This window comes from Caballeronia sp. INML3B, from assembly GCF_023631305.1.
GTDB lineage: Bacteria > Pseudomonadota > Gammaproteobacteria > Burkholderiales > Burkholderiaceae > Caballeronia > Caballeronia turbans.
In genome coordinates this window covers 111,159-224,702 of sequence record NZ_JALQDI010000040.1, presented here as the reverse complement: position 1 = coordinate 224,702, position 113,544 = coordinate 111,159, and the positions used below count along the sequence as shown (strand labels likewise).

Annotated in this window: 113 protein-coding genes and 1 pseudogene; 62 read left to right on the top strand and 52 right to left on the bottom strand. The window is 63.9% G+C overall.

All coding sequences use genetic code 11. The features are described 5' to 3' along the window. Window positions 1-94: 94 nt before the first annotated feature. The 15 genes and pseudogenes from NCS58_RS16610 to NCS58_RS16540 form a co-directional block, all read right to left on the bottom strand. Window positions 95-304 carry a hypothetical protein gene (locus NCS58_RS16610; RefSeq protein WP_250538689.1) on the bottom strand — a complete coding sequence of 70 codons (210 nt, stop codon included), beginning with the start codon at window positions 302-304 and terminating at the stop codon, window positions 95-97. Between the two features lie 6 nt (window positions 305-310). Beyond that, window positions 311-997 carry a hypothetical protein gene (locus NCS58_RS16605; protein ID WP_250538688.1) on the bottom strand — a complete coding sequence of 229 codons (687 nt, stop codon included), beginning with the start codon at window positions 995-997 and terminating at the stop codon, window positions 311-313. Then, complete coding sequence (locus tag NCS58_RS16600) at window positions 997-1,647, bottom strand: hypothetical protein (RefSeq protein WP_250538687.1); 651 nt, start codon at window positions 1,645-1,647, stop codon at window positions 997-999. Before NCS58_RS16600 ends, NCS58_RS16605 begins: the two co-directional genes overlap by 1 nt. Window positions 1,648-1,845: 198 nt before the next feature. Further along, complete coding sequence (locus NCS58_RS16595; protein ID WP_250538686.1) at window positions 1,846-2,274, bottom strand: hypothetical protein; 429 nt, start codon at window positions 2,272-2,274, stop codon at window positions 1,846-1,848. Between the two features lie 190 nt (window positions 2,275-2,464). Beyond that, on the bottom strand, window positions 2,465-2,716 hold the full coding sequence (locus NCS58_RS16590; RefSeq protein WP_250538685.1) for a phage portal protein: 252 nt from the start codon (window positions 2,714-2,716) through the stop codon (window positions 2,465-2,467). A 547-nt stretch (window positions 2,717-3,263) separates the two neighbouring features. Then, window positions 3,264-3,671 (bottom strand): annotated as a pseudogene (locus tag NCS58_RS16585) (hypothetical protein); the annotation flags it as partial. Next, window positions 3,668-4,135 (bottom strand): hypothetical protein, encoded by a 468-nt coding sequence (locus tag NCS58_RS16580; RefSeq protein WP_250538684.1) that lies wholly within the window; start codon window positions 4,133-4,135, stop codon window positions 3,668-3,670. The pseudogene NCS58_RS16585 and the gene NCS58_RS16580, both read right to left, overlap by 4 nt. Continuing rightward, window positions 4,132-4,638, bottom strand: coding sequence for a hypothetical protein (locus tag NCS58_RS16575; protein WP_250538683.1), 507 nt, complete (start codon window positions 4,636-4,638; stop codon window positions 4,132-4,134). Before NCS58_RS16575 ends, NCS58_RS16580 begins: the two co-directional genes overlap by 4 nt. A gap of 23 nt (window positions 4,639-4,661) precedes the next feature. After that, window positions 4,662-5,195: a DUF1064 domain-containing protein gene (locus NCS58_RS16570; RefSeq protein WP_250538682.1), complete on the bottom strand. Its 534-nt coding sequence runs from the start codon at window positions 5,193-5,195 to the stop codon at window positions 4,662-4,664. Continuing rightward, a complete protein-coding gene (locus NCS58_RS16565; RefSeq protein ID WP_250538681.1) occupies window positions 5,192-6,367 on the bottom strand; it encodes a replication protein in 1,176 nt (391 codons plus the stop codon). Before NCS58_RS16565 ends, NCS58_RS16570 begins: the two co-directional genes overlap by 4 nt. Before the next feature lies 1 nt (window position 6,368). Next, a complete protein-coding gene (locus tag NCS58_RS16560; protein WP_250538680.1) occupies window positions 6,369-7,058 on the bottom strand; it encodes a Rha family transcriptional regulator in 690 nt (229 codons plus the stop codon). A gap of 8 nt (window positions 7,059-7,066) precedes the next feature. Continuing rightward, a complete protein-coding gene (locus NCS58_RS16555; protein WP_250538679.1) occupies window positions 7,067-7,255 on the bottom strand; it encodes a hypothetical protein in 189 nt (62 codons plus the stop codon). Next, entirely contained in the window at window positions 7,252-7,473 is a 222-nt protein-coding gene (locus NCS58_RS16550) for a hypothetical protein (RefSeq protein WP_250538678.1), read from the bottom strand. Before NCS58_RS16550 ends, NCS58_RS16555 begins: the two co-directional genes overlap by 4 nt. Before the next feature lie 129 nt (window positions 7,474-7,602). Next, on the bottom strand, window positions 7,603-7,785 hold the full coding sequence (locus tag NCS58_RS16545; protein WP_250538677.1) for a hypothetical protein: 183 nt from the start codon (window positions 7,783-7,785) through the stop codon (window positions 7,603-7,605). A 1-nt stretch (window position 7,786) separates the two neighbouring features. Then, on the bottom strand, window positions 7,787-8,170 hold the full coding sequence (locus NCS58_RS16540; RefSeq protein ID WP_250538676.1) for an XRE family transcriptional regulator: 384 nt from the start codon (window positions 8,168-8,170) through the stop codon (window positions 7,787-7,789). 101 nt (window positions 8,171-8,271) lie between these two features. On the opposite strand from NCS58_RS16540, the gene NCS58_RS16535 reads away from it, so the two are divergent. From NCS58_RS16535 to NCS58_RS16525, 3 genes are all read left to right on the top strand, one after another. Then, window positions 8,272-9,633: a S24 family peptidase gene (locus NCS58_RS16535; RefSeq protein ID WP_250538675.1), complete on the top strand. Its 1,362-nt coding sequence runs from the start codon at window positions 8,272-8,274 to the stop codon at window positions 9,631-9,633. 94 nt (window positions 9,634-9,727) lie between these two features. Next, window positions 9,728-10,462 carry a hypothetical protein gene (locus NCS58_RS16530; protein WP_250538674.1) on the top strand — a complete coding sequence of 245 codons (735 nt, stop codon included), beginning with the start codon at window positions 9,728-9,730 and terminating at the stop codon, window positions 10,460-10,462. Next, window positions 10,459-11,328: a DUF3037 domain-containing protein gene (locus NCS58_RS16525; protein ID WP_250538673.1), complete on the top strand. Its 870-nt coding sequence runs from the start codon at window positions 10,459-10,461 to the stop codon at window positions 11,326-11,328. The genes NCS58_RS16530 and NCS58_RS16525 overlap by 4 nt, the downstream gene beginning before the upstream one ends. A gap of 40 nt (window positions 11,329-11,368) precedes the next feature. Here NCS58_RS16525 and NCS58_RS16520 read toward each other — a convergent pair whose 3' ends face one another. Together NCS58_RS16520 and NCS58_RS16515 are read right to left on the bottom strand one after the other, a co-directional pair. Further along, on the bottom strand, window positions 11,369-11,566 hold the full coding sequence (locus NCS58_RS16520) for a hypothetical protein (protein WP_061117626.1): 198 nt from the start codon (window positions 11,564-11,566) through the stop codon (window positions 11,369-11,371). 65 nt (window positions 11,567-11,631) lie between these two features. Beyond that, entirely contained in the window at window positions 11,632-11,838 is a 207-nt protein-coding gene (locus NCS58_RS16515) for a hypothetical protein (RefSeq protein WP_250538672.1), read from the bottom strand. A gap of 429 nt (window positions 11,839-12,267) precedes the next feature. On the opposite strand from NCS58_RS16515, the gene NCS58_RS16510 reads away from it, so the two are divergent. The 7 genes from NCS58_RS16510 to NCS58_RS16480 all read left to right on the top strand — a co-directional run bounded on the left by NCS58_RS16510 (window position 12,268) and on the right by NCS58_RS16480 (window position 15,138). Continuing rightward, on the top strand, window positions 12,268-12,459 hold the full coding sequence (locus NCS58_RS16510; RefSeq protein WP_143756306.1) for a hypothetical protein: 192 nt from the start codon (window positions 12,268-12,270) through the stop codon (window positions 12,457-12,459). Beyond that, complete coding sequence (locus NCS58_RS16505; RefSeq protein ID WP_250538671.1) at window positions 12,456-12,626, top strand: hypothetical protein; 171 nt, start codon at window positions 12,456-12,458, stop codon at window positions 12,624-12,626. Before NCS58_RS16510 ends, NCS58_RS16505 begins: the two co-directional genes overlap by 4 nt. Next, window positions 12,623-12,763 (top strand): hypothetical protein, encoded by a 141-nt coding sequence (locus NCS58_RS16500; RefSeq protein ID WP_250538670.1) that lies wholly within the window; start codon window positions 12,623-12,625, stop codon window positions 12,761-12,763. Before NCS58_RS16505 ends, NCS58_RS16500 begins: the two co-directional genes overlap by 4 nt. A gap of 22 nt (window positions 12,764-12,785) precedes the next feature. Next, complete coding sequence (locus NCS58_RS16495) at window positions 12,786-12,935, top strand: hypothetical protein (protein WP_250538669.1); 150 nt, start codon at window positions 12,786-12,788, stop codon at window positions 12,933-12,935. 91 nt (window positions 12,936-13,026) lie between these two features. Continuing rightward, window positions 13,027-13,368, top strand: a complete 342-nt coding sequence (locus NCS58_RS16490; protein WP_250538668.1) for a hypothetical protein — start codon at window positions 13,027-13,029, stop codon at window positions 13,366-13,368. Window positions 13,369-13,413: 45 nt separating this feature from the next. Next, window positions 13,414-14,247 (top strand): YfdQ family protein, encoded by an 834-nt coding sequence (locus NCS58_RS16485; RefSeq protein WP_250538667.1) that lies wholly within the window; start codon window positions 13,414-13,416, stop codon window positions 14,245-14,247. Window positions 14,248-14,844: 597 nt separating this feature from the next. Next, entirely contained in the window at window positions 14,845-15,138 is a 294-nt protein-coding gene (locus NCS58_RS16480; RefSeq protein WP_250538666.1) for a hypothetical protein, read from the top strand. Between the two features lie 47 nt (window positions 15,139-15,185). Here the strand turns inward: NCS58_RS16480 and NCS58_RS16475 are convergent, their stop codons facing one another. Continuing rightward, entirely contained in the window at window positions 15,186-15,800 is a 615-nt protein-coding gene (locus tag NCS58_RS16475; protein WP_250538665.1) for a hypothetical protein, read from the bottom strand. Window positions 15,801-15,835: 35 nt separating this feature from the next. On the opposite strand from NCS58_RS16475, the gene NCS58_RS16470 reads away from it, so the two are divergent. Both NCS58_RS16470 and NCS58_RS16465 read left to right on the top strand, forming a co-directional pair. Next, window positions 15,836-17,068 (top strand): phosphoadenosine phosphosulfate reductase family protein, encoded by a 1,233-nt coding sequence (locus tag NCS58_RS16470; protein ID WP_250538664.1) that lies wholly within the window; start codon window positions 15,836-15,838, stop codon window positions 17,066-17,068. Continuing rightward, window positions 17,065-17,337: a hypothetical protein gene (locus NCS58_RS16465; RefSeq protein WP_250538663.1), complete on the top strand. Its 273-nt coding sequence runs from the start codon at window positions 17,065-17,067 to the stop codon at window positions 17,335-17,337. Before NCS58_RS16470 ends, NCS58_RS16465 begins: the two co-directional genes overlap by 4 nt. Window positions 17,338-17,359: 22 nt before the next feature. Here the strand turns inward: NCS58_RS16465 and NCS58_RS16460 are convergent, their stop codons facing one another. Beyond that, on the bottom strand, window positions 17,360-17,908 hold the full coding sequence (locus NCS58_RS16460; RefSeq protein WP_250538662.1) for a hypothetical protein: 549 nt from the start codon (window positions 17,906-17,908) through the stop codon (window positions 17,360-17,362). 89 nt (window positions 17,909-17,997) lie between these two features. On the opposite strand from NCS58_RS16460, the gene NCS58_RS16455 reads away from it, so the two are divergent. The 5 genes from NCS58_RS16455 to NCS58_RS16435 all read left to right on the top strand — a co-directional run bounded on the left by NCS58_RS16455 (window position 17,998) and on the right by NCS58_RS16435 (window position 22,356). Continuing rightward, window positions 17,998-18,237 carry a DUF4224 domain-containing protein gene (locus NCS58_RS16455; RefSeq protein WP_250538661.1) on the top strand — a complete coding sequence of 80 codons (240 nt, stop codon included), beginning with the start codon at window positions 17,998-18,000 and terminating at the stop codon, window positions 18,235-18,237. 29 nt (window positions 18,238-18,266) lie between these two features. Continuing rightward, window positions 18,267-19,331, top strand: coding sequence for a tyrosine-type recombinase/integrase (locus NCS58_RS16450; protein WP_250538660.1), 1,065 nt, complete (start codon window positions 18,267-18,269; stop codon window positions 19,329-19,331). 473 nt (window positions 19,332-19,804) lie between these two features. Beyond that, window positions 19,805-20,911 (top strand): acyltransferase, encoded by a 1,107-nt coding sequence (locus NCS58_RS16445; protein ID WP_061115939.1) that lies wholly within the window; start codon window positions 19,805-19,807, stop codon window positions 20,909-20,911. Window positions 20,912-20,986: 75 nt separating this feature from the next. Next, on the top strand, window positions 20,987-21,871 hold the full coding sequence (locus NCS58_RS16440) for a methyltransferase domain-containing protein (protein ID WP_061115940.1): 885 nt from the start codon (window positions 20,987-20,989) through the stop codon (window positions 21,869-21,871). A gap of 314 nt (window positions 21,872-22,185) precedes the next feature. After that, window positions 22,186-22,356: a hypothetical protein gene (locus NCS58_RS16435; RefSeq protein WP_250477356.1), complete on the top strand. Its 171-nt coding sequence runs from the start codon at window positions 22,186-22,188 to the stop codon at window positions 22,354-22,356. 38 nt (window positions 22,357-22,394) lie between these two features. Here NCS58_RS16435 and NCS58_RS16430 read toward each other — a convergent pair whose 3' ends face one another. The 6 genes from NCS58_RS16430 to NCS58_RS16405 form a co-directional block, all read right to left on the bottom strand. Then, window positions 22,395-22,805, bottom strand: a complete 411-nt coding sequence (locus NCS58_RS16430) for a response regulator (RefSeq protein WP_409219290.1) — start codon at window positions 22,803-22,805, stop codon at window positions 22,395-22,397. A 355-nt stretch (window positions 22,806-23,160) separates the two neighbouring features. Beyond that, on the bottom strand, window positions 23,161-23,967 hold the full coding sequence (locus NCS58_RS16425) for an AraC family transcriptional regulator (protein WP_061116109.1): 807 nt from the start codon (window positions 23,965-23,967) through the stop codon (window positions 23,161-23,163). Window positions 23,968-24,073: 106 nt separating this feature from the next. Next, window positions 24,074-25,345, bottom strand: a complete 1,272-nt coding sequence (locus NCS58_RS16420; protein WP_061115942.1) for an FAD/NAD(P)-binding oxidoreductase — start codon at window positions 25,343-25,345, stop codon at window positions 24,074-24,076. After that, entirely contained in the window at window positions 25,342-25,590 is a 249-nt protein-coding gene (locus NCS58_RS16415) for a 2Fe-2S iron-sulfur cluster-binding protein (protein ID WP_061115943.1), read from the bottom strand. The genes NCS58_RS16420 and NCS58_RS16415 overlap by 4 nt, the downstream gene beginning before the upstream one ends. Continuing rightward, a complete protein-coding gene (locus NCS58_RS16410) occupies window positions 25,583-26,722 on the bottom strand; it encodes an FAD-binding oxidoreductase (RefSeq protein ID WP_250538659.1) in 1,140 nt (379 codons plus the stop codon). The genes NCS58_RS16415 and NCS58_RS16410 overlap by 8 nt, the downstream gene beginning before the upstream one ends. Continuing rightward, the gene (locus tag NCS58_RS16405) at window positions 26,719-27,663 is read right to left on the bottom strand and encodes a 4-hydroxyproline epimerase (protein WP_061115945.1); all 945 of its coding nucleotides are present in this window, start codon (window positions 27,661-27,663) and stop codon (window positions 26,719-26,721) included. Before NCS58_RS16405 ends, NCS58_RS16410 begins: the two co-directional genes overlap by 4 nt. A 215-nt stretch (window positions 27,664-27,878) precedes the next feature. Between NCS58_RS16405 and NCS58_RS16400 the strand changes: the two genes are divergently transcribed. Next, a complete protein-coding gene (locus tag NCS58_RS16400; protein WP_061115946.1) occupies window positions 27,879-28,784 on the top strand; it encodes a dihydrodipicolinate synthase family protein in 906 nt (301 codons plus the stop codon). A gap of 58 nt (window positions 28,785-28,842) precedes the next feature. Here the strand turns inward: NCS58_RS16400 and NCS58_RS16395 are convergent, their stop codons facing one another. Then, on the bottom strand, window positions 28,843-29,586 hold the full coding sequence (locus NCS58_RS16395) for a response regulator transcription factor (protein WP_061115947.1): 744 nt from the start codon (window positions 29,584-29,586) through the stop codon (window positions 28,843-28,845). Between the two features lie 529 nt (window positions 29,587-30,115). Here NCS58_RS16395 and NCS58_RS16390 point away from each other — a divergent pair. From NCS58_RS16390 to NCS58_RS16380, 3 genes are all read left to right on the top strand, one after another. Next, the gene (locus NCS58_RS16390) at window positions 30,116-31,408 is read left to right on the top strand and encodes an MFS transporter (RefSeq protein WP_061115948.1); all 1,293 of its coding nucleotides are present in this window, start codon (window positions 30,116-30,118) and stop codon (window positions 31,406-31,408) included. A 122-nt stretch (window positions 31,409-31,530) separates the two neighbouring features. Further along, window positions 31,531-32,994 carry an MFS transporter gene (locus tag NCS58_RS16385; protein WP_250538658.1) on the top strand — a complete coding sequence of 488 codons (1,464 nt, stop codon included), beginning with the start codon at window positions 31,531-31,533 and terminating at the stop codon, window positions 32,992-32,994. Window positions 32,995-33,100: 106 nt separating this feature from the next. Then, on the top strand, window positions 33,101-33,268 hold the full coding sequence (locus NCS58_RS16380; protein ID WP_156903131.1) for a hypothetical protein: 168 nt from the start codon (window positions 33,101-33,103) through the stop codon (window positions 33,266-33,268). A 92-nt stretch (window positions 33,269-33,360) separates the two neighbouring features. Here the strand turns inward: NCS58_RS16380 and NCS58_RS16375 are convergent, their stop codons facing one another. Next, on the bottom strand, window positions 33,361-33,633 hold the full coding sequence (locus tag NCS58_RS16375; protein ID WP_061115950.1) for a hypothetical protein: 273 nt from the start codon (window positions 33,631-33,633) through the stop codon (window positions 33,361-33,363). Between the two features lie 131 nt (window positions 33,634-33,764). Further along, the gene (locus NCS58_RS16370) at window positions 33,765-34,583 is read right to left on the bottom strand and encodes a helix-turn-helix domain-containing protein (RefSeq protein ID WP_250538657.1); all 819 of its coding nucleotides are present in this window, start codon (window positions 34,581-34,583) and stop codon (window positions 33,765-33,767) included. 257 nt (window positions 34,584-34,840) lie between these two features. On the opposite strand from NCS58_RS16370, the gene motA reads away from it, so the two are divergent. Continuing rightward, entirely contained in the window at window positions 34,841-35,713 is an 873-nt protein-coding gene (motA, locus tag NCS58_RS16365; RefSeq protein WP_061115951.1) for a flagellar motor stator protein MotA, read from the top strand. An 18-nt stretch (window positions 35,714-35,731) separates the two neighbouring features. Beyond that, window positions 35,732-36,712, top strand: a complete 981-nt coding sequence (motB, locus tag NCS58_RS16360; RefSeq protein WP_061115952.1) for a flagellar motor protein MotB — start codon at window positions 35,732-35,734, stop codon at window positions 36,710-36,712. 50 nt (window positions 36,713-36,762) lie between these two features. Here motB and NCS58_RS16355 read toward each other — a convergent pair whose 3' ends face one another. Then, entirely contained in the window at window positions 36,763-38,094 is a 1,332-nt protein-coding gene (locus NCS58_RS16355) for an Nramp family divalent metal transporter (protein WP_061115953.1), read from the bottom strand. Between the two features lie 294 nt (window positions 38,095-38,388). Here NCS58_RS16355 and NCS58_RS16350 point away from each other — a divergent pair, with 294 nt between their 5' ends. The 6 genes from NCS58_RS16350 to NCS58_RS16325 all read left to right on the top strand — a co-directional run bounded on the left by NCS58_RS16350 (window position 38,389) and on the right by NCS58_RS16325 (window position 47,187). Further along, window positions 38,389-38,670, top strand: coding sequence for a DUF4148 domain-containing protein (locus NCS58_RS16350; RefSeq protein WP_061116110.1), 282 nt, complete (start codon window positions 38,389-38,391; stop codon window positions 38,668-38,670). Between the two features lie 324 nt (window positions 38,671-38,994). Continuing rightward, window positions 38,995-42,180, top strand: a complete 3,186-nt coding sequence (locus NCS58_RS16345; RefSeq protein WP_061115954.1) for an efflux RND transporter permease subunit — start codon at window positions 38,995-38,997, stop codon at window positions 42,178-42,180. A 21-nt stretch (window positions 42,181-42,201) separates the two neighbouring features. Continuing rightward, window positions 42,202-43,443: an efflux RND transporter periplasmic adaptor subunit gene (locus NCS58_RS16340; protein ID WP_061115955.1), complete on the top strand. Its 1,242-nt coding sequence runs from the start codon at window positions 42,202-42,204 to the stop codon at window positions 43,441-43,443. Beyond that, on the top strand, window positions 43,440-44,906 hold the full coding sequence (locus NCS58_RS16335; protein WP_061115956.1) for an efflux transporter outer membrane subunit: 1,467 nt from the start codon (window positions 43,440-43,442) through the stop codon (window positions 44,904-44,906). Before NCS58_RS16340 ends, NCS58_RS16335 begins: the two co-directional genes overlap by 4 nt. A 95-nt stretch (window positions 44,907-45,001) precedes the next feature. Beyond that, a complete protein-coding gene (locus tag NCS58_RS16330) occupies window positions 45,002-45,715 on the top strand; it encodes a heavy metal response regulator transcription factor (RefSeq protein ID WP_061115957.1) in 714 nt (237 codons plus the stop codon). Then, window positions 45,712-47,187: a heavy metal sensor histidine kinase gene (locus NCS58_RS16325; RefSeq protein ID WP_061115958.1), complete on the top strand. Its 1,476-nt coding sequence runs from the start codon at window positions 45,712-45,714 to the stop codon at window positions 47,185-47,187. The genes NCS58_RS16330 and NCS58_RS16325 overlap by 4 nt, the downstream gene beginning before the upstream one ends. Before the next feature lie 10 nt (window positions 47,188-47,197). Here the strand turns inward: NCS58_RS16325 and NCS58_RS16320 are convergent, their stop codons facing one another. The 10 genes from NCS58_RS16320 to NCS58_RS16275 form a co-directional block, all read right to left on the bottom strand. Further along, window positions 47,198-47,824 (bottom strand): hypothetical protein, encoded by a 627-nt coding sequence (locus NCS58_RS16320; RefSeq protein ID WP_250538656.1) that lies wholly within the window; start codon window positions 47,822-47,824, stop codon window positions 47,198-47,200. Between the two features lie 143 nt (window positions 47,825-47,967). Next, window positions 47,968-48,939: a hypothetical protein gene (locus tag NCS58_RS16315; RefSeq protein ID WP_061115960.1), complete on the bottom strand. Its 972-nt coding sequence runs from the start codon at window positions 48,937-48,939 to the stop codon at window positions 47,968-47,970. Window positions 48,940-49,082: 143 nt separating this feature from the next. After that, the gene (locus NCS58_RS16310; RefSeq protein WP_061116111.1) at window positions 49,083-49,430 is read right to left on the bottom strand and encodes a hypothetical protein; all 348 of its coding nucleotides are present in this window, start codon (window positions 49,428-49,430) and stop codon (window positions 49,083-49,085) included. A gap of 123 nt (window positions 49,431-49,553) precedes the next feature. Continuing rightward, window positions 49,554-49,904 carry a hypothetical protein gene (locus NCS58_RS16305; protein ID WP_061115961.1) on the bottom strand — a complete coding sequence of 117 codons (351 nt, stop codon included), beginning with the start codon at window positions 49,902-49,904 and terminating at the stop codon, window positions 49,554-49,556. A 188-nt stretch (window positions 49,905-50,092) separates the two neighbouring features. After that, window positions 50,093-50,254 (bottom strand): hypothetical protein, encoded by a 162-nt coding sequence (locus NCS58_RS16300; protein ID WP_250490442.1) that lies wholly within the window; start codon window positions 50,252-50,254, stop codon window positions 50,093-50,095. Window positions 50,255-50,549: 295 nt separating this feature from the next. Beyond that, window positions 50,550-53,285 (bottom strand): nitrate reductase, encoded by a 2,736-nt coding sequence (locus NCS58_RS16295; RefSeq protein ID WP_061116112.1) that lies wholly within the window; start codon window positions 53,283-53,285, stop codon window positions 50,550-50,552. Between the two features lie 18 nt (window positions 53,286-53,303). Then, window positions 53,304-54,575: an NAD(P)/FAD-dependent oxidoreductase gene (locus NCS58_RS16290; RefSeq protein WP_250538655.1), complete on the bottom strand. Its 1,272-nt coding sequence runs from the start codon at window positions 54,573-54,575 to the stop codon at window positions 53,304-53,306. Further along, on the bottom strand, window positions 54,572-54,916 hold the full coding sequence (gene nirD / locus NCS58_RS16285; protein ID WP_061116113.1) for a nitrite reductase small subunit NirD: 345 nt from the start codon (window positions 54,914-54,916) through the stop codon (window positions 54,572-54,574). Before nirD ends, NCS58_RS16290 begins: the two co-directional genes overlap by 4 nt. Before the next feature lie 17 nt (window positions 54,917-54,933). Next, window positions 54,934-57,474: a nitrite reductase large subunit NirB gene (gene nirB, locus NCS58_RS16280; protein WP_250477350.1), complete on the bottom strand. Its 2,541-nt coding sequence runs from the start codon at window positions 57,472-57,474 to the stop codon at window positions 54,934-54,936. Window positions 57,475-57,485: 11 nt separating this feature from the next. Further along, entirely contained in the window at window positions 57,486-58,811 is a 1,326-nt protein-coding gene (locus NCS58_RS16275) for an MFS transporter (RefSeq protein WP_061115964.1), read from the bottom strand. Between the two features lie 642 nt (window positions 58,812-59,453). On the opposite strand from NCS58_RS16275, the gene cobA reads away from it, so the two are divergent. The 9 genes from cobA (at window position 59,454) to NCS58_RS16230 (ending at window position 70,761) form a co-directional block, all read left to right on the top strand. Further along, entirely contained in the window at window positions 59,454-60,221 is a 768-nt protein-coding gene (cobA, locus tag NCS58_RS16270) for a uroporphyrinogen-III C-methyltransferase (protein ID WP_250477349.1), read from the top strand. Between the two features lie 84 nt (window positions 60,222-60,305). Further along, window positions 60,306-60,878: an ANTAR domain-containing response regulator gene (locus NCS58_RS16265; RefSeq protein ID WP_061115966.1), complete on the top strand. Its 573-nt coding sequence runs from the start codon at window positions 60,306-60,308 to the stop codon at window positions 60,876-60,878. A 14-nt stretch (window positions 60,879-60,892) separates the two neighbouring features. Further along, a complete protein-coding gene (locus tag NCS58_RS16260) occupies window positions 60,893-62,023 on the top strand; it encodes a CmpA/NrtA family ABC transporter substrate-binding protein (protein ID WP_250477348.1) in 1,131 nt (376 codons plus the stop codon). Window positions 62,024-62,067: 44 nt separating this feature from the next. Beyond that, window positions 62,068-62,553 (top strand): adenosine-specific kinase, encoded by a 486-nt coding sequence (locus NCS58_RS16255; RefSeq protein ID WP_061115968.1) that lies wholly within the window; start codon window positions 62,068-62,070, stop codon window positions 62,551-62,553. 321 nt (window positions 62,554-62,874) lie between these two features. Continuing rightward, window positions 62,875-63,486, top strand: a complete 612-nt coding sequence (locus tag NCS58_RS16250; protein ID WP_061115969.1) for a DUF2760 domain-containing protein — start codon at window positions 62,875-62,877, stop codon at window positions 63,484-63,486. After that, window positions 63,483-65,381, top strand: a complete 1,899-nt coding sequence (locus tag NCS58_RS16245) for an Hsp70 family protein (RefSeq protein WP_250477347.1) — start codon at window positions 63,483-63,485, stop codon at window positions 65,379-65,381. Before NCS58_RS16250 ends, NCS58_RS16245 begins: the two co-directional genes overlap by 4 nt. Then, window positions 65,382-68,168 carry an Hsp70 family protein gene (locus NCS58_RS16240; RefSeq protein WP_250538651.1) on the top strand — a complete coding sequence of 929 codons (2,787 nt, stop codon included), beginning with the start codon at window positions 65,382-65,384 and terminating at the stop codon, window positions 68,166-68,168. A gap of 158 nt (window positions 68,169-68,326) precedes the next feature. Next, window positions 68,327-68,485 carry a hypothetical protein gene (locus NCS58_RS16235; RefSeq protein WP_157697443.1) on the top strand — a complete coding sequence of 53 codons (159 nt, stop codon included), beginning with the start codon at window positions 68,327-68,329 and terminating at the stop codon, window positions 68,483-68,485. Between the two features lie 266 nt (window positions 68,486-68,751). Then, window positions 68,752-70,761 (top strand): hybrid sensor histidine kinase/response regulator, encoded by a 2,010-nt coding sequence (locus NCS58_RS16230; RefSeq protein ID WP_061116115.1) that lies wholly within the window; start codon window positions 68,752-68,754, stop codon window positions 70,759-70,761. Between the two features lie 478 nt (window positions 70,762-71,239). Here NCS58_RS16230 and NCS58_RS16225 read toward each other — a convergent pair whose 3' ends face one another. Both NCS58_RS16225 and NCS58_RS16220 read right to left on the bottom strand, forming a co-directional pair. After that, window positions 71,240-71,914, bottom strand: a complete 675-nt coding sequence (locus NCS58_RS16225) for an alpha/beta hydrolase (protein WP_061115971.1) — start codon at window positions 71,912-71,914, stop codon at window positions 71,240-71,242. 18 nt (window positions 71,915-71,932) lie between these two features. Next, window positions 71,933-72,322, bottom strand: coding sequence for an MAPEG family protein (locus NCS58_RS16220; protein WP_061115972.1), 390 nt, complete (start codon window positions 72,320-72,322; stop codon window positions 71,933-71,935). A gap of 105 nt (window positions 72,323-72,427) precedes the next feature. On the opposite strand from NCS58_RS16220, the gene NCS58_RS16215 reads away from it, so the two are divergent. Further along, the gene (locus NCS58_RS16215) at window positions 72,428-72,823 is read left to right on the top strand and encodes a PPC domain-containing DNA-binding protein (protein WP_061115973.1); all 396 of its coding nucleotides are present in this window, start codon (window positions 72,428-72,430) and stop codon (window positions 72,821-72,823) included. On the opposite strand, the gene NCS58_RS16210 is transcribed toward NCS58_RS16215, so the two are convergent. The 3 genes from NCS58_RS16210 to NCS58_RS16200 all read right to left on the bottom strand — a co-directional run bounded on the left by NCS58_RS16210 (window position 72,807) and on the right by NCS58_RS16200 (window position 75,193). Continuing rightward, entirely contained in the window at window positions 72,807-73,658 is an 852-nt protein-coding gene (locus NCS58_RS16210) for a metallophosphoesterase (RefSeq protein ID WP_061115974.1), read from the bottom strand. The two genes, NCS58_RS16215 and NCS58_RS16210, sit on opposite strands and share 17 nt — an antisense overlap. After that, window positions 73,655-74,641, bottom strand: coding sequence for a diacylglycerol kinase family protein (locus NCS58_RS16205; RefSeq protein WP_061115975.1), 987 nt, complete (start codon window positions 74,639-74,641; stop codon window positions 73,655-73,657). The genes NCS58_RS16210 and NCS58_RS16205 overlap by 4 nt, the downstream gene beginning before the upstream one ends. 111 nt (window positions 74,642-74,752) lie before the next feature. Continuing rightward, complete coding sequence (locus NCS58_RS16200) at window positions 74,753-75,193, bottom strand: CBS domain-containing protein (protein WP_061115976.1); 441 nt, start codon at window positions 75,191-75,193, stop codon at window positions 74,753-74,755. A 286-nt stretch (window positions 75,194-75,479) separates the two neighbouring features. Between NCS58_RS16200 and NCS58_RS16195 the strand changes: the two genes are divergently transcribed. After that, window positions 75,480-76,439 (top strand): chemotaxis protein, encoded by a 960-nt coding sequence (locus NCS58_RS16195; RefSeq protein ID WP_061115977.1) that lies wholly within the window; start codon window positions 75,480-75,482, stop codon window positions 76,437-76,439. 109 nt (window positions 76,440-76,548) lie between these two features. On the opposite strand, the gene NCS58_RS16190 is transcribed toward NCS58_RS16195, so the two are convergent. From NCS58_RS16190 to NCS58_RS16180, 3 genes are all read right to left on the bottom strand, one after another. Next, window positions 76,549-76,827, bottom strand: a complete 279-nt coding sequence (locus NCS58_RS16190) for a hypothetical protein (protein ID WP_061115978.1) — start codon at window positions 76,825-76,827, stop codon at window positions 76,549-76,551. Window positions 76,828-77,127: 300 nt separating this feature from the next. Continuing rightward, entirely contained in the window at window positions 77,128-77,559 is a 432-nt protein-coding gene (locus NCS58_RS16185; protein WP_061115979.1) for a response regulator, read from the bottom strand. A 63-nt stretch (window positions 77,560-77,622) separates the two neighbouring features. Beyond that, entirely contained in the window at window positions 77,623-77,970 is a 348-nt protein-coding gene (locus NCS58_RS16180) for a hypothetical protein (RefSeq protein WP_061116116.1), read from the bottom strand. A 289-nt stretch (window positions 77,971-78,259) separates the two neighbouring features. On the opposite strand from NCS58_RS16180, the gene NCS58_RS16175 reads away from it, so the two are divergent. Next, a complete protein-coding gene (locus tag NCS58_RS16175) occupies window positions 78,260-79,282 on the top strand; it encodes a transporter (protein WP_096031943.1) in 1,023 nt (340 codons plus the stop codon). A gap of 74 nt (window positions 79,283-79,356) precedes the next feature. Next, window positions 79,357-79,536 carry a CsbD family protein gene (locus tag NCS58_RS16170; protein ID WP_061115981.1) on the top strand — a complete coding sequence of 60 codons (180 nt, stop codon included), beginning with the start codon at window positions 79,357-79,359 and terminating at the stop codon, window positions 79,534-79,536. 22 nt (window positions 79,537-79,558) lie between these two features. On the opposite strand, the gene NCS58_RS16165 is transcribed toward NCS58_RS16170, so the two are convergent. Next, window positions 79,559-80,026 carry a nuclear transport factor 2 family protein gene (locus NCS58_RS16165; RefSeq protein ID WP_061115982.1) on the bottom strand — a complete coding sequence of 156 codons (468 nt, stop codon included), beginning with the start codon at window positions 80,024-80,026 and terminating at the stop codon, window positions 79,559-79,561. Window positions 80,027-80,125: 99 nt separating this feature from the next. Here NCS58_RS16165 and NCS58_RS16160 point away from each other — a divergent pair, with 99 nt between their 5' ends. Further along, window positions 80,126-80,710, top strand: a complete 585-nt coding sequence (locus NCS58_RS16160) for a TetR/AcrR family transcriptional regulator (protein ID WP_061115983.1) — start codon at window positions 80,126-80,128, stop codon at window positions 80,708-80,710. A gap of 10 nt (window positions 80,711-80,720) precedes the next feature. Here NCS58_RS16160 and NCS58_RS16155 read toward each other — a convergent pair whose 3' ends face one another. Beyond that, entirely contained in the window at window positions 80,721-82,247 is a 1,527-nt protein-coding gene (locus NCS58_RS16155; protein ID WP_061116117.1) for a PLP-dependent aminotransferase family protein, read from the bottom strand. 179 nt (window positions 82,248-82,426) lie between these two features. Between NCS58_RS16155 and NCS58_RS16150 the strand changes: the two genes are divergently transcribed. The 5 genes from NCS58_RS16150 (at window position 82,427) to NCS58_RS16130 (ending at window position 87,639) form a co-directional block, all read left to right on the top strand. After that, window positions 82,427-83,524 (top strand): ABC transporter ATP-binding protein, encoded by a 1,098-nt coding sequence (locus NCS58_RS16150; RefSeq protein WP_061115984.1) that lies wholly within the window; start codon window positions 82,427-82,429, stop codon window positions 83,522-83,524. 74 nt (window positions 83,525-83,598) lie between these two features. Then, a complete protein-coding gene (locus NCS58_RS16145) occupies window positions 83,599-84,633 on the top strand; it encodes an ABC transporter substrate-binding protein (protein WP_061115985.1) in 1,035 nt (344 codons plus the stop codon). Between the two features lie 66 nt (window positions 84,634-84,699). Continuing rightward, complete coding sequence (locus NCS58_RS16140; RefSeq protein WP_061115986.1) at window positions 84,700-85,971, top strand: ABC transporter permease; 1,272 nt, start codon at window positions 84,700-84,702, stop codon at window positions 85,969-85,971. A 6-nt stretch (window positions 85,972-85,977) separates the two neighbouring features. After that, on the top strand, window positions 85,978-86,814 hold the full coding sequence (locus NCS58_RS16135) for an ABC transporter permease (protein WP_061115987.1): 837 nt from the start codon (window positions 85,978-85,980) through the stop codon (window positions 86,812-86,814). 357 nt (window positions 86,815-87,171) lie between these two features. Beyond that, a complete protein-coding gene (locus NCS58_RS16130; protein ID WP_250477345.1) occupies window positions 87,172-87,639 on the top strand; it encodes a DUF3331 domain-containing protein in 468 nt (155 codons plus the stop codon). 72 nt (window positions 87,640-87,711) lie between these two features. Here the strand turns inward: NCS58_RS16130 and NCS58_RS16125 are convergent, their stop codons facing one another. Then, window positions 87,712-88,326 carry an NAD(P)-dependent oxidoreductase gene (locus NCS58_RS16125; protein ID WP_061115989.1) on the bottom strand — a complete coding sequence of 205 codons (615 nt, stop codon included), beginning with the start codon at window positions 88,324-88,326 and terminating at the stop codon, window positions 87,712-87,714. A gap of 438 nt (window positions 88,327-88,764) precedes the next feature. Here NCS58_RS16125 and NCS58_RS16120 point away from each other — a divergent pair, with 438 nt between their 5' ends. The 11 genes from NCS58_RS16120 to NCS58_RS16070 all read left to right on the top strand — a co-directional run bounded on the left by NCS58_RS16120 (window position 88,765) and on the right by NCS58_RS16070 (window position 106,540). After that, window positions 88,765-88,962 carry a hypothetical protein gene (locus NCS58_RS16120; protein ID WP_061115990.1) on the top strand — a complete coding sequence of 66 codons (198 nt, stop codon included), beginning with the start codon at window positions 88,765-88,767 and terminating at the stop codon, window positions 88,960-88,962. Between the two features lie 539 nt (window positions 88,963-89,501). Next, window positions 89,502-89,957 (top strand): cellulose biosynthesis protein BcsD, encoded by a 456-nt coding sequence (gene bcsD / locus NCS58_RS16115; RefSeq protein WP_061115991.1) that lies wholly within the window; start codon window positions 89,502-89,504, stop codon window positions 89,955-89,957. A 121-nt stretch (window positions 89,958-90,078) separates the two neighbouring features. Then, complete coding sequence (gene bcsP, locus NCS58_RS16110) at window positions 90,079-90,849, top strand: cellulose biosynthesis protein BcsP (protein ID WP_061115992.1); 771 nt, start codon at window positions 90,079-90,081, stop codon at window positions 90,847-90,849. Further along, entirely contained in the window at window positions 90,846-91,634 is a 789-nt protein-coding gene (gene bcsQ / locus NCS58_RS16105) for a cellulose biosynthesis protein BcsQ (RefSeq protein ID WP_061115993.1), read from the top strand. The genes bcsP and bcsQ overlap by 4 nt, the downstream gene beginning before the upstream one ends. After that, a complete protein-coding gene (gene bcsA / locus NCS58_RS16100) occupies window positions 91,631-93,847 on the top strand; it encodes a UDP-forming cellulose synthase catalytic subunit (protein ID WP_250538647.1) in 2,217 nt (738 codons plus the stop codon). Before bcsQ ends, bcsA begins: the two co-directional genes overlap by 4 nt. Next, window positions 93,847-96,342: a cellulose biosynthesis cyclic di-GMP-binding regulatory protein BcsB gene (gene bcsB, locus NCS58_RS16095; protein ID WP_096031941.1), complete on the top strand. Its 2,496-nt coding sequence runs from the start codon at window positions 93,847-93,849 to the stop codon at window positions 96,340-96,342. The genes bcsA and bcsB overlap by 1 nt, the downstream gene beginning before the upstream one ends. A gap of 1 nt (window position 96,343) precedes the next feature. Beyond that, window positions 96,344-97,486, top strand: coding sequence for a cellulose synthase complex periplasmic endoglucanase BcsZ (gene bcsZ / locus NCS58_RS16090; protein ID WP_061115995.1), 1,143 nt, complete (start codon window positions 96,344-96,346; stop codon window positions 97,484-97,486). Further along, window positions 97,480-102,051, top strand: coding sequence for a cellulose biosynthesis protein BcsC (locus tag NCS58_RS16085; protein WP_061115996.1), 4,572 nt, complete (start codon window positions 97,480-97,482; stop codon window positions 102,049-102,051). Before bcsZ ends, NCS58_RS16085 begins: the two co-directional genes overlap by 7 nt. Window positions 102,052-102,128: 77 nt before the next feature. After that, window positions 102,129-103,115: a LysR family transcriptional regulator gene (locus NCS58_RS16080; RefSeq protein WP_061116119.1), complete on the top strand. Its 987-nt coding sequence runs from the start codon at window positions 102,129-102,131 to the stop codon at window positions 103,113-103,115. A 441-nt stretch (window positions 103,116-103,556) separates the two neighbouring features. Then, window positions 103,557-105,803 (top strand): TonB-dependent siderophore receptor, encoded by a 2,247-nt coding sequence (locus tag NCS58_RS16075; RefSeq protein ID WP_061116120.1) that lies wholly within the window; start codon window positions 103,557-103,559, stop codon window positions 105,801-105,803. Window positions 105,804-105,856: 53 nt separating this feature from the next. After that, window positions 105,857-106,540, top strand: coding sequence for a Fe2+-dependent dioxygenase (locus tag NCS58_RS16070; RefSeq protein ID WP_061115997.1), 684 nt, complete (start codon window positions 105,857-105,859; stop codon window positions 106,538-106,540). 1 nt (window position 106,541) lies between these two features. Here the strand turns inward: NCS58_RS16070 and NCS58_RS16065 are convergent, their stop codons facing one another. Further along, complete coding sequence (locus tag NCS58_RS16065; RefSeq protein ID WP_061115998.1) at window positions 106,542-107,501, bottom strand: LysR family transcriptional regulator; 960 nt, start codon at window positions 107,499-107,501, stop codon at window positions 106,542-106,544. Window positions 107,502-107,634: 133 nt separating this feature from the next. Between NCS58_RS16065 and NCS58_RS16060 the strand changes: the two genes are divergently transcribed. From NCS58_RS16060 to NCS58_RS16050, 3 genes are all read left to right on the top strand, one after another. Next, window positions 107,635-109,776: an FUSC family protein gene (locus tag NCS58_RS16060; RefSeq protein ID WP_250477343.1), complete on the top strand. Its 2,142-nt coding sequence runs from the start codon at window positions 107,635-107,637 to the stop codon at window positions 109,774-109,776. A gap of 220 nt (window positions 109,777-109,996) precedes the next feature. Next, window positions 109,997-111,493 (top strand): acetyl-CoA hydrolase/transferase family protein, encoded by a 1,497-nt coding sequence (locus NCS58_RS16055; RefSeq protein WP_061116000.1) that lies wholly within the window; start codon window positions 109,997-109,999, stop codon window positions 111,491-111,493. A 123-nt stretch (window positions 111,494-111,616) separates the two neighbouring features. Further along, window positions 111,617-111,973 carry a host attachment protein gene (locus tag NCS58_RS16050; RefSeq protein ID WP_061116001.1) on the top strand — a complete coding sequence of 119 codons (357 nt, stop codon included), beginning with the start codon at window positions 111,617-111,619 and terminating at the stop codon, window positions 111,971-111,973. A 49-nt stretch (window positions 111,974-112,022) separates the two neighbouring features. Here the strand turns inward: NCS58_RS16050 and NCS58_RS16045 are convergent, their stop codons facing one another. Further along, window positions 112,023-113,411 (bottom strand): FAD-binding oxidoreductase, encoded by a 1,389-nt coding sequence (locus NCS58_RS16045; RefSeq protein ID WP_061116002.1) that lies wholly within the window; start codon window positions 113,409-113,411, stop codon window positions 112,023-112,025. Window positions 113,412-113,544 lie beyond the last annotated feature (133 nt).

Below are 113,544 nucleotides of genomic sequence, written 5' to 3'. Positions count from 1 at the left end.
CCCAGTTGTAAACCATACCCATGACCCCTCCCAAACCCTCCCTCCCTACCCTCCTGACGCGCATCTTTTACAACCATCCCGCACGCCGCGCGGGTCAGTAGTCGCCGTTCCTCAGCATCACGATGCCTGGCACGGCCGCGTCGATCGCGTCCTCTTCACAGATCTGCGCGTCACCGGGCAGCCCGGCAGCCTGCAACGCCAAGTTGAGAAGATGCTCAGCGGCGGACGCGCATTCAGCGACGACGACTGCCGCAACACCCACCGGATAGAAGCCGGTGAAGTTCGTGCACTTGTAGATCCTCATCGTCGATCACCGTGCAGTCGAGAGCGCCTTTGCAAGCGCCGCAGCAAACTCGGCGCGATACGTGGATGCAACCACCTCGCGGCCCCGCTTGCCAAAGTCGAGATGCTGCTTGACCGGCTGCGCATCGCCGAAGCGGATCAGCAGCCGCAGGTGACTCGTCTTGTTCGCGCCGCGCATCGCGACGCCGCGCTTGCCACTCCGCTTGATCGCCTTGACGTCCGTCGGACGCTGCCAGACGCCGCCGATCGATTCGCCGCTCGCCGTTTTGATCGAGCCAACGAAGATGTCAGGCCTCCCTTCCAGACGCTTCAGCGCCGTGCGACTGAAGTTGCCGTACTGGTTGAGCAACGCCATGTCCTTCGGATTGAGCCACGTCTTGCCCGAGCCGATGAGCTTGTGGGTGCCGCCAAACTCGTACGGCGCGAGATATGCGGCGGCGATGTCCTTTACGAACACCATCGCCTCCTGCGTGTTCTTGCGTGCGGCCTTCACGCCAATCGAGTTGACCGTGAAGGGCGTCGGACGATCAAACACTTGAGGGAGGGCCGCTTTCTCGGCGGCCTGAACGCGTTTAGCGACTGCCGTCAGCGCCTGTGCAGACGCGAACGGCAGTTGCTTGCGTTCGAAATCGTTGAGCCTCCGCGTCAGCGCGTCAAGATCAGACTGAACGCTGATGCGGATTGGGCTCTGCATTACTCGCCGTCCTTGATGGTCGGGTGATTCTTGAGATCGGCCAGACGCTGAATCAGGCGCTGGTACTCGTGCACGGCGCTGTTGCCGATCATGCGAACCAGCGCTTCGATCTCGCCGATGATGGTCAGCGGATGCTCATCCGAGCCAGATCCAGTCTGGGAAGCAGAAAGCGCCGCGTCGGACTCCCCCGGTTCAGCACTGCCAGCCTCCGCATCAGCGGCGCCACCAACGTCCAAAGGGACGGCATCCGATGACACGCTTGCCGGCGCTTGCGCATCGAGGTTCGGCGCGGCGGGCGCCGGGTAGAGATCCGCCGATCCCGCGCCGCCCGGATCAGCGATCGCGTTATTCACGACGGCGGATTCGTCGCTGGATGCTGCGGGCGAGGTCGAGGACTCGTCGACGGGCTTTCCCGCGTCAGCCTCCGTATCCGAGCCGGTCGCAGACACAGCCGGGTCCTGAGCAGCCTGGGCATCGCCATCCGTCTGGGCTGGCGACGAGGTTTGCTCCCCCACGCTGGCGCTCGGGTCAACGCCCGCTCCGTTCGCGACCAGATCGGGGATCTCGTCGCGCGTGATCTCGCGGATCGGCGCGACTGCCGATTCGTCGTTGTCGAAGATGACTTTGGTGTCGGGATTGAACTTCAGCATAGCAACCTCCGAAAAGAAAACGCCCCGACATAAGCCGAGGCGTCAAATCAGGGCAGTTGCCCCGCCGAGGAGACACTCAGGAACGTGTTCGAGAAAGCAAAAAGCCCGCTCAGCGGCGGGCTTTCTCTACCGACGACTTCGCCTCCCAGTCGGGAAGCGAAAGCTCACGCGCGAGGCGGATTCGGTAATCTGGCGCGATTATAGGACGGTTGCTCCTGGTTTACAACCGCTCTTTTGCAACTTCTTCATGAACGATCGGGCGTGGATCTTCGAGATGTGCTGCCGGAGCGAATTTTCGGCCTCGGCGAGCACGATTTCGAACTGCCGCCCGCGCAATACTGCCTTGTGCTGCTTACGCATGCGCGTCTGCACTTGCTCCGGCGACATTCTCCACACGTAGGTGTACTTCAACACCCACTTGTGCACGTGGTTCGGCATCGTCGACCAAGCGGCCTCAACGAGCCATCCGTCTTTCTCAACAGGCGTCACACCGTGCGGCGCTTCCTTCGCGTCGCGCAATGCGACATAGAGTTGCGCCCACTGCGCGCAGACTCCGGATTGGAACTTGGGCATGCGCACCGTCATGCCCCAGTTATCGAACCGCGCCTCGTTCGTCTCGAACTTCATTCAACCTCCGCCTCGTATTTATTGCATCGGCGCATCTCGACCCAATCGAGTGACGCTTTTTGATTTCCTTTGCTACATACGTACTTCTTCGTGCCGCCCCACCGGGACAGCACGAGCAGGTTGCACCCTAGACACGTGCCGTCCTGTTTGCGCTCCAGCACGATCGCCGGATCTAGAAACTCGAACCGCCTCACGTCACCACCTGAAAAGAAATGCTCCACTTCATGAACCAGCCAACGAGCGAGTTGCGGATCTCCGGCGCACGCGGGAAAGGAAACTCAATCTCCTGCGCGCCGCCCTCGTCGTCGTGGATCACACCAGTGAGCGGGCAGTCGTCGAAGGCGATGAGCATTTCCTTCGTCTCCTCGTGAACTCGCTGGCGACTCGACGCGATCACGCTGTTGGGCACGTCCGAATAGCTGATGTATGCGTGCGCGCTCATCGCAGCCACCGGCTCTGAGAATAGGCCGCTGCGACGATGCCGCACGCGACGACCAATACGAATACGAAGACGATTCCTTGCGCGTCGGCCGTCATTTCGTCACCTTTTGTGGTTGCGCTGGAGCAGTCCATGCGCGGCGGCGGATACCGAGCGCGACGAACAGCGGATCGAAGTTTTCGGGCAGCGTGTTCATGTTGTTATCTCTCTCACGTCCATCTCTTCCAAGCCGCTCGCGAGGAACGGCGCCAGAGTCTTGCTGTTGTCGTCTACGAACGCACGCGTGCGATACACACCGGGCTCAACCCACGCATCGTCGAGAATCGGTATTCCTGCGCGCCGATCCTCGGGAATCCACGCATCAACCCAGACAAACGGCCGGGTCGTGTTCTGCACATTCGGAAGCGCCACCCTGTAGACCGTCGTCTCCAGTGCTGCCGTCAACTGAAACGGCTCCAAGGCATACCGCTTCCCGTTTCGGCCGCGCGGCGTGCGCCAGCGCGTGTCCGTCGGTATTCGAATCAAGCACCGCACCTTCTTCCTCCTTCAAACCCATCTTTCGAGCGCGCACCGGCTCCCAGCGCGCGAGCGCATCGTCGAATGCCGCACATTTCTGTTCCCACGGCGCGCCGCTGCGATCGAGCCACTCGTGACAGGCCGCGCAGCCCGGCACCGTGAACCAGTGCTTCGCCTTCAGCGCACCGGCCTTGCCGTGCTTCGATTGATTCGAGTGGCAGTCGACGACAGTCGGATCGGCCCAGTCTGTCCACGGGCACTTGACGTTCAGGAAGCACGGCGCGCCGCGGCACGCCGCCAGATACTTCGAGCCCTCGGCGACCGTCGGCTTCTTCACGCGCGTTTTCATCGCCGAGCGGCGCAGCGACGTCGCACGGTCTGCCGTCTTGAACGGCGAGCGCCTCATCGGCGTCTTGCTCACTAGAGGCTTGCTGCGCTTCATTGGTCGCATCCCTTGCCAATCGCGCCTGAGTCGCCCGGTGCCGTGAACTGCTGCCAGTGGATCCAGCCCTGCTCCGGGCAGTGGAAGCCCCAATGCCGATAGCGCGGCCCGGTGACGAAGATCGTCCAGCACTCGCCGTGTGTGAGCTCGATGCGGTGCGCGAAGGTGCCGAACAGTCGCAGCTTCCACTGGCCGGCCGTGCGCTCGGTACGCACGTTGATGCCGCCCGGCGCGATCGTGTGCTCGGTGTATGTGCCTCGCAGCAGGATCGACAGGTTCGACCAAGGGTGATCGTGCAGCGCGCGGTCGTCGTCGCTGCGCATGAAGTGATGCAGATAGACGTTGAAGAAGCGATTGCGCGGGATGACCCACCAGCGGAGCAGATACGGGTCGTCGTGCCCTCCGATGACCGCGTCCGGCGCACGGCGCGCGATGCGCGAGATGATCCATTCGCCGAGCTTCACGGGGCGGCCCTCCCGGCGGTGACCATCGCGCTCATGGCGGACATCAAGACCGGATCGCCATACGGCCACCATGCGCCAGCCGAGCGGTGCAGCGCGTCCAGCTGCTTGTCCGACATTTCCTCGAGCGATTCAGGGCGTTCGGCGTTCTCGCCCGGGCCGTATACATAGACCGACTTTCGATGGAGGCCTTCAACGCGGGCAACGTGTGCCCATTGGCTCGCGCCCGGAGTGACAGCGACGCGCATGTATTCATTGACGCTCTTCCGGTCGAGACCGATCAGCTCGCCAATCTCACGGGCCGTGCGCTCTTTGCCGTCCTGCATCAACAACTGAATCCGACGCGTAGCCGAGATGGAATGCATGTCCAGGCCGTGCGCCTTATACACGGTGGCTCCGTAAGAGCGACCGGGCAGCAGATGCATGTTGTCTTTCAGCGTCGCGCCGCGCTTTTTAATCCCGATCAGCATCGCGATTTCGGTATCTGTCCAAGGGGTTCCTTTCATACTTGCCTCCTTCATCTCAGCCATTACTTGATCTCCACGATCCTCAAACCGCGTGCGGCCATCAGGTGGCGCTTGATGCGGTATCCCTCAGTTACGCGGCCTTTCACGTCCTCAATGACCGTCTCGCCGCCCTTCTCGTACACAAAATCCGCCACGTACCGCAGCGCCGGACGCTTCCGGCCGGCGATCACTACCGGCTCAGCCAGGACGAATGGCACTTGCAGTTCCAACTCGCTGATCTCGCCGCGCGCCTGCATCTGCAAGAGCTCGTGCCAGCGCTTCATCTCGCGCTCGCTGTCGAACTTGATGCCGCCGCTCTCGCATTTCTCGTTGCGGTACTTCGCCGGCTTCTTCTTCGCAACCGGAACCTTCGGAGCCGTTGCGAACGGGTCGTACCCGGAGGCGATGTCGTCGAACTCGCTCGCCGGCTTCTGTCCGGTGCGGCGCATCAGTTCGCGCTCGGCGAAGCTGCGGCCGACCGTGCGGTCCTCGCGCGCGCGCGCGGTGCCGACCTGCGTCGTTCCTTCCGGGTAATGGAGGGCTGCGGTGCGCTTCACTGTTCCTCCTGCTTTGCAATTGCGGCTCGCACGCGCACGGCGATCGCCGGTACCGGCTCTTCGTCGTCGAATGCGATGCCCATTTCCTTCGCCTTGGCCTTGATGCCGCTTGCGGACTTGTCCCAATCGCCTGCGTGCACACGCGTTCCGTCCGGATTGCGCTTGATCGCCATGCGGCCGCGCACATCGCCGTAGCCTTTCGGGCTGATGAGGTAGTCGAAACCCGCATGCGGCGGCAGTTCGACCTTGTCGCGCACGGCGGGAAAATAGCGCTTCCACGCCTCCGGGTCTGCCGCGAGCTTCGTGAGGAACGCGCGGATCGCACCGGCGCGCGCCTCGACGAACGCGGACTCGTCGACGGTCCCGACTCGCTCCCCAAGCGCCTCGTTGCAGGCTCGGATCACGGCAAGTTCGGCGTCGCTGTACTCGGTCTGGTACTCGTCCATCCATCCGCCGTCGTTCAGCCAGGTGGCTGCGTGCGGCTGGTACTGCGGGGTTTGCCACTGTTCCGAAGTCTTGGCCCGCTCCAGACCTTTCATGAGGTCGTTGAAGAGCTGCTCGTCCGGGTTGACCTTGGCAAAGGCCTTCTCTGCGGCTTTCTTCGATCGCTTACGCGGGTATGCCGCCCAGAAAATCTCAAAGCGTTCGCGAAGCGAGCGCGAAAGGGTTTCTTTTGGAGTTGTCTTTTGGTCTTTTCTTTTGGAGTTGTCTTTTGTATTGCCTGTTTCGGGAATAGCACCATTCCCGTTTTGGGAACCCTCATCTCCCATTTCAGGAATACTGCTATTCCTGTTTTGGGAACCCCAAAGCGCATCAACCTCGACTTTCGCTTTTCCGGACCACTGCCCGAAGGACTTGTTAATCGACAGACACGCAGCATGCTTGCCAGGCGTCTTCAGCACGACGCGCATTTCCACCAGATCAGCGATGGCTTGGGAGACATGCTGCGGAAGCACGCCGGTCTTGGCTTGGAACTGCGTCAGGCTGATCTCGTCGGCCTTCTTGTTGTAGCCGTACGTCTGGCGCAGCAGGACCATCAGCACCTTGTAGTGGCGCTTGCCAAGGTCCGCGAGCGCAAGCGCTTCGAGGATTCCGTGAGCGATGCGCGTGAACCCGTCCTCTACCTGGACGGCGCGCTGCTCGGGCATGTGGATGACGTCAGCGAGTGCCATCTCACGCAGCCTCTGCGCCGTATTTGCGCTGCAGGAATACCTGCCCGCGCCCCGTTACAAGCGTCTTGAACGTCGGGTGCGGCTCCTTCGCGTCATCGATCCAAACGCTTTCGATGACGCGGAAGTAGCCGCGATCCTTGTAGATTTGATATGGCAGGTTGTCCGCCATCAGGATGTGGTCGGCGCGAAGGCGGGCGAAGAATCGATTCCGGCCGATGCCGAGAACCGCTGACATCTGCCCGATGGAGATTGCATCGCTCGTGTCGCGGATCGCGCGCGCGAATTCGACGGCCGGCGCTTGCTCAGCAACTTTCTGCTCGAGCGCGATGACGCGCTCCGTGTACTGCAGCAGCGCGCCGCGCAGGAATGCGGGGTCGTCGAGATTGACGACCGGTTGGGCCGCGCGCACTTCGAGTTCCTGCCAACGGTCGATGATTCGTGCACGCATGACGACGCTGTAGCCAGAGACGAGGATGAGCGTTTCGCGCTTCGGCAAACGAAAAATCGGGTAACGCTGATCGTTCTGCTGGTTGATCTGGGTATCCTCAAATTTGAGGACACCATCGACGCCGTGCAGGTCGATCAACATGAGGCGAATGTCGCGCATGACGTTGTCGTGGCGCTTCCCGCAAAGTTCAGCGATCTCCCGACTCGACATCGTCAGCGAATTGAGGAGCGACATTTCGTTCATGGATGACCTCACAGGTCGTTGTCGTGGCCGCACGGCAACGAACCGTCCGCGCGTTGCTTGGCACCGCAGCCGATGCAGATCTTCGGCGCGACGTCCGGCGTGATGGATTGATCGGTCGTCATCGGACCGAGGAAGAAGCGGCCCACGTGAAGAAGATCCGCGCCGCCGAGCGACGGCTGAATATCGCGCGCGCTCATGCCTTCACCTTCGAAGCCTTGGCCGCCCGCGAGCAGTCGGCGCTGAAGGTTGCGAATTCGCGCGAAAGACCGACGCGGACCGCGGCGAGTTCGCCCGGGAAGCGCTCGCCACGCGCCGCAACCGCACACAGGGCGTCGCGGATCTGCTTCTGCTGCGCGGCCGGCAGTTCCGGCGCCAGCTCCGGCACGAAGAGAACTGGATTCGAGTTGTTTTGCATGGGATCTCCCGCCGGTAAGCCGGTCAGTAGTACTAAATCGGAACAGAAGAAGCCTGACGATCAAGCTGCTTGTGTATCGACTTATTCCCAGTTGGTGCGCCGGCTGAGTTGCGGCCGGCGCGGTACGTCTTAATGCCCTTGCTGCGTTTGCTGCATCAGCTGACCTGTCTGTTTGAATGCTTCGAACAGGCTCGGATCTGCTGATCTTTGCTGCCTCAAATCGTCCCGCAACTTCTGCTGGTCGTTTCCGACTCGGTTTTGTGCTGCTTTAATGGCCCCGTCTACCTTCGCCAGTGCTTCCTCGTCTTTCATGTCACCTCTTGTTGGCGATCATCCTCTCCAAAATGGTCAACTCAGCCCGATCAGCCAACCACTGACTGACGGCCCGGTTGCCGACTACACGCTCGAATTCGTCGACCTTCGCAGCCGGCAAATCCGCCCGCTTCTTCCCCTTCGAGTCGTACGCCTGCGCGTTCACCATGTTCGTGACGTGAGGGGCGTAGAGCCCACACACTTCCGCGAGCGTCCTTTTCGTCATGCCGCGAATCGACCTGTTTTCCCAGGCGAGCCACACGGCATCACGGAAAGATCCGCATTGAGCAATCAAATCGTCAGGCAGAAAGCGCGGTGAACCGGATTCGCCATCGCGCTGGAGTGCTTGTGCAGCAGCCTTGTGTGGCGTTTGTTGTGTCTGCATCAGTTCCTTTCCACTTAGAAAAATACAATCGTGTTACTAGTTGGATTACTGGTTGCCCCTGTTGCCAAATTTAGGGGTCTCGTGACCCCTAGAAGAACCGCATGAAACTTACTAAGAAGCGCGTCCGCAACCTCATGCAGGACAGGCGGCTCAAATCAACGAGCAGGCCGACTCACGACGCTTGCATACAGGTCGGAGATCGATCTAAATGTCCTCCCCTTGCAGTCGGGCTGTCCATTGAGAATCCGATTGACGGTGGGCTGGGAGATCTCCAGCCGCTTCGCGAGGGCGATCTCACCCAGGCCAGTAGCGGCCTTGATCTCGGTGAGCATTTGCGTGGGCGTCTTCATGGTGACCCATTCTATACGCACTTGGATAGGTCGGTCAATGCGCAAATGAATAGAAAGTTGCTTGTCACCTATACGGCCGCGTATATTCCGCGCATGAACATAGCCGAACGCATCGACTTACTGATGAAGTTGCGCGGAATTCCTAGTCAGAGCGCCTTGTCACGGGCGTCGGGGGTTCCGCAACCGACTATCAATCGGCTCCTGAAAGGAACTACGGCAAATCCAGACCTGCCGACCCTTCAAAAGCTCGCCATCGCCCTTTCGAGCAACACGACGTGGCTTGCTGACGGCATCGGGCCGGGCCCCGACAGTCCTGACCATCGGCCTGGTCGCGAAAGCGACACCGAGGCCGAGAATTCCAATTCGCCGAACAGAGCACCTAATCGGGGCGAAATTGCCATTTCAGCGCCCGCTGAAGGAGGTACGATTTCTTCGGCAGAAGATGGACAAGCCAGTTCGACTCGGCGTCTCCGCGCCGCTCTCCACGACAAGGGGCTCACGAGCTCCGAAATTGCATCCGTGGCCGGCGTGGGCATCGACACTGCGTCGCAGTGGCTTGACGGTGAAGGGCCTGAAATAACTCTGGCTCAAGCTGTCTCCCTGCAAAACGCCTATGGCGTTAACGCGGTGTGGCTGACCAAGGGAAAGGGCGAGCCCGGAATTTCTGTCAGATATGCCGATGAGTACCGCCCTATTCCAATAACGAAGTGGAGAGCGATTCCCGTGGTGGGTAGGGCGCAATTAGGCGATAACGGGCACTGGGCAGACCTGGAATATCCGGTCGGGCACGGTGACGGCTACATCGACTTCCCGACGCAGGATCCAAACGCCTACGCGCTGAAGTGCGAGGGTGACTCGATGCGTCCGCGGATCAAGGCTGGCGAATATGTTGTCATCGAACCGAACCAGCCGATCGAGCCGGGTGACGAGGTGCTCGTGAAGTCGAAGGACGGCCGCGTGATGGTGAAGGAATTCCTATACAAACGCGGAGGTCGCACGCATCTGATCTCGGCGAATGACGCCCACAAGCCGGTCGCGTTGTCAGATGACGAAATTGAGAAGATGCACTTCGTCCGCGCGATCTGCCGGCCGTCGAGCTGGCGCCCTGCGTGACCACCACGGGGTTGAAACAATAAAAAGACCCTGGTTCGCGGCGCTCCAGTCAGGTTATGGTGAATGGAGCGCCTCGAGAACTAGGCTTTAGACAATGAGCCAACAACCTTTATTCCCGGTGCGCGTTCGCACCCTCATCCCAAATGCCACCGGCTCGGTCGATCTTAGGTACTTTGCAGTCGGCGAAGACGGTCAAGAGTACGCTGTGAAGGAGGCTTTGCCTTCGAACTCCGAGCTACCAGCATCGGAATACCTTGGCTATTGCCTGTCCGCCGTTTGCAAAGTTGCAGTGCCCACCACCGCCGTGCTCGAACTGCCAGACGGCTCGCTCGCGTTGGGCTCGCGATTCGAGGGCGGAGTCAGTGGTTTCGCCGCGATGATGCCCGCCGATCAGTTGGACGCCCTGAAGCAATGCTCTTCGGAACTGAGCGCCCTCTTGACCCTCGATGTCTTCATCGCGAATGATGACAGGCACGCGAACAACTTCCTGCAAAGACGAACCGCCATCACTCGGCAGTACTCGATGGTCGCTATCGACTTCTCTCGCGGCATGTTCTGCGGTGGCTTCCCCATACGACCACCCGTAGACATCGTAGCGCAAGGTAATACGGCACAGACGATCAATTTCATGAAGGCAATGAAGTTGTGGGACAATGTCCGTTCTCACGAGACTGTCAACTACGTTAATGCGGTTACCGTTGCTACGTATGATCAATGGGTTAGCGCGATGCCACCTGCTTGGGTAACGGCGAAGGTAGCCGGGTCAGTTGCTTGGTGGGGCACGTCAGAGCGTAGCCACAGACTCCAAGCCACGTTGGGGTGTGTATGAACGACGCATTGTATCGATTCTCCGTTCTACGAGTTATCCCGAACGCGATGCGCGGAGAGCGCATAAATGTAGGGGTCGCAATAACGCACCCCAACAACAGGGTGACTGTTCATCTCGGCGCCAACACGGATCGACTTAAGGCGCTAGATCCGAACCTGACCGCGATACGCTGGAAGACGTGGCAGGAACAGGCTTCCGATACGCTGCAATCGATGCCCCCAGAGGCTCGTAAATTTTGGCTCATGCATGGCATGAGGCCCGTTGTCTCCGACGAAGAGGAAGGGTGTTTTCGAACATCGGAGCATGAGACGTTTGATGAAATTGTCTCTGATCTACTTCGGCGTATGGTGGACCTTCCTGAGCGCGTCATCCGAGCCACCAAAACCAAACAAGTACATAGCGCGCGCCTGCACTCGCAGCTGAAAAGTTGGTTCAAGGGACGGCACATCATGGGTTCAAACATCGATGATATGAACCGTCGATGCATCGTTGAAGACTATCCGGTCTCTCGCGAAACGGATACTTTTGCAGAATTTGCGTTTATGAATGGCGCCGTGCACGTCATCGAGACGTTGGACCTCAGAAATGTGGAACAGCTGACCCAGCGGCAGCGCAATCAAGCAGCATTCAAGAGCGTCGTTCTAGACGAGGCTCGCGCCGTGACTGGCAGCAGCGGGCGACGAATCGCGGTAGTGTCCGCCACGAATTACGAGGCGGTGCGTCCGGCTCTCCGTATCGTTGAGCGGACGGCTGATGACGTGATCAGCATGGAAAGTCGGCAAGACGTCCTGCGCTTCGCCAACCATATCAGTAGGTCTCTTCACCTGCCATCGGAACTAGAGTCCGAGTCTCTCCTCTCCGCCTAGCAAGACGGCCCGCTTCGGCGGGTTTTTTGTTGTGTGCGTGCTACCGCTGCGAGAAACCCTCTCGCCAAAGCGTCGCGCCCACCGTCATTAGCAGCTGTGCGTCTCCAGGCTCTAAGCGATCCCATGCCAGAGCAAGCCAGCGCGCAAGCCCCGTGCAGGCGTCGTCTAGCGTGATGTAATCACGCCCCTCCGCGTTGAACTGCTCGAAAGTCGCAATCACGTCTTCTTCTGTCGCCATGTCGATCCCCTAGTGGATCGACCACTGTACGCTATCCAGACCGCGCCCACGGCGTCTCCCGCTGATTACAGCCGCGGCCGCCGCTGAGCGAACCCTTCCCGCCAGAGCACAGCCCCGACAGCCGTCAGCAACTGCAGGTCCTCGTCCTCCAGTCGTGGCCACGCTCCCGCAAGCCAGCCGGCCAGCCCGGCGCAGGCATCGTCCAGCGGAATGTCTGCTCTCCCCTCAAGATTCAGCTTCTCAAAGATGGCGACTACGTCTTCGGGCGTCATGACGTCCTCCTGGTTCCAATTAGTCTAGCCTGTCCGAAGGCCGCGATGCCTCGAAAAAAATCTATTCATTTGCGTATTGCAATCACCTATCCATTGACGTATAGTTGCACCCATGCGCTGAACACCGCGCCCCGGAAGACCGGGAGCCCTGATCTCAGGGCACTGAGTGTCACTCACAGTGCCTTGTACTCAGGGCTTCTCTCCCGCTAACGAATGCGCCGAATGACCGGCGCGGCGCCCGCGCGGCGATGCTCTTTACCACTGTCGAATGATGAATAGGCGTGAAATCGCCCTGCCCATGTCCCGGACGGCAGAACGTAAAAGTACCGGAAATGGCGGCCAGATGAGCTGCTTCCGAAAGGCGCCCAGTGCTCGGTGGCGTGGTAACCGACACAGCAGCTTATCCAAGGCGCTTTCAATGAGAGCGCCGTGGCCAAGCACATGGAGACAAAAATGTCCCTCGCAAAACTCGGGTTCAAATATCTCGTTTGCCCTTCACGCCTGAAGGGTGAGTGGCATCACACAAGCGGTGTTGCGACGCTGATCGCCGCCGGCTGGACCGACTGCACCGACATGAGCGATGCAGAGTTCGATGAATTCATGGGAGTGCAAGCAGCATGAACCGCGCAGTCAACGACAACGCCCTGCTGCATATCGCGCGGCTGGAGCGCGTCGACCAACTCTACAGCGGCATCCTGAAGACGTCGATGATCGCCGGATTGACCGGCGTCGGAGTCGGTTGCTTCTGGTATCTCGTCGTCGCCCTTCGCGCTGGAGTCTTCGCATGAAGCCGATCAAGCCAATGGCGCTCTGGAAGATCTGGGCGATCAGCGTGATCGTCGCCGGCATTTATCTCGCAGTCTGCGCGGAGCTCGATTATCGCGCGGCTCGCTTCGAACGCTGCGCAGTCGTTCACTGCGCGTAACGTGATCCCGAAAAGGCTCACCATGAACGTTTATCAGGTAGTAGTCCTTCTGTTTGTGGTGTCGATGGTCGCCGCAATCGCGCTAGTGCGCGGCGCAGATCTCCGCGCCAAGCGTCGCTTCGACGAGATCGAGCAACGCAAGAAGCGCATCCGCTGGCCGGCGGCTCATTGAAACCCCAGGGGAACGCCGCCCGCCACCCGCTGCTAGGCGAGACAGGCCGGAGAGACGGCCATCGAATTCAACAACACGATCGGAGGATCGGATGAAGAAGGCTTTCACGCAAACGCTGATGGAGTTACGCGGCGGAGCAGTCGTCGAAGAAGCGACGAACGAATTGAACACCTTGGTCGCGATGGTGCGCGACACCGGCAAGGCCGGAAAGATCACGATCACCGTCGAAGTGAAGCCGTTCGCCAAGGTGCAAGACGCGCTCGAGGTGACGGGCAAGGTTGTCGCCACCCTGCCGCGCGAGAAGGAGAGCGCTGAAGTCTTCTTCCCGACAGTCGAGAACAACCTGTCGCGCCATAGCGAGCGACAGACCGAACTGCCGGGCATCTCGCTCGCAGACACGAATTCCAGCGGCCGCGCCGTCTCGTTCGGCTAATCGTCGCCCTCTCTGCTCCACCTCTAAAACCAACAAGGAAGACTCATGCTCGAAAACTTCAATGGCGAAAAAGACGTTGCCGCCCTCCTCGCCGCTGGTGTCTCGCTCGCAGGCGCGCAAAAGAACCCGCTCGCTGACGGCAAGCCGTTCGTTATCGTGCCCGAGGGATTCAGGCGGGAAGTAGTCGAGGAAGTATTCGCGAACCCGGCGCGTGCAACCGGCACAGTGAAGCTGCGCGACGCAGCGAGCTTCATCGAGTACTTCAACCGTCAGAAGCGATCGGAGAGCCTGATTTATGCGTCGCTCGACCCGGCGCGCATCCTCGGCGTGATCGATGACCACCGTTCGTACGTTCAAGCTGCCAACGGCAGCGACGGAGCGAACTGGCGTGCATATCGCGTCGAGTTTCCGGTTCCGGCCTCTCGCGAATGGAAGACGTGGACGGGCAAGGATCGTCAGCCGATGAGCCAGTTGGAGCTTGCGGAACTGATCGAAGACAACCTGCCCGACATCGTGAGTCCGGACGGCTCGACGATGCTCAGCGTCGCGCTGAACTTCGAGGCCAGCAAGGAAGGCAACTTCGTGTCGGCAGCCCGCCTGCAGGACGGCAGCACGAACTTCGTGTGGAAGGAAGACGTGAACGCCACCGGCAACAAGATCGCAATGCCGTCGCAGATCACGCTGAGCATTCCCGTGTTCGAGAACGGCGCGCCGTATTCGATCGACGCACGCATCAAATACCGCATCAAGGATGGCGTGCTGAAGATCTGGTACGAGCTGATCCGCCCGCACAAGGTGCTCGAAGTCGCGTTCCGCGCCATCTGGGCGCAGATCGAAGAACAGACCGCCACCAAGATTCTGCTCGGCACGCCCGAGTAACCCCTTACAAGCCCGCGTGCCGGCGCGTAATCCGGCTGCCGGCCTAGTGGCGGTGCGATCGCCTGGTGATTTTTACGGAACGCGACCATCAGCATCGGCGCTTAGCGAGGCGAAGCGTCTAAAGTCGGCGCACCGAATTTCAATCGGCGAACTCTTGCCGGTCATTATTTTGCGGGACGCGATTGTAACGATTAATTGGATGTTGACTTGTAAAGCTTGAATGTCGGCTTCTAACAAGCCGTCAGAACCGAAATATCAGCGAGGCAGTCGCTTGTAACTTGGATTCGATACGTCTTGTTTGCAAGTCGTTGATTGAAGAAGAGATCACCCTCCAAGCGCAACACGGGTAGCTGAGGCTTTTCGTTCATGAAAGGAACGTCCGAGGTTAGTTATGCAGAATGTGCAAGGAACTTACGCAAAACGTTCGATCATTCTTCAAGCCCTGCTAAGCAAGATCGGCGGATTCGATCGCGCAGAACAGAGGATCGCCTGGTGCCATTTACCGTCTGAACAATCTAGCCCGCCGACGACCGTGCTCTTTTGCGTCGGGGCAAGCCAGAAGTCAATTAAAGGTCGAAAACCGAGGAAGAGGCAAGCGTGAGCGAAAAAAACTTGTGGATGCTCCACATCCAAGGCCCAGATGACATCGTCGCCGCGCCGTCCCGCGAAGAAGCCGACACCGTCGCCGCTGCGTTCAATGGTTACTGGGGCGCGTATCTCGCGAAGCAGCGCGCGCAATCCATCACTGACGGCCGAAATCCTGATCACTGGCCGAGCGTCTCGGCAGCCGTCACCGAGTGGACCGGCACCGCGCGCGAGCACGCGCACAGCGTCGAGAAGTACTGGCCGGACTATGCCGAGTATCTGAAGCTTCAGGAGCCGCAATCGTGAAAGAACGCCAGATCCTCTTTAGCGGCCCGATGGTGCAAGCGTGGGCGTCAAATCGACTTCTCAACCGTGTCTATGTTTTCCATCGCGTTCTGTGCGTATCCCCACTGCTCTTGGACCTTTCGAAGAAACTCGTTCTGTTTGATACGCCGCGGAGTTGCGCCGGCGTACCTCGGACTTTCCATCAATTCTCTTGCAGCCTCAAGAGATCGAGCCATAGCATTTCTGAGCACGATCACTGGCAGGATCAACTCGGGGGATGGCAGTTCCCACAGAGCAATTTCACTGAGCGCGGACTGGACAATTTCGAAGTGGTTTTGATCGAAGTGTCGCGCGAAATATTCGGTAAAGGCGCGGTCACCTGCTTCGATGTTGACGCGAATTTCATTGATCAGCGAGAAGGCTTGTTCGCCAACCTCACGGACCAACTTTACGCGCCGTTTCATCAACGAACGCTCAGCGTCCTGATCATACTTTTGCTGTTTGGCAATCTGCCACCGAGTCAGCCGAGCGGAAGCCATGATGGCCGCCACGGAACCGATAGCCTGAACCCACGCGGCAGCACCTTCGCTACTGGCCCGAAATGCGTACACACAAAACAGCACAACAAGCGAGAGCGCAAGTGTTGCACAACTCGCTTCGAAGAATACCCAGAACCGTTTCATGCGGACGTCCAAAGTTATTCGGTCGGCATCGTAGCATGAGCGCGCAGATTGACATCTTCGCCACCGGTGCACACCGCCTTGAAATGACCGAGTCGATCGAAATGACTGTCCAGTCGATGCAGGCCTACGGCCCGGATCATGAGCACTGGGGCATCGCATGGTCGGGCGGTAAGGACAGCACCGCGACGCTGACGGTGATCTGCTGGCTGCTCGACACCCGCAAGATCGCACGACCGAAGACGCTGACCGTGTTCTACGCCGACACGCGGCAAGAACTCTCGCCGCTCGCGATCTCCGCCGAGCGGATCATGGACGAGCTGCGCGAGCGCGGCATCACGATCGAAGTCGTGCACGCGCCGATGGATAAGCGCTTCATGGTCTACATCCTCGGGCGCGGCGTGCCACCGCCCAATAACAACACGCTGCGCTGGTGCACGCGTCAAATCAAGATCGACCCGATGGAAGAAGCGCTGCGCCAGCGCCTCGACGGAATCGACGGCGGCATCCTGATGATCACCGGCGTTCGCCAGGGCGAAAGCGCGATCCGTGATCGCCGCATCGAGATGAGCTGCGGCAAGGACGGCGCCGAGTGCGGCCAAGGATGGTATCAGCAGGTGCTGCCAAACGCGCGCGGCCTGCGCGGCCGGATCGCGACGCTCGCGCCGCTGCTCCATTGGCGCGTGTGCCACGTCTGGGAATGGCTGCGCCATTGGGCGCCGGAGGAAGAGTTCGGCGACTGGTCGACGCGCGCGATCGCGGACGCATACGGCGGCGACGAGGCGGAGGAACTGAACGCGCGCACCGGTTGCATCGGTTGCCCGCTCGCGCAGGAAGAAAAGGCGCTGGAAACAGTGCTGCGCAGCCCGAACTGGTCGTATCTCGCGCCGCTGCGCGGCATCAAGCCGCTGTGGCGCGAACTGCGCGAGCCGCAGCACCGCCTGCGCAAGCCGGGCCTCGAACTGCTGAAAGACGGATCGTATGCGAAGAACCCGCAGCGCCTCGGGCCGCTGACGTTCGAAGCGCGCCTGATGGGCCTCGACCGAATCTTGTCGATTCAGGACGAGTGCAACCACGCTGCGCGCGACACGGGCCGCCCGCTGATCAATCTCATCGACGCCGAAGAGGAAGCGCGCATCCGCGAGCTGATCGCCGCCGAGACTTGGCCGCAAGGCTGGGAAGGCGACGAGCCGACCGGCGACGTGATCCTCGATGTGGTCTATGCGAATGGCGCCGTGCAGCCGCGGCTATTCAGCGAGGAGGATGCATGAACGCACCAGCGACTCAGCAAGAACTCAGGCTTCTGCTCGACGGCGGCTTCGACGCCGTCGAGTACTGGTCGGCCCGGCCCGTGAAGATCTGGGTCGTCGAGATCACCCGGCGCATCAACTACGAGACGAAGACGCAGACGATGTACGTCCGTTCGAGAACGCGTGACGGCGCCGAGCAGTACTCACGAGAAAACACGTATATCCGAGGCAACGTATCGGCCCGCGCGCGCCTGGCCACCCCACACGATCTCGGATGCGTCTCAACGTGATGATCCGTCTCAGCCACCCGTCTCAGCCGCCACTGTGGGTCCAATTCAGTGTCGCGAAGAGCCGGCCCCAGAACAGAAGGCACTCGTCGAAAACATCTGCTGCGTCGTATGACCGGCCATCGAACGTCATTCCCCACCGAACTGTGAAGCGCTCGTCTGGACCGGTCGATTGGTAAATGTCGAACATCGTCTCCACTGTTGGATCGGGATAGGTGTCGACCTTCGTGTGCTTGCCCGCTGTTGCCATGATGCGGCAGATCTTGAGCAGTGGACACGCCCGCTGCAGCGCGATGCTGAACTCCGTTTTGCTACGAACCGGCCGGCCGAGGAACGTGCCAATGATTTCAAGCTCTGTTTCTGTTGCGTCAGCATGCGCCCAGTCGTGCAGATGCCAGATCGATAGGCAGACGTTGAACGCATGGTCGCCGCTTCGTATGACGTCGGTACAACTTTGAAAAGCGCGGAAGTCGCGCACCGCCTTCTCAAGCATTGCGGAGGCGGTAGACACCCCGAAGCTCTGGCGCTTGCGATTCGGAAACGGGATGTTAGGCAGTTGCAGATCGAAAGTCATGAAAACCAATACCGACGTGTTGAGAGACAAAGTATGGCGCAACACATCAAAGAATTCATGCGCGTGACGCGCGAGTATCTGGAGCCGAAATGAGTGAAAGACTGATGACCCCAGAAGACTTGAAGCGGATCACCGGACGCGTACGCTACAGCAAGCAGGCCGAGTGGTTCATGAAGATGTTCAACGTGGAAATCACACGCTCGTTCGACGGCGCTCCAGTCATGACCTGGGTGCTTTACGAATCACTGCTCGCGCGCCGCGCCGGCCTCGACGCCGGGAATGAGCGCTCGCCCACCCGGAAAACTAAAATCTGCTCGCCCTTCGTATGAATGCACGTCGTCGTCAAAGACCCTGCAACTTGCCTGCGCGCGTCTACGCAAACGGCGCAAGCTGGTATTGGGTCGTTCCACGCACGAACAAATGGGTTCGGCTGTGCAAGATCGCCGAGGGCGAAACGACCATGCTGGCGCGGCTCGTCGTCGAGCGCCGCAAATACGAAGCACCGCCCGGCACCGGGGACGCGGGTCCGTTGATCGATCGCTACATAGAGGAAAAAGGCCCGACGCTGAAGTCGCAAAAATCGTGGGCGCGCACCGGCCGCTACGCCCGCAATGCGCTGCGCGATGCGAATGTCGCCGACATCGAGCCCGGTGACATCAGCGACGTCCTTGCGTTCTGGGACGAGAAGTTGACAATGCAGAACCACGTCCGATCCTTCCTGTCTGGGTTCTTCTTCTGGTGCGTGAAAAAGCGGCACACGAAAACCAATCCGGTGCGCGACATCAAGATCAAGACCCCGCCGCGGCGCGGTGTGTACATCACTGATGAGCACTTCGCGGCGATCCGCAAGCAGTTGGCGCACTTCGAGCAAAAGAGCAACACGAGAGCGAAGGAAGGGACCTTCGTCCGCAATGGCCGGATGATGCAGTGCTTTGTCGACCTCTGCTACCTAACTGCACAGCGCTCGACGGAAATTCGCACGCTGAAGTGGTCACAGATTGACCGCGCGGCGGGAGTGATCCACTTCCTGCCCAGCAAGACCGCCGACAGCAGCGGAGTCACCGTCGACTTCGCCATCACGCCGGAAATCGACGCCGTGCTCGCCCGCATCCGCGAGATCGATCAGCAGCCCCGCATCGGCGACGCGTATGTGATTCACAACCGCAAATTCGAGCCTTACAAACCCGAAGCGCTTCTCGCCGCCTGGACGCGCGCGGCGACAAAGGCCGGACTGGCGGCCAAGCGATACACGATTAAGGACATCCGGGCAAAGGCGCTAACAGACGCGAAACGCGCTGGATACGAGACGAAGGAATTGATGGTGGCGGCGGGACATACGCGGGAAGCGACGACGCACATTTACTTCAAAAAGCTCGATATTCCAATCAGCCACGTTCGGCTGACGATCCCTAAATCCGGCTGACCCGCTCCTAATATTTTGATGTTGGCTTTGCTCTCAGCCGCATCCCGTCGTGCTCATTTGTCGAGCATTTACTTAGGAGACAACTCGCGGAATCGGACGCCTATCAAGCGAGACTAAGACTTTGAGCGGGCTGATGGACGGTCAGCATGAGGTATTTGTTGGCTTTCGACCGGAGGCCTTGTCTGGCGGGAGTGTAGCGCGTCGGAATTCCGCGATCCTGATTTCCCAACAGGGCCATTCCTTATATTTCGCGATGCCGGTGCGCATAGCCGCATATCGACGGCGCGCCGAAATCGGCCTTACTCGCGGTCAAGCAGACGCGTAAAAACTGCCGAGTGCGTGTCTCATCTGCGCCACAAAACAACATTCTTCGACACCGAGACCAATTGCTACGGCGCTGTTTTTTCACGGTTTTAAGTCGGTTCATATAAAATCCGTCCGACGAAAAATTACAAGAATTTGCCCGAGGAAACATGCTGAAGCCCCTTACGTCGCTCAGATTCATCGCAGCCGCAGCGGTAGTTTTTGCTCACTTCGGCTACCCGTACGAGACCGGCGGTTTGGCCGTAGGGTTCTTCTTCCTGCTCTCCGGCTTTATCCTCGCGCACAACTACGCCGACAAGTTCGAAAGCCTGACGGTCGGATCGGTCGCGAAATTGTGGGCGCTGCGCGTCGCCCGTATCTGGCCGCTGCACCTGTTTATGTTCGCCGCGGTCGTGCCGCTGATCTGGATTCGTGGCACGCAATACACAGACTGGCAAACGCTGGCAAACGTGTTCCTGCTACACGCGTGGTATCCAGACGGCGCGAACATCTTCTCCTACAACGGCGTGTCGTGGTCGATCTCGGACGAGTTGTTCTTCTATATCTCGCTTCCGTTCCTGCTGTTCGCCTTCAACCGTTTCGGCGTGAGTCGCAGCGCGACGCGCGCGGCATTGGCGGGGATCGCGGCATTCGCCTGCCTGTTCCTGATCGCGCTGTTGCTGCGAACGAAGATGCAAGCGTTTTCGTTCGACTGGTGGCTCATGATGGTATCGCCCTACGTCCGGATATTTGATTTCATCATCGGTCTGAGCCTCGGGCTGTTGTTCAATCGCCTGCAAGGCATGGGCGATCGGTGGTTCGATGCCGCGCTGTTCACCGCGCTGGAAATCGCGTCGCTCTGGTTTCTCGTCGTGCTGTACCGGTCTACGTGGCACAAGTGGCCGACGCTCGCGAACAGCGCCTACTATCAGCCGGCAATGGTCGCGATCATTTTCGTGTTCGCATTCCAGCGCGGGCTGCTGTCGAAGATGCTTTCGAACCGGCCGATGATGCATCTGGGCGAGATCAGTTTCGCGCTCTACATGGTGCATCAACCGATCATGTACTACGCTGATCACTTCATCGGACCCACGATAATGATCGCCAAGGACATCAGCCACATATGGGGGCAGGTGCTGCTATCGGTGCTGATGCTCGCGATCGCGGATTGCGCCTATCGATATATCGAGGTTCCATCTAGGAACGCCGTGCGGGCACTGATATCAGAACGGCGCGCCTCGGCGCAAACATCTCCCGGAGCGACAATCCCCGGCTAGGTGACGGCCTTTACGCGGAGTGCAGCTAAACCTTCAGTTAGAATCGGATAGCCAAGTTGAAAGCCTGGGGCCCCAATGAAAGGCATCAGAAAACAACACCCGCTTGATGATCAAACCGTCGAATCCATCCGCGAGCAGATGGAGGGGCCGATAGACGGAGCCCACAACATCAGTCTGCTCTCACCACTGAGCACCGTTCAGCGCGAATACTTCGCTATGAAGTCGAAGACGGTCGTTCTGTATATGGGCGATGAAGTCAGCTTATTGCTGGCCAGAGAAGAAGAAGCCGCGCTGCGTGCGATGCCAAACGGTTACACGATCGAGCAACTGAACGGCCTGAACGTAGGTTGCGGCGCCAGGACGATTTCGCCATATTTGCTTCCGATCGATATTGCTCGTATGCCCCCATCGGATCAGGCAAGCGGTGCTCACCAGGCATCGACCGCCTCCGCTGTGTTGGCAATGCCCGATAATCTCCCGTTCAAACCGGATTCCGTCGATTTCATCGTCTCCCTCCACATGCTCGAACATGTGGCGAATCCGGAGGAAATCATCAGCTACTGGCTGAGCTTGGTTAAGCCAGGCGGCGGGGTCGGGGTCGTTGTTCCGGACTGGCGCTATACCTGGGACTCGCGCAACGATCACGCGCCATTGAGCCACAAGTGGAATCCGACACCCAGTCTGATCGAGGGTATGTACGAAAAGCACTGGAAAAGACTCGCGAAGCTCGAGCACATCGACACATACGCGATGAAAATGTCTTTCGACTTCGTTCTGCGCAAGCCGGGGGTTTTCGTACCTTTTCAACCACCATCACCGTCGACCGTTCGATCCGGTTACGAATTGAATCAGAGCGGCGCGTTCATATCTGATGCGTCCTACGGCACCGACGCGAATAGGACGTCGATGCGCCGTTTGAAGAATTCAATCAAACGACGCATCAAGCAGCTTCTGATCTGATACGGCGCGCGCGGACGAATCTTGCGGCGGCCATGGTACCGACTGAGAAGGACGCCGCGCCGATAAGGTAGACAGTCGTCGTCGATCTTTTCTTAGGTATCAATTTCGCAGAAGCGAAGCCCACCAAGGGACACAAAAGCATCTGGTCTTCGATGCACGGTCAGCATGCTTTGGCTCTTGCTCATGTCCGAGATGCCACCCGCGGTACGCCCCTTGCATGAGTGAACTTATGCGTGCTTCGGCGTCGAAAGGATAAGGCCCTTTCTTGAAGGACACGCAACGATTTCTAGCACACAACGAAAAAGGAGAAGTCGATGACGTTGATCATCTACCTGGTAGGCTGGCTGATTCTGATCGGAGGGGTATCGTGGGCGCTCGTCGCGATGCACGTCGCGCAGCATACGATCATGATCGTCGCCGTCATCATGCTGGGCATCGCCGTCATCACGGGCGCGACGCGGGCGCGCAACCGCGACCGGTCGTAAGAAACACGGGCCGCCCGTCAGCGGCGGCCCCGAACGCCTCACATCACCACGCGCGCGCCAACTGCGTCCTGTATCAGCGCGACGAGTTCGTCGGGATGCACGGGTTTCGTCATGAAATGCTGGAAACCTTCGCCGATGCTTCGTAATCGGTATTCGTCGCCGCCGTGTCCCGTCAGCGCGATCGCCACGGACGGCGGCAGATTGCCGCGTATTTCGTGATCCCGCAAACGTTGGATGAGATAGAAACCGTCCATCTCGGGTAGATCGAGATCGCAGATCACCGCATCGGGAAGATGCTCGATCGCGGCTTGCGCGCCGTCTTCGGCGTCGGCCACCGCGACTACGTCCGCACCTTCTTCTTCCAGCAACATCTGCAGTGATGCCCTGCTCTCGGGATCGTCCTCGATGAGCACGATCCGCATATGCCCCAGTCTTGCCACTTCGTTCATGATGTTCTTTTCTGCTGCCAAAAAACGGAATTCTCGCGACGGGTCTCCATCCTCTCGCCGCCGCGCACGCTGTTGCGCGCATTGATCGACACGAAAACGCGGCGGGAATTCCGCACGCACCGTAATTTATGTCGCGTGTGCGCCGGTGCGGAACGCCTCGCGGTTTTTGAGCGGCGCCAACGCGAAGATTTTGCCCGGTCGCCGCGAGCCAGAGCGAGCAAAAAGCGGACCGACTTGCATTCGCTGCCGGGAAACCCGCATGGGACGGGCATTCCGGCCGAGGCGCGCCGCACGAAACCGCAACCGGAACGCACGACCGTGTATTTTTTGCGCGAGCCGTGCCCCTGTTTTCCCGTCAGACGTTTGCTTCTCGCGCGGAATCGGGGCGCGACGCCCCTGACATGCCCGCTTGCAACAGCGCCCGATATTCGCTCGGCGTGATGCCGACCGTCGCCTTGAACTGGCGCGTAAAGGCGCTGTGATCGGTGTAGCCGCATAGCGCGGCGACATCGGTGACTTTTCCGTTCGAGACGAGCAGCGCAGTGGCTGCGTCGAGGCGCGTCTTCAGCAACACCTGACGCGGCGTCAGATGAAAGACCTTGTGAAAATACCGCTCCAGTTGCGCGATCGACATGTTCGCCATCTGCGCGAGCTGCCGCATATTGAGCGGCTGCACGTAGTTCTCCTGGATGTGCTGCACGACCGCCGCAAGCCGGCTGTAGGCGGGATGCGTGCCTTCGGCGGCCTGCAAGTCGCGCGATATTCCCGCGAGCCCGACGATATTGCCCTGCGTGTCATGGAGCGGCTGCTTGCACGTCATGCACCAGCCAGGCTCCCGCCCCGGATACAGATGCAATTCGAGCTGGTCGATCAACTGATGTCCCTGCGCGATGATCGCCTGATCCTGCGCCGTGTAGATGCGTCCGAAGCGCCGCGGGAACACGTCCTCCGCCGTCTTGCCGAGGAGCGCCGATTTGTCGTCCTTGTGGCCGCAGCGGCGCGCGAGCGTGCGATTGACCATCGCGTAGCGCGCCTCGCGATCTTTCACGAAGAACACGATGTCGGGCATCGCGTCGAACACCGGCGCGAGCAGCGCGAAATGCGCGAGCATGTCCGAGAGCGTCGACGCCGGAGGTTGCGCGATCGGCGCGGTGTTCGTCATGAGGCCTGTCGTGCTCGTCATGCGTAAGGAGGTCGGTTGCGTCCTGATCGGTCAGGCAACCGATTATAGAAGCGCGCATGCGCGGACGAAATTCGCGCTGGCCCCACTATGAAACGGGCGTTTCGGCGCTCTCGCGCGCGGCGATCAGCGTATCGATGCGAACCGGCGCGAATGGCGGGCGCGCCGCCGTACACGGCCATCCGAAATAGACAGCAGCCGCCTCGCCGCAAATGCGCCCCTGACACGGCCCCATGCCGCAACGTGTCTGGAGCTTCGCCTCGCGCCAGTTCGCGTGCGCGGCGACTTCGCCGATCGACACGTCCTCGCAGCGGCACAACACGGTGTCCGGCGACGGCATCGCGCGGGCGTCGGCGCCGAGTTCGAACGCGTGCGCCACGCGCCGGGCGAAGGCACGCCAGCGATCGCGCTCGCGCACGAGACGCGCATCGGCGGCGATACCGAGCGCCGCGTGCGCCGCGAGCGCGCCTTCGACGCTCGCCAGTTCCATCCCGCCGATGCCCGTGCATTCGCCCGCCGCGAAGACGTCTTCCAGCGACGTGCGCTGCAAATCGTCGACGTGAATCGCGCCGTCGCGTTCGTCTGTCGAGCAGCCGAGCGCGAGCGCCAGCGTCACGTTCGGCACGAGGCCGTATCCGCACGCGACGCGATCCGCTACGAGCGTTTCTTCGCGCCCGCGCACGCGAATCGTGACCGCGTCCACGCGCGCGCTTCCATGCGCCCTCACGACGACACCGCCTGGTCGATAGCACGCGACCCCGAGCCCGACGGCCTGAGCCAGCTTTGCCGGTGTCAGCGCAAGAGACGCGACAAAGCGCGCGACACGCGCCGGTGACGCCTGTTCGACCACCGCGACGACCTGCGCCCCGTGACGGCGCGCGGTATCGGCGGCGGCGAGCAGAAGCGGCCCGCTGCCCGCGACGACGATGCGCTCGCCGCGCACCGGCATTCCACCCTTCACGAGCGCCTGCAGGCCGCCCGCGCCCGTCACGCCGGGCAGGGTCCAGCCGTCGAAGGGCAGCAGCCGCTCGCGCGCGCCCGTTGCGAGGATGAGCTTCGAATACGCGAGCACGAGCGGCGCGCCGTCGCGTTCGAGCAAGAGCCGTTTGCTGCCGGGCGCGGCGGCGACCTTCGTCCCGTTCATGCCGACGAAGTTTTCAAGCGAGCGCGTTTCATCGAGCCACTGGCGAAGTTGCGCGGCGGGCGCGAGCGTCGGCCCTTGCCGCCAGATCTGACCGCCGGGGCGCGGATTGTCGTCGATGAGCGCGACGCGTGCGCCCGCTCGCGCCGCTATGCGCGCCGCCTTCAGACCCGCCGGCCCCGCGCCGACGACCGCGATATCGACCTGTTCGACCTTCATCGCATCGTCTCGATGGAAAGACCGTCACGACACAGCGTCTGACAGCCGAGCACATGCGCGCGGCCATCGACCGTCACGCGGCATTCGTGACACACGCCCATGCCGCATAGCGCGGCGCGCGGCTCGCCGGTGACGGAGCGCCGCGTGCCGCCGACGCCGCGCATGGCGACGGCGGCCGCGACGGTCGTGAACGCGGGCACGGTGAGCGGCTCGCCGTCGATGACCACGCGCACGCGCTCATCCATCGGCGTGCTCCCGTGCGAATCGTTGCGGTGAGAAAGCGTGCATGTCGGGCATATCGAACGGAGCCGGCTCGCCGAGCATCTGCGCGGCGATGAGCTTTGCCGTACCGAGCGACGTCGTCACGCCGAGCCCTTCGTGACCCGCCGCGAGCCACAGCCGGTCGCCCGGGAAACGCGCGGGGCCGATCAGCGGCAGGCCGTCGGGCGTCGCGGCACGAAAACCGGTCCATGCGCGGATCGCGTTGAGCGCGCCGATGCCTGGCAGATAACGCGTCGCGCGCGCGAGCATGGCGCCGAGCACGTCGATCTCGACAGCCGGATCGCGCGTGCCGAACTGGCGCGACGAGCCGATCAGCACCTGCCCCGTCGGACGCGGCTGCGCATTGAACGCGACCGACGTGCCGCGCGCGTGATGCGCGCTCTTGATGTAGCCGAGTTCCAGCACCTGATGATGGATCGTGCCGGGATAGCGATCGGTAACGAGCAAATGCCCTTTCTTCACTTCGAGCGGCACGTCCCCGATCAGATCCGGCACCGCCAGCCCGTTTGCGATGACGACCTGGGAGGCCGTGCGCCGGTCGCCGTTCGCAAGCGTGACGACGGCATGCGCGTCGCCGGCGTCGACGGCACGAACCGCGCAGCCGGTCGATACACGGATGCGCGTCGAGCGCGTCAGAAGCCATTGCGCCGCGGCGGGCGCGTACACGATCGCGTCGTCGTCGATCAGCAATCCGCCTTGCATCGCGTGGCTCACCGCCGGCTCCGCCTCGCGCAGCGCGGCGCGATCGAGCATGTGCGCACGCACGCCCGCCGCCGCGAAGGCATCGCGCATCGAACGGGCGGCGTCGAGCTCTTCGTCGTCTTCGGCGATCCAGAGCGTGCCGCAACGCGAAAACGCCTCGCGCCCGCGCAGTTCGGCGCCCAGTGCGAGCCACAGTTCTCGCGAAGCACGTGCCAATGCGAGCTCGGCGTGCGAATCGTTCATCACGACGACGTGGCCCATGCCCGCCGCCGTCGCGCCGCCACCGATGCCGCGCGCTTCCAGCACCTCGACCGTCATGCCGCGCAGCGCGAGCTCCGCGGCGCACGCCGCCCCGACGATTCCGCCGCCGACGACGATGACGTCCGCCTTCATGCGATGCCGAGCTTGAACGGATCGCGCTCGTCGAAGACGAGACGCCCTTCGCCCATGATGTGCGCGTAGCCGGTGATCGTCGGGACGAGCGCGTCGCCGTCGATTGCATAGCTGCCCTCGAACACGCTGCCGATAATGCTCTCCTGACGCCAGACTTCGCCCGGCGCGAGCGCGTCTTCCGCCGCGAGGCACGCGAGCTTGGCGCTGGTGCCGGTGCCGCACGGCGAGCGATCGTAAGCGCTGCCCGGACACAGCACGAAATTGCGACTGTCCACGCCCGCGACGGGCGAATCCGCGAAAAGCTCGATATGGTCGATGTACGCGCCATCCGCACCCGTGATGCCCTGCGCGTGCAGGGCATCGCGGATCGCATCGGTGAACGCGGTCAGCCCGGCGATGCGCGCGGGCTCGAGTTCGCGCCCGTGATCCGCGGCGAGAAAGAACCAGTTGCCGCCCCACGCGACATCGCCGGTGAGCGTGCCGTGGCCGGGCACATCGACCGTCACCGCGCGCCGATGCCGATACGCCGGCACGTTGCGCACGCTGACGCTGCCGTTCGCGTTGAGCGTGGCATCGACGGGACCGACGGGCGTATCGATCCGGTGCCGCCCCGCCGCTATCTTTCCCGCATGCGCGAGCGACGCGACGAGCCCGATCGTGCCGTGCCCGCACATGCCGAGATAGCCGACGTTGTTGAAGAAGATGACGCCCGCCGCGGCGGAAGGATCGTCGGGCTCGCACAGGAGCGCACCCACCATCACGTCCGAGCCGCGTGGTTCGGTGACGATGGCGCGCCGCCAGTCGTCGAAGCGCGTGCGGAACGCGTCGAGCCGTTGCGCGAGGGAGCCGCCGCCCAGATCCGGGCCGCCCGCGATCACGAGGCGCGTCGGCTCGCCGCCCGTATGCGAGTCGATGATGTCGATGGTTTTCATGCCGCCTATCCTAAAAACGCGCGCGACCGGCGTCTTGAAGCGGCTGGATCGTTTTCATGACGATATCGGCACAGGCGGATACCGCGTCGGCACGCCCGCCGCGCCGCACTTTCGCAGCGAAACGGCTATGCCGAAATCGGCACGCGGCGCGCGCGAAACACGCAAGACGCCCGCTTTTTCGGTGCTTACACTGCGTACCGTTCAATCACTTTCGGAGCGCTGCCGTGACGCATATCTGGGAAGGCGTGATGCCCGCCGTGACCACCAAGTTCAACGCCGATTTCAGCATAGACCGCGCGTTGACCGCGAAAAATGTCGACGCGCAGATCGAAGCCGGCGTGGACGGCATCATCGTGTGCGGATCGCTCGGCGAAGCATCGACCTTATCGCTCGACGAAAAGCTCGACGTGCTCGACATCGCCGTGGACGCCGCGCGCGGCCGCGTGCCGGTGCTGCTGACGATCGCGGAAAACAGCACGCTCGACGGCTGCCGCCAGGCCGAGCGCGCTGCGCGCCACGGCGCGGCCGGCTACATGGTGCTGCCGGGCTTGCGCTATCTGTCAGACCGGCGCGAGACGCTCAATCATTTCCGCATGGTCGCCGACGCGAGCCCGTTGCCGCTCATGGTCTACAACAATCCGCTCGCGTACGGTGTCGATGTCACCCCGAAGATGTTCGCCGAGCTCGCCGAAGACAAAAAGTTTGCGGCGATCAAGGAATCGAGCGGCGACGTGCGCCGAATCACGGATCTCATCAACGAAACGGGTGATCGTTATGCGCTTTTCTGCGGCGTCGATAATCTCGCGATGGAAGCGATGCTGATGGGCGCGCACGGCTGGGTCGCAGGCCTCGTGTGCGCGTTCCCGCGCGAGACGGTGGCGATCTACAAGCTGATTCGCGCCGGACGGTTCGAGGAAGCGCGCGCGATCTATCGCTGGTTCGCGCCGCTGCTCGCGCTCGATGTATCGCACAAGCTCGTGCAGAACATCAAGCTGGCCGAGGCGATCGTCGGATTGGGCACGGAGCCGGTGCGCCCCCCGCGTCTGCCGCTCGCGGGCGAGGAGCGCAAGGAAATCGAGGCATTGATTCGGCGCGGCGTCGAGACGCGCCCCGCGCTGCCGGCAGTTTGAGGCGAAGCAAAAACGAAAATGCCGTCCTCGCGACGGCATTATTTTTTGGACGGCGACTTCAGGCCGCGATCTGCGCAGCGGCGGGACCGACCAGGCCGCCGCGCGAATCTTCGCCTTCATCGTAGAGATGCAGCAGGCGATAGCCGCTCTTGTACACCGGCTGCAAACGGAAGTTGTTGACCGGCTCGATTTCGAGCGCGAGGCGCAGGCGCGAAACGTGGCTGTCGATGGTACGCGTGGTTTCGCGGAATTCGCGGCCCCAGACCATCGCGAAAATATGATCGCGCGACAGCACGCGGCCGATATTCGAGAAGAAAAGCTGCGCCAGGCGGAATTGCGTGCCGCTCAGTTGCACCGGCTTGCCGCGCACGGTCACGATTTGCTGGCGGGCGTCGAAGCGGTACGGGCCGACTTCGAGGCACGCGGTCGATGTCGCGGGATACGCACGGCGCAACAGCGCTTCGACGCGCGCACCGAACTCGCCCGGCCGGATGGGATAAACGATGTAATCGTCCGCGCCTGCGGTCAGTGCGCAGACCACGTTGTGCTCGGCGCCGTCGGGCGTCGCGAACATGACCGGCACGCGCTCGCCGAAGCTCGAGCGCACGGATTTCAGCAGGTCGAGCCCGCAGAGGCCCGTGGAATTCCAGTCGAGAATCAGCAGATCGACCGTCGAGCGGGACAGCGCTTTCGACAGCACGAGGCCGTCGCCAAACGTCACGCACGTATGGCCGAGTCGTTTGACGACATCGCTGATGAGATTTCGATAACTTGGGTCGGTTTGCAAAACGGCGACGCGCATGGTGTCTTACCTGATGAGTCCAAGGGACATGGGGCGGATGCCGTACTGCAGGCGACCGCCGGGCGTCTCGTCGCGGGATGAGACGGGGATAATCAAGCTGCGCATTCTGGGCAGCGGGACGACCCTTTCCCATCGGACTCATCCGAATTGTCAACGCATGTGACTGTGCAGCGTTTCGGTCGCCGTTCGTCTCGTGCGCGCAACCGTCTCGAAAATAGAACGGCTTTTCCCTTTTTCGCCGGCTTTCATCCTGTAACATGCCGCGTCTGGCTCAAAAGTTCCCGCTTCCGCCGTTTTACCGAGACGTCGCGTAGCAAGCTGCGCCGCGGCTGTCCGTCGCGTCGCGCAGCGCGGATGACGGGCGGCGGCTTTCGACTCCGCGCCCGCTGACGCCCGGCCCGGATCGTTGCCGTTCCGTGCCCCGGCCTTCGCTTCGCGTCCACCCGGCGCGTTTGTCACTCCCGCAGGGCGAAGCCTCGTCCTACCGCGCGTCATGCGTGGCTTTTTCACTCACGGGTCCCTTTTTCCGATGCAGGCAACACCTCTGTCCGACGCCCCTCGCGCGGCCGGCCGTGCGCTCACGCGCGGCGACTACAAGACGCTCACGCTGGCCGCGCTCGGCGGCGCGCTCGAGTTCTACGACTTCATCATTTTTGTGTTCTTCGCGCCGGTCATCGGCCAACTGTTCTTTCCGCCGTCGATTCCCGACTGGCTGCGTCAGTTGCAGACTTTCGGCATCTTTGCGGCCGGTTATCTCGCGCGTCCGCTCGGCGGGATCGTCATGGCGCACTTCGGCGATCTGCTCGGCCGCAAGCGCATGTTCACGCTTTCCGTGCTGCTGATGTCCGTGCCGACGCTCCTGATGGGCCTGTTGCCGACGTACGCGTCGATCGGCCTGATGGCGCCCGTGCTGCTGCTCCTGTTTCGCGTGATGCAGGGCGCGGCGGTCGGCGGCGAAGTGCCGGGCGCGTGGGTGTTCGTCTCCGAGCACGTGCCGGGCCGCCATATCGGCTATGCGTGCGGCACGCTTACGGCCGGTCTGACGGCCGGGATCCTGCTCGGCTCGCTGATCGCCACGGCGATCAACAAGTCGTTCGCGCCTGCCGAAGTCGCCGATTTCGCATGGCGTCTGCCGTTCCTGCTCGGCGGCCTGTTCGGCCTGTGCTCCGTCTATCTGCGCCGCTGGCTGCATGAAACGCCGGTGTTCGCCGAGTTGCAGAAGCGCAAGTCGCTCGCGGCGGAGATTCCGCTCAAGGCGGTGCTGCGCGACCACGGCCGCGCGGTGATCGTTTCGATGCTGCTCACGTGGATGCTCTCGGCGGCGATCGTCGTCGTTATTTTGATGACGCCCACCTTGCTGCAGAAGCAATTCCACATCGCGCCGGCGACGGTGCTCGTCGCGAACTGCGCGGCGACGCTCTGCCTCACGATCGGCTGCGTGATCGCGGGCGCGATCGCGGGCCGCATCGGCGCGGGCAAGACGATCTTCATCGGCGGCGTGGCGCTCGCGGTGTCGTACTGGCTGATGTTCCGGCAGGTCGCCGTCGATGCCTCCGTGCTGCTGCCGTGGTACGCGCTCACGGGCTTTTTCGTCGGCGTGATCGGCGCGATTCCGTTCGTGATGGTGAAGGCCTTCCCGCCCGCCGTGCGCTTCTCGGGCATCTCGTTCTCGTACAACGTCGCGTACGCGGTGTTCGGCGGACTCACGCCGATCGTCGTCTCGCTGATGATGAAATCGAGCCCGATGGCGCCCGCGCTCTACGTCGGCGCACTGTGCGCGCTCGGCGCGCTGACGACGCTCTTCTTCAAGGAAGCCCGCTGATTCAGCGTTGACATCGCTGCAAAAAATGGCGCGCCGCTCTCCCGGCGCGCCATTTTCATTCGACTTTCACGTTTCAGGCGAGGCCGAAACATCGAACGCGCGACGCGCCTACGATAGACGGCATGAACGCGAACCCTTCCTCATCCGGCACGCATCTGTCCGCGCGACAGATCCTCGTCGTCACGGCGACCAGCGTCGCCTTCGTCGTCTCTCAGCTCGATGTCTCGATCGTCAATGTCGCGCTCGCGAGCATCGGACACGATCTGCGCGCGAGTGTCGCGAGCCTGCAATGGACCGTCGACAGCTACGCGCTCGCCTTTGCCGCGCTCATGCTCTCCGCGGTCTCGCTCGGCGACCGCTTCGGCGCGCGGCGCATGTTCCTCGGCGGCCTCGCGCTCTTTGCGCTTGCGTCGCTCGCGTGCGCCTTTTCGCGCGATGCGACGGAGCTGATCGCCGCGCGCGCCCTGCAAGGCATCGGCGCGGCGGGCATGCTGCCGAACTCGCTCGCGCTCCTGAACGCGGCATGCGGCCATGACCGGCGCTTGCGCGCGCGTGCGGTCGGCTTGTGGACGGCGGCGGGCGCGGTGTCGATCGCGGCGGGCCCGATCGTCGGCGGCGTGCTGATCGCGGCGTTCGGCTGGCGCAGCATCTTCTGGGTCAATCTGCCGATCTGCGCGGCGGGCATTGCGGCGACGCTCGCGTGGGTCGGGAAGACGCGCGCGAAAGATGCCTGGCATGCGCGCGGCGTCGATCTGCCCGGCCAGGCGCTCGCGATCGTCGCGCTTGCGGCGCTCGTCGGCGCGGTGATCGAACTGCGTCCGCTCGGCGCGGCGCATCCGCTCGTGACCGGCGGACTCGTGCTCGCCCTGGCGGCGGGCGGCGGGTTCATCGCGGTCGAACGCAGAAGCCGCGCGCCGATGCTGCCGCTCTCGCTCTTCGCCGAGCGCACGTTCAGCGCGGCCGTCGTCTTCGGTATCGGCGTGAATCTTACCTATTATGGAATGGTGTTCGTTTTGAGCCTGTACTTGCAGCGCGTGCTCGGGCACACGCCCTTGCAAACCGGTCTCGCGTTCCTACCGCTGACGGGCGGCTTCCTGATCTCGAACCTGGCGAGCGGCCCCGTGGTCGCGCGCTTCGGCTCGCGCGGTCCGATGATCGGCGGCGCGCTTCTGGACGCCGCGGGCTTCGCCGCGCTCGCCTTCGTCGATGCGACGACGCCCACGGCCGCGCTCTTCGTGCCGTTCCTGCTGATTCCGTCCGGCATGGGCCTCGCGGTCCCGGCGATGACGACCGCGTTGCTCGGCACCGTCGGCCACGAGCGCGCCGGCACGGCGTCGGCGGTCCTCAACACGGCGCGGCAGGCGGCGGGCTCGATCGGCGTCGCGGCGTTCGGCGCGCTCGCGGCGCACGGCGACGGCGCGGCGAACGCGCAACATATCGTCGATGCGGTGCGCTCGTCGGCGTGGATTTCCGTGGCGCTCCTGCTGGGCGCGGCGCTGATCGCGCGTCATGTGAACAATCCGGCGAGCGCGAAACGGGAAGCCGCGACACCCGCGTGCGGTGCGCTTCCCGAAGAGGCGGAATGAGGACGGGCGGCGGCAGGTACGTCCGTTGCGAACTTCGGCCGAAGCACGCTGAAAAACCGAGAGCGCGCGCCGATCCATCACTCGAAGGAAGATTCAGGAGATCACCATGTCGACGATGCCTCGCTCCCCCGAAGAGCCGCTCGAACCGGACCCGGACAAGCTGCTCGACCCGGACGCCCCGCCGAACCCCGACGACCCGGACATGCCCGATGGACCCGATTCCGCCACGCCGATGGTGCCCGCCGATCCGAAGAACGGCGAGCCGCGCATGTGAGCCGCTCAACAGCCAATGGGCGCGCACACGAAGCAATGCCCGCGCGGCCGCAAAAGCCGCGCGGGCATTCTTCTGTGGACTGGGCTGAAACGCTACAGGCTCGTCGTCTGCACGGTGCCGGTTTCCAGCGCGCGCTCGATCAGCGCTTCCTGCTGCGCCTTGCGCACGGCATCGGCGACGAGCGTATCGGGCGCTTCGACTTCCGCCTTGATCGCGCCGATGATGCCTTCAGCTTCGACGATCACGAGCGACTCCGCCGAATCCGCGCGGCTGATGATGACGCGCGCCGGTCCGCCGCCTTCCGCGATGCTCGCGCAGAACTGCATCTTTTGCCCGCCGATTACCTGCTCGAATGTTTGAATCATCGCTGCCTTCCGCGTTGGTTGGACAAAAGCTGACACAGGCTGCGCACCGTGCGGCGCGCAGCCTGCCTTTTCATTGATCCGCGCACGTTCACTAGGTTCAATTCTGTAAGCATGCGGACGGCGGCGCAAGTTCAGCGTCTTGCATCATCGAGTTTTCGAAGGACGGCGGCGGTGGCGTCGTCGGCGGGAAAGAATGCCTCGATCGCCAACTCGGACAGCGTGATATCGACCGGCGTGCCGAAGACCGTCGTCGTGCTGAAGAACGACAGCACGCCGTATTGCGTACGCATGCGCAACGGCACGACGACCGGGTCGGTTTCCGCCCGCGCCGCGTGCCCGGCATGGGCAGGCGCGGGATACGCCTCGAGTTCCGCGAAGAGCGCGGCAAGCGTCGCATCGCCCGAGACGTCGATCTGCCGGCGCAACCGGGCAAGCAGATGCGCACGCCACTCGTGCCAGTTGTCGATGACATCGGCAAGGCCTTGCGGATGCATCGACAGGCGAAGCACGTTCACCGGCGGCGCGAGCCGTTGCGCATGCGCCGATGCGACGAGCGGTGCGAAAGCCGCGTTGGCCGCGACCATCGTCCAGTGACGATCGACGGCGAGCGCCGGATACGGCTCGTGCCCCTTCAACACGAGATCGACCGCGCGCCGCGCGGCGGCGAGTTGCGGATCGGCCAGCGCGTGCTCGCGATACAACGGCGCATAACCGGCCGCGACGAGCAGCGTGTTGCGCGCGCGCAGCGGCACGTCCAGTCGCTCGGCGAGGCGCATGAGCATTTCGCGGCTCGGCAGCGAGCGGCCCGATTCGACGAAGCTCAGATGGCGCGTGGACACATCGGCGACGCCCGCGAGATCGAGCTGGCTCATGCGTCGGCGCTGCCGCCATTCGCGCAACAGTGTGCCGACGCTCGATTGGACGTCGGCGCGTGCGAGGGTCGAGTTCATGTCGCCGATGTTAGACGAAGCGCGTGCATCGAATCCATTACCTGCGGCGTAATCGCGATGTTCGGTTTCTGTCCGCAGACGAACGAGCGCAAGTTTTACTGCGCAAACATTTGCGCAGAAGAAATTGCGCGCCTCCCCTTAATGTCTTGCTAATAAAAGCCGATAAGCTCCTCAACAAGCGAACAATGCGTCGCGAGCCGTGCGCGCCTCGATCCGGGCACGCACGGCCCGCGGCGCCGGACATCTGCGGAGAAATCATGTTTGTCATCATCGGATGGGTCCTGGTCATCGGCTCGGTGATCGGGAGTTTTATCGGCGTGGGCGGTCACCTCGCCGCCCTCGTGCAACCGTTCGAGCTGCTGTGTATTTTCGGCGCGGCCATCGGCGCGTTCGTCGTATCGAATCCGACGGCCACGCTCAAGAAGACCCTGCAAGCCATCCCGAAGGCCTTCAAGGGCGGCGGATACACCAAGGAGAAATACCTCGCCCTGATCGCGCTGCTTTACGAGCTGCTCCAAAAGGCGCGCAAGGAAGGAATGATGGCGCTCGAAGCCGATGTCGACGCGCCCGAGTCCAGCCCGCTCTTTCAGAAGTATGAGCACGTGATGGCCGATCATCATCTTCTCGACTTCATCGTCGACTATCTGCGCATGATGTCGGCGGGCAACGTCAACGCGCTCGAAATGCAGGATCTGATGGACGAGGAGCTGGAAACGCATCACACGGAAAGCTCGGTCGCGGCCAATGCTATCCAGAAGATGGCGGACGGCCTGCCTGCGTTCGGCATCGTCGCGGCGGTGATGGGCGTCGTGCACACGATGGGCTCGGTCGGCGCCGCGCCCGCGGTGCTCGGCGAGATGATCGCGGGCGCGCTCGTCGGCACGTTCCTCGGCATTCTGCTGGCCTATGGCTTCATCGGCCCGCTCGCGGATCTGCTCAACGCCAAGGGCGCGGCTGAAGCGAAGCCGTTCCAGTGCGTGAAGTCCGTGCTGCTCGCATCGATGAACGGCTATGCGCCGACGATAGCTGTCGAGTTCGGCCGCAAGGTGCTCTTCACCGCCGACCGTCCGAGCTTCAAGGAACTCGACGACGCGGTGCGCGCAACCAAGATGCCGAAGTCGGCTTCGTAACGTCACGGCATAGACATCATGGCTGAGAAACCATCACGCGATCCGCTGCAATCGGTGCTCGCGCCTACCGTCGTCGTGAAGCGCAAGAAGAAGGCGCACGGCCACGGGCATCATGGCGGCGCGTGGAAAATCGCCTACGCCGACTTCGTCACCGCGATGATGGCGTTCTTTCTGCTGATGTGGCTGCTCGGCTCGACCTCGAAGTACGACAAGGAAGGCATCGAGCAGTACTTCAATACGCCGCTCTCCGCGTTGTTCGGCAACGATGGCGGCGCCTCGGCGCATACGAGCGTCATCACGGGCGGCGGCAAGGATCTGTCGAGCTCGCGTCCGGGCGAAGGCAACAAGAGTCAGCCGCAGCCCGTGCCGCAATCGATCGCACGCGCGGCCGTCGCGAAGGACGACCTGCAGAAGCTGCAGCAGCTCAAGCAGAAGCTGATGGCGCTCATCGAGCAGATGCCCGCGTTGCGCGCGTTCAAGGATCAGATTCGCATCGCCATCACGAGCGAGGGATTGCGCATCGAGATCGTCGATTCGCTCAAGCGGCCGATGTTCGCTTCCGGCAGCTCGAAGCTCGAAGGCTATGTGACGACGATTCTGACCAACATCGGCGCGTCGCTGAATGATGTCGATAACCGCGTGTCGATCGCGGGGCATACGGATGCGGTCGCCTATTCGGGCGGTCAGGCCGGTTATTCGAACTGGGAGCTGTCGAGCGAGCGCGCCAATGCCGCAAGGCGCGCGCTCGTTGCGGGGGGCATGAAGGAAAGCAAGGTATTGCAGGTGCGCGGGCTGGCCGACGTGCTGCCGCTCAACAAGGATGTCGTCGATGAGCCTACGAATCGGCGCATCAGTATTCTCGTTCTGAACAAGGCGGCCGAGCAGGCGTTCTTCCGCGATGGCGGACGCACTACGGTGGATGAAACGCGCCCTGTCGATGCGGCGATTCCGGCGGCAGTGGCAGCGAGGTCGAATGCGCCGGCGGTGATCGTGAAATAAGGCTTCGGTCAAAGCGCCATGTACTCGACGAGTGCATGGCGCTTTTTCGTTCAGCCGATCCACTCCGCAGCCGTCTGCACGACCAGCCAGAGATTCGCCGCACTGATCACGGCAAACAGCAGCCACGCGACGAGCTTCATATGCGGCTTGTTCGCGAACGTCCCCATCAGGCTTCGATCGCTCGTCATCCTGATGAGCGGATAGAGCGCGAACGGCAACTGCAGGCTGAGCACGACCTGACTCGCGACGAGCAGCTTCCCGACTGCCCCGTTGCCCATCACATAGACGCCGATCAACGCCGGCACAAGTGCGAGCGCACGCGTGATGAACCTTCGCTGATAGCAAGGAATCTTCAGGCGCAGGAACCCTTCCATGATCACCTGCCCCGCGATGGTCCCGGTGAACGTGGAGCTTTGTCCCGAAGCAAACAGCGTCACCGCGAAGAGAATCGCGGCAAGCCCCGTTCCGACGATCGGTGCGAGCAACTTGTACGCATCCTCGATTTCCGTGACTTGTGTATGCCCGGTCGCATGAAACGCCGATGCCGCGAGTATCAGGATCGCCGCATTGATGAGCAGCGCAAGCATGAGCGACACGATGGTGTCGAGCCGCGACAGCGTGATCGCCGAAGCAAGGCTCTTCGCATCGCGATTCACGACGCGCGTCTGCACGATCGACGAATGCAGATACAGGTTATGCGGCATCACGGTCGCACCGAGAATCCCAATCGCGAGATAGAGCGGCTCGCGCTCGCTCAACGCGTGAATCGAAGGCACGAGCCCCGCAGCGACCGATGGCCAGTGCGGCTTGACGAGCACGAGCTCGACGACATAACCCACGCCGATCGTTGCAATGAGCCCGAGCATGATCGCTTCGAGATCGCGAAAGTTCTTGCCCTTCAGGCCGAGCACGATGAGCGTATCGAACGCGGTGAGCACCACGCCCCATATCAGCGAAACCCCGAACAGCAGATGAAACGCGAGCGCGCCGCCCAGCACCTCCGCGAGATCGCACGCGATGATCGACAACTCCGCCAGCATCCATTGCGCATTCGCGACTGGTTTCGCATAGCGCTCGCGTGACAACTGTGCAAGATCTTTTCCCGTGACGATGCCGAGCCGCATCGAGAGACATTGCAGCACCATCGCCGCGATGCTCGACAGCATGACCACGAAGAGCAGGCTATAGCCGTAACGCGATCCGGCTTCGATATCCGTCGCCCAGTTGCCCGGGTCCATATAGCCGATGGAGATGAGCAAGCCCGGCCCCGCGAATTGCAAGAGCTTCTTCCAGAGCGGCGCGCCCGGCGAAACGGCCACCGAGCCTTTGACTTCCGATGGACAAAACGGCGCGGTGGCGGTGGTCGGCAGATTGAAAGGCAATTTATCGGTTCCTGATGCGATATTGGGGACAACATCACGTACGCGGACAAGCTGCGAACGATGTGCTTCTAAGTGGCTTACAAACCGCCTCACGCGGGCGAGTCTATCATCGGCTGCACGCAATCACAGACGTGTGCAGCGTGCGCTCCAATCTGACGAAAACGCCATTCGTTCGCCAGCATGTCGTCACCGTGACGCACATAGAATCCAGTGGTGGCTGTGGTAAGCGTGCCGACGCTGCACATCGCGCAACCGCACGCCGCGTTCATCCTTCACTCGCATGAGGAGTACGCCATGAAACTGGTCACACGCATCGCCATCGTCGCGCTCGCTGCCGCACCGCTTGCCGCGCTCGCACAGTCCGACGGCCTGACACGCGCACAGGTCAAAGAGGATCTGCAACGCGTCGAGCAAGCCGGCTATAACCCGTCCGAACGCGACGCCTTCTATCCGGCCGACATCCAGGCAGCGGAAGCGAAGGTCGGCTCGCTTGGCGCTTATGGCGCATCCACGGAGGGTAGCTCGTCTTCAGGACGCACGATGTCGACGACACCGCTCGGACAGACGCCGCAGTAAGCGGACGGTCATTCCCATCAAGAAGAGACACGCGCGGCTTCCATCGACCGCGAATGATCCCGCGCCGTCTCGCTACGCGACATAGAGCGTTACCTGCGCTCAGCCCCCGCTATTCCCATCATTTTCAAGCAGGCGCCCGACCCTTCCGCGCGCTTTCGCAAGCTTGCTTTCAATTCGCCTAATCTGACAGACGCGCCATATTCAAGTCATATTGTCGTTGGCACCCGGCCACTACCATAGCGACACGCATGGCGAACCGCACGCCTCGCTCGCCGCACTTGCCTCTTTCGCAGCGCCCTTCCCCAGCATCTTCCGAACGACTCAATGTGGATAGTCAACGTTGCGCTTAAACGGCCCTACACGTTCATCGTGATGGCCATCATGATTCTGCTGGCGACGCCCTTCGTCCTCGTGACGACGCCGGTGGACGTGCTCCCCGAAATCGATATTCCCGTCGTCAGCATCATCTGGAACTACACGGGTCTGTCCTCCCAGGACATGGCCAATCGCATCGCGTCGGTCAACGAGCGCAGTCTCACGACCACCGTGAACAACATCGAGCATATCGAGTCGCAATCGCTGCCCGGCATCGCGATCATCAAGCTCTTTCTGCAACCGACGGCGAACATCCAGACCGCGATCGCCCAGACCGTCGCCGTCGAGCAGGCGCAATTGAAGCAGATGCCGCCGGGCGCGACGCCGCCGCTCGTCATCAGCTATTCGGCGTCGAGCATTCCGGTGATCCAGCTCGGCCTTTCCAGCCCGAAGCAGTCCGAGCAGGATCTGAACGACACCGCGCTCAATTTCCTGCGCCCGCAACTCGTGACGATTCCCGGCGCGGCCGTGCCTTATCCGTATGGCGGCAAGACGCGTCTCATCTCCGTCGATCTCGACACGCGCGCACTGCTCGCCAAGGGCCTGACGCCGACCGATGTCGTGCAGGCCGTCAACGCGCAGAATCTGATCCTGCCGACCGGCACCGCGAAGATCGGCCCGAGGGAATACACGATCAACATGAACGGTTCCCCCGCGACCGTCGCGGGCCTGAACGACATTCCCGTGCGCACCCTCAACGGCGCGACGACTTATCTGCGCGAAGTCGCGCACGTGCGCGACGGCTTCTCGCCGCAAACCAATATCGTGCGGCAGGACGGGCATCGCGGCGTGCTGATCTCGGTGCTGAAAAACGGCAACGCGTCGACGCTGTCCATCGTCAACACGCTGCAAGACCTCTTGCCGCAAGCGCGCGCATCGTTGCCGCCGGATCTGAAGATCAGCGCGCTCTTCGATCAGTCCGTATTCGTGAAGGCCGCCGTGCAGGGCGTGGTGCGCGAGGCGCTGATCGCCGCCGCGCTTACCGCCGCGATGATCCTGCTCTTTCTCGGCAACTGGCGCAGCACCTGCATCATCGCGATCTCGATCCCGCTCTCGATTCTTTCGTCGCTGATCGTGCTGCATGCGCTCGGGCAGACCATCAACATCATGACGCTCGGCGGCCTCGCGCTCGCCGTCGGCATTCTCGTCGACGACGCGACGGTGACCATCGAGAACATCGAACGCCATCTGCATCTGGGCACGAATCTGCACGACGCGATTCTCGAAGGCGCGGGTGAAATCGCGGTGCCCGCGCTCGTTTCGACGCTGTGCATCTGCATCGTGTTCGTGCCGATGTTCTTTCTCACCGGCGTCGCCAAGTTCCTGTTCGTGCCGCTCGCGGAAGCCGTCGTGTTCGCGATGATCGCGTCGTACATCCTGTCGCGCACGCTGGTTCCGACGCTGGCAATGCTTTTGATGGGACACGCCCACGCGCCCGATGCGAAAGCGAAGCCGAATCTTTTCATGCGCATGCATCGTCGTTTCGACCGCGGCTTCGAGCGCATGCGCGGCGCGTACATCGTCATTCTGTCGACGCTGCTCGTGAAAAGGCGCCTGTTCGCCACGCTCTTTCTCGGCTTTTGCCTGCTCTCGACGGCGCTCGTGTTCGTGCTCGGCGAGGACTTCTTCCCGAGCGTCGATGCGGGCGATATCCGCATGCACATGCGCGCGCCGACCGGCACGCGCATCGAGGAAACCGCGCGCCTCGCGGACGAAGTCGAAAAGGTCGTGCGCCAGATCGTGCCCCAGGACGAACTCGCCACGATACTCGATAACCTCGGCCTGCCTTATAGCGGCATCAATCTCTCGTACAGCAATGCGGGAACCATCGGCACGCTCGACGGCGAAATCCAGGTCGCGCTCAATCCCGATCACGCGCCGACGCAGAAATACATCGACCAACTGCGCGCGCTCCTGCCGCGCCGCTTTCCCGGCGTCGAGTTCTTCTTTCAGCCGGCGGACATCGTGACGCAGATCCTGAACTTCGGTCTGCCCGCCGCCATCGACGTGCAGATTCAAGGGCAGAACGCTCAAGCGAACTTCGAAGTCGCAAGCAAGCTGATGAAGCAGGTCCGCATGATTCCCGGCAATGTCGACACGCACATCCAGCAGAAGCTCGACGAACCCGCGATCAACCTGCAGATGGATCGCACGCGCCTGCAACAACTGAATCTCTCCGCAAGCAACGTCGCGCAGAACGTGCTCGTCTCGCTGTCGGGAAGCTCGCAGACGGCGCCCGGCTTCTGGTTCAATCCACGCAATGGCGTCGAGTACAACCTCGCGGTGCAGACGCCCCAGTATCAGGTCTCGTCGATCGACGAGCTGCTGCGCACGCCCGTGTCCGCATCGATCAACGGCCCGACGCAACTGCTCGGCAATCTCGTGCGCATCTCGCCGGAGAATCAGTTCGCGGTGGTCACGCACTACAACATCCGGCCCGTGATCGATCTCTTCGTGAGCGTCGAAGGGCGCGATCTCGGCGGCGTCGCGCGCCAGGTAAATTCTCTCGTCGATGAAGCGCGCAAGACGCTTCCGCGCGGCAGCCAGATCGTCGTGCGCGGCCAGGTCGAGACGATGCGCACGTCGTTCTTCGGTCTCGGGCTGGGCGTAGCGATGGCGATCGTGCTCGTGTATCTGCTGATCGTCGTGAACTTCCAGTCGTGGATCGATCCGCTCATCATCGTGAGTGCGTTGCCCGCCGCGCTCGCGGGCATCGTCTGGATGCTCTTCCTCACCGGCACGCATCTGAGCGTGCCGGCGCTCACCGGCGCGATCATGACGATGGGCGTCGCGACCGCGAACAGCATTCTGATGGTCTCGTTCGCGCGTCAGCGTCTGAACGCCGGCATGCCGGCGCTCACCGCCGCGCTGGAAGCGGGCGCGAGCCGCATACGCCCCGTGCTGATGACCGCCTTCGCGATGATCATCGGCATGATTCCGATGGCGCTCGGTCTCGGCGAAGGCGCGGAGCAGAACGCGCCGCTCGGCCGCGCCGTGATCGGCGGGCTGCTCTTCGCAACGGTTTCCACACTCTTTTTCGTGCCGCTCGTCTTCGCGGGCATCCATGCGCGCCTCGCGCGCCGCGCCGCGCGCAAGGGCCCCGGGCAGCATGAAGACGGCAGCGGCCAACACTGACATCACAGCATCCCGACGAACATGACCGAAAAGAACCACGCATCGCTTGCGATTCCCGCTCGCGACCCGAACGAAGGGCCCGCGCTGCCGCCGCGCCATGTCGAATGGAAGCGCGCGAAGATCGCGCTCGTCATCGTGCTCGCGTTGCTCGCGATCGGCGCGGCGCGCACCGTCGTCACCGATGTGCTGCACAGCCGCTCGATTGCCTCGCGCACGCAACAGAACGCACAGCAGTATGTGAATGTCGTGTTGCCGACGCAAACCGACGGCGGCGGTGAAACGACCTTGCCCGGCACGCTGCGCGGCTTCGTGGAATCGCCGATCTACGCCCGCGCAACAGGTTATCTGCTGCACTGGTATGTCGATATCGGCACGCGCGTGAAACAAGGCCAGTTGCTCGCCGATCTCGACACGCCCGAGATCGATCAGGAGCTGGCGCAAGCGGTCGCGCAACGCGATCAGACGGCATCGAGCCTCGGCCTCGCGAAGAGCTCGCTCGAACGCTGGCAGCAGTTGCGTCAGCGCGATGCAGTGTCTCAACAGGAACTCGACGAACGGCAAAGCACCTACAACCAGGACGTCGCCAACCTCGCCGCAGCGGATGCAAACGTGAAGCGCCTGCGTCAGCTCGAATCGTTCAAGCGCATCGTCGCGCCGTTCGCGGGCGTCGTCACGCAACGCAACGTCGATGTCGGTGATCTCATCGATGCGGGCAGCGGCACGAGCCGCGCGCTCTTCGCGCTCGCGCAGTCCGATCCGTTGCGCGTCTTCGTGCAGTTGCCGCAGGCGTATGCGCAGAATGTCTCGGTCGGACAGGACGTGACGGTCACGCAGGCGGAACTGCCCGGCCAGCAGTTTCACGGCAGGATCACGCACATCTCCGGCGCGATCGACGTGCCCACGCGCTCGCTGCAGATCGAAGTGACGCTGCCGAATCCCGATGGCCGTCTGCGTCCCGGCGCGTATGTGCAGGTCGCGCTGCCCGCGACCGCGCACGCGCGCCTGCTGGTGCCGGGCAATGCGCTGCTGTTTCGCTCGGAAGGCCCGCGCCTCGCGGTCGTCGATGCAAATGGGCACGTGCGTCTGCACAAGATCGTGATCGCACAGGATCTCGGGCAATCGCTCGAAATCGAGAGCGGCATCGAGGCGACGGACAAGGTCATCATCAACCCGAGCGATTCGGTCGCGGACGGCGATCATGTCGTGATCGCGCCGCAGCAGAAGCAACAGCAGCCCGCTTCGGGCAACAAGGCCGCATCATGAAAGCCGCGCTGTGCATCACGCTCGTTTCGATGCTCGCCGCGTGCACCGTCGGGCCTGACTATCGCCGGCCGGTCGCCGACACGCCGCCGAGATGGAAGACGGATTCATACTGGCGCGTGGGCGAGCCCTCGCATGCGCCGCTCGCGCTCGACTGGTGGCAGGCATTCGACGACGTCACGTTGAACGGCCTCGAAACGCAGGCGCTCGCCCAAAACCAGACACTCGCCGCCGCGAGCGCGCACTACGCCCAGGCACGCGCGACGCTTGCGCAGACGTCGGCGCTCGCGCTGCCCGAGATCGATCTCGGCGCGAACGCGTCGCGCTCGCGCATCTCGAGGAACCGGCCCGTCAACAACTACGCGACGCCGAACAGCTCCACCGTGCAAAACGATCTGAAGCTCGCGCCCTCGGTCGATTACGACATCGACCTCTTCGGCCGCATTCGGCGCGAGGTGGAAGGCGCCCGCGCGTCGGCGGACCAGTCGGGCGACGATCTCGCGAACGCGCGCCTCGTGCTGACCACCGACCTCGCCAGCGACTACTTCTCGATGCGCGAGCTCGACGCCGAAATCGATGTGCTGAACCGCTCCGTCGATCTTCAGAAGAAAGCGCTCGACTACGTGCAAGCGCAACACGATCTGGGCGCAGTATCCGGCCTTGACGTCTTGCAGCAACAGGCGCAGCTCGACCAGACGCGCGTGCAGGCGCAACTGCTTCTGAATCAGCGCGCGCAATTCGAGCATGCCATCGCCGCGCTCGTCGGCACGCCCGCGCCGCAGTTTTCGATCGCGCCCGCGCTGACCGAGCGGCCGCTTCCGCCCCTTCCGCTCGGCGTGCCGAGCGACGTGTTGCAGCGCAGGCCCGACGTCGCCTCCGCCGAACGCGCGATGGCTGCCGCCAATGCGCAGATCGGCGTCGCGAAGGCGGCGTTCTTCCCGAGCCTCACGTTGAACGGGACCATCGGCTGGGAAAGCACGGCGCTCTCCAGCCTGATTTCCGCGCCGAGTCTTCTGTGGACCATCGGCACGATGGCGAGCCAGGTCGTCTTCGATGGCGGACGGCGCTCGGCCGCGGTCGACTTCGCGAACCAGGGCTATGTCGCGGCCGTCGCGAACTATCGGCAGACCGTGCTCGGCGCGTTTCAGCAAGTGCAGGATGGCATCGTCGGATTGTCGGTGCTGGACGGCGCGCAGAAGCAATCGCACGCGGCCGTCGTCGATGCGCAACGATTGCTGTCCCTCGCGAACGATCGCTATTCGGGCGGCCTCGTCGCTTATCTCGACGTGATCACCGCGCAGCAGCAATTGCTCACGAGCGAGCGTCAGGATGTGCAGATTCACGGGCAGCAGCGCACCGTGTCGGTGGCGCTCGTGAAGGCACTGGGCGGCGGGTGGAACGCGAATGACGCGGCGCACGAAGACGAGGACGTGGCAAGCGCCACGGACAAGACGCCCGCGCGCTGATGCGAAGAAAACGTAAGCAGGATGCCCGCGAGACTCGTATAGTAAGCAGTTGAACAACACGGTAAGCACACACTGAACGCGCACAGGTGCCAGGCATGAAAGTCCTGATAGTCGAAGACGAACACAAAGTGGTGGATTACCTGCGCTCGGGGTTGACCGAGCAAGGCTGGGTCGTCGATATCGCAATGGATGGCGAGGAAGGCACGCATCTCGCCATCGAATACGACTACGACGTGATCGTGCTCGACGTGATGCTGCCAAGACGCGACGGCTTCGCGGTATTGAAAGCGCTGCGACTGCAGAAATCGACGCCGGTCATCATGCTCACCGCGCGCGATCACATCAACGATCGCGTGCGCGGGTTGCGTGAAGGCGCGGACGACTATCTGACGAAGCCGTTCTCGTTCCTCGAGCTCGTCGAACGTTTGCATGCGCTCGCACGCCGCACGCGCGCGCAGGAATCGACGCTCATTTCCGTCGGCGATCTGTATGTCGATCTGATCGGCCGCCGTGCGACACGCGATGGCGTGCGGCTCGATCTCACCGCAAAGGAGTTCCAGTTGCTCTCCGTGCTCGCACGCCGCCACGGCGACATTCTCTCGAAGACCGCGATCACCGAGCTCGTCTGGGAAGTCGATTTCGAAAGCCACACGAACGTCGTCGAGACGGCGATCAAGCGGCTGCGCGCGAAACTCGACGGACCGTTCCGCACGAAACTGCTGCATACCGTGCGAGGCATGGGCTACGTGCTCGAAGTGCGCGAAGCCCGCGACACGCGCGAAACAAGGGAAGACGCGAGACCATCATGAATACGCAGCGGGCATCGGCACCGGACGAACCACGCACGCAGCGCTCCATAGCGCGGCGCCTCGCCGTGATGTTCGCGCTCGTCGCGTTGTTCGTTTTTTCGCTCGTCGGCTCAGGGCTTTTCCTGGTGCTGCGCGTGCAACTGGAGCAGCATCTGCGCGACTCGCTCGACAATCGCGCGGAAGTTGCGCGGCTCATCGTCACGCACGTATCGAACCCGGATAAATGGAAGATCGCGAAGGAGAAACTCGCCGACATCACGCCGCGCGATGGCTCCACGCTCTTCGCCGTCTCCAGCAACGATCCGCGCTTCGAATACGGCTCGCCGCCCGCGGGCCACGTCATCAAACGTGTGATGGGCGGCTATGCGCGCTTCCGTCCCGAAGGCCGCGCCTACGACATGCTGATGACCACGCTGACGATTCCGCCCAACGCGGACAGGCCGCCCTTGCAACTCTTCGTCGCGATCGACTGTTCCCCCAACGTCCACACGATGCGCGCCTTCGGTCTCGCGCTCGCGGCGTTCATGGCGTTGTCGACCGTCGCGGTGCTGCTGTTGAGCTATTCGGTCGCGCGCCTCGGGCTCGCACCGCTTGCCCGCCTCACACGCGACGCATCGAAGCTGAGCCCGAACAATCGCTCGCAACGCCTCAACACGCACGCGCTGCCGATGGAACTGGAGGATCTCGCGAAGTCCTTCAACGGCGCGCTGGAACGGCTCGATCACGCATACGGCCGGCTCGAATCCTTCAACGCGGATGTCGCGCACGAGCTGCGCACGCCGGTCACCATTCTCATCGGTCAGACCGAAGTGGCGCTGACGCGCGACCGCTCGATCGACGAGTTGCGTCACACGCTGCAATCGAATCTTGAAGAGTTCGAGCGCGTGCGCGCGATCATCAACGACATGCTGTTCCTGGCGCGCGCCGATCAGGGCGAGCGCGCGACGGGCCTCGTCGAAGTGTCGCTTGCGGCCGAGGTCAACCGCACGCTCGAGTTTCTGGAAATTCCGCTGGAAGAAGCGCAGGTCCGCGCGGTCGCAACCGGCGATGCACGCGCTTTCGTCAACACGTCTCTGTTCGGACGCGCGCTGTCCAATCTCGTGATGAACGCGATCCAGCATTGCGCGCCGGGTGCGACCATTTCCGTCTCGATCACGCGCGAACATGGACGCATCCGCATCGCGGTGGCCAATCCGGGCGAGCTGATCCAGCCGCATGTCAAGGAGCATCTCTTCGACCGCTTCTACCGCGCGGAAAGCTCACGCACGAACAGCCGTGAAAATCACGGCCTCGGCCTCGCCATCGTGAAGGCGGTGGCGGAAATGCATCGCGGCACGGTGTCGGCGACGAGCGAGCACGGCATCAACACGTTCTCGTTCTCGGTCGCGCGCTTCGGCAATGAAGCGCGTGCCGCGCAGGATCCGGGCTTGCCCGTGCCGCCGGTCGTCGAAGCCAAGTCGGCCACGACATGACGCGCGCGCGTCACTGACAGAAGTATTCGTCCGATGCGGCCACCGGCGCTTCAGCCGTCGCCGGCTTGAAATGACTGTACTTGCGGTACGTCTTGCCGTTCACCGTCACGGACTCGGCAGCTTCGGTCTCGCCCGAACTCGACGCGCTCGCGCTGCTATGCGCCTCGACGTTGTTGTTGCTCCAGCTGCTCGCGCGCGCATACGATCCGCCCTTCGACGTATCGGTCTTGCCCTGTTCCGCGATCGTGTTCGTGACGGGATTGCCGAAACTCTTCGTATCGATCGACGATTTCGGAGGCTGGTAGCCCCACTTCGACGTGAGCGTGCTCATGTCGATCTCCTGCGGCTTCCAGCCGACGATTTTCGCGCCGACCGAGAGCGGCGACAATTCCACCGCGACGATCTGCGTGCCGCGCCGCGCGACGAGCAGGCACTTTCCGCCCGAGCTCTGCAAGGGCACATAGCCGCTCGAAGGCAAGAGCGCGAGCGCGTGCGCATCGGGCATCGGCTGCACACCGACCGGATTCGCGGCCCAGATCACGCCGGCGTTCGCATCGGCGTGCGCGCTCATCGGCATCATCCAGACTGCCGCACTCGCCGCGAGCGCGATGGCCGCCATTTTCGTGTGACTCTTCATCGCATGCCTCAGCGGGAAAACGAGGGTTGACTCTCCGGGACCAGTCTTTCAGAGCCAACCCTTCAAAGGGAGAGACGGCCTGTTGTCACAGGCGCGTCTCTTCTGTTTAACGGCGCCACTCCGCCATTGGACCTGGTGCTTCGTCACTTCACCAGCGAGACTTCGATCTTCTCGCCGATCGGCGCGCTCGCGACTTCGACGCCGTTCGCGCCGTCAGTCTGATCGTACACGCGGGCCGCGACGGGCGTGGGCTGCGCGACCCGCTTCGCGGGCGCCGGCTGAGCCTGCTTCGCGTCGTCCTGCGTCTTCATGTTGACTTCCGGATTGTTCGCGGCGGTCACCGGCAAGCCGAGGCGCGCGCGGACCAGCGGGTCGCGATACTTTTCATCGTCCGACAGCACGGCGTCAGCACCCGACTTCGCGAGCGGCGTGGTTGTGCCCGGGCACAGATGGCCCGTCGCTTCGACTGCGCGGCGGTTCGCGTCGCTCTGGCACAGGAGCGCCAGCGCGACATCGGTCAGGCCCATCGCGCGGAATTCGCGTGCATCGAGACGACGTACGCATGCCTGATCGACGAGGGTCGTGCCGCCGGTCGCGCCGAAGCCCGTGATCGACAGGCCGAAGCTGGCGGAGCCCATGCAGGTGTCGGAGAGCGTCGTCGTGAGCGCGGGCGCCGCGATCGACGGCGTCGTGCGCACCGAGTACGAGCTCTGGTTGTAATCGACCGTCGTGCGCGTGTCGAACGCGCTCGAACCGGGGCCGCTCGCCGCCTTGCCGGTCGCGTCGGTGCCGCTCGCATCCGTGCCCGAATTCGTGAGCTGCGGCATCGACAGCGAGATGTTCACGTTCGACGAGCCGCCCTGTGCCGACGAACGGCCACCGCTGGCCGTCGCGACGCCGAGGCCGCCCACCGACGAGGAATTGGAACTGGTGTTGGCCGTCGAGTTCGCCGACGTGCCGATGTTGTTCAGGCTCGAACCGCCGCCCTGGCCGATACCCGTGGACGTCGAACCCGAAACCGAGCCGGACGAGGAATTGGCCGTGGTGTCGGCGTGGGCCAGTTGCGCGGCGCAAAACAGAACCGCGCATGCCAACTGCAAAGTGGTCTTGTTCATTTGGTGCTCCGGAAGAAAGGGGACGCCACGGCGCATGACGGTCCCGGACGACTTAGAGTTTTTTTATAGGTTCGGCAAAGGCGGAGTCCCGCAAGCGCTCGCTCGTCATGACGCCGCCTCTGCCTTGGGGCGCTCAGGCCGGCTTAGCGCCAGCCGCCGCCCAGCTTGCTCCATGCGTTGGCCGCTGCGTCCGCGCCCGAGGTGCCGCCCGCTTGCGCGTTGCCGTGACCGAAACCGCCCACGTTCGACGTGTTGGTGTGGCTCGTCGTGGCGTTGGTCGCGTTGCCCGTCACGCCGAACGCGTTGCCGGCGATCGATTGCGCGTTGCCGTTGGCCGTGCCGTAGTTGCTGGCGGTGAAATGGCCGAAACCCGAGACCGACGCGGCCGTCGAGCCGCCCGAGGTCGAGGAGGAGCTGGAGTTCGTGGTCGTGGCCATTGCGGCGACGGAGACGAACGAGAGCAGTGCGGCAGCGATCAGAGTGCGTTTCATGATTTGCATTCCTTATCGAACAAGTAAGATTGGATTTTGTTTTTTGTTCTTCGAACTACGGTCACGTCGGTTGCGGATAAGCGAACCCCGTTGCGGCGAAGTCCGCCCTCCGTCGCCGCGTGCTTAGCGCCAGCCGCCGCCCAGCTTGCTCCAGGCGTTCGCAGCAGCGTCGGCGCCCGAGGTGCCCGTTGCCGTCGAACCGCCGAAGCCCTTGCCGCCCACCGACGACGTGTTGATGTGGCCGGTCGTCGCGTTGGTCGTGTTGCCCGTCACGCCGAAGCCCTGGCCGGCCGTCGACGATGCGTGACCGTTGGCGATGCCGGCGTTGGTTGCGGTGAACGAGCCGTAGCCGAACACGGCTGCCGCGGTGTTGCCGCCCGAAGTCGAGCTCGAGCTGGACGAGGTGCCCGTGGCGAAAGCAGCGGCGGAAACGAGGGAGAGAACGGCTGCTGCTGCGATCAGTTTGCGTTGCATGGTGAAGTCTCCAGGTGTAGGCGCACAGTCAATTCCAGCTACATCGACGCCGGTATGTAGCTGGCACAGCGAAATCATTTATTTAGCATTCCTATCTCCAAGGCCCGCTTCAACTCCACGTCGATGAACCAGCGTGAAAATCAGCGAGCGTTGGGAAGCAGGGCGCGTTTTGGGCGCGGGCTAACCGGTCAGGAGCGGTGCAAGGTGCGAACGTTGCGGACTTCGTTCAACTGAAGCCGCCGTTCGTGCAACAGGTCAACGTGTAGTTGTGACGGGCTCTTGGCTGCCGTCGAGCGGATCGTGGCGCGTAGGCCTTCCGCATGGTCTATTTGTTTTGCGTTCTTCTTCATCGCAATCCCCGTATCACTTCTTGTGTTTGTCTGCAGGCTTTGGTCTTTCAATTGCCTGCGTTTTGATGTGACTGTACGGAAGATGAATCGGACGAAGCGTGGGCGAGCCAACATTACATTTCACGTCGTAACAATTCGTGAGAAATCTTGGTTGGCCACCGCTCATTCGGCGGGGCCACACCCCTGAAACGCCCTGTTTACGGGGGTCTCCAAAGGTTCACCCGCATAGTGGGAGTGTTACCGACGCAGAAGGCGGGCGACCTGCGTCCGATTTTGAAAGGTGGACACGCGCAACTCAGACCGCGCTCAGACGCGCCATCTCTGTCTCGACGATGAGTTTCTTCAACTCCGGCACACACGACCCGCAGTTGCCGCCGGCCTTCACGCAGGACGTGATCTGCGCGGCGGTTTTCAGTCCCTTGTCGCGGATCGCGTTGCAGATGGTATTGCGTCCGACGCCGAAGCACGAGCACACGGTCGGCCCCGTGTCCTCGCCCTTGACCGAAGGCTGGCCGAGCAGGAGGCTCGCGCGGTCGTCGTCGTCGAGCCGGTCCTTCTCGAAGAGCGTCGCGAGCCATTCCCGCGCGGGCAGATCGGGCCGTTCGGAGATGAACACGCAGCTCTCGATGCGCTCATCCACCACATGCGCCGCGCGATACACGCCCGCGCTCTTGTCCTCGTATTCGATCCAGTCCGCGTGTCGATCGTCGATATGAAAGAGCGCACGCGCCCAGTCGTGATGATCGCCATGCGATGCATCGAAGCGATTGCGGCCCGCCATCTCGTAGCGCACGTGTCGCGCGCCGTGCACGCGCGTCCAGTGCGTGACCATGTCGAGATCGGGCGCGGTGCGCGAGAGCGAAAAGCCGTGCCACGTGACGTGAAATTTCTCGATCGCGACAGGCGTGTGCTTGAATTCAGGCTCGCCCGAAACAGGATCGACGACGGGATTGACCACCGCGCCGACGCGCGCGTCCGAGGCGACCTGATCGTTCCAGTGAATCGGCACGAACACGCTGCCGCGCGGCATGCCGCCGCCGTGTTGCACGCGCGCGATCATCGAACCCCAACGGCTCGACACGCGCGCAAGCTCGCCTTCGCGCACGCCGCATGCGAGCGCGTCTTGCGGATGCATGTCGATGAACGATTCGCTGATGTGTCCCGCGAGCTTCGCGGATCGGCCGGTGCGCGTCATCGTGTGCCATTGATCGCGCACGCGGCCGGTGTTGAGCACGAGCGGATAGTCTTCGTCGGGCGCGTTGACGGGATGGCGCGGCGGCGTCGGGACGAAGCGCGCGCAACCGTCCGCGTGACTGAAGCGCTGATCTTCGAAGAGCCTCGTAACGCTGCCTTCTTCCACGGAGCGCAGCGGCCATTGCGTCGGCTGCAAGGCGTCGTATTGCGCGCGATCGAGGCCCGTCAAACCGCCGATGTCGAACGCGCGATGCACGCCCGTCGCCGCATCGTTGCGATATGCCGAGAGCCGCGCGTGCTCGTCGAAAATCTCATGCGGCCCCGCGAAGTCGAAGCCGTCGAAGCCCATGCGACGCGCGACGTCGCACATGATTCGCCAGTCCGCGCGCGCCTCGCCCGGCGCCGGAATGAACGCGCGTTGACGCGAGATGCGCCGCTCCGAGTTCGTCACGGTGCCGTCTTTCTCGCCCCAGCCGAGCGCGGGCAGCAGCACATCGGCGAACGCGTTGGTATCCGTCTTCTCGACGATGTCCGAGCTCACCACGAGCTCGCACTGTTCGAGTGCCCGCTTCACGCGATCGCCGTCGGGCAGGCTCACGACAGGATTGGTGCCCATCACCCATACCGCTTTCACGCGGCCGGCTTCGATTGCATCGAACAATTCGACGGCCTTCAATCCGGCGCGCTCCGCGATCACAGGCGAATTCCAGAACGTCTGCACGATCTCGCCATGCAGCGGATCGCCGAACTCGAGGTGCGCGGCAAGCGTATTCGCGAGGCCGCCGACTTCGCGGCCGCCCATCGCGTTGGGCTGGCCGGTGAAAGAAAACGGCCCCATGCCCGGCTTGCCGATACGTCCCGTCGCCAGATGACAGTTGATGATGCCATTGACTTTATCCGTCCCCGCGCTCGACTGATTCACGCCCTGCGAATAGACCGTCACCACACGTTCCGTGCATGCGAACAGCCGATAAAACGTCATCAGGTCGTGTTGGTCGAGCTTGCAGTCCTTCGCCGTTTGCGCGAGATCGGAAGGTCCAGCCGCGGCGAGCGCGGCATCGAAGCCGCGGGTATGCGCATCGACGAAGGTCGCATCCGTCGCGCCATGTTCCGCGAGGAATGCGAGCAGGCCGTTGAAGAGCGGAACGTCGCTGCCGGGCTTGAGCGGCAGGTGCAGATCGGCCATTTCGCACGTTGCGGTATGGCGCGGATCGATCACGACGATCTTCATCTCCGGCCGTTTCTCCTTCATCTTCACGATGCGCTGAAAGAGAATCGGATGGCACCATGCCGTGTTCGAGCCGACCAGCACGACGAGGTCCGCGAGTTCGAGGTCCTCGTAGTTCAGGGGCACGAGGTCTTCGCCGAATGCACGCTTGTGCCCCGCTACCGACGACGACATGCACAGCCGCGAATTCGTGTCGATGTTCGCGCTGCCGATATAGCCCTTCATCAGCTTGTTGGCGACGTAGTAATCCTCGGTGAGCAACTGGCCCGATACATAGAACGCGACCGCATCCGGACCATGCTGTTCGATGATGCGCGCAAAGCCGCTCGCAACCGTGCCGAGCGCGTCGTCCCACGACACCTCGGAGAGCGATCCGGTATGCCGGCCGCGCAGCTTCGGGCTGAGCAGGCGCCCTTCGAGTCCGATCGTGTCGCCGAGCGCCGAGCCCTTCACGCACAGACGGCCGAAGTTCGACGGATGCGCTTCGTCGCCCGCGATCGTTACTTCGGTCGCGCTCTTCGGCGACGCCTCCACACCGCAGCCGACGCCGCAATACGGGCACGTGGTTTTGACGGAGGCCGATTGAATCGGGATGATGGGCTTGGTCACGCTCAAGGTCTCTCCTGCTTATGCTGATGCGCCCGCTTCGCAAAGGGTCTTGCCGAAGAGAAGCCTGCCGCGCAGATGCGATACGTCCGTGCGGTTCTGAATCAGATCGAAGTACCAGCCGCCGTCCTTCACGTCGCCATACAGCACCGCGCCGATCAGACGTCCCGCGTTCAACACGAGACGCTTGTAGACGCCGCGCCGGGGATCGCGCAGCACGAGATCCTCGCTGTCGTCGCCGCCGATGAAATCGCCGGCCGAGTACAGATCGACGCCCGTCACCTTCAGCTTGGTCGCGGTCGCGCGCTGCACATAGCGGCGATGCCCCGCGCCCGCGAGATGCGCGCCCGCCACGCGCGCCTGATCCCAGATCGGCGCGACGAGACCGAAGGTCGCCGAGCGATGCTCCACGCATTCGCCCACTGCGTACACGCGCGGGTCGAAAGTCTGCAGCGTGTCGTCCACGACGATCGCACGCTCGCAATGCAGTCCGGCCTCTTGCGCGAGCGCGATGTTGGGCCGCACGCCTGCCGTCATCACGACGAGGTCCGCGTCGATCTGCGTGCCGTCCGCGAAACGCACGGCGCGCACGCGGCTTTCACCGATGATTTCGGTGGTCTGAGCGGCCATCACGAAGCGCAGGCCTTTTGCTTCGAGAGAACGCCTGAGCAACGCGGACGCGCTTGCATCGAGCTGACGATCCATCAGGCTTTCGCCCGCATGCACGACCGTCACGGTCATGCCTCGCCGTTGCAAACCGTTCGCCGCTTCGAGCCCGAGCAAGCCGCCGCCGATGACCACCGCATGACGATGATCGCGCGCCGCATCCAGCATCGTTTCGACATCGTGTATGTCACGAAACGCGATCACGCCGGGAAGATCGCATCCGGGCACCGGAATGATGAAAGGCTTCGATCCGGTCGCAATCAGCAAGCGGTCGTAACGCGCCTCGACGCCCTTCTGCGAACGCACGATGCGCCGCGCCCGATCGATGCCGATGACCGCATCGCCCGCATGCAGCGTGATGCCGTTCGCGTCGTACCACTCGCGCGTGTTGAGGATGATGTCATCGACAGTCTTTTCGCCCGCGAGCATCGGCGACAACAGAATGCGGTTGTAATTGCCGTACGGCTCGGCGCCGAACACGGTGATGTCGTACAGCCCGGGCGCGATCTTCAGCAGTTCCTCGACCGTGCGCATGCCCGCCATGCCGTTGCCGATGACGACGAGCCGCTGGCGCGACGCGGTATCGCGCAACGACGCCATGCCCGCAACCGCATATTCGGTCTTCATGCCGCGACCCACACCTTGCCGCCCGCGACCTTCACGCGATACGCGCTGACCGATAGCTCCGGCGCTTCGAGGCATTCGCCGGTGCGCAGATCGAAGTGCTGCTTGTAGATCGGCGATGCGACGACGATGCGCTCGCCCAGACTCCCCACGATGCCCCGCGACAGCACCGCGGCTTGCGAATGCGGATCGTAGTTGTCGATCGCGTAGACGGCCGCGTCCTCGCCCGCGAGATGGAACACCGCGACCTGCGTGCCCTTCACGAGCGCGCAGACGCCGGTATCCGGCACGATGTCGTCGAGTTCACACACGGCGGTCCAGTCCTGTTCGATACGGTCGTTCATGATCATTTCTCCAGGGTTCAGGCGGTTTCGACTACGACAGCAATGTCAGCGAGCTTCGACTTGCGCTCTTCGAGCGTCGCGGGGCGAATCTGGCCGCGCTCTTCCACGAAGGTCACGTTCGCATCGCCCTGTTCGCTGTTGACGAAGTGACGGAAGCGCTTACGTGTATGCGGGTCCGTGACGGCCTTCTTCCACTCGTCCTCGTACGTATCGACGACGAGTTGCATCTCCGCTTCGAGTTCGGCGGCGATGGACAGCTTGTCGTTGATGACCACGTCGATCAGATAATCGAGGCCGCCTTCGAGGTTGTCGCGCCACACGCTCGTGCGCTGCAGGCGATCGGCCGTGCGCACGTAGAACATCAGGAAGCGGTCGATATAGCGTACGAGCGTGTCGTGATCGAGATCGGACGCAATGAGTTCGGCGTGGCGCGGCTTCATGCCGCCGTTGCCACAGACGTAGAGGTTCCAGCCCTTTTCCGTCGCGATGACGCCGACGTCCTTGCCTTGCGCCTCGGCGCATTCGCGCGTGCAGCCCGATACGCCGAACTTGATCTTGTGCGGCGTGCGCAGGCCCTTGTACCGGTTCTCCAGTTCGATCGCGAGACCGACCGAATCGCCGACGCCATAGCGGCACCACGTCGAGCCGACGCACGACTTCACCGTGCGCAGCGCCTTGCCATAGGCATGACCCGATTCGAAGCCCGCCGCGATCAGCTCTTCCCAGATGAACGGCAACTGCTCGACACGCGCGCCGAACATGTCCACACGCTGGCCGCCGGTGATCTTCGTATAAAGGCCGTACTTCTTCGCGACCTGCCCGACCGCGATCAGGCCATCGGGCGTCACTTCGCCGCCCGGCATGCGGGGCACGACGCTATACGTGCCGTCGCGTTGAATATTCGCGAGGTAGTAATCGTTCGAGTCCTGCAGGCTCGCGTGCTCCTTCTTCAGCACGAACTCGTTCCAGCACGATGCGAGAATGCTCGCGACCGCCGGCTTGCAGATATCGCAGCCGCGCCCCTTGCCATGTTTCGCGAGCAGCGCGCCGAACGTGCGATGCCCTTCCACGCGCGCGATGTGATACAGCTCCTGACGCGAATACGGAAAGTGCTCGCAGAGATGATTGTTCACCGCGAGACCTTGCCGCTTCATCTCCGACTTCATTACCTGCGTGACGAGCGGCACGCAGCCGCCGCACGACGCGCCCGCCTTGCACGACGACTTGATCGCGCCGATGCTCGTCGCGCCGGCGCAGACCGCCGCGCAGATTTCCGCCTTGCTCACGTTGTTGCATGAACAGATCTGCGCGCCATCGGGCAATGCTTCGACGCCGAGCGCGGGCTTCGCCTTACCATCGCTTTGCGGGAGGATCAGGAACTCGGGCGCTTCGGGCAGCTCGATCTTGTTCAGCATCATCTGCAGGAGCGTGCCGTATTCGGCCGCATCGCCGACCATCACGCCGCCCAGAAGAAACTTGCCGCATTCGGACACGACGATCTTCTTGTAGACCTGCTTGCGCTCGTCGCTGTACTGATACGTGCGGCAGCCGGCCGTCTTGCCGTGCGCATCGCCGATGCTCGCCACATCCACGCCCATCAGCTTGAGCTTCGTGCTCATGTCCGCGCCCGCGAACGCCGCGTCCTCGCCGATGATCTGCTTCGCGACGATGCGCGCCATGTCGTACCCGGGCGCGACGAGGCCGAACAACTGGCCTTTCCACAACGCGCATTCGCCGATGGCGAAGATATCGGCATCGCTCGTGCGGCAGGTGTCGTCGATCACGATGCCGCCACGCGGGCCGATCGTGAGACCCGCGGCGCGGGCGATGTCGTCACGCGGACGAATGCCCGCGGAGAACACGATCATGTCGGTGTCGAGATGCGTGTCATCGGCGAAATTCATGCGGTTCACCGCGCCTGCGCCATCGACGATCGCGAGCGTGTTCTTGCCCGTATGCACCGTGACGCCGAGCTCCTCGATCTTCGCGCGCAATACGCGACCGCCGCCATCGTCGACTTGCACCGCCATCAAACGCGGCGCGAACTCGATCACGTGCGTTTCGAGCCCCATGTCGCGCAGCGCCTTCGCTGCTTCGAGACCGAGCAGGCCGCCGCCGACCACCGTGCCCGTCTTCGAGCGCGCGCCGAACGACTGCATCGCTTCGAGGTCCTCGATCGTGCGATACACGAAGCAGCCGTCGCGGTCCTTGCCCTCGACCGGCGGCACGAACGGGTATGAGCCGGTCGCGAGCACGAGCTTGTCGTACGGCAGCACTTCGCCGGTCGAAGCCGTGACCGTGCGCGCCGCGCGATCGATGGCGACCGCGCGCGCGTTCAATTTCAGCGCATAGCCCGAACGCTCGAAAAAGCCCGCTTCGACGAGCGACAGATCAGCCGCGCTCCTGCCCGAGAAAAATTCGGTCAGATGCACGCGGTCATACGCGGCGCGCGGCTCTTCGCACAGCACCGTCACGTGCAGCGCGTCATTGCCGCTATCGGCGAGACATTCGAGGAACTTGTGGCCGACCATGCCGTGGCCGATGACGACGATTTTCATGACGGGCCCTCTCAGTTGGCAATGACGTTGTTGGCTGCGAGGGCGCTTTCGCGCAGTGCCGCTTCGCGTGCCTTGTGTTCGGGAGAGAAACGCACCGCGAGCGCGCACAACGCCGTGCCCGCGACGACCACGCCGAGCATCGAGAGCGTCGCCTGCGCGTTGCCGAGCCCCTTCATCAGGAAGCCCGCCGCGACGGCGCCGACGTTACCGCCCGCGCCGATGACGCCGGCCACGCCGCCGAGTGCCTTTCGGTCGATGAAGGGCACGAGCGCGTAAGTCGCACCGCACGCCATGTGCGTGAAGAGACCGAACGCGAGCATCGAAACGACCGCGAGCACGACGCTCGGCGCATGCGCGAATGCATAGAGACCGAGGCCTTCGCCCGCGATCAATGCGAAGAGCAGCGTCGCGCGGATATCGAGGCCTTTCTTTGCTGCGGCTTTATCGGAGAGCCAGCCGCCGAGCGCGCGGGCGAAGAGCGCGAGCAGGCCGAAGCTGCCCGCCGCCATGCCCGCCTGACCGAGCGTGAGATTGAAGCGATCGACGTAATACACCGCCGCCATGTTGTGGATGAACACTTCCACGCCGAAGCACGCACCATAGGTCACGAACAACATCCACACGCGATAGTTCGAGCAGGCGGCGAGGAAGCTCTGCCAGCCGCCCTTCTTGCCGCCGTCGATGGCGATGCCCGCACGGCGCAGCGTCGCGAAATCGCCTTGCGGACAGTCCTGCGTGTAGCGCCAGTAGAAGAAGGCCATCACCGGCATCGCGATGCCCGGCACGATCAGCGCGACGCGCCATGCCGATGCTTCACCCGTACCGAGCGCGATAGCGGCCGCGACGAAGAGCGGAATGACCGCCTGTGCCGCGCCCGCACCCGCATTGCCCCAGCCTGCCGTGGTCGCGTTCGCGGTGCCGACGACGTTCGGCGCGAACATCACCGACGTGTGGTACTGCGTGATGACGAAGCTCGCGCCGATTGCGCCGATCGCAAGACGGCACCACAGGAAGCTGTCGTAGCCCGTGGACAGCGCCGCGCCGAGCACCGGCACCGCACCCGCGAGCAGCAGCGCGCTATACACCTTGCGCGGCCCGAAGCGATCGCACATCGGCCCGACGACGAGGCGCACCAGAATCGTCACGGCCACGGCCGCGATGTTGATGTTCGCGACCTGATCCGCCGTGAGGCCGTACTCGCGCTTGATGAGCGGCATCAGCGGCGCGCAGGCGAACCACGCGAAAAAGCACACGAAGAAGGCCATCCACGTGAGATGGAAGGCGCGCATCGGCGCGCTGCGCATGCTGAAGAGATCGATCCGGGTGGCTTTGTCCATCGTCTTTCCGCAAAAAAAGAAAGGCGTCCCGCGCATCGACCGGGAAGCCGATGCGGGGGACGCCGTTGTCCGATGCCCGCACGTTCTTCACCTGTCGGGCGCTGTATTCAGGACGGATCGCCGTTGATCCGATGGCAAGACATAAGGCAAGGGCTATGCCATGCGCGACGCATCGGCCGAAGAGGCTTGCTGCATACGGCTTTGCGCAACGCATGCACTGCCGGGGCGCACGCGCTTCACGGCGCGTTTCGATGCAGGCGGGCACAGCGATGGTGCGACGCAGCACTGATGACGTGCGAACGCGCGAACATCGACCTCGTTCTTCGCGCCGGATTTTGTACCAACCGGTTCGTCCGTTCAGTCACTGGAACGAAGCACATTCGCGCCGAAGCGGTGCCGCGTGTGTCGAGCGCGCACAAGCACAGTGCGGCGAGCGCGACCCAGTCCTTGTTTCGCGCAATGGCCCGCTTATTGCATCGAGAAAACCACTGCGGGCAACGGCGCTCGCGGCATCTCGAAGCAAAAGAGCAAGGACAAAGGCGTCCCCATCGTGCAGCGACACGAGCGGACGCTATTGGCGTTTGCCGCGCCGATGCGCCCCACATACGCACATACGCACGTACGCAGAACAGGTAAGCAACGATGAGCACCATCCAAGGCAAAGTCACTCTGTTAAGCGCAGGTCCCGGCGATCTCGACCTGCTGACCCTGCGCGCCGCGAAGGCGCTCGCCGCCGCCGACATCCTGCTCGTCGACGATCTGGCCAACGCGGACATCGTCACGCTCGCGCCGCATGCGCGCGTGATTCGCGTCGGCAAGCGCGGCGGCTGCAAGTCGACGCCGCAAGCGTTCATTCAGCGCCTCATGCAGCGCTATGCGAGGAAGGGATTGCATGTGGTGCGCGTGAAGGGCGGCGACGCTTTGCTCTTCGGCCGCGCCGGCGAGGAGATCGCGGCGCTGCGTGAAGCGCATATTCCGGTCGATATCGTCAACGGTGTGTCGTCGGGCTTCGCGGCGGCGGCGGGACTCGGCATCTCGCTCACGCATCGCGATCATTGCCAGGGCGTGACCTTCGTCACCGCGCACATGCAGGATCACAGTCAGCCGGATTGGGCCGCCCTCGCCGCCACCGGCACCACACTCGCGATCTATATGGGCATGAGCCGCATCGCGAGCATCACGGCATCGTTGATGGAAGCGCTTCCTTCGAATACGCCCGCGGCCGTCGTGCAGAACGCGGGATCGTCGAAGGAAAGGCGTCTCGTCACGACGCTCGGCCGTCTCGCAGAAGAAGCCTCGGCGGCCGGTCTCGGCAGTCCCGCGGTGATCCTCATCGGCGGTGCGATTGGAGAAGCGGCTGAATTCACGACGCACGCCGCGAGCGCGAACGGCCTGGCCCATGCAGCCTGAAGCGGGTTCTCAAACGGCAGGCGGCGCGCTAAAGTCATATGAGCCGCTTTTGCCGTTCTTCGCATGACCTCCTCCGCGTCCCGCATGCTTCGCGTTCTTCTCGTCACCGACACCGACAAGCCCATCGGCGATTTGCGCGAGCAACTCGCCCGCATGGGCTATGACATGCTCGCCGAAGTCGCCGCGCCGTCGGCCTTGCACAAGGCCGTCGAGAGTCAGAAGCCCGATGTCGTCATCATCGACACCGAATCGCCCTCGCGCGATACGCTCGAACAGCTCGCCGTGATGAACAAGGCCGCGCCGCGCCCCGTGCTGATGTTCAGCAACGACGCGGACCAGCAATTCATTCGTGCGGCGGTCGGCGCGGGCGTCACCGCGTATTCCGTCGAAGGGCTCGCGCCCGCGCGGCTCGCACCGATCATCGACGTCGCACTCGCGCGCTTCGCGCATGAAGCGCAATTGCGCCAGCGTCTCGCCAAAGTCGAGGATGAACTGGAGCAGCGCAAGGTCATCGACCGCGCGAAACGTCTGTTGATGGACAAGCGCGGCATGTCCGAACACGATGCCTATGCGGCACTTCGCAAGCGCGCGATGGATCAGGGCGTGAAGGTCGCGGAGATCGCGCGTCAACTGCTCGCGCTGTCCGACCTGTTCTAGCGCCACCGACACCTATGAACTCCCCCGACACGACTTCTCCCGCGCCCGAACGCACGCATCTGCGGCTCGGCTTCGTCGCCCTTTCCGATGCCGCGCCGCTCGCCGTCGCGGCATTGCGCGAACTCGGCGCGCGGCACGGCATCAAGATCGAGTTGTGCCGTCAGCCTTCGTGGGCCGCCGTGCGCGACAAGCTGCTATCCGGCGAAATCGACGCCGCACATGCGCTCTATGGACTCGTGTACGGCGTGCAACTGGGCATCGGCGGGCCGCGGGCGGACATGGCGGTGCTGATGGTCCTCAACCGCAACGGCCAGGCGATCACGCTGTCGCGTCCGCTCGCCGATGCGATCGAGCACGGCGCGAGCGTGAAGGACGCGCTGGCCTCGCTCGGGCGGCGGCCCGTCATCGCGCAGACGTTTCCGACCGGCACGCACGCGATGTGGCTTTACTACTGGCTCGCGGCGCACGGCGTGCATCCCTTGCGCGATGTCCAGAGCGTCGTGATTCCGCCGCCGCGCATGGCCGATGCGCTCGTCGAAGGCGCGCTCGACGGCTTCTGTGCGGGTGAGCCGTGGCACGCGGTGGCCGAGGCGCGCAATGCGGGCAAAACGGTCGCGTACACGAGCGAGATCTGGCCGGATCATCCGGAGAAGGTGCTCGCCTGCCGGCGCGATTTCGCGGCGCTCTACCCGGCGACGGCGCGCGCGCTCGTGCGCACGATGCTCGACGCCTGCGCATGGCTCGATTCGAGCGACCATCGTAAGGAGATCGCGCAGGCGCTGGCGTCGGCTGAACTGCTCGGCGTGCCGCGCGCGCTGATCGAGCCGCGCCTCGTCGCCACGGACGGCGGCGATGCGCGCGCGCTGCCGGTGCGATTCTTCGATGGCGGCGCGGTCAACTATCCGCGCGTATCGGACGGGCTGTGGTTCATCACGCAGTATCGGCGCTGGGGCATGCTCGATGCCGATATCGACGACGCAGCCGTCGCGGCGAGCGTCAATCAGACCGCGCTTTATCGCGACGCGGCGCGGGCGTCGGGGATTGCGCTGCCCGAGGAGCGGCGCGCGGCCACCCTCTGCGATCGCCGGGTTTGGGACGGCGGCGACGCGGCGGGGTATCTCGCGGGGTTCGAAATGCGCGCGTGAAAAGCGCCTACCATGGAATTTCCAGCGCGCAACGGAGATCCGCCATGGAACTGCTCGCCATTGCCATCGACAAGCCCGAGGACACCAACTTCATCCTCGGCCAGTCTCATTTCATCAAGACGGTCGAGGATCTGCACGAGGCGCTCGTCGGCGCGGTGCCGGGCATTCGCTTCGGGCTCGCGTTCTGCGAGGCGTCGGGCAAGCGGCTCGTGCGCACGTCGGGTACGGACGAAAAGCTCGTCGAGCTGGCCGCGCGCAATGCACAGACCATCGGCGCGGGACACAGCTTCATCATCGTGCTCGGCGACGGCTTCTTTCCCGTCAACGTGCTCAATACGGTGAAGACCGTGCCGGAGGTCTGCCGCATCTTCTGCGCGACCGCCAATCCGACGCAGGTGCTCGTCGCTCAGACGGATCAGGGACGCGGAATCGTCGGCGTCGTGGATGGGCTGCCGCCCCTCGGCGTCGAGACGGCCGAAGACGTCCAGTGGCGCAAGGACCTGCTGCGCAAGATCGGCTACAAGGCCTGAATCGCGCCCGAAACGCCCGAAACGCCGGAAACCCGCGCCGCGCCTTGACTTGACCGCGCAAATCGCGAGAATGAGGCCCGCCGCCGCGCGCCTCGCCCGCGCTTTTTTCCGGCCGACGCGCGACATCATGGAAAATACCGGGATACGGTATAAACGCCGAAGCGCTTTTCATGCTTTGCCGCGCTTTCGCGGACGACGCGGCCCGAGGGCCGCGCGCACCGGCAGCATCCCGGCATCACCCCCGCCGATACGGCACCGAACACCGGCCACCCGCGCCGCCCGAGGATAGGGTCGTCCTCGCGCGGCCTACAGGAGCATCACATGACCGACATGAATCCAGGCTTTTTCGGCAGGATAGGCATTGCCTTCGGCGCCTTCTTCGGCATTCTGGGCAATGCAGCGTTCGCGGGCCGCGTGCAGCGCCTGCGCGAAGCGCCCGAAGCGCCCGAAGCGCCCGATTTCGCAGCCGAAGCGCCCAGGCCCGCCGCCGCGCCCGTGGCCGCCGCGCCGGCGCCCGCACCCGCGCAGCCCGCGCCGTCCGTGCTGAAGGAAGCAAGCCCGGTCGCCGCGCTTCAGTTGCTCGGCCTTTTGCAACGCGATGCGCGTTTCATCGATTTCGTCGAAGAGGACATCGTCAATTACAGCGACGCCGATATCGGCGCGGCCGCCCGCCTCGTGCACGACGGCTGCCGCGCGGTGCTGCGCGAGCACTTCACGATCAAGCCCGTGCGCACCGAAGCCGAAGGCAGCCGCGTCACGCTGCAGGAAGGGTTCGATGCGGCCGCGGTGCGTCTGACCGGCAATGTCGTCGGCAAGGCGCCATTCAACGGCCAGGTGAGCCATCGCGGCTGGAAGGTCGAAGACACGCGCCTGCCGAAGCTCGCGCCCTCCCATGATGCAAGCATCGTCGCGCCGGCGGAGGTGGAACTGTGAGCGATATCGACAGCAACGAGAATCAGGCGCGCTATTCGATCGGCGTCGATCTCGGCACGACGCATTGCGCGCTCTCCTATGTAGACATGAGCGCGAGCGACGGCGAGAAAACCGCGCAGGGCGTGCTGCCGATCTCGCAACTGACCGCGCCCGGCGCCGCCGAAGAGCGCGATCTGCTGCCCTCTTTCCTCTATCTGCCGCACGAAAACGAGCTCGCGCCCGGCGATCTCACGCTGCCGTGGACGCAGGAGCGCACGTTCATCGTCGGCGAACTGGCGAGGAGCCGCGGCGCGGGCACGCCGATCCGCCTCGTCTCCAGCGCGAAAAGCTGGCTGTGCCATCCGGGCGTCGATCGCCGCGCGGCTATCCTGCCGTCCGATGCACCCGAGGAAGTCGAGCGCGTATCGCCGATGGAAAGCTCGGTGCGCTATCTGACGCACTTGCGCGAGGCGTGGAATCACGCGCATCCGGACGCGCCGTTCGACCGGCAGGACGTCACCGTGACAATTCCCGCGTCCTTCGATCCCGCCGCCCGCGAACTCACCGCCGAAGCCGCCGCGGCCGCCGGCTATTCGCGCATGACGCTGCTCGAAGAGCCGCAAGCCGCGCTCTATAGCTGGATCCAGAAGTCGGCCGGCGGCTGGCGCAAGCAGGTCAAGGTGGGCGATGTGATTCTCGTCGTCGATGTCGGCGGCGGCACGACCGACCTCTCGCTGATCGCAGTCGTCGAGCGCGAAGGGAATCTCGAACTGCATCGCGTCGCGGTCGGCGAACATATCCTGCTCGGCGGCGACAACATGGACCTCGCGCTCGCGCACACGGTCGCGCGCAAGCTCGCAGCGCTCGGCACGCAGCCCGATCCGTGGCAGTTGCGCGCCCTCACCTACGCATGCCGCTCGGCGAAGGAAACGCTGCTTTCCGATCCGACGGTCGAAGCTGTGCCGCTCGTCGTGCCGAGCCGCGGCTCGAAGCTGATCGGCGGATCGCTGCGCACCGAACTCACGCGCGCGGAACTCACGCAGATCCTGCTCGAAGGCTTTTTCCCGCAAGTCGACGCATCCGCGCGGCCCGTGTCGCGCGCGCGCGTCGGTCTCACGCAACTCGGTCTGCCTTACGCGCAGGACGCCGCCGTCACGCGCCATCTCGCCGCGTTCCTCGGCCGTCAGGTCAACGCGCTGGCCGAAGTCGAAGGCCTCCGGCATCAGGCACCGCAAGGCGCGACGCTGCTGCATCCGAGCGTCGTGCTCTTCAACGGCGGCGTGTTCAAGTCGCCGCTGCTCGTCGAGCGCGTGATGACGACGCTCAATGCCTGGCTCGCCGCCGAAAGCGCGCCGCCCGCGCGTCTGCTCGAAGGCGCGGACCTCGATCTCGCGGTCGCGCGCGGCGCGGCCTATTACGGCTACGTGCGGCGCGGCAAGGGCGTGCGCATCCGTGGCGGCACGGCGCGCGCGTACTACGTCGCGGTCGAATCGGCGATGCCGGCCGTGCCCGGGCTGGAGCCGCCCGTGCAGGCGCTGTGTGTCGCGCCGTTCGGCATGGAGGAAGGCACCGACGCCGAGTTGCCCGCGCAGGAGTTCGGGCTCGTCGTCGGAGAGCCGGTGCATTTCCGCTTTTTCGGCTCGTCGGTCCGCCGGCAGGATCAGGTCGGCACGCTGCTCGAATACTGGCAACCGGACGAGTTGCAGGAGCTCGAGGAGATCGAGGCGTCGTTGCCGCCCGAAGGCCGCACGCCCGGCGAAGTCGTGCCGGTCAAGCTGCATGCGCGCGTGACCGAAGCGGGCACGCTCGAACTCGAAGCGATTCCGCGCGGTTCGTCCGAGCGCTGGAAGGTCGAGTTCGATGTGCGCGGCGGCCTGAGTGGCGACATGCGCGCGGATCAGGGCATGGGCCTGTAAGTGTCCCCGCGCAAGAAAAAGGCCTCGGGCGCGCGGTACAGCGTCGGCATCGATCTGGGCACGAGCAATACCGTCGTCGCCTATGCGCCGGCCGGATCGAACGATATCCGCGTGTTCGAGATCGAGCAGCTCGTCGGTCCCGGCGAAGTGGCCGCGCAACCGCTTCTGCCGTCATTGCGCTATCACTATGCGCCGGGCGAGCTCAAGTCCGAGGATCTGCAACTGCCGTGGGGCGAGATGGAAGCGCCCGCCGTGATCGGCAGATTCGCGAGGACGCTCGGCGCGCAGGTGCCCGGACGGCTCGTGTCGAGCGCGAAGAGCTGGTTGTCCCACGCAGCGGTCGACCGCCTCGCGCCGATTCTCCCGTGGGGCGCGGGCGACGACGTCGAAAAAATCTCGCCCGTCATTGCAAGCGCGAGCTATCTGGCGCACGTGCATGCGGCGTGGAACGAGCGCTTTCCGGATGCGCCGCTCGACGCGCAAGACGTCGTGCTGACGGTGCCCGCCTCGTTCGATGAAGGCGCGCGCGCCCTCACGCTCGAAGCGGCGCGCATGGCGGGATTGGAGACGCTGCGGCTGCTGGAAGAGCCGCAGGCGGCGTTCTACGACTGGCTGTTTCATCATCGCGAGACGCTCGCCGGCGAACTCGCCGCCACGCGGCTCGTGATGATCGTGGATGTCGGCGGCGGCACGACCGACCTCACGCTCATTCAGGTCGCGATGGAAAACGGCGAGCCGGTGCTCACGCGCATCGGCGTGGGCAACCATCTGATGCTCGGCGGCGACAACATGGATCTCGCCCTCGCGCATCTCGCCGAGCGGCGTCTCGCGGGCAGCGACGCGCGCCTGTCCGCCGCGCGTCTCTCGCAACTCGTCGAACGCTGCCGCGCCGCGAAGGAGCAGTTGCTCGGCGACGAAGCGCCTGATTCCGCGTCGATCACGCTGCTCGGCGCGGGCGCGAAACTCATCGGCGGCGCGCGTTCGACGGATATCACGCGCGACGAGATCGAGCAGATCATCGTCGAAGGCTTTTTTCCGAAGGTGTCCGTGGACGATCGTCCCGGCCGCTCACGCGGCGGCATCGTCGAGTTCGGGTTGCCGTATGCGAGCGATCCGGCCATCACGCGGCATATCGCGGCCTTTCTCGGCCAGCACGCGGGCGAGGCGCGCAAGGCGCTCGGCGTCCCCGCCGAAACGCTCGCCGTTCCCGATACCTTGCTGCTGAACGGAGGCGTGTTTCGGGCCGGTCCGCTCGCGCGCCGCATCGCCGATACGCTTTCCGGCTGGCGCGGCGAACCGGTCAACGTGCTCGCGAACCACGATCCCGATGTCGCGGTCGCGCGTGGCGCGGTCGCTTATGCGCTCGCGCGCGGGGGTCATGCGCCGAAGATCGGCGGCGGCTCGGCGCGCAGTTTCTTCCTGCTGCTCGAAGACGACGCCAACGCGATGCGCGGCGTCTGCGTCCTGCCGCGCGGCACGGAAGAAGGCCAGCCGATCCATCTCGCCGGCCGGACCTTCGCGCTCACGCTCGGCGCGCCGGTGCGCTTTCACCTGGCGTCGTCGGTGGCGGAGACGGCGTACACGGCGGGTGAACTCGCGGACCTCGCGGCCGCATCGGGCGATTTCGTGCGCCTGCCGCCGATCGCGACGGTCGTCGACCCGCGCGCCGCGAACGACGGCCGGGCGCGCGAAACGCCGGTCCAGCTGACGACATCGCTCACGGAAGTCGGCACGCTGGAGATGCACTGCACCGCCGTCGACGATCCCGCGAAACGCTGGCTGCTCGAATTTCAGCTGCGCCGCGAAGCGCCGCAGACCGATGACGCCGCGAGCGAACCCCATCCGGCGCTGCCGAAGGCCATCGAGCTGATCGACCGCACGTTCGGCGCGAAGTCGCACGACGTCGGCCCGAAGGAAGTCAAGCGCTTGCGCGCGCAACTCGAACAGACGCTCGGCGCGCGCGACACCTGGGACATCGCGCTCCTGCGCGAGCTCTTCGGCGCTTTGTTCGAGCGCGCGAAGAAGCGCCGCCGCAGCGCCGATCACGAGCGCCTGTGGCTCAATCTCACGGGCTACTGCATGCGTCCGGGCTTCGGGCACCCGCTCGACGAGTGGCGCGTCGAGCAACTGTGGACGCTCTTCGATCAGGGCATCCAGTACAGCAACGAAAGCCAGATCTGGTCCGAATGGTGGACGCTCTGGCGCCGCACCGCCGGCGGACTTCCCGAAGCGGCGCAGTTGAGGCTTCTGGACGACATGGCCTTCGTGCTTCAGCCGCCCGGCACGAGCCGTTATCGCAAGGCTGCGGGTGCGGCGCGCGCGGGCTACGAAGACATGGTGCGGCTCGCGGCATCGCTCGAACGCGTGCCCGTCGAGCGCAAGTTCGAGGTCGGCGAGTGGCTGCTCACGCGCCTGAAAAAGCCTTCGGAGAACGTGCAGAGCTGGTGGGCGGTCGGCCGCATCGGTGCGCGCGCGCCCTTCTATGGCAGCGCGCACGGCGTCGTGCCGCCGGATGTCGCCGTCGCCTGGCTCGACGCCATCCTCGCGCTCGACTGGAAGAAGATCGACCCCGCCGCGTTCGCCGCCGTGCAGATCGCCCGCATGACCGGCGACCGCTCGCGCGACCTGCCAGACGAAGCGCGCGCGGCCGTCGTGCAACGCCTCGAAGCGATGGGCGCGGCGCAGGCGTGGGTCTCGATGGTCCGCGAGACCGTCGAACTCGATCGCGCGGACGAAGGGCGCGTCTTCGGCGAAACGTTGCCCGCGGGGTTGAAGCTCATCCGTTGAGCACGGGACGCGCCGCGCATCGCATCGAAATGCTTCGTCCTCAGAAGCTTTTTTTGGCCGGTACGTCACGCGCAAGCCCCGCCGGGTCTTGAATACCGGCTGACCGCATCCTATGGTTATCAATGTGTCGATATGGACACACACTGAAGGAGGTCAGCATGCCATCCCCACGCAAGGCTCAAGCGAGCCAACCCGCTGAAACTGAAATGTCGAGCCGCAAGAAAACGGCCGGCAGCAAGGCATCGCCCGCGAAGGCCGCAGGCACGAAGGAAATGCAGGTCACGAAGCGCACGACCAAGGCCAAGCCAAAAAGCTGAGCGGCTATCCGAAGTCCCGCCCTCGTCATCGTGCGGGGGGCATTTGATGTGGCTGTCCTTCGAATCGGCGGGCGAGAATCGGACGCTCGCCGATCGGCTCTCGAGACCGACGCTGCCCATCTCTCCTCCTCCTCCCCCTTCGCCAGAACACGCCTCAAAAAGACGCAATATTTTCCGGCTTTATCGGCTGATTGCTAAAAAAAGGCGTATTTGTATGACCGCATTGGCCTAAAGTAGATATCCCGATTCCGTGAGCGAGCATGAAGATGGCCGTCCCCCAACGCGCCGCCGGCGTGCGCAATCCAGGAATTCTTCTCGCGGCAGCCCGTGAGGCCGGCGCGAGCCTGGTACGCAATCTTTCGATTCCGGCGCCGTTTACCGACCCCGTGCTGGAGGCGCAGTTTCTGGAAGACCACAGCCAGCGCTTCTGCGCGTTCCGGCGTGCGTCGACCCTGCTCGCGCTCGCCATCTGGACATGCTTTCTCTGGTGGGACTTCAGCTTCGCCCGCGGCAACCAGGCGCTCGATTCGCGCCTCGCCGATATCCTCGCGCTGCGCTTCGCGGGCATCGCGCTGCTGTTCTTCGTCGGCGTGCTGGTGCTGCGGCCGTCGTTCCGCTCGCACGCGAGCTCGCAGCGCATCATTCTCACGGGCATCTACGGCCTGCTGTGCCTGATCCTCGCGATGGTGGCGATCACGCCCGCGCCCTACAACTACACGCAGCACTTCATCGGGCTGTGTCTCGCGCTGTTCTTCCAGTTCAGCTTTTTCTATCTGCGCTCACGCGTCGCGCTGACGGCCGGCATCATCACGCTCGCGTCGATCGTCGTCCTGCAGATCACCATTCATCTGCTCAACCCCGAGGATTTCTTCGCCGGGCTGTTCTATATGTTCAACGTCGTGGTCGTGGGGCATGGCGTCTGCACGCACGCCGAACGCGTGTCGCGCGAGCGTTACAGCTCGGAGCGCGCGCTCGCGTCGCTCAATGACGAATTGCGCACGGCCAACGTGTCGCTCGGGCGCAAGAACCGCGAGCTCGAAGTCTCGAAGAAGGATCAGGAGAACAAGACCAACGCGCTGCTCGCGCTGCGCGAGCAGCAGATGATCGCCGCGCAGACGGCGAGCCGCGAAAAGTCCAACTTCCTCGCCGCCGCGACGCACGACCTGCGTCAGCCGATGCACGCGCTCAATCTGTTTCTGCAAGCGGCCGCCGAAGCCATCCGCAATGGGGAATTCGATCAGGCCGAGCGGCTCATCAACGAATGCGGGCGCTCGTCCGTGATCCTCGCGCGGCTCCTGAACGCGGTGCTCGATCTGTCGCGGCTGGAATCGGGCCGCGTCGTGCCGCGCTATCACGTGTTCGACGTGCGGCAGACGGTCGAGGAGGCCGCCGAGCAGTTGCGCCCGTTCGCGATGAGCCGGGGCGTCGAACTGAGGTTGCGGCTGCCGAAGGAAGACGTGGTCTGCGTGCGCAGCGACGCGCACTGGCTCGGGCGCGCGGTCGCGAATCTCGTGTCGAACGGCATCAAGTATGCGGACCAGAACAAATCGTCGAAGCCGACGGTGATCGTCGGCGTGGTGCGCTCCGCGACGCGCGCGCGCATCGACGTGCTGGATAACGGCATCGGCATTCCGGCGGATTATTTCGACGCGATCTTCCAGCCGTTCTTCCAGGTCGATAATCCCGAACAGGACCGCGACAAGGGGCTGGGCCTCGGGCTGTCGATCGTCAATGCGGTGATGTCGATGCTCGACCAGCATCGTATCGAACTGAAGTCCACCGAAGGGCGCGGCTCGCGCTTTTCCCTCGAAATGCCGCTGTGCGGGCCGTCGCCCGACAAGCCATCGGCGCGCGCGCCGGCGCGCTCCGAAGCGGACGAAACGGCGCAGCTCAACGGCCGCTACGTGTTGCTGGTCGAAGACGATGGTCTCGTGCGCGCCTCCACCGAAGCGCTTCTGTCGCAATGGGGCGTGCTTTACGACTCCGCCGGGAGCTTCGAGGAGTTCGAGTCGATACTCGGCGACGTCGAGCGGTTCCCCGATCTCATCATCACCGACTTCCGGCTGCGCGATGCCAAGACCGCCCGCGAAGTGGCGATGCTCGGGGCGGCGCGGCTCGGGCGGCCGTGTCCGTGTCTTGTCGTGACCGGTGAACCGGCGGCGAGTATCGTGCCGCTTGCCTGTGAGCAGGATGTGCTTTCGAAGCCGGTCAGTCCGGCGGAATTGCGGCGCGGGATGCTCGCGTTGATCGGTGGCGTTTGCAACGAGACGGCATGACGAGGTACAGAATGCTCGTGCCGGTTGATTAGCATTGCCCCGTGCGGGGGCGGCAGTCGCTCCGTGCTACAAGGACACAGGTTCAGCACGAAACAGCTCCGGCACAGCGCTACGCGTTGCCGTCGGGTCCGCAAGGGAAACCAGCGAATGACCCATGCGGTGAGATGAAAGCAAGGACGTACGGGCGGACCCGATCGACCCAACGGCCGCGAAGCGGGCCGGAGCCATTTGGTGCTGAGCCAGTGAGTGAAGCGGTGCGAGGCGACAGACCGTGCGCGATCCACGCCCGATGGGGCCTATGAGGGCACTCGCTACTGAGCCCACGATGGGCTGGCAAGCATGGCCAAACTGCGTGTGACCGCGGGCCTAGCAAGCTGCTTTCTTTGGTTACTTTCTTTGCAGCAGCAAAGAAAGTGACTGCCGCCCCGCACAGGGGCAGTGCTAATAAACCAATACGAAAACGGGATCCGGCGAAAGCCTAAACCGCCAACCGCGCCCCAAACCACCCCCGCAGCGCCTCAACCTCCTCCATGCAAACAGAATGCGGCATCGGATAAGCATGCCATTCAACATCGCAACCCTGCGCGCGCGCAAATTCGCACGCCTGCTCGCCGAGGCTCACATTGAGCACATCGTCGAAACTGCCGTGCGCGGCGAAAATGGAAATCGAGCGATTCGCCTCGGAGAGCGATTCATCGATCAGCCCTTCCGACGCAATGTAGCCCGACAGCACGATCAGCCCCGCGAGCTTCTCCGGGTGTGTCAGGCCCGCGTGATAAGTCATCGCGCCGCCCTGCGAGAAGCCCGCGATGAAAATGCGCTCGCTCGGAATGCCCCGCGCGTTCTGCTCTTCGATGAGCGCCCGCACGCGCGCCACCGATTGCACGATGCCCGCCTCGTCCACGCGCCGGTTGATGCCCTCGAACGAGAGGATGTCATACCACGCGCGCATCACGTAGCCGTTGTTGGCGGTGACGGCGATCTCCGGCGCGTTCGGAAACACGAAGCGGACAGCGGGCGCATCGGCCAGACGCAGTTCGGGCACGAGCGGCACGAAATCATTGGCGTCGGCGCCGAGGCCGTGCATCAGGATGACGGCGAATGCGGGATTCGGCGCGGTTTCGATCTCGATGGTCGAAGGTTGATCGGTCATTGCCCTTCACTCCTCTCGTCAGATGATGGGAACGAGAATCTGCACGATGCCGACGACCGACACCAGCCACACCAGCGAACGCACGAACGGCACGCCCGCCGCGTAAAGCGGAACGTAGACGAGGCGCGCGACGAAGTACGCGAGCGCGCCGTAATGCGTGAGCGCGTTCTCGCGCCCCGTCACGTGCACGATCAGCACCGCGACCGCAAAAATCGGCAGCGTTTCGAACAAGTTCGACTGTGCGCGCATCAGCCGGCCGGAAAGCCGGCCGGGCGGCGGCGTGGCGGCATCGCGCGGGCCAGTCTGATATTTGATGCCGACTTCGCGATTGCGCACCACGGCCGGGAGCAATACCTGCACCAGCGCGAGCACGAGCGTCCAGGCCAGCATCTTCAGTTCGAAACTCATGGCGTCTCCACGAATGAGAAATAGCCGGGACGGGTCGCGCCCATGATGCCATCACGATCCGCAAGCGTGTAGTCTTGAGTGCGATCCGGCCGGAGTCTTTCATTCATGCACGCGATGACCCTTCGTCTGTCCCCCGGCGACGACCTGCGCGCCGCGCTCGACCACGCATTCCGCACCCGCGCGCTCTCGGCGGCTTTCGTGCTTCAGGGAATCGGCAGCCTGAGCGTCGCCCGCTTACGCTATGCGGGCCGCGACGAAGCCGCAGAACTGCATGGCGATTTCGAAATCCTGTCGCTCGCCGGGACTTTATCGGCGCAAGGTCCGCACCTGCACATGAGCGTGTCCGACGCCGACGGCCGCGTGTGCGGCGGCCACGTCACGCCGGGCTGCATCGTGCGCACGACGGCGGAGATCGTCGTCGCGAACCTGCCGGGCGAACGTTACACGCGCGAGCACGACGCCGCGACGGGCTTCGCGGAGCTCGTCATCCGGGCAGCGTGACAGCGACCGCGGGTTTCGCGCCGTCGAGCGCGAGATCGTGGCGCGCAATCATCTCGAATGCTTCGCTCGTCTCCGAATAATCCCAGCGCTCGACCGTGGTTTGGCGCGCGCCGCCGTCGCCCGCTCGCGCGTCGTGGCGAATCACGTTCACGGAATTGTCGATCGTGCCGCGCGTGCGCCACGACAGCGCCGTGCCCGCCTGCACCGCCCACATGCGGCGCGAAAGACCCGCGAAGGTATCGTGCAGCGGCAGCACGTAAGGCAGATGGATATGCCCGCCGAGAATCAGGTCCGCGCCCGCGCGCGCCCAGCGCTGCACCGCGCGCTCGCGTCCGTGCAGCAGGTTTTTTTCGTCCTGCGCGCGCGTGACGGCCACCGGCTGATGCGTGACCACGATGCGCAACTGCGCCGCGCTCGCCGTCTCGAGACGTGCGGCGACGCGCCTGATCTGCTGCATCGACACCTCGCCGTCCTTGTGACGGTAGGCGCGCGTCGTGTTCACGCCGAGCACGAGCAGTTCGGGCGATTGAAAGCTCGGCTCGAGATCGGCGCCGAACACGCGCTGATGATTCGCATACGGATAACAGAGCCGCGCGAGCGGATCGAAGAGCGGAATGTCGTGATTGCCGGGGACGACGAGCGTCGGCGTCGCGCCGAGCGTATCGACGAACGCGCGCGCCGCATCGAACTGGTGCCTGCGGGCGCGCTGCGTGATGTCGCCCGACAGCACGACCAGATCGGGCGACAGCGCATCGGCGAGACGCAGCAGCGCCGTGACGACCTGAGGCCGCTCGGTGCCGAAATGCGTATCGGAAATCTGCAACAGCAAGGTCATGAGCGATTCGCTTCGGCCACCGTCGGTTCGGGCTTGAGCAGAAAAAGAGGCTTGTCGGAGACGCGGAACTCCAGCGGCATCTGCAGCTTCGCAATCTCGCCGTCCATCGCGATCTTGATCGGCCGGCGCCGCTTCGACGGATGCGTCACCGTGATGCGCTCGAACGTCAAGCTCACGACATGATCCGAATCGGACAGACGCCCCGCCGCGCCATGCAGCGACAGCCACAGATGCATGAGCCGTCCCACTGGGCGCGGCGCAATCGCGACGAGCAAGCCCTGTTCCAGCGCGCGCGCTGCGTCCGGCATGCCGATCTGCTCCATCTGCAGCCGGTTGTTGCCGACGAAGAGCGTCGACGAGCGAATTTCGGTGGTCTTGCCTTCGTGATCGATATTCAAACGCAAATGCCGATGCGGCTTCAGCATCGTCAGGAGCGCCGACCACAGCGCGACCAGTCGGCTTCGGCCGAATTGCCGCTTGTAGATTTCGCGATCCTCGAGCAGCCGCGGATAGAGCCCGAGACTCGCGTTGACGAGAAACATGCGTCCGTTGACAAAGCCGACCTGCACCGGATAAGCGCGCGCATCGAGCAGAAGTTGCGTCGATTGTTCGAGGTCGGCGGGAATGCCGTGGTCGCGGCTGAAGTAGTTGAACGTGCCGCGCGGCAGCACGGCGAACGGACAACCGGCGTCGTGCGCCGCGTGCGCGACCGTGCAGAGCGTGCCGTCGCCGCCCGCGCCGACGAGCACGCCGTCCTGCTCGCACGCCGCCGCGGCGGCTTCGCGCGCGATGCTCGCGAGGCGGCGCGGATCGTCGACGACGCGCAATTCGAAGCGCCGCCCCGCCGCGCCGAGTTCGCGCTCGAGCACGGTGCGTGTGGCGTCGGCCTGGTGGCGGCCCGAGCCCGCGTTCATCACGATGAAGAACGGCGCGTCGGCGGCGAGCGTCTTTTCTCTTTCGGCGGATGCGGCGGTGGGAGTCATGGGCGGCGCTCCTTCGTTATCCGCGCGAGACGTGCACGGCAAAACAAGCTCCGTGCGTGCGCGCAGAGCCTGCCGATTATAACGAAAGGCTTACAGCCGGACCGCCCGCGCTTACGTGTGCTCGCCGCGAATGTAGAACTCGAGCTGCTGAATGGTGAACTGCTGCTCCGAAATGATGTTCTTCACCAGATCCCCGATGGAGATCATGCCGACGAGCTTGCCGTTATCGATCACCGGCAAGTGGCGCATGCGCTTGTCGGTCATGAGCGCCATGCAGTCGTCGGTGGTCTGATCGGGGCGCACGTAGCGCACCTGCGAGGTCATGATGTCGCGCACGGGCGTCTGCTTCGACGCGCGGTCCATCAGGACGACTTTGCGCGCATAGTCGCGCTCGGTCATGATGCCGACGATTTCATCGCCCTCTGTGACGATCACCGCGCCGATATGCTTGTCGGCCATCATCTTGATCGCATCGAAGACCGATGCCGTTGCGGCAATCGTATAGACCGTCTGGTCGGGTTTCGAATTCAGAACCTGTGCGACTGTTGCCATCGAGCGCCTCCGTTATGAGCGGGGAACGTTGTTGCGCCTGGGCGACGGGTTGTCTTGCGCCTTTGTGAGCGTAAAGCCTCGCGCGCCATGCCTTCATAGGCATTAACCCGACCATTCGAAAAAGTATAGATCAACGACGCGACGTGGAAGGTGCGGCGTGCCGCGCGAATCAGTCTGCGTGCCGCCTGATTCGACTTCTGTTTCCGCTTCAGTTTCGTCGCCAAATGCCGCTAATCACATACACGACGGCAACGCGGCGCGATGCACCGCTTAGAGGGAGAACGAGGTGAGCAGTTCACAGCAGGATATCGAGCAGCGCGTGCGGCTCGCGGGCAGCAACATGTTCGAATTGCTTCTGTTCAGGCTCGGTGAGGCGCCGGGCTCGGAACAGCGCGAGCTTTACGGCATCAACGTGTTCAAGGTGCGCGAGATTCTCGCGATGCCGACGATCACGGCCGTGGCCGGATCGAGCGGGGACATTCTCGGCGTCGCGGATATTCGCGGACAGATCATTCCTGTGATCGATCTCGCGCGCATCACCGGCTGCCGGCCGAAGAACGGGCTGAAGATCCTGCTCGTCACCGAGTTCGCACGCACGACGCAAGGCTTCGCAGTCGAGGAAGTCGACGATATCGTGCGGCTCGAATGGAATCAGGTGCTGTCTGCCGAATCGCACTCGGGCGGCAAGACCGTGACGAGCTTCGCCCGGCTGGATGGCAACGTCGACGGCTCGCGGCTCGCGCAGGTGCTCGACGTCGAGCGCATCGTGCGCGACGTGCTGCCGTCGAAGGAAACCGATATCACCGAGGAAAATACCGGGCGGCTCACGCTCAGACCGGGCGCGCGCGTGCTAGCGGCGGACGATTCGGGCGTCGCGCGGGCGCTCATCGAGCAAAGCCTCACCGCGATGGGCGTGCCCTTCGTGATGACCAAGACGGGACAGGAAGCGTGGAACGTGCTGGAAGCCGCGCTCAGAAAAGCGCAGAAGGAAGGCACCGAGGTCGCGGATCACATCGCGCTCGTGCTCACGGATCTGGAGATGCCCGAGATGGACGGCTTCACGCTCACGCGCCGCATCAAGGCGGAAACGGGGCTGATGCACATTCCGGTGGTGATTCACTCGTCGCTGTCGGGATCGGCGAACGAGCAGCATGTGCGCAAGGTCGGCGCAAACGCGTATGTGTCGAAGTTCGAGGCGTCGGAACTCGCCAACGTGATGCGCGGCGCGCTCGCGCACGCCGCCTGAAAAACGATCGGCGCCCGCGCAACACGGACCTTTTGAGTCCGCGTCGGCGGGCGCCGAAGCAGTCCTTCAGCCGATACGCCCGGCGGATAAGCCGGGCCGGCCGATTCGATTAGTGACCGAAGAAGACCGATTGCGGGTTGTTGCTCGATTGCGCCGCACGGTTGCCCGATTGCGCCAGCGTGTCACGCGAGCCGCCGAAAGCGGTAGTGTTCACGCCGTTGGCGTTTTCTTCAGCGGCGATCGCTTGTGCGCTCGGGCCTTGTTGCGACGTCGGCGCGCCGACGGCCGGACGGTAGAACGGAGCCGGGCCATAGCCGCTTGCGAAAGCGGGTGCGGCGAGCGTGGCGGAAGCGGCGATCAGGAGGGTAGCGATGAGGTTGCGTTTCATGGTGTGCTCCAAAGACGGTTGACGTTCAATCAGAAAGCGCCGCAGCGGTCTTGCGAGAAACTGTCTGCTACGTCGATGGAATGCAGTGTATACCCCTACTATCGCTTTTTTATCCCCATAAATTTCAATACAGTTTTCGCTCTTGGCCAACAATGCGTGGCCGCACGAGCGTGCGAATCTCGCGCAGATGCCCGTGGGACATGGGAGCGAAGACCTTGCGCCGTAGGTTGGTATCGCGCGTCGTTTGCAAGGGACGAAACAATTTAATTATCGAACTAGCGTTCGATAAACGGCTTGATTTCAGTGGACGAGCCGCCCGATCAGACGAACCAGTTCGGCCGGCGGATTGCCCTTCTGGCAGTACCCGTCGAAGCCCGAGTGGACGCCCTCGGGCCGCACCAATTCCTCGCCCAGTGCCGTAAACGCGATGATCACCGCGTCGCGCGTACCGGCGATCCGGCGCAGCACGCGCGCGGTCGCGTAGCCGTCGTGCTCGGGCATCGTGATATCGAGAATGACGACGTGCGGCACCCAGCCGTTGACCGCGTGCAGCGCGTCGACGCCAGAGAGTGCGAAGCGGGTGTCGAAGCCGTCCGATTCCAGCGCGGCGGAAAGGGCTTCGGCGCTGTAGGCGTTGTCGTCGACGACGAGAATGCGCCACGGATCGCGGTCTACGTCGACACTACGGTCCGTCCACAGAGAGCAATGAGGGGAATGCAGGGAGACGGGCATGGGCATGGCACGAAAGCGACATGCTGGCTCTGACGCAGGTTTCGCGCCCGCCCGCCGCAAAGCTCACGCGTCGCTCTCCTTTTTGCTTTTGCGACGCTTTCCCGACGTCGTCGCTTCTGACTCGCGCAGCCGGGCATTCGCCTCGACGAGCGATGCGGCGTCGCACTGACGCAACGCGAGATCGACTTCGCCGAGCGCGCCGAAAAGCGCCGCCTGCTCCGCTTCGTCGAGCGGCGCTGCGCCCGGTCCGGCTACTCGCTGCGCTTCCTTGTCGAGGCGCTTCAGAAGCTTGGCGCCGAAGCGGGTATCGATCACGCCCTCGCGCGCGAGCCCCGCAATCAACGACGCGAGCCGGACGAGCCCGCCCGCCGTGGTTTGCGTTGCTCCGTCCAGATCGTCACGGTCTTCCACTGCCTTCTCCTCAGGTGGGCACGCGAGCCCGCGCGCGCGGCCGACTCGATGCGAGGCGCCGCGCGAGCGCCCCTCTTGCGTGGCGCGATGATACGCCGACAAAATGACAGCCATATTTGCACGAACCGAGGTGCCGGTGGCGATTGTTTCACTCCTGGTTTGCGCATTACGATCGCGATCCGGGGCGCGACCAATGGCACACTAGCGCGTGGCGCCGCGCATATGCAGAGCGTCGAGGCCGCATCGTCAGCGGACGCGCCGCATCCCCAGAATGCAACCGAATGCCCGCATGAATCCCGCTACCCTGCAAAGACCGCCCTACGGCTCCGATTTTTCCGGGCTCGTCTGCGGCTTCCGGTTTCATGTCGATCGCCCCGGCGAGCCGATCGATGCCGAAGCCGCGAGCCAATGGCTCGCCCGCGACGACACCACCCGGGAATTCGTCTGGCTGCACTTCGATCTCGCGAACAGTGCGTGCGAGCGCTGGATGCGCGGACGCCTCGGTCTGCCCGACGCATTCTTCGAGACGCTCAACGAAGGCTCGCACTCGACGCGCATCGAACATCAGGAAGGCGCGCTGTTGGCCGTCATCAACGATGTGATGTTCAACTTCGAGCTGACGCCCTCGGAGATCGCGACGCTGTGGGTCTATACGCATCAGAAGCTGCTCGTCACGGCGCGCCTCAAGCCATTGCGTTCGGTCGACTCGCTGCGCGAGTCGGTGAGGCGCGGCGAGCTTTTTCGCTCGCCCGCCGAACTCCTCGCGCATCTGCTGCGCGATCAGGCGGATCTGCTCGTGCATATCGTGCGGCGCACGAGCGTCGAGGTCGATGGCATCGAGGATCGTTTTCTTTCGATGCGCGGCGCGGCGACCCGCACCGATCTCGGCGGCCTGCGGCGCGTGCTCGTGCGGCTGCAGCGTCTGCTCGCCCCCGAGCCCGGCTCCGTGTTCCGCCTGCTCGCGCGGCCACCGCGCTGGCTGCACTCGCAGGACATTCAGGACCTGCGTGACGCGACCGAAGAGTTCTCGCTCGTGCTCAACGATCTCGCCGGACTCGTCGAGCGCATCAAGCTCCTGCAGGAAGAGGTCGCGACGCGCATGGACGAGCAAAGCAACCGCACGCTCTTCACGCTCACGCTCGTCACCGTGCTCGCCTTGCCGATCAACATCGTCGCGGGCTTCTTCGGCATGAACGTGGGCGGCATTCCGCTCGCGGAGAATCATCACGGCTTCTGGCTGCTGGTCGCGATCGTCGCGACGTTCACCGTGCTCGCCGGATGGTGGGCGTTCCGCCGCCGCCGCGATATGTAGCACAACGGCCAGGCACGATCGATGCAATGTCTTTCCGATGGAGGCGCATACCTCGTAAAACGTCGGAGGACATCATGGACAAGAACCGCATCGAAGGCACGGCTCGTCAGATGAAGGGCATCGTTCGCGAAGCCGTCGGCAAGGCAACCGGAAGCCGCAGCACGCAAATGCGCGGCACCGCCGAAAAGATGGCGGGCAAGGTGCAGGCAAAGCTCGGCGCGGCAGCCGATGCCGTACGGCGCATCAAGAAGTAACCGCCACGCCGCTTGCTGCACGTCAGAAGCCCAGGTCGCTCAGGCTCGGATGCTCGTCGGGCCGGCGGCCGAGCGGCCAGTGATATTTGCGATCCGCTTCCTTGATCGGCAAATCGTTGATCGAGGCATGGCGATGCGTCATCAGTCCCGCTTCGTTGAATTCCCAGTTCTCGTTGCCGAAGCTGCGATACCAGTTATTGGCATCGTCATGCCATTCATAGGCGAAGCGCACCGCAATGCGGTTACCCTTGTACGCCCACAACTCCTTGATCAGGCGATAGTCGAGTTCGCGCGCCCACTTGCGCCGCAGGAACGCGACCACTTCTTCGCGCCCGTTCGCGAACTCCGCGCGATTGCGCCAGCGCGTGTCCACGCTGTACGCGAGCGAGACGCGCTCGGGCTCGCGCGTGTTCCAGGCATCTTCGGCGAGACGGACTTTGAGCTTGGCAGATTCTTCATCGAACGGGGGAAACGGCGGCTTGGATTCCATGGCGAGTCCTCTTCCTTGTCAAGCGATGCGATAGGTAGACAGGTCTGTCTACTGAGCGCACTCTAGCGCAGGTAGACGAACCTGTCTACAATCGACTGCATGAATACTTCAGTTTCGCCCATCGATGTCTCCGAGCTCGCCCCGGACGCGCGCATTCTGCATACCGCGCACGGTCTCTTTTATCGCGACGGCATTCGCGCAACGGGCGTCGATCGCGTGATCGCCGAATCTGGCGTCGCGAAAAAGACGTTCTATCGCTACTTTCCAAGCAAGGACGACCTGATCGTCGCGTTCCTGGATTTTCGTCACGATAACTGGATCACGTGGTTCCGCGATGCGCTCGCGCGCCACGGCGGAAAGCTCAACGCCCTCGTTCCCGCGCTGGCGGAATGGTTCGGCAGCGAGAATTACCGGGGTTGTGCGTTCATTAATTCGGTCGTCGAAGTCGGGGCGACGTTGCCGCAAGCAGTCGATATTTCGCGCCGTCACAAACGCGACATGACCGCGGCGATCCGCACGCTGATGCCGGCTTCGCGAACGGCCAAAGCAGATGCGCAAGCGCTTGCACTGGCGGTGGACGGCGCGATCGTCGCCGCGCAATTCGCCGACTCGCCCGCGGATGCGTTGAAGGCGCTTGCGCGCGTGGTGCGCGCGATCGCGGCGGCGCAACGAAGCATCCAGTAACCGACTGGCGTTACTTCGTCATTGCGCTTTCGATGGGCGTAACAGCCGGCTTCGACGTGACTGACGATAGCGCCTGCTCAACGACACCCGCGAGCCTTGCGAACTGAGGTGCGATCTGATCGTTGGGCACGCACGCGTAACCGAGCATCAACCCCTTTCTCGCCGCGAGCCGGTTCAGGTAATAGTTGTCGAGCGGCCGCGTCACGACACCGGCGGACAGTGCGGTGGCGGCGATCGTCCGGTCGTCGGCGAAATCGGGCAGATCGAGCACGAAGTGCAGACCGGCTTCATCGCCGCGCACCGGCAGCGAATCGCCGAAGCGGGCGCGGATCGCGTTGATCAGCAGTTCGCGCCGCTCGCCGTACAGACCGCGCATGCGTCGCACATGCGAGGTCAGATGGCCATCCAGAATGAACTCGGTGAGCACGGCCTGCTGCATCAGCTGCCCCTCGCGGTAGAGTTCGGCCACGCCGGTGCGAAAGGAATCGACGAGATTGTCCGGCACCACCATATAGCCCATGCGCAAGCCCGGATAGAGCATCTTGCCGAGACTTCCGACATAGATCACCTGCCCCGCGTCGTCGAGCCCTTGCAGCGATGACAAGGGCCGGCTGCCATAGCGGAACTCGCTGTCGTAATCGTCCTCGATGATCCAAACCTTGTGCTGGCGCGCGAACTCGAGCAATGCGCGGCGCCGCGCGAGACTCATCACCATGCCGAGCGGATATTGATGCGATGGCGTGACGAGCGCGATGCGCGGCGGCTCGGCCATGTCGCGCGCGGCGGGATTGAGCCCTTCGTCGTCGACGGGAATCGGCACGAGCGTCAGCCCCGACGACTGCAGCACGCTGCGCACGCCCCAGTAGCAGGGTTCCTCGACCCACGCGCGATCGCCGAAATCGGTGAGCAGGCGCATGGCGAGATCGATGGACTGGTGAATGCCCGTCGTGATGATGATCTGGTCCGGGTGACACTTCACCGAGCGCGCGACGCGCAAATAATCGGACAGTGCGCGCCGCAGCGGCCGATAGCCGCCGCCGGGCGCGTAGGTGAGCAGTTCGGGGCTCGCGCGTTTCCACAGGCGCGCCTGCAAGCGGCTCCACGTGCGCGCCGGGAATTCCGCGACGTCCGGCACGCCCGGCATGAATGCGCCCCACTGCTTCGGCGACACGCCCGCCTGCGCGATCAGACGCTCGCCGCGGCGCGAGATCGTGCACGGCGCCTTCGTTTCCTCGGCGCGCGCTTTCTTGCCGGCGACGCCATCGCGCGGCGCGGTGTCGGCGACATAGGTGCCGCTGCCGGTCGTCGAGGTCACGTAGCCTTCGGCCGTGAGCTGATCGTAGACATGCAGCACCGTATTGCGGGCGATGCCGAGATCGGTCGCCAGCGTGCGTGAACTCGGCAGCTTCGTGCCCGGCGCGAGTTGGCCCGTCAGGATGGCCTGCTGCATGAGTTCGAGCACTTGCCGGTACATCGGCTCGGTGGCCGACCGGTCGAGCCGGGCGCTCAGCCAGTCGGCCAGGATGATCGTATCCATGAAGTCTCCCACCGCTCGGAGCCGCTTGGCCGGCGCGCTCAAGTGGTTCTATTTTGAATATTGAAATGGCTCCCCATTGTAGAACCGTAACGGGCTATAGTTATCGCAAGCAGTGGAAATAATTTCCGGGCGCCGAAGGCGGTCGGCAGTATCAGGGTTTTCCGAAGGAGACACGGAAGATGAAATCCGATCAGGTGATCGTCAGCTTTCGCGGTGTGCGAAAGACGTACGACGGTGAAACGCTCGTCGTCAAATCGCTCGATCTCGACATCTATCAGGGCGAATTTCTCACGCTGCTCGGGCCGTCCGGCTCCGGCAAGACCACTTGCCTCATGATGCTCGCGGGCTTCGAGTTCCCCACCGGCGGCGAAATCTGGCTCGACGGCAAGCTCCTGAACAAGGTGCCGCCGCACAAGCGCGACATCGGCATGGTGTTCCAGAACTACGCGCTCTTTCCGCATCTGTCGGTGCAGCAGAACGTCGAGTATCCGCTCACGGTGCGCAAGATGTCCGCCGAAGAGCGCGCGCATCGCGTGAACAACGCGCTCAAGATGGTGCGCATGGAAAGCTTCGCGAAGCGTTACCCGGCGCAGCTTTCGGGTGGCCAGCAGCAGCGCATCGCGCTGGCCCGCGCGCTCGTGTTCGAGCCCAAGCTCGTGCTAATGGACGAACCGCTCGGCGCGCTCGACAAGCAATTGCGCGAGCATATGCAAATCGAACTCAAGGCGCTGCACGAGAAGCTCGGCGTCACCTTCGTCTACGTGACGCACGATCAGGGCGAAGCGCTCACGATGTCCGACCGCGTGGCGGTGTTCGACAAGGGCATCGTGCAACAGCTCGACACGGTCGATCACCTGTATGAAGCGCCCTGCAACGAGTTCGTCGCGAACTTCATCGGCGACAGTAACCGCCTGCGCGGCACCATCGAGCAGATTCAGGGCGACTTCTGCGACATTCGTCTTGCCGACGGCACGCGTGTGTCCGGACTCAACGTCGCGAACGCGAAGCCGGGTGCGCCGGCCATTGCGTGCATCCGGCCGGAGCGCATGAAGCTCACGCAAGGCAACGGCCATGCGAACGGCAACATCAACGCGCTCGCGGGCGAAGCGAAGAGCCTCATCTATTTCGGCGATCACGTCCGCATGCGCTGCGGCGTGCGCGAGCAGGACGAATGCTTCGTCAAGGTACCGCTCGGCACCGCGGCGCTCGACGGCTTCACGCCCGGCGCGCCCGTCGCGCTCGAATTCGCGCCCGAGCATTTGCGTGTGTTCGCCTGAATCCCGATCAGGCGTCGCGCTTCCCACCCGTAGGTCCACTGACAAAACCAAGTCGAAGAAGAGAGGAAACCATCATGAAGAAGTTCGCACTGTGTTCCATGGCGGCTGCGCTCGCGTGCGTGTCGGCGGCGTCGGGCGCGGCGGAAATCACCGTCGTCAATTTCGGCGGCGCGAACGGCGATGCGCAGAAGGTCGCGTTCAATCAGCCGTTCGAGCAATCGACGAAGAACAAGGTCACGGCCGTCGAATACAACGGCGAGCAGGCCAAGGTCAAGGCAATGGTCGAAGCGAAGCACGTCAACTGGGACGTGGTCGAAGTCGAATCGGGCGATCTCGGCCGCGGCTGCGACGAAGGGCTCTATGAAAAGCTGGACTGGTCGAAGATCGGCAAGAAGTCGGACCTCGTGCCCGAATCGCCGCAAACCTGCGGCGTCGGCTTCTTCGTCTGGTCCACGGCGCTCGCCTACAACGGCGACAAGCTGAAGACGGCGCCGGCAGGCTGGGCGGACTTCTGGGACACGAAAAAATTCCCCGGCAAGCGCGGCATGCGCAAGGGCGCGCGCTACAACCTCGAATTCGCGCTGATGGCCGACGGCGTCGCGCCGAAGGACGTCTACAAGGTGCTCGGCACGAAGGCCGGCGCGGACCGCGCGTTCAAGAAGCTCGACGAACTCAAGCCGTCCATTCAATGGTGGGAGGCAGGCGCACAGCCGCCGCAGTTCCTCGTCGCGGGCGATGTCGTGATGTCGACCGCGTATAACGGCCGCATCGACGCCGCGCGCAAGGAAGGCAAGAACCTGAAGGTCGTGTGGAACGGCAGCATCTACGACCTCGACTACTGGGCGATTCCGAAGGGCTCGCCGAACAAGGACGTCGCGCAGCAGTTCATCGCATATTCGGTGTCGCAGAAGCCGCAGGAAGTCTATGCGAAGAACATCGCGTACGGCCCGGTGAACAAGGCGGCGATCTCCGCCCTCGACACGAAGACGAAGGCCGACATGCCGAACTCGCCGGAGAACGCGAAGAACGCGGTGCTGCAGGACATGGCGTTCTGGACCGATCACGGCGACGAGCTCGAGCAGCGCTTCACCGCGTGGGCGTCGAAGTAAACGCATCATAAGCAGCAAGACGGTCGCGCTTTTCGAAAGCGCGACCGCAAAGAAGGAGACTCAAGCGTGAACACCATGACGATCCCCGCCGAAGAATCGCGCGAATCAAGCGCGCGTCTGAAGCGCGAATTGAAGATCGCAGATGCGAAAAAGCGCGCCATGGCGCTCATGCTCATCGCGCCACTCGCCATTTTTCTGTTCCTGATTTTCGTCGTGCCGATCGGCGCGCTGCTCACGCGCGCGATCGAAAACCCCGAAGTGGCGAACGCACTGCCGCACACCGGCGCGGCGCTGGCGAAATGGGACCGCAAGGCGCCGCCATCGGATGAAGCTTATGCCGCGCTAGCGCAGGATCTCACCGCGATCTCGGACGGCGAATCGATGGGCGCACTCGCGCGGCGCCTGAATACCGAAATCCCCGGCTATCGCTCGCTCGTCGCGAAAACCGCACGCGCGATGCCGCTCACCGGCGACGACGGCAAGGCCCTGCCCGCCGCGCAGATCAAGGCGAAGATCCTCGAGATCGACGAGCGCTGGAACGACCCCGCGTACTGGCAGGCGATCGCGAAGAACGCGGGCCGCTATTCGCCGTTCTACATGCTCGCGTCGCTCGATCACAAACAGGACGGCTTCGGCAACATCGTTCATGCGGAGCCGGATCAGTCGATCTATCTCAACGTCTTCGGCCGCACCTTCGTGATCGGCGTGGGCGTGACGCTGTTCGCGCTGCTGCTGGGTTATCCCCTGGCCTACTGGATTTCGACGCTGCCCGAGCGCCGCGCCAACCTCGTAATGGTGCTCGTGCTGATTCCGTTCTGGACGTCCGTGCTGGTGCGCGTCGCCGCGTGGATCGTGCTTCTGCAAAGCGAAGGGCTGGTGAACACGGCACTTCTCGGCAGCGGGCTGATCGGCTCGCCGCTGGCGCTGCTCTTCAACCGCGTCGGCGTCTATATCTCGATGACGCACATCCTGCTGCCCTTCATGATCCTGCCGCTCTACAGCGTGATGAAGTCGGTGCCGCCGACCTATCAGCGCGCGGCCGTTTCGCTCGGCAGTCATCCGTTTGCCGCGTTCTGGCGCGTCTATGTGCCGCAGACTTACCCGGGCATCGGCGCGGGCGTGCTGCTCGTGTTCATTCTCGCCATCGGCTACTACATCACACCGGCGCTGCTCGGCGGGCCGAACGATCAGATGGTCAGCTATTACATCGCTTACTTCACGAACGTAACGATCAACTGGGGCATGGCGTGCGCGCTCGGCGCGCTGCTGCTCGCCGCGACACTGCTGCTCTACGTGGTCTACGGACGCTTCACGCGCGCCAACGTGAGCTTGGGGTAACAAAAGATGAAACTCGCCAAACCGATGTTCGCGCCGCATACGTCCGCCATCGAGCGCATCTGGTATTTCGCGTTGCGCATCATTTGCGTGCTGACGCTGCTCTATCTGATTTTGCCTGTGCTCGCGATCGTGCCGCTTTCGTTTTCATCGAGCACGTTCCTGGTTTATCCGATCCCGGGCTGGTCCATGCGCTGGTATCACAACCTCGTCATGTCCGATGAGTGGCGCATGGCCGCAAAGAACAGCTTCATCGTTGCGCCTTCGGCAACGCTCGTCGCGACGATCCTCGGCACGCTCGCCGCGGTCGGGCTCACGAAGGCCAATTTCATGGGCAAGAGCCTGCTCATGGCCGTGCTCATTTCGCCGATGATCGTGCCGGTGATCGTCGTCGGCGTTGGCATGTATCTGTTCTTCGCGCCGCTCGGCATCGCCAATACCTATTTCGGGCTGATTCTGGCGCATGCGGCGCTCGGCGTGCCGTTCGTCGTGACGACCGTCGGCGCGACGCTGCAGAACTTCAATTACAACCTCGTGCGGGCGAGTCAGTCGCTGGGCGCGAGCCCGTTGAAGACGTTCTTCCGCGTGACGCTGCCGGTCATTGCGCCGGGCGTGATCTCGGGCGCGCTGTTCGCGTTCGCCACCTCGTTCGATGAAGTCGTGGTTACGCTTTTTCTCGCCGGCGCCGATCAGACGACGCTGCCGCGGCAAATGTTTACCGGCATCCGCGAAAACATCAGTCCGACGATCGCCGCGCTCGCGACGATCCTCATCGTGTTCTCGACGAGCCTGTTGCTCGCGCTGGAGTGGTTGCGGGGTCGTGCGGCAGCGCGCGCAGTCGCTTAACGGGTCGGTCCGCGGGAGACATCGAGACTGCGTGGCACGTCGTGCCTGCGAGGCTCCGCGTGGGATCGCCGGTTCGCTGATAGATCTGGACCGGTTCGTCTCGCGGAACAATCCGCGCGCGTATCGAACAAGACCCTCGCGAAATTGGGTGATTGCGGCCTAAAGCGCCGTCTGTATCGGTCCGCAACGCACCTTACGAATGGCTGAAATGCCCGCCGGTCAAGGCGCGAAGGGGGACCTCGCGCTTCGCCGCCTGATTATTCGTAACAGCGGGATAGTGTATTCACTGATGCGGTATTTATCGGAATATGCTTAATGACGTACGTTCTAGGTCGAGTCAAAGCTTGGAACAATGCCATGACAGCTTTTTCGAAAAGAGCGGACCCGTGGTCACAGACGGTTCACCTGCTCGAGGCGATGCCCACGGACATCGCTCGCACTGCCCCATCCCAGAAATCCGCCCGCGCGGAAAGCGCGTTCCTCGAACGCCTGACGCGCGACTGGAATCGGGCGCACCCACATCGTGCGGATGATCGCCTGCCGTTCCCGCAGGCCATCGTGCGCGTAATCGAGCGTCCGAGCAGCGCGACGGCGCTCGTCTACTGGTCCGATCCCGGCACGTGCCACTACGGTTATCAGGGCTGGCGCGCCACGACTGCGACGGCCGAAGGCGTGTGCTCGCTATCGGGAATGCCGATCCATCGGGGCGATCAGGTCTATCGGCCGTCGCAGCGCGATCCGAAGCCGCAGAATGCCTCGGCGATGATTCTCGCGGCCGCGATGCCTAAAAACGCCGAGGAAATGGAAGTCGATTTGCAAGGCTGACGGTCAACGGGGATTGAAACCGGCGGAAGAACCGGCATCGTCAGTTGATGCCGGTTCTTCCGCCGCGCGTGTTCAATAGCCCACCGTGATCCGCTGCCGGATATGAGCACCACGCTGGAATTCGTCGAGGAAGGCGATTGCGTAATCGTCGTACGAAATCCAGCTGCGCCCGCTGCTGTCGACGAGCAGTTCATCCACGCCCAGCCGGAATTTCTGAGTGCGCGGCCCCGGAACGAATTCCGCCGATGGCGAAACGAAGGTCCAGTCCACGTCGCGCTCGCGGCGCAGCGCATCCAGAAAAGCCGCGCCCGCCGTTGCTTCCGGCTTGTACGCTGCGGGAAAACCCGGCAAATCGAGCACGCGCTGACCTGGCGCCGCATACAGGCTGCCCGCACCGCCGACGACCAGAAGGCGCTGCACGCCGGCGCGCTTCACCGGTTCGACGATCGCGCTTTCGGAAATCGTTGCAAAGCGCGTCGCGCTGAACGCCGCGTCGTGTCCGGCGAGAACGCGAGCGAGCGCGTCGGCATCCCGCGCATCTACGTCGTGCGCACTGACGCCGTCCCGCTGTTCGAGCGCGGAGGTATCGCGCGCAATCGCGGTGACCGTGTGTCCGCGCCGCAACGCTTCTTCCAGCAGGCGGCTGCCGACGTTGCCTGTCGCCCCGATGATCGCGATCTTGCTCATGCCACGTTCTCCTTTGCTTTTACGGCCTTTGCACCAGCGTCGTTGAAACCGCCGGTATTGTTGAAGGGAAATAAACCGTCGCGCGGCGGCCGCTTTCGATTGTGTTTCTTTGCAGGTCAGACGAAATCGGAGAATCAATTGGCGCTCGGTCATTTTTAAGAGCATAGGTAATAGCGGTACATCATGCAATTTCCGGGCCGATTTCGGTCGCCGGACACAATATCGGCACGCCATTGTCATAATCGAACTGCACGTTCGAAAGTGCATACCACCGTTACACTAGAGGCCCCGCACTCTCTAGAAACGCCCGACAGCGGCGATTACCGGCGCGCCGCGCGCAGCGCTTTCGAAGCGAGTCCTCAAAACGAAGTCGCCAAAATGTCATGACGTTGGTTTATATTGCAGTTCCTCGCCGCTCCATTACCGCAGGAGTTAATCGTGAAGAATCCGCAATTGCAGGGTGCCATCGAAGGACGCGACAATCCGGCAGGCGAAACCGCCTATGAGCCGATTCCGGTTCGCGCAGTCTCAAAGGAGTCCGACGACGAACCCGGTTACTCCGATTCGCTGGACATCCCGCTCAATTACGGCATCGTGATGGACGCAGTCAGAGACGCGGTACGCGCGAATCCCTGAACGTTCAAGCTTTTCATGCAAAGCGCCCCACTCGGGGCGCTTTTTTTCGTGCGCGCGGATGATCGGGCGCAATGCATGCCTTGGCCGACACGGGCCCTTCGCGAGCACTCAAGACGACCAAGAAATCAATCCGCCGGGTGCCGCCCGCATGCGATTCCGCGAGAAGTCAATCGGTGCGAATCAGACCCGGGGCGTGAATTTATCGCATTAACAAGATGGTACACTGCCGCCTCCGCCGTGGCGGGCGGGGCAAGCCCGGAAATGCGAGACGTGCAGACGTGTCGATATTTCGTCCAGTCGCACTCGCGCCGAACGCCCGATTTGAGCCTTTCGCCACGTCCTGTTCGCCCAATCCGACGAAGCAATCCGCTGCTAGTCTTTCCACTGGCGAAAACAATCGCATTGAAGTAAGTTCAGACATGTAATAGCGCCTGGACAAGCGTCCGGATCAATGCTCGCGGGTTAATGGGATAGCTTGCGAGGGTGTAAACAAGACTGATCAATCACGCGCTGTGGCTCGCGCCCTGCCGAACCAGAACATGGCCGCTATTTTCGATTACCTGTTGGACAGTCAGATTTCCCGGCAATGGCGAGGCCTGCTGGCCGCCCTTGCAGACGAATTCGAAGCGCAGATCGGGCGCAATGAATTGCGTCAGTTGATGCATCGCGTGGGCAGCCGGTTCGCCGAGGCGCGGCCGCTGCCGCCCTGCGATTCGACAGCGGCGCTCGCCGACACGCTCAACGCCCTGTGGCACGACACCGACTGGGGCTTCGTCGAACTGTCCGATGAACGCGACTATCTGAGCATCGTCCATTACTGCGCGCCGCTGCCTGCCTTCGGCGAAAGCGCGCTCGCGTGGACGCCCGCGTTTCTCGAAGGAGCGTATCAACAGTGGCTCGCCGCGCTCGGCGCGCAGGGACTCGCGATCCGGCAGGCAAGCGAGTTCGGCGACGACGCGGCCATCGAATTCAGGCTCGCGCGCGTCGCGGCCTGAAACGTCTTCAGCGCAATCCGACCGCCGCCTCGATGCGGCGGCACCAAGCGGCCCAACGGGCGGCTCCAGACAAGCAGCATCGGCCAGGCATCAAGAATTGGCACGACGAGGAAGCGGCATCATGAATACTTCGCGCGACATCGAGAAGCTGTTCGATCATTTCGGCGGCAATGCAGGCGACTACCAGGAAATCGGACGAGAGAACGAGGCCAGGACGGCTCGCACCCGCTGGCCGCTGCTCGCCACGCTCGACTTCGCGCAACCGGCGATCCCCGAGATCGCGCCGCGCCGCGACGCGCAACCGAACATTGCGCGGCCGCGTGCGACTGAACCGTCCGTCGAGCCGGCCGAAAAGCCGACGCCGATTCATCGGGGCAGGCAATCGCTCTTCACGCGGCCCCTTCGCCGCACGATTCCGCCCGTCAATCCGCCCGCCGCCGAGTCGCTGAGCGCGTTGCGTTTTTCGGTGCCCGGCGAATCGGCGTCGAACGAAACCGGAACGATTGCGGATTCGGCGGACGCACCCGCAGCGAGCGTGCCGCCCGTACAGACTTTCGCCGCGCCTGTCGAATCGAAGGCCGTGGCGGATGACGCCGGCACGGTCGTGACGGAACGCCCGGGCGCGTCCGCCACGCTCGGCTCGAACTTTCTCGCGCGCCGCACGCCCTCTCCGCGGACAGTGCCCGCCCCCGAACCCACGCCCGCCGCGCCGCATTCGATCCTCGGCAAGCTCTTCGGGCAACCGACGCAGCACGTCCCGAGCGCGCCCGCGGGCTCGCTCGACGCCGTGTTCGAGCGTCTGCGCCGCGCCCGTCCCCAGGGCGAAGAATCCTCGAACACGCGCGCAGGCACCGGCCACGCCGCTCAGGCACGCCGCCACTCACGCTCATGAAAGTCATCACGGTAGTTTCCGCGAAGGGCGGCGTCGGCAAAACGACGCTCGCCGCGAATCTCGCTTCGGTGCTCGCCGCGCGCAACCGCCGCGTGATCGTGCTCGATCTCGATCCGCAAAACGCGCTGCGCCTGCATTTCGGCATTCCGCTCGACAGCATCGACGGCATTTCGCGCGCGACGCTCGCCGGCGATCCGTGGCAAACGGTGATGTTCGACGGCGTCGACGGCGTGACCGTGCTGCCCTACGGCGCCGTGATCGAGGACGACCGCCGCCGCTTCGAGGCGCTCGTCGACAGTGATCCCGCGTGGCTCGCCCACTCGCTGCAGTCGCTCGCGCTCGACGCCAGCGACATCGTGATCGTCGACACGCCGCCGGGCTCGTCGGTCTATACGCGCACCGCGCTGACAGCGGCGAACTTCGCGCTGAACGTCGTGCTCGCGGATGCCGCGTCCTATGCCGCGATTCCCGGCATGGAGCGCATGGTCGATGCCTACGCCGCACCGCGCCCGGATTTCGCCGGCCAGGGCTATGTCGTGAATCAGGTCGATCAGTCGCGCCAGTTGAGCAAGGACGTGCTGAAGGTGCTGCGCAACATGCTCGGCACGAAGATGTTCCCAGGCGTGATCCATCAGGACGAAGGCGTCTCGGAATCGCTCGCGTGCGACACGACGCTCATCCATTACGATCCGCTTTCGCAGGCCGCCGCCGATCTGCGCGCGTGCGGCGACTGGCTTCTCTCCGCCATCGATGCGATGGCCGCCTCGTCGAGGAAGCTCGCATGAGTTCCGCCAAGATCCCCTCGCCCGAAACCGAGGTCAGCGTCGCGACCTCGCGCCTCGAACGTTTCGTCGATGCGGGCATCTGGGGCAGCCGCATCGTCGTGACTCTCCTCACGGTCTTCGCGGCGTTCGCGCTGTATTTCGTCGTCACGGTGCCGCTCGCGTTCGGCCAGCAGCTTGCGTTCGCCACGATCTGCTTCCTTTGCGCGCTCGGTTTTCGCCGCCTGCAAGGCCAGTACGCGACGCTCGTGATGATCATGCTGTCGATCGTCGCGTCGGGCCGCTACATGTTCTGGCGTCTCACCGAAACGACCTACTGGGAACGCCCGCTCGACGCCGCGTGGGGCCTCTTGCTCGTCGCGGCCGAAGTCTACGCGACGCTCGTGCTGCTGCTCGGCTACTTCCAGACCGCGTGGCCGCTGAAGAGAATGCCGCTGCCGCTGCCCGCGGACCGCAGCCAGTGGCCGACCGTCGATGTCTTCATCCCGACCTACAACGAGCCGCTCTCGGTCGTGAAGCCGACGATCTACGCGGCGCTCGCGCTCGACTATCCGTCGGACAAGCTCGCGATCCACGTGCTCGACGACGGCCGCCGTCCCGAGTTCAAGACGTTCTGCGAGGAAGTCGGCGTCAACTGGACAATCCGCACGCACAATCGTCATGCGAAGGCCGGCAACATCAACGAGGCGCTGAAGATCACGAAGGGCGAATTCCTCGCGATCTTCGACTGCGACCACATTCCGACGCGCTCCTTCCTGCAGATCTGCCTCGGCTGGTTTCTGCGCGACAAGCTGCTGTCGATGCTGCAGACGCCGCACCACTTCTTCTCGCCCGATCCGTTCGAGCGCAATCTCGGCACGTTCCGCAAGGTGCCGAACGAAGGCGAGCTGTTCTACGGCCTCGTTCAGGACGGCAACGATCTCTGGAACGCGACCTTCTTCTGCGGCTCGTGCGCCGTGCTGCGCCGCTCGATGGTGGAAGAGATCGGCGGTATTGCGGTCGAGACCGTAACGGAGGACGCGCATACCGCGCTCAAGCTGCATCGGCTCGGCTATACGACCGCTTATCTCGCGATTCCCCAGGCCGCGGGGCTCGCGACCGAAAGCCTCTCGGGACATATCGGCCAGCGCATCCGCTGGGCGCGCGGCATGACGCAGATCTTCCGTATCGACAATCCGCTCACCGGCAAGGGCCTGAAGATCGGCCAGCGGCTCTGTTATCTGAACGGGATGCTGCACTTCTTCTACGGCGTGCCGCGTCTCGTGTTCCTCACCGCGCCCTTGTCGTATCTGTTCTTCGGCGCGCACGTGATCGAAGCGGCGGCGAGCACCATTGCGATCTTCGCGCTGCCGCACATGATGCACGCGAGCATCACCAATTCGCGCATGCAGCGCAGCTTCCGCCACTCGTTCTGGGCCGAAGTGTATGAGTCGGTGCTTGCGTCGTACATCACCGCGCCCACGCTCCTCGCGGTCATCAACCCGAAGCTCGGCAAGTTCAACGTGACGGCCAAGGGCGGCCAGATCGCGAAGGACTACTTCGACTGGTACATCTCGCGGCCGTACCTGTTTCTGCTGCTGCTGAACCTGCTCGGCTTCATCGCGGGCGTCGTGCATATCGTCATGTACTGGCACATCCGCAGCGAAGTGAACACGACCATCCTCAACCTCTGCTGGACGGTCTACAACATGCTGATTCTCGGCGCGTCGGTGGCGGCGGCGAGCGAGCGCAAGCAGGTGCGCGCGACACATCGCGTGACGATGAAGATGCCCGTGATGCTCAAGTTCTCGACCGGCCGCACGCTCGCGTGCGAGACGATCGACTATTCGGAAGGCGGCGTGGGCGTCGCGCTGCCGAGCAAGCTCGAAGTGCCGATGCACGAGCGCGTGACCGTCTCGCTCTTTCGCGGCGACGAGGAGTACGCGTTTCCGGCGACGGTCGGCTATACGGAGCCGGGCCGCGTCGGCCTGCGATTCTCGCAACTCACGCGCGAGCAGGAATACGACTTCGTGAAGACGACTTTCGCGCGCGCGGACGCCTGGACCGGCTGGTCCGAGGGACGCCGCCCGGATACGCCGCTGCGCGGCCTGTCGCATGTGCTGCTGGTGGGCACGCGCGGCATCGCGGGATTGTTCGAGCATTTGTACAGCGACCTTCGTACCTGGATGAACAAGCGCCCGGTCGATGTGAAGAAGCTGAAAACCAAAGACCAATAATGGGCACGGGCATGTCGAAGTTGCGCGTTGAAAACGAAACGGGCGAGCGCGCGCCGCGTTTTTGCGAAAAACCGCTGGGCCGCGCACTGGCCGTTTTGATGGCCTTGCAGACGGCATTCGCGGCCCCGGTCGCGTCGGCTGCGGTCGCGCCGAACGCGGCTTCCGGGAGCGTCCCGCCGGCCACGCAGCAGGCGACCGGCGTCGGCGCCGTGCCCGCGCCGAGTCCGGCGGTGGTGTACAACCCCGCCGCGATCCAGCAGCCGGCGCTCGCGATGCCCGTTCCCGCGTTCTCCGGCAAGCCCGACAAGCCGCTCACCTCGCGCATCCCGACGACCGCCGACCCCGGCACGCTCGTGCCCGGCGGACGCCGCCAGACGCTCACCTTCGCTGATTACGGCGCGCTCGATCCGTTGCAGCTGCGCGGCACCGACGGCCAGAACGGCATCGCGTTCTCGGTGCGTGGCGACGAAGTCGTGACCGGCGCGATCCTGCATCTGATCTACAGCTATTCGCCGTCGCTCTTGCCCTCGACCTCCCAACTGAAGGTGCTCATCAACGGCGAAGTGGCGGCGACGCTGCCGGTGCCGCGCGATCAGGCCGGCATGCTGGTCGCGCGCGACGTGGCGATCGATCCGCGCTTCATCACGGAGTTCAATCACCTCAACGTGCAGTTGATCGGGCACTACACGCAGCAGTGCGAGGACCCGTCGAGCTCGACGCTCTGGGCGACGGTGAGCAACGCGAGCTCGCTCGATCTCACGTATGCGTCGATCGCCAACAAACCCGATCTCGCCGCGCTGCCGCAACCGTTCTTCGACCGCCGCGACGTGCGCCGCCTCGAACTGCCCTTCGTTTTCGCGGGCAAGCCGAGTCTGGCCGCGCTGGAATCGGCCGGCATGGTCGCCTCATACTTCGGCTCGCTCGCGGGCTATCGCGGCGCGATCTTTCCGGCGCAGACCGACAACGTGCCGCTGTCGGGCAATGCCGTTGTCTTCGCCGTCGGCGATGCGAAAGTCGCGGGCGTCGATATTCCGCCGGTCTCCGGTCCGACCATCGCGCTCGTCGAGCGCGACGCGAACGCGCGTGGCCGCCTCCTGCTCGTGCTCGGGCGCGACGACAACGAACTGAAGACGGCCGCCAAGGCGCTCGGCGTCGGCCAGAACACGCTGTCAGGCACCAGCGCGACGATCACGCAGTTCAACGACCTGCAACCGCGCCGCCCGTACGACGCGCCGAACTGGCTGCCGTCCGATCGTCCGGTGCGCTTCGGCGAGCTCGCGGAAGCGCGCGACCTGACCGCCCACGGCTACGACGCGGACGCGGTGCGCATCAACCTGCGCGTGCCGCCCGATCTCTTCATGTGGCAGACGAAGGGCGTGCCGGTGGAGCTCGGCTATCGCTACACGGTGCGTCCGGCGCCGGACCGCTCGTCGCTCAATATCAGCGTGAACGATGGCTTCGTGCAGTCGCTGCGCATTCCGGCGGTGTCGACATCGACGTTCGATCTCGGCCAGTATTTCAGCCGCGTGCTGCCCGACAAGACCGTCGCCGCGCGCCGCGACATCTATCTGCCGCCGCTGCTCATCACGCCGCGTGCGCAACTGCGCCTGCACTTCTACTACGACATCCCGAAGACCGGCGAATGCCAGGGGCGCGTGCTGGATAACGTCGTCGGCGCGGTGGATCCGAATTCGACCATCGATCTGTCCGGCTTCCCGCACTACATGGCGCTGCCCGATCTCGCCGCGTTCGCGAACGGCGGCTTTCCGTTCACGCGCCTCGCCGATCTCTCGCAGACGGCGGTCGTGCTGCCGAACGAGCCGAACTCGGCCGATTACAGCCTGTATCTGCTGGAGATGGGCCGCATGGGCGCATCGACGGGCTATCCGGTGACGGGCGTCACCGTGACGAGCGCGAACGACGTCGACCGTTTCGCCGACAAGGATCTGCTGATCCTCGGCTCGCCGGGACGCCAGCCGCTCCTGCAGCGCTGGGCCAGGCAGATGCCGTTTTCCGGTGACGGCGACGCGCGCACCTTCCAGCTTTCCGATGTCGCGTTCAAGCTCGTCGACTGGTGGCATGGCGAGCAAGGCCCGGAACGCTCGCCCGCGCGCGCGGATCTCTCGCTCGTGAGTTCCAACGGCGACGCGCTCCTGACCGGCTTCGAATCGCCCCTGAAAAGCGGGCGCAGCGCGGTGGCGCTCATCAGCGCGGCCGGCCAGTCCGATGCCGATCTATCCGCGGCCCTGCTCGACAACGACCTGCTGCCTTCGATTCAGGGCGCGATGGCCGTGATCCACGGCCGCACGGTGACGGTCACGTCGAACGGCGAGGCGTACTACATCGGTCATCTCTCGCCGATGCACTACATGCGCTGGGCGTTGTCGTCGCATCCGCTTTTGCTGGTGCTCGGCGGGCTGTTGGCCGCGCTCATCATCGCCGCCCTGTTCTACCGTGCGTTGCGCTCGATCGCCGCACGGCGCCTGAGGGATTGATATGCGGGTATCCACCGCCAGGTTCTTCGCTGGTGCAGTCATCGCCGCGTCCGCGGCAAGCACGCAGGCGGCGCAGCAATGCGGCTGGCCCGCGTATCGCCTCTTCGTCGAGCGTGTCGTGCAGGCCGATGGCCGCGTGATCGACCGCTCGACCGGTGCGCTGCAAACCACGTCCGAAGGCCAGTCGTATGCGATGTTCTTCGCGCTCGTCGCGAACGACCGCGCGACCTTCGACCGTCTGCTCGGCTGGACGCGCACGAATCTGTCGGCCAATCAGTTCGATTCCAACAGCCTGCGCCTGCCCGCCTGGCAATGGGGCAAGAAACAGGACGGCTCGTTCGGCGTGATGGATCCGAACCCGGCCTCCGACTCGGATCTGTGGATCGCCTACGACCTCTTCCAGGCCGGCCGGCTGTGGAAGGAGCCGATGTACACGAAGCTCGCCTATGCGCTCGCGACGCAGATCGTGAAGCAGGAGATCGTCGATCTGCCCGGCCTCGGCCCGATGCTCCTGCCGGGGCCGCAAGGCTTTCGCACCGGCGATGTCACGCGCCTGAATCCGAGCTATCTGCCGCTGCCGCTCTTGCGCGGCCTCGCGCATGAAATGCCCGACGGCCCGTGGACGAAGCTCGCGCAAAACGCCGCGAAGATGATCAGGGTCACGTCGCCGCGGGGCTACGCGCCGGACTGGGCGGCTTACCAGAACGGCCAGTTCGTCGTCGATCCGAAGAACGGCGATGTCGGCAGCTACGACGCGATCCGCGTCTATCTGTGGGCCGGCATGGCGTCGGCGAGCGATCCGCTTGCGCGCCCATGGCTCGATGCGCTTGGCGGCATGCGCCAGAGCGTCGCGCAGACGGGTTTCCCGCCGGAGAAAGTATCGACCATCAGCGGCGCGGCGAGCGACGAAGGTCCGCTGTCGTACTGGGGCGCGCTCGCGCCTTACTTCAAGGCATTGAACGACGAGCGCGGTCTGGGCCTCGCGCGCACTCATCTCGACGCGCTGGTCGCGCCGCCGGGTGCGGGACGCGAACCGGTCTATTACGACCGCGTGCTCGGTCTGTTCGGCGGCGGGTTCATCGACGGGCGCTACCGCTTCGATGAAAACGGCCGTCTCTTGCCGAACTGGAGAAGCGCATGCTGATCCGGGCTCGAAAACGCGTCATCGCGGCGCTGCTTTGCGCCGCGCCGTCGATGGCCTTCGCGCAGGCCGCCGCGACCGATCCGCTCACGGTGCTCATCGATCAGGGCAAATACTGGCAGGCGCACCGGCGCGGCGACCTCGCGGAGCAGGCGTGGCAGAAGGTGCTGCGCATCAATCCCAAACAGCCCGACGCGCTCTTCGGCATGGGCATGGTGCTCGCCGACCGCAAGGACGGCAGCGGCGCGCAACAGTATCTCGCGCAGTTGCGCCAGGTCGCGCCGAACTATCCGAACATCGACGAGCTCGGCCGACGTCTGGGCGAAACCAGCTCGCGCGATCAGACCGTCAACGACGCGCGGCGTCTCGCGCAGAGCGGACAGAGCGCATCGGCCGTGCAGGAATACAAGCGCGCGATCGAAGGCAAGCCCGCGACGCCCGAGCTTCAGCTCGAGTACTACCAGGCGCTCGCCGCCACGCCGCAAGGCTGGGACGAAGCGCGCCGCGGCCTCGAACAACTGGCGCGCCAGAATCCCGACGATCCGCGCTATCAGCTCGCGTATGCGCAGCATCTGACTTATCGCGATTCGACGCGGCGCGACGGCATCGCACGGCTCGCGAAGCTGTCGGGCGATAGCGCCGTCGGCGCGGAGGCGAAAAAGAGCTGGCGGCAGGCGCTCCTGTGGCTCGGCGCGCGCGCATCGGATGCACCGCTTTATCAGGCTTATCTGCAAGTCTCGCCGGACGACGCCGCCGTGAAAGCGCGCTTCGATTCGATGGTTCAGCAGGACAAGTCCGCCCGCGAGCGCGCGCAGGCGGGCGCCGCGGTCGATGCGCGCGGGCGCACCGTCGCGGAGGGCTTTACCGCGCTCGATCGCGGCGATCTCGTGACGGCGCGCGCACGCTTTTCGTCGGTGCTCGCGAGCGACCCGAACGATGCCGACGCGCTAGGCGGCATGGGCGTCGCGGCCCTGAAGCAGGAACGTTTCGCGCAAGCGCGCACGTATCTCGAACGTGCGTCGCGGGCCGGCAATCCGGCGCGCTGGAAGGACGCGCTCACGAGCGCGACCTACTGGACCTATACGAGCGATGCGATCGGCGCGCGCAGCAACGGCCAGATCGCGCAGGCGAAGGCGCTCTTCGAGCGCGCGATCGCGGCCGATCCATCCGATGTCACCGCACAGGTGCTGCTCGGCGAAATGCTGCTCGCAAACGGCGATCCGCGTGGCGCGGAACAGGCGTATCGCATGGCGCTGCGCCGTCAGGCCGACAATCCCGATGCGATCCGCGGGCTCGTCGGCGCACTGGCCGCGCAAGGTCGAGGCGATGAGGCGCTCGAATTCGCCAATCGCCTGAACGCGGAGCAGCAGGCCAAGGCCGGCGGCATCAACAAGCTGCGCGGTGAAGCGCAGGCCGCGCAGGCGCGCGCCGCCGAAGCGCGTGGCGATCTCGGGGCGGCGCGCAGCCTCTTCGAAGACGCACTGCTCAACAATCCCGACGATCCTTGGCTGCGGCTCGACCTCGCGCGCATCTATGTGCGTCAGGGCGCGCTCGGCAATGCGCGCAGCATGATGGACGGCCTGCTCGCCACGCATCCCGACATGACCGACGCGCTCTACGCGAGCGCGTTGCTCTCCGCCGAAACGCAGGACTGGTCGGCCGGGCTCGCTCAACTCGACCGCATTCCCGTCGCGCAGCGCACGCCCGCGATGACCGCGTTGCAGCATCGCCTGTGGGTGCAACAGCAAGCCGAACTCGCGACGCGCACCGCCGCCGCGGGCCAGCGCCAGCAGGCCTTCGCGATCCTGCGCCATGCCGAGCCGGTCGCGGCGGGCAACGCCGAACTGATGGGCGCGGTGGCATCGGCGTATGTCAAGACGGGCGATCCGGGGCGGGCGCTTTCGCTCGTGCGCGGGGCAATGGCCAGTGCGCCGAACGACACCGGCCTGTTGCTGCAATACGCGGGGATCCTGTCGGCGACGCAGCAGCAAGCCGAACTCGGCTCCGTGATGCGCCGGCTTCAGTCGATGCCGCTCACCACGCAGCAGCGCGCGGACTTCAACAATCTGAACGTGGGGATCGTCGTGGCGCAAGCGGATGCCGTGCGCAGGCAAGGCGATCTCGCCGCCGCCTACGACGTGATCGCGCCGTGGCTCGCCGCGATGCCCGACAACGCCGATCTGCAAGCGGCGCTCGGACGCATGTACACGTCGGCGGGCGATGACCGCAACGCGCTCTCCTGTTATCAGAATGCGCTGTCGCGCCGTCCCGAGGATATCGGCCTGCAGACGGCCGCGATGTCCGCCGCGAGCGGCGTGCGCGATTTCAAGCTGGCCGAGACCTACGCGAACCAGGCGTATCAGGCCGCGCCGAACGATCCGGGCGTGCTCGCCGCGATCGGCCGGATGTATCGCGCGCAAGGCAAGCTCGATCTCGCCGCGCAGTTCCTGCAGCGTTCGCTCATCGCCGCCAATACGCCGGCGCCGGTCGCGTCCGCTCAGGGTCGCGGCAATGTTCCGCCCGGCTGGGAAACCGCGATGAGCCGCATCGGCTCGAATCCGCTGCCCGGCACCAACCCGTTCGAAGGCAAGACGGCCGTCGATACGGCGTCGAATCCGGCGCTCGCATCGGGCGCGTCTTATCGTCAGGCCCTTCCTCAGAGTTATTCGCAGCCCGTGCCGACCTATCTGCCGCCTCCTCAGCCCGCGCCTTATACGACACCTTATATGGCACCTTCCTCCGCTCCGGCGACGATGCCCAATGCCGTGCCGCGTTCGGCGCCGAGCGGCGGATACGGCCCGGACATGTACGGCTCGGGGCAATCGGGCGCGCCGTTGCAGCCTTATCCGGGACAGGATGCGGGGACGCCCGGTGCGTATCCGGCGCAGGGGTATCAGGAGCGGCCTGCGTATCAGCCGTATCCGCAGCAGCCGTATCAACAGCCGGGGTATTCGCAGCAGCAGCCTTATCCGCAGCAGGCGCCCTACGCCGCCCAGGACCCGTACACGGCGCCCTGGCCGATGTCGCCCGGCGCGCGCGAGGCGCAGTCGAACGCCTACGCGCCGCCGGCCGCAGCCGGCACGACGAAGAAGAAGCAGACGTCATCGCGCAAGACGACGCCCGCGCGTCCCGCCGATCCCTACGCATACGGCGCGCCGCCGCAGCCGCAACAGTACGCGCAGGCGCCATATGGCCAGCAGCCCTATTACGCGCCGCCGCCGCAACAGTACGCGCAGCAGCCGTATATCCCGCAGCCGCCGGCAGGCTACGCGCAGCCGTATTACCCGTCGCAGGCGCAGCCCGCACAGCGCGCCGCCGCCGCCGCGACGATGAGCGCGGGCGGCGTTCCCGTGCCGCTCGCGAATTCGCAGACGGCGGGCGTCGCCGAAGAACTCGCGCAGATCAACCGCGAGCAGGCGAGCACGGTCTCGGGCGGTCTCATCTTCCGCAGCCGCGACGGCGAGGACGGCCTCTCCAATCTGACCGATATCGAAGCGCCCATCGAAGGCCGCATCAAGGCGGGCAACGGACACGTGATCGTGCGCGCAACGCCCGTCACGCTGGATGCCGGCACCGCGAGCAGCCAGCCGAACACCCTCGCGCGCTTCGGATCGGGTCTGGGCGCGACAGCCAATCCGCCGACGAACAACTACGGATCGCAGACGGCGACGGGCGTCGGCCTCTCGCTCGGCTATGAGAATCGCAACTTCAAGGGCGATGTGGGCACGACGCCGCTCGGCTTTCGCGAGACCAATGTCGTCGGCGGACTGCAGTATCAGAACGCGATTAGCGACAAGGTGTCGTACTCGCTCGCCGTCGCCCGCCGCGCCGTGACCGACAGCCTGCTCTCCTACGCGGGCGCGCGCGATCAGGGCGCCGGCCTCGAATGGGGCGGCGTGACATCGACGGGCGCACGCGCCGACCTCGGCTGGGACGACGGCACGAGCGGCGTCTATCTGAACGCGGCGTATCAGTTTCTCGACGGCAACCAGGTCGCGACCAACAACGCGGTGAAAGGCGGCGGCGGCATCTATACGCGCCTTTTGAAGGACGCGGACCAGACGCTGACCGTCGGCGCGAACACGACGCTCATGCATTACGACAAGAACCTGTCGTACTTCACGTATGGGCAAGGCGGCTACTTCAGCCCGCAGCAGTACGTGATCCTGAACTTCCCGGTCGAATACGCGGGGCGTACGGGGCTCTTCACCTACGATCTGAAGGGCTCGATCGGCGTGCAGCATTATCGTCAGGACGAGTCGAACTATTTTCCGACGAACGCGACGTATCAGGCGCGCGCCGCAAGCTCGGGCGCCACGCCGGACGCGCTCGCGGTCTATCCCGGCCAGAGCAAGACGGGCGTGTCGTACTCGCTCAGTGCGACGGGCGAATACCAGCTTGCGCCGCAACTCGCTTTCGGGGCGACGGCATCGTTCGGCAACGCCTATCAGTATCGCGAGTGGCTCGCCGCGGTGTATGTGCGCTACAGCTTCACGCGTCAGAGCGTCGCGCAGCCGGCGTTCCCGCCGCAGGCGTTCAGCTCGCCGTATCTGTCGCTGTCGAACTGATGTTCTTGCGCGCGCTGCGCTTGCGTCCAGGCGTGAACCTGCTGCCGCAAGCGCAGCGCGCCAGCGGAATCAGCCGAATGAAAACACAAAGCGCCCTCATCGCGAACAACGACCAGTTTCTGCGCGACCTGCAGTTGTTCTGCATCGTCGCGCGCCGCTCGAGTTTCATCGCCGCGGCCACCGAGACCGGCATCTCGCCCGCGCACGTCAGCAAGCGCATCGCGATGCTGGAGACGAGCCTCGGCGTCAGGCTCCTCACGCGCACGACGCGCCGCGTCTCGATCACGAGCGACGGCGAAGCGGCCTTTCAATGGGCGCAAAAGATCATCGACGACGTGCAAGGCATGGCCGATGCCTTCGCCGGATTCGACGATCCGCGCGGCCTGCTGCGCATCGGCACGAGTCTGCGGCTCGGACGCGAGCACGTATCGCCTGCGCTTACGTTGCTCAGGCAGCGTCATCCGGGGCTGGAGATCTGGCTGGAACTGCTCGACCGGCGCGTCGATCTCATCGGCGAGAGCTTCGATATCGACATTCGCGTCGGCGAGGTCGTGGAGCCGCATCTCATCGCGCACAAGATCGTCGACAGCTTTCGCGTGCTCGCCGCCGCGCCCGCGTACCTCGAACGGCGCGGCGCGCCGAAGACGCTCGCCGAGCTCGCGCAGCACGACTGCCTGCTGTTTCGCGGACGCGATCAGCGCTTCGGCGTCTGGCGTCTTTCCGGACCCAATGGCGAAGAAAGCGTGAAGGTGACCGGGCCGATCGCCTCGAACCACAGCGACATCGTGCGGCAATGGGCCAAGGACGGCTTCGGCATCGTGATGGGTTCGATCTGGGACGTCGCCGCCAGCCTGCAGGACGGCAGGCTCGTGCCCGTCCTGCCGGCTTACCGGCAGCGCGCGGATGTGTGGGCGGTGACGTCGGCGCGCTCGTCGCATTCCGCGAAGATCCGCGTGTGCATCGACTTCCTGAAGCAGCAATTGACGCATGGTCCTTACGCGCTCGTCACATCCGCCGTCGCCGGGGTTCTGACGCTTACGCGAATCGCCTTGTCGATGCATTAAGCGTCGCGGCACGGTAAAAAAGCCACCGCCACTTTTACCCGCAACCGGGTTGGGTCGAATCCGGCGCCATGCGCGCCCGCTTCTCTACTCGAAACCCTTATCCACCGGCGTTCGCAGGCTTATCACTCAACGCGAAAACCGGCATCTTCCACACATTTTTTCGTTGTCGGAACGTCACGGACGCCGGCAAAAAAGCCTGTTGTCTATAAGTGTTTCTTTCCAAATGTTTCTAAGACGTGTAATGATACTGATTCGCATTTAACCGAATCGCGATGTCCGGCACATTCAATGACGCCCGTCGCGACAGCGTTCACAGGGCGCGCCGGTCCTTGCCCGCCGGCCTCGCCGCTGCGCTTCGATCTCGGTTCGATCGAACATCGGCACGCGAAAACCCGCTTCGCTGCCGATTCGGATATCACTAACAAGCATCGGGGAAACGACATGTTGAGAAAGACGCCGCTTGCCGCGGCATTGGTAACTATTGTCGCGGCGCCCATGGCCGCGCCGCTGTACGCCCAAACCGCACCGCAAGCCGCACCGCAGAACGCTCCGTCGTCGCAAGTCGCGCAAGCGGCACCGCCCCAAGACGCTTCGGCCGTCACCGCCCCTGAAACCGCTGCCCTGCCGGCCGTCAAAGTAACGGGCCAGGCCGACACGCCGGATTTTCAGCCGGAAATGTCGAGCGTCGGCGCCAAGGTGCCGACTGCGCTGCGCGACATTCCGCAGGACGTCGTCGTGGTGCCGAAGGCGGTGCTGAACTCGCAGGCGGTCAGCTCGTTCTCCGATGCGCTGCGCAACGTGCCGGGCGTCACGCTCGGCGCGGCCGAAGGCGGTCAGATCGGCAACAACATCAATCTGCGCGGGTTCTCGGCGCGCACGGACATTTATCTCGACGGTTTCCGCGATCGCGGCCAGTACTATCGCGACACCTTCAACCTCGAATCGATCGACGTGCTGTACGGCCCGTCGTCGCTGTACTTCGGGCGCGGCTCGACGGGCGGCGTGATCAATCAGGTCAGCAAGCAGCCGAACCTGAAACCGCGCGCCGATGTCTCGCTGCAAGCGGGCACGCATGATCGCTATCGCACGACGGTCGACATCAACCAGCCGATGACGGACACTTCCGCGTTCCGCGTCAACGCGTTCGGCCAGTCGCTCGGCTCGACGCGCGACGAGATGATCAACAAGGACTTCGGCATCGCGCCCGAGGTGAAGTTCGGTATCGGCACGCCGACGCAAGTGACGCTCTCCGCGCTGATCCAGCACAACCGCGATCAGCCCGACTACGGCATTCCGCCGTTGAACGGCCACCCGGCGCCCGTCGACACGAAGACGTTCTACGGCTTCACCGACGACCGCACCATCCAGGACGTGCAGACGGTGAACGCGCGCGTGGAGCATCGCTTCGACAACATGTTCACGCTGCGCAACCAGACACAGTTCAGCCACTACAGCACCGAGGCGCGCGCGACCAATCCCGCGGCCGTGCTGACGGGGCCGCTTGGCACATCGCCCGCGCTCTCGAACGGCAACTACACGACGCTGCCGCTGTCGTCGCTCTTCGTGCGATTGCAGGGCAAGGACCGCAACATCAACGATCACTCGGTCTACAACACGACCGACATCCAGGGCAAGTTCGCGACGGGCTTTCTCAAGCACGACATGCTCGCGGGCGTCGATCTCAGCCACGAAACGTACAGCAACCAGAGCTTCACGGCGACCACGCCGGGCCTGCCGTCGAACACGCTCGCGATCGTGCCGCTCGTCGATCCCGCCTACGTGCCGCGTCCGTCGAACTATCGCGAGGTGGCGACCAATCTCGCGGAGTCGAGCGCGAACGGCATCGGCGTCTATTTGAACGACACGATCTCGATCGGCGAGCACTGGAAGTGGATCGGCGGCGTGCGCTGGGACCGCTACGAAGCAGCCATCAACAACTCGATCAACGCGCCGGGCTATGCGACCCAGACGAACTACTTCACGAGCGTGCGCACCGGCGTCGTGTGGCAGCCGACGGACTGGCAGTCGTACTACGTGTCGTACGGCACGTCGTTCAATCCGTCGCTGGAGGCGCTCACGCTCACCAACGGCCAGCAGAACACGCCGCCGGAACACAACCGCTCGTATGAAATCGGTTCGAAGTGGGATCTGTTGAACGGCGGACTGTCGATCACGCAATCGCTCTTCAACATCGACAAGACCAACGCGCGCACGCTGACATCGACCGGCGAATACACGCTCGACGGCGACGTGCGCGTGCGGGGTTATCAACTGGGCGTTGCGGGCCACATCACGCGTCAATGGCAGATGTTCGGCGGCTACACGTACATGGACGGCACGGTGCAGAAGGCCTTCGACGGCACCACGGGCAACCAGCTCGCCAACACGCCGCATCACATGCTCACGCTGTGGACCACGTATGATTTCACGCCCGCATGGCAGGTGGGCGGCGGGCCGTCGTATGTGTCGTCGCGCTATGCGGCAAACAACAATCTGGTCCAGGTGGGCGGCTACGTGCGCTGGGACGTGATGGCCGCGTATCATCAGAAGCGCTACGATATCCAGTTCAACGTGCAGAACATGTTCGACAAGAAGTACTACGACGCCCTGATTCCGTCCGACGGCGGACGCGCGGTGCCGGGTCTTGGCCGCACGTTCATCGCGACGTTGAATTACCGCTTCCGTTGATGTGAATGCGAGCGCGCCGTGATACGCGGCGCGCGTTCGCGAAGGCAATAACAATGATCCTCTCGATACCGAACGTGCTGAGCCCTGAAGACGCGGCCACGATGCGCGCGCGCCTCGAAGTCAGCGACGCATGGGTCGATGGCCGCGCGACCGCGGGCTATCAGGGCGCGCCGGTCAAGCGCAACATGCAGATTGCGGAAGGCTCGCCGATCGCACTCGAAATGGGCGATGCGATCGTCGGCGCGCTCGAACGCCATCCGCTTTTCATCAGCGCGGTGCTGCCCAATCGCGTTTATCCGCCGCTCTTCAATCGCTATGAAGGCGGCATGCATTTCGGCAGTCATGTCGATGGCGCGATCCGCATCGTGCCCGGCCATGGCGCGCGCGTGCGCACCGATGTGTCCGTCACGCTGTTTCTCACGCCGCCCGACGAGTATGACGGCGGCGAGCTCATCATCGAAGATACCTATGGCGTTCAGGAAGTGAAGCTGCCCGCGGGCCATGCGATCGTCTATCCCGCGACGAGTCTTCATCAGGTGCGGCCCGTCACGCGGGGCGCGCGGGTATCGAGCTTCTTCTGGGCGCAAAGCCTCGTGCGCGACGACGCTCAACGCGCGCTGCTCTTCGATCTCGACAATTCCATTCAACGCCTGAACGCGACCAACGGCGACGAAGCCGCCAAGCGCTCGCTCGTCGGCTGCTATCACAACCTGCTGCGCATGTGGAGCGATACGTGAATCACGCCACGCGCAGCACGTTCGAAGACGTCCGCCCGACCTCCGCGAGCAAGGCTTCGTCGCGCGCGATCACGTCCGGCAGATGCGCGCGCAGAAACTCGACCCACGTGCGCGTCTTCGCATCGACGAACTTGCGCGACGCATAGAGCGCATAGAGATTCGTGCGCTGCAACGTGTGATGCGGCAACACGCGCACGAGCGAGCCATCGCGCAGGCCCTCGATCGCCGCATAGAGCGGCAACATGCCGATGCCCATGCCTTCGCGGATCGCGACCACGAGCGATTCCGCGATGTTCACCTGCACCGTGCCGCTGATCTGCAACGTCTCGCGGCCCTCGGGCCCTTCGAGCGTCCATTCGCGCGCGGGAAACGCGGGCGTCTGCAAGGTGAGGCAATCGTGCTGCGCGAGATCGGCCGATACCTGCGGCGCGCCACGCGAGGCGATATAGCCGGGCGACGCGCACAGAATGCTGAAGGTCGCGCCCAGCTTGTGCGAGATGACTTCCGAGTCCGACAACGCACCCGCCGACACGACGGCCACGTCGCTGCTGCCTTCGAAGAGATCAGGCATGCGCTGCGACAGCGTGAGCTCGACTTTCACATCGGGATACAGCGCGCGATATCGGGCGATGGCAGGCAGGATGTAATGCTGTCCGACGCTCGCGAAGCTGAACATGCGCAGCGTGCCCGACGGATGTTCATGCGCGCAGCTCGCTTCTTCTTCGGCGCCGTCGATGTCCGCGAGAATCTGCCGCACGCGCTTCAGATAGCGCTCGCCCGCCGACGTGAGCGCGAGACGCCGCGTCGAGCGGTTCATGAGGCGCGTGCGCAAATGGTCTTCGAGTTCGGAGACGGCGCGTGACATTGCGCCCGTTGTCGAGTTCATCGACTGTGCGGCAGCCGTAAAGCTGCCGGCTTCGATCACGCGGGTGAAGACCCGCATGTTCTGTAGGGTATCCATCAAACCGTAACAATGACATCGAAGGCGCTATTGTCCGCCTTCGCGCGCGAACGATTGTTGTCGAATCAGGAAAGAATGTTCCCTGATTCCCACATTAATCCGGCAAGGCACCTTGCCTACAATCGGCGCCTTCATGAGCAGGGGCATATCGGCGGACCGCATGTCGTTTCTGGAAGCACGCTTGTCGACGCGCGACTGGTTCGCTACGGATGGACATGTCTGGCTGCATCTCGCGAAGACGCTGCTTGCCGCGTTCATTGCGATGGGCATCGCAATGCGTCTGGAATTGGCGCAGCCGCGCGTCGCGATGACGACTACCTTCGTGTTGATGCAGCCCTTCTCCGGCATGGTGCTCGCAAAGAGCGTCTATCGTTTCGCGGGCACGATGCTCGGCATGCTCGCCGCACTCGTTCTGGGCGCGGTGTTCGTGCAACAGGCGGAACTCTATGCGCTCGCGCTGACGATATGGGCCGCGTCCTGCACCGCGCTCGCGGTGCGCTACCGCCAGTTCCGCTGGTACGGCTTCGTGCTCGCGGGCTATACCGCCGCGCTGATCGGCGTTCCCGCCGTCACCGATCCGAACGGCCTGCTGATCGCGACGCTCACGCGCGGCGCGGAAGTCATGCTCGGCATCGTGTGTTCGAGCGTGGTGAGCGCGCTCGTCTTTCCGCGCCATGCCAGCGCAACGCTCATGCGCTCGCTCGATGCGCGTCACGCGCAGTTCGCTCGATTCGCGGCCGACGTACTGTGCGGCCGTCTCTCGCGCCGCGCGCGAGATCGCCGTTTCGCGGATTTCGTCGATGAGATCGTAGGCTTCGAAGCGACGCGCGGCTTCGCTGCATACGAGTCGCCTACGATGCGCCAGCACAACGGCAAGCTCGCGCGACTGAACAGCGCCTTCATGGATGCGTGCGCGCGCCTGCATGCACTCGATCAGTCGATCAGGCGCCTGCACGCCAACGACGATACGCGATGCGCACACGACGCACTCATGCCCTTCCTCGAAGAACTCGCGCGCCTCTTCGAACGCGCATCGCCGGACGTGCATCTGCAACGCTACAAGACGACGCTGCCGACGCGCCTGCGCGATGCGCAGCGCCGCCTTGCACACACCGACGATGCGACACAACTCGACTTCACGACGTCGGCGGAGCTTTTGTACCGCTTCATCGCCGATACGATCCGTTATGTATCGATCGCAAACGGCGAGCGCCTGAAAGATCGCTCCGCCTCGCGATATGAAGCAAAAACCAACGGCTTCGTACTTGCCGCGACGTTCATGCGCACCGGCATCGTGATCGCCGCGACCGCGTGGTTCTGGATCGTCACGGCGTGGCCGAGCGGCGGCTATGCCGTGATCGGTGCGACGCTGGCCTGCGCATTGTCGTCGGCATCGGCGCGGCCGTCGAAGTTCATCGCGCAGATGGCCGCTGGCGTGGCGCTCGCGATGGTCACGGGCTACGTGTATCTATGTCACGTGTACCCCGCCATCGATGGCTTCCCGCTTCTGTGCGCGATGCTTGCGGCGCCGCTCGCGGCAGGCGCATTTCTCGCGATGCGCGCCGCCACCGCCGGATACGGCATCGGCTTTTGCGTGTTCTTCTGCCTGCTCGCCGCGCCCGACAACCGCATCGTCTACGATCCGGCACTACTGCTCAACAACGGCCTCGCGGTGCTCGTCGCGATGCTCGCGGCGGCCATCGCATGCGCGATCATCGTGCCGCCGCGCACGCCGTGGCTCGTCGGCAAGACGCTCGCGGAGCTGCGTGCGCAGGCCGCGCTCGCGTGCGAAGGCAAGCTCGCGGGGCTCGCCGAGCGCTTTCACTCGGGCACGCACGATCTGATGTCGCAGTTGCGCGGCGTGCTCACGCGGCGCTCGCGCGAGCATCGACATGCGCTCTCATGGATGCTCGTCACGCTCGAAGTCGGGCAAGCGACGATCGACTTGCGGCACGAAGCGCGTGCGCTGCATGCACAGCGTTTTCCCGATGCACTGCGCATCGCGTGGATCACCTCGCTCGCGCGCGTGTTGCGCGATATCGCCGTGCTGTTTCGCACGCCCGACAGCGCGACGCTGCGTCGCGCGATCGGTTCGGTCGCAGCGTCGATCCTGATCGCGCAGAGCATGCTCGAATTCGCGCGCGCCGACCGCGATGCGCGCAACGGCATGCAGCGCGTGCTCGCGTGCCTGCACTTCATCCGCACCGCGCTTGTCGATTCCGATGCGCCTTTCGTTCCATCGCATGAAAAGGTGCCTTCCTGGCGAAGCGATTAATTCACGGCATCGCGCGCCCTATAGTGGAGTCGGTTCAACGTCGGCGCGCTGATTTGCCGCACCGCTACGGCGGGTTGAAACGCTCGTACGTGCATCCGACTAGACCAAGCGCAAAGTGACACGGCATTGGAACAATGTCTTTCAACGTTGCGATTTCAACAGTAAAGCGCGCTACCTATAATCGCCTTCGGTTAAACGAAGCTCTGGAAGATAGACGTCGATGTACGAAGACCGTATTCGCTGTGCCGCATTGCGCGGGAAGATCACCTCGGCCGCCGAAGCGGCCCGACTCGTGCGCGACGGCATGATCGTCGGCGCAAGCGGCTTCACGCGCGCAGGCGACGCGAAGGCCGTGCCGCTCGAAATCGCGCGGCGCGCGCGCGAGGACAATGAACCGTTGCGCATCACGCTCATGACGGGCGCGTCGCTCGGACATGACACCGATCGCATCCTCACCGAAGCCGGCGTGCTCGCGCGCCGCCTGCCGTTTCAGGTCGATACCACGTTGCGCCGCGCGATCAACCGCGGCGAGGTGATGTTCGTCGACCAGCACCTGTCCGAAACGGTCGAGCTGCTGCGCGCGAATCGCCTCGGCAAGCTCGATCTCGCGATCATCGAAGCCGCCGCGATCACGGAGACGGGCGGCATCGTGCCGACGACTTCCGTCGGCAATTCCGCGAGCTTCGCAATTCTTGCCGAACGCGTGATCGTCGAGATCAATCTGGCGCAGCCGGCCGCGCTCGAAGGCCTGCACGACATCTGGATTCCCGAGCGCCGGCCGCAGCGCGAGCCGCTTCCGATCGTAAGCCCGCAGGACAGAATCGGCGCCGCGGCCATCGAGATTCCACTCGACAAGATCGCCGCCATCGTCATCACCGACACGCCCGACAGCGCGTCCACCGTATTGCCCGCCGACGAAGACACCGCTTTGATCGCCGGGCATCTGATCGAGTTCGTCCAGCATGAAGTCTCGCGCGGGCGCTTGCCGAAACAATTGCCGCCATTGCAGGCGGGCATCGGCACGATCGCGAATGCGGTGCTGTCGGGATTCGCGGCGTCGCCGTTCGAAGCATTGACGATCTATTCCGAAGTGCTGCAGGACTCGACCTTCGATCTGCTCGATTCCGGCAAGGCCGCGTTTGCATCGGGCGCGTCGGTCACGCTGTCCGCAGAGCGGCAGAAAAAGGTGTTCGGCGATATCGAACGCTATCGCGAACGGCTCGTGTTGCGGCCGCAGGAAGTGAGCAATCATCCTGAAGTCATCCGGCGTCTCGGTCTCATCGCGATCAACACGGCGCTCGAAGCCGACATCTACGGCAACGTGAATTCGACGCACGTCGGCGGCACGCACATGATGAACGGCATCGGCGGCTCGGGCGATTTCGCGCGCAATGCGGCCTACGCCGTGTTCGCAACGAAATCCGTCGCGAAGGACGGACGCATTTCGAGCATCGTGCCGATGGTGCCCCATTGCGATCACAACGAGCACGATGTCGATATCGTCGTGACCGAGCGCGGGCTTGCCAATCTCACCGGCCTCGCGCCACGCGAACGCGCCATGAGCGTGATCCAGAACTGCGCGCACCCGCTTTATCGCGAGCTGTTGCGCGACTATTACCGCGATGCAGCAGCGCTCGGTGGGCACACGCCGCATCGTCTCGACCAGGCATTTTCGTTTCACTCGCGCTTTGCGGCGAGCGGTTCGATGCTGCGCTGAAGCGTAGTCGCGCACGTTATGCTGCGCCGCGAAAGCGAATGCGGCGCGAGAACGAAGCCGTTACACGGCGTTTAGGCGCACAATGGCGGGAGCCTGCTTGGGCTGGCGAACAGGAGGAGCATCATGACCGCCATCACCTGGGTTCTTGCCGCCGATGGCAGCCGGGCCCGGATCTTCGAGACGCAAGGATTGAAGCTGGACCTGCGGCAAGTCGAGGACCTCCGGAATACGGCTGCGCGCGTGGCGGAAACGGCAGAAAGCGACCGGGAAAAATTCGCGAGGACCGTCGCAGAGTATCTCGAACGAAGCCGCCTGCATCAACGATTCGATCGCCTGCGCCTCGCGGTCGAGCCGAGGTTTCTCGGCTTGTTGCGAAACCATCTGAGCGGCGAAACGCTCAAGCTCGTCTACGAGGAAGTCAATAGCGACGTGTCGGGCACGGACACGCGCGGTATCGGCCGTCATCTGGACCGGCCCTGAACATTGCTCGTGGCACGCCGTTTCCCGCAAAGAAACGGCGCGCCGCGCGTCACGCCGCGGGCATGATGTTCTGATTGCTGCGGAACACGTTGTCCGGATCGTAACGGCGCTTCACTTCAGCAAGCCGCTCGTAGTTCGGGCCATACGCCGCCTTTACACGATCGCCTTCTTCGCCCGTCATGAAATTCACGTAGACGCTGCCGAGTGCGTGCGGCGTCATCGCCGCGAACATGTCGCGCGCCCATTTCGTGCACTTCTCGTCGTCGGCGGCATCGCTCCAGCGCCCGTGAATGTTGATGGTATAGATCGAATCGCGATTCGCGTACGCCGTTGCATCGACGGGAACGCGGTTCGTCTGTCCGCCCATCGCACCGATGAAAACCTCGCATTGCCCCGACGGAAGCGATTTCACCGCATTCGTCAGGATGTCGAACGTTTCATCGTTCAGGCTCGCGAAGTTGTGTGACTTCCAGTAGTTGCGCTCGCCGGGCGTCAGCAGCGGATCGAAGGCCTTCTGCCATGCGGCGAACGGCATGACCCCGAGATGCTCGCCGTAGGGCGTGCCGAAGCTGCGCACGGGCGCGAGCGCCCTTTCACCGTTTTCGACCGGCCCGACATAGCAACTCGCCAGCACGACGACCGGTTTGCCATGCGCGTCTTCGGGCAGGAACGGCAACGGCGGCGCGAGACGCAGCACGGCCCACACGGTCAGGTCGTCGGGGCTCTGCGCCACGAACTCGCGATACTTCGGCAGCACTTGATCCGCCTGTTCGAGCGGATACACGACGAGGCCGCCGTAAATCTGCGGACCGACTTCGTGCAACTGATATTCGAACAGCGTCACGACGCCGAAGTTGCCGCCGCCGCCGCGCAATGCCCAGAAGAGATCGGGATCGCTGTCCGCGCTCACGCGCCGCCATGTGCCGTCCGCCGTGACGATCTCCGCCGCGACGAGATTGTCGACCGTCACGCCGAACTTGCGGCTGATCCAGCCGAAGCCGCCACCGAGCGTGAGACCCGCGACGCCCGTCGTCGAGTTGATGCCGAGCGGCGTCGCGAGACCGAATGCCTGTGCTTCGTGATCGAAGTCGGAGAGCAGCGCGCCCGGCTCGACATACGCGCGTTTCGCTTGCGGATCGATACGCACGGATTTCAGCGCGGAGAGATCGATCATCAAGGCGTCGTCGCTGACTGCGCTGCCCGCGATGTTGTGCGATCCGCCGCGAATCGAGACCAGCAGGCCGTTGTCGCGCGCGAACGAGAGTGCGGCGATCACGTCGGCCGTGCCCGCGCAACGCATGATGAGCGCGGGACGCCTGTCGATCGTTGCATTCCAGACCTTGCGTGCTTCGTCGTAGTCGGCTTCGGCCGGTGAGATGATCCTGCCTCTCACCGACGCCTTCAAGGTATCGATCGCTTCGCCTGAGATGTTGACCATTGTGAGACCTCGCTGCTGAGTAAAGCGCTGCGACGTTTCCGACCCTGCCAGTTGGTACGCGAAAGCGCAAGAAACCCGCCATCGGATCGCGCGTGGCGTGTCGATCGGTTGCACACCGGTGACCACGAGAACG

Coding starts and splice junctions, on each gene's coding strand:
- bcsQ (WP_061115993.1), top strand. CDS start 90,846: ATGAAAGTCATCACGGTAGTTTCCGCGAAGGGCGGCGTCGGCAAAACG.
- NCS58_RS16155 (WP_061116117.1), bottom strand. CDS start 82,247: ATGGATACGATCATCCTGGCCGACTGGCTGAGCGCCCGGCTCGACCGG.
- NCS58_RS16260 (WP_250477348.1), top strand. CDS start 60,893: ATGAACTCCCCCGACACGACTTCTCCCGCGCCCGAACGCACGCATCTG.
- NCS58_RS16415 (WP_061115943.1), bottom strand. CDS start 25,590: ATGGATGAGCGCGTGCGCGTGGTCATCGACGGCGAGCCGCTCACCGTG.
- NCS58_RS16145 (WP_061115985.1), top strand. CDS start 83,599: ATGAAGAAGTTCGCACTGTGTTCCATGGCGGCTGCGCTCGCGTGCGTG.
- NCS58_RS16605 (WP_250538688.1), bottom strand. CDS start 997: ATGCAGAGCCCAATCCGCATCAGCGTTCAGTCTGATCTTGACGCGCTG.
- NCS58_RS16220 (WP_061115972.1), bottom strand. CDS start 72,322: ATGAGTTTCGAACTGAAGATGCTGGCCTGGACGCTCGTGCTCGCGCTG.
- NCS58_RS16290 (WP_250538655.1), bottom strand. CDS start 54,575: ATGAAGACCGAATATGCGGTTGCGGGCATGGCGTCGTTGCGCGATACC.
- bcsZ (WP_061115995.1), top strand. CDS start 96,344: ATGCGGGTATCCACCGCCAGGTTCTTCGCTGGTGCAGTCATCGCCGCG.
- NCS58_RS16050 (WP_061116001.1), top strand. CDS start 111,617: ATGACCGCCATCACCTGGGTTCTTGCCGCCGATGGCAGCCGGGCCCGG.
- NCS58_RS16470 (WP_250538664.1), top strand. CDS start 15,836: ATGAGCGCGCAGATTGACATCTTCGCCACCGGTGCACACCGCCTTGAA.
- NCS58_RS16590 (WP_250538685.1), bottom strand. CDS start 2,716: ATGAGCGCGCACGCATACATCAGCTATTCGGACGTGCCCAACAGCGTG.
- NCS58_RS16170 (WP_061115981.1), top strand. CDS start 79,357: ATGGACAAGAACCGCATCGAAGGCACGGCTCGTCAGATGAAGGGCATC.
- NCS58_RS16190 (WP_061115978.1), bottom strand. CDS start 76,827: ATGAAACGCAACCTCATCGCTACCCTCCTGATCGCCGCTTCCGCCACG.
- bcsD (WP_061115991.1), top strand. CDS start 89,502: ATGGCCGCTATTTTCGATTACCTGTTGGACAGTCAGATTTCCCGGCAA.
- NCS58_RS16235 (WP_157697443.1), top strand. CDS start 68,327: ATGCCATCCCCACGCAAGGCTCAAGCGAGCCAACCCGCTGAAACTGAA.
- NCS58_RS16165 (WP_061115982.1), bottom strand. CDS start 80,026: ATGGAATCCAAGCCGCCGTTTCCCCCGTTCGATGAAGAATCTGCCAAG.
- NCS58_RS16390 (WP_061115948.1), top strand. CDS start 30,116: ATGCAGGCAACACCTCTGTCCGACGCCCCTCGCGCGGCCGGCCGTGCG.
- NCS58_RS16150 (WP_061115984.1), top strand. CDS start 82,427: ATGAAATCCGATCAGGTGATCGTCAGCTTTCGCGGTGTGCGAAAGACG.
- NCS58_RS16205 (WP_061115975.1), bottom strand. CDS start 74,641: ATGACTCCCACCGCCGCATCCGCCGAAAGAGAAAAGACGCTCGCCGCC.
- NCS58_RS16420 (WP_061115942.1), bottom strand. CDS start 25,345: ATGAAGGTCGAACAGGTCGATATCGCGGTCGTCGGCGCGGGGCCGGCG.
- NCS58_RS16225 (WP_061115971.1), bottom strand. CDS start 71,914: ATGACCGATCAACCTTCGACCATCGAGATCGAAACCGCGCCGAATCCC.
- NCS58_RS16250 (WP_061115969.1), top strand. CDS start 62,875: ATGACCGACATGAATCCAGGCTTTTTCGGCAGGATAGGCATTGCCTTC.
- NCS58_RS16560 (WP_250538680.1), bottom strand. CDS start 7,058: ATGAACGAAATGTCGCTCCTCAATTCGCTGACGATGTCGAGTCGGGAG.
- NCS58_RS16445 (WP_061115939.1), top strand. CDS start 19,805: ATGCTGAAGCCCCTTACGTCGCTCAGATTCATCGCAGCCGCAGCGGTA.
- NCS58_RS16325 (WP_061115958.1), top strand. CDS start 45,712: ATGAATACGCAGCGGGCATCGGCACCGGACGAACCACGCACGCAGCGC.
- NCS58_RS16055 (WP_061116000.1), top strand. CDS start 109,997: ATGTACGAAGACCGTATTCGCTGTGCCGCATTGCGCGGGAAGATCACC.
- NCS58_RS16255 (WP_061115968.1), top strand. CDS start 62,068: ATGGAACTGCTCGCCATTGCCATCGACAAGCCCGAGGACACCAACTTC.
- NCS58_RS16275 (WP_061115964.1), bottom strand. CDS start 58,811: ATGGACAAAGCCACCCGGATCGATCTCTTCAGCATGCGCAGCGCGCCG.
- NCS58_RS16425 (WP_061116109.1), bottom strand. CDS start 23,967: ATGACGAACACCGCGCCGATCGCGCAACCTCCGGCGTCGACGCTCTCG.
- NCS58_RS16485 (WP_250538667.1), top strand. CDS start 13,414: ATGCTCGAAAACTTCAATGGCGAAAAAGACGTTGCCGCCCTCCTCGCC.
- NCS58_RS16310 (WP_061116111.1), bottom strand. CDS start 49,430: ATGAAACGCACTCTGATCGCTGCCGCACTGCTCTCGTTCGTCTCCGTC.
- NCS58_RS16465 (WP_250538663.1), top strand. CDS start 17,065: ATGAACGCACCAGCGACTCAGCAAGAACTCAGGCTTCTGCTCGACGGC.
- NCS58_RS16475 (WP_250538665.1), bottom strand. CDS start 15,800: ATGAAACGGTTCTGGGTATTCTTCGAAGCGAGTTGTGCAACACTTGCG.
- NCS58_RS16080 (WP_061116119.1), top strand. CDS start 102,129: ATGAAAACACAAAGCGCCCTCATCGCGAACAACGACCAGTTTCTGCGC.
- NCS58_RS16555 (WP_250538679.1), bottom strand. CDS start 7,255: ATGAGCGCGCGCGATATTCAGCCGTCGCTCGGCGGCGCGGATCTTCTT.
- bcsA (WP_250538647.1), top strand. CDS start 91,631: ATGAGTTCCGCCAAGATCCCCTCGCCCGAAACCGAGGTCAGCGTCGCG.
- NCS58_RS16515 (WP_250538672.1), bottom strand. CDS start 11,838: ATGACGCCCGAAGACGTAGTCGCCATCTTTGAGAAGCTGAATCTTGAG.
- NCS58_RS16045 (WP_061116002.1), bottom strand. CDS start 113,411: ATGGTCAACATCTCAGGCGAAGCGATCGATACCTTGAAGGCGTCGGTG.
- bcsP (WP_061115992.1), top strand. CDS start 90,079: ATGAATACTTCGCGCGACATCGAGAAGCTGTTCGATCATTTCGGCGGC.
- NCS58_RS16540 (WP_250538676.1), bottom strand. CDS start 8,170: ATGCAGACACAACAAACGCCACACAAGGCTGCTGCACAAGCACTCCAG.
- NCS58_RS16200 (WP_061115976.1), bottom strand. CDS start 75,193: ATGGCAACAGTCGCACAGGTTCTGAATTCGAAACCCGACCAGACGGTC.
- NCS58_RS16500 (WP_250538670.1), top strand. CDS start 12,623: ATGAAGCCGATCAAGCCAATGGCGCTCTGGAAGATCTGGGCGATCAGC.
- NCS58_RS16210 (WP_061115974.1), bottom strand. CDS start 73,658: ATGACCTTGCTGTTGCAGATTTCCGATACGCATTTCGGCACCGAGCGG.
- NCS58_RS16075 (WP_061116120.1), top strand. CDS start 103,557: ATGTTGAGAAAGACGCCGCTTGCCGCGGCATTGGTAACTATTGTCGCG.
- NCS58_RS16575 (WP_250538683.1), bottom strand. CDS start 4,638: ATGAAAGGAACCCCTTGGACAGATACCGAAATCGCGATGCTGATCGGG.
- NCS58_RS16600 (WP_250538687.1), bottom strand. CDS start 1,647: ATGCTGAAGTTCAATCCCGACACCAAAGTCATCTTCGACAACGACGAA.
- NCS58_RS16335 (WP_061115956.1), top strand. CDS start 43,440: ATGAAAGCCGCGCTGTGCATCACGCTCGTTTCGATGCTCGCCGCGTGC.
- NCS58_RS16535 (WP_250538675.1), top strand. CDS start 8,272: ATGAAACTTACTAAGAAGCGCGTCCGCAACCTCATGCAGGACAGGCGG.
- NCS58_RS16215 (WP_061115973.1), top strand. CDS start 72,428: ATGCACGCGATGACCCTTCGTCTGTCCCCCGGCGACGACCTGCGCGCC.
- motA (WP_061115951.1), top strand. CDS start 34,841: ATGTTTGTCATCATCGGATGGGTCCTGGTCATCGGCTCGGTGATCGGG.
- NCS58_RS16125 (WP_061115989.1), bottom strand. CDS start 88,326: ATGAGCAAGATCGCGATCATCGGGGCGACAGGCAACGTCGGCAGCCGC.
- NCS58_RS16330 (WP_061115957.1), top strand. CDS start 45,002: ATGAAAGTCCTGATAGTCGAAGACGAACACAAAGTGGTGGATTACCTG.
- NCS58_RS16085 (WP_061115996.1), top strand. CDS start 97,480: ATGCTGATCCGGGCTCGAAAACGCGTCATCGCGGCGCTGCTTTGCGCC.
- cobA (WP_250477349.1), top strand. CDS start 59,454: ATGAGCACCATCCAAGGCAAAGTCACTCTGTTAAGCGCAGGTCCCGGC.
- NCS58_RS16350 (WP_061116110.1), top strand. CDS start 38,389: ATGAAACTGGTCACACGCATCGCCATCGTCGCGCTCGCTGCCGCACCG.
- NCS58_RS16520 (WP_061117626.1), bottom strand. CDS start 11,566: ATGGCGACAGAAGAAGACGTGATTGCGACTTTCGAGCAGTTCAACGCG.
- nirB (WP_250477350.1), bottom strand. CDS start 57,474: ATGAAAATCGTCGTCATCGGCCACGGCATGGTCGGCCACAAGTTCCTC.
- NCS58_RS16490 (WP_250538668.1), top strand. CDS start 13,027: ATGAAGAAGGCTTTCACGCAAACGCTGATGGAGTTACGCGGCGGAGCA.
- NCS58_RS16545 (WP_250538677.1), bottom strand. CDS start 7,785: ATGAAAGACGAGGAAGCACTGGCGAAGGTAGACGGGGCCATTAAAGCA.
- NCS58_RS16565 (WP_250538681.1), bottom strand. CDS start 6,367: ATGGCACTCGCTGACGTCATCCACATGCCCGAGCAGCGCGCCGTCCAG.
- NCS58_RS16160 (WP_061115983.1), top strand. CDS start 80,126: ATGAATACTTCAGTTTCGCCCATCGATGTCTCCGAGCTCGCCCCGGAC.
- NCS58_RS16135 (WP_061115987.1), top strand. CDS start 85,978: ATGAAACTCGCCAAACCGATGTTCGCGCCGCATACGTCCGCCATCGAG.
- NCS58_RS16130 (WP_250477345.1), top strand. CDS start 87,172: ATGACAGCTTTTTCGAAAAGAGCGGACCCGTGGTCACAGACGGTTCAC.
- NCS58_RS16375 (WP_061115950.1), bottom strand. CDS start 33,633: ATGATTCAAACATTCGAGCAGGTAATCGGCGGGCAAAAGATGCAGTTC.
- NCS58_RS16370 (WP_250538657.1), bottom strand. CDS start 34,583: ATGAACTCGACCCTCGCACGCGCCGACGTCCAATCGAGCGTCGGCACA.
- NCS58_RS16460 (WP_250538662.1), bottom strand. CDS start 17,908: ATGACTTTCGATCTGCAACTGCCTAACATCCCGTTTCCGAATCGCAAG.
- NCS58_RS16410 (WP_250538659.1), bottom strand. CDS start 26,722: ATGAAGGCGGACGTCATCGTCGTCGGCGGCGGAATCGTCGGGGCGGCG.
- NCS58_RS16175 (WP_096031943.1), top strand. CDS start 78,260: ATGAATCCCGCTACCCTGCAAAGACCGCCCTACGGCTCCGATTTTTCC.
- NCS58_RS16385 (WP_250538658.1), top strand. CDS start 31,531: ATGAACGCGAACCCTTCCTCATCCGGCACGCATCTGTCCGCGCGACAG.
- NCS58_RS16060 (WP_250477343.1), top strand. CDS start 107,635: ATGAGCAGGGGCATATCGGCGGACCGCATGTCGTTTCTGGAAGCACGC.
- NCS58_RS16345 (WP_061115954.1), top strand. CDS start 38,995: ATGTGGATAGTCAACGTTGCGCTTAAACGGCCCTACACGTTCATCGTG.
- NCS58_RS16070 (WP_061115997.1), top strand. CDS start 105,857: ATGATCCTCTCGATACCGAACGTGCTGAGCCCTGAAGACGCGGCCACG.
- NCS58_RS16430 (WP_409219290.1), bottom strand. CDS start 22,805: ATGAACGAAGTGGCAAGACTGGGGCATATGCGGATCGTGCTCATCGAG.
- NCS58_RS16300 (WP_250490442.1), bottom strand. CDS start 50,254: ATGAAGAAGAACGCAAAACAAATAGACCATGCGGAAGGCCTACGCGCC.
- NCS58_RS16495 (WP_250538669.1), top strand. CDS start 12,786: ATGAACGTTTATCAGGTAGTAGTCCTTCTGTTTGTGGTGTCGATGGTC.
- NCS58_RS16435 (WP_250477356.1), top strand. CDS start 22,186: ATGACGTTGATCATCTACCTGGTAGGCTGGCTGATTCTGATCGGAGGG.
- NCS58_RS16185 (WP_061115979.1), bottom strand. CDS start 77,559: ATGCCCGTCTCCCTGCATTCCCCTCATTGCTCTCTGTGGACGGACCGT.
- NCS58_RS16440 (WP_061115940.1), top strand. CDS start 20,987: ATGAAAGGCATCAGAAAACAACACCCGCTTGATGATCAAACCGTCGAA.
- NCS58_RS16395 (WP_061115947.1), bottom strand. CDS start 29,586: ATGCGCGTCGCCGTTTTGCAAACCGACCCAAGTTATCGAAATCTCATC.
- NCS58_RS16230 (WP_061116115.1), top strand. CDS start 68,752: ATGGCCGTCCCCCAACGCGCCGCCGGCGTGCGCAATCCAGGAATTCTT.
- NCS58_RS16065 (WP_061115998.1), bottom strand. CDS start 107,501: ATGGATACCCTACAGAACATGCGGGTCTTCACCCGCGTGATCGAAGCC.
- motB (WP_061115952.1), top strand. CDS start 35,732: ATGGCTGAGAAACCATCACGCGATCCGCTGCAATCGGTGCTCGCGCCT.
- NCS58_RS16505 (WP_250538671.1), top strand. CDS start 12,456: ATGAACCGCGCAGTCAACGACAACGCCCTGCTGCATATCGCGCGGCTG.
- nirD (WP_061116113.1), bottom strand. CDS start 54,916: ATGAACGACCGTATCGAACAGGACTGGACCGCCGTGTGTGAACTCGAC.
- NCS58_RS16610 (WP_250538689.1), bottom strand. CDS start 304: ATGAGGATCTACAAGTGCACGAACTTCACCGGCTTCTATCCGGTGGGT.
- NCS58_RS16380 (WP_156903131.1), top strand. CDS start 33,101: ATGTCGACGATGCCTCGCTCCCCCGAAGAGCCGCTCGAACCGGACCCG.
- NCS58_RS16595 (WP_250538686.1), bottom strand. CDS start 2,274: ATGAAGTTCGAGACGAACGAGGCGCGGTTCGATAACTGGGGCATGACG.
- NCS58_RS16265 (WP_061115966.1), top strand. CDS start 60,306: ATGCTTCGCGTTCTTCTCGTCACCGACACCGACAAGCCCATCGGCGAT.
- NCS58_RS16320 (WP_250538656.1), bottom strand. CDS start 47,824: ATGAAGAGTCACACGAAAATGGCGGCCATCGCGCTCGCGGCGAGTGCG.
- NCS58_RS16315 (WP_061115960.1), bottom strand. CDS start 48,939: ATGAACAAGACCACTTTGCAGTTGGCATGCGCGGTTCTGTTTTGCGCC.
- NCS58_RS16530 (WP_250538674.1), top strand. CDS start 9,728: ATGAGCCAACAACCTTTATTCCCGGTGCGCGTTCGCACCCTCATCCCA.
- NCS58_RS16305 (WP_061115961.1), bottom strand. CDS start 49,904: ATGCAACGCAAACTGATCGCAGCAGCAGCCGTTCTCTCCCTCGTTTCC.
- NCS58_RS16525 (WP_250538673.1), top strand. CDS start 10,459: ATGAACGACGCATTGTATCGATTCTCCGTTCTACGAGTTATCCCGAAC.
- bcsB (WP_096031941.1), top strand. CDS start 93,847: ATGGGCACGGGCATGTCGAAGTTGCGCGTTGAAAACGAAACGGGCGAG.
- NCS58_RS16550 (WP_250538678.1), bottom strand. CDS start 7,473: ATGCAAAACAACTCGAATCCAGTTCTCTTCGTGCCGGAGCTGGCGCCG.
- NCS58_RS16455 (WP_250538661.1), top strand. CDS start 17,998: ATGAGTGAAAGACTGATGACCCCAGAAGACTTGAAGCGGATCACCGGA.
- NCS58_RS16340 (WP_061115955.1), top strand. CDS start 42,202: ATGACCGAAAAGAACCACGCATCGCTTGCGATTCCCGCTCGCGACCCG.